Source organism: Edaphobacter sp. 4G125 (assembly GCF_014274685.1).
In the GTDB taxonomy this organism is placed as follows: domain Bacteria; phylum Acidobacteriota; class Terriglobia; order Terriglobales; family Acidobacteriaceae; genus Edaphobacter.
Map to the genome: position 1 here is coordinate 2,540,570 of NZ_CP060393.1, position 115,343 is coordinate 2,655,912.

A 115,343-nucleotide genomic window follows, 5' to 3' on the forward strand; every position below is an offset into this window, starting at 1 on the left:
CCAGACGCGGCCTTCTTGCTCTTCCGCGTACTGGAGAACAAAACGCCACCTGGAGCGTACTCGCTTTTCCGATCACGCTTCACGATAACCGGACCGGGGTTGTATTGACGGCTCGTATCCTTGAACGTTCGCCCGCGTTCTACGTTTGAATTCATCACACTGGTACGCTATTAACGTATGCGTCTTTATCGTATTTTGGCTTTGATCCCTGTTATTGCTTTGGCTGGCTGCCGCTCCGCCTTTGTTACAGCCACCATTCAGAACCGTAGCTCTCAAACCATCGACCTGATCGAAGTCGACTATCCAAGCGCCAGCTTTGGAACGCAATCTCTCGCCGCAGGCGCCGACTTTCATTATCGCTTCAAGGTTCTGGGCGATGGCAAGATCAAACTCACCTATACGAACTCTGCCCATCAGGAACAGAAGTCAGAAGGGCCAACACTCAACGAGGGCGATGAGGGTCCTTTGACCATCACGATTCTTCCTCATGAGATTCAATGGCAGAACCATACGCGAGCAAAGTAATTGAATTAGTCTGCTGCACAACAAGAAAGCGAAGCCTGATAATCTTCTACACCATCTAACCGCCATGAGCATTCAACAGATCAGACTTGGTTCACAAGGGGCAGTTGTTTCCCGCATGGGGCTCGGCTGCATGGGAATGAGCGAGTTTTATGGCGACCGCAACGATGAAGAATCTGCGGCGACGATTCTCCGGGCGCTTGATCTTGGGATCAATTTTCTGGATACCGCCGATACTTATGGGATCGGTGACAATGAAGAACTGATCGGGCGTACCATTCGCTCTCGCCGCGATGAAGTCTTTCTCGCTACGAAATTTGCGAATATCCGCAAAAAAGATGATCCCAGCTATTGGGCGATCAGCGGTAAGCCTGAATACGTCAAGAGCGCTTGCGACGCATCACTCAAACGACTCGGTGTCGACTACATCGACCTCTACTATCAACATCGGGTCGATCCTGAGGTTCCCATTGAAGAGACTGTGGGCGCCATGAGCGAACTGGTCAAAGACGGCAAGGTGAAGTACCTGGGACTTTCTGAAGCCTCTCCCTCAACGATTCGTCGAGCTCACAAGATCCATCCCGTTACGGCGCTTCAGACGGAGTATTCCTTATGGGAACGCCACGTCGAGGCGGAAATCCTTCCTACGATACAGGAGTTGGGGATTGGCTTTGTACCATATTCTCCCCTTGGCCGTGGGTTCCTTACGGGGACGTTAACGACGCCCAGTGATCTCAGCAGCAGCGATTTCCGGGCTCAGCGCTATCCACGCTTCGCAGAAGAGAACCTTGATAAGAATCAGGTGATTGTTGCCCGCATTCGCGTAATCGCGGAACGAAAAGGAGTCAAGCCGGGGCAGCTTGCTCTGGCTTGGGTACTAGCAAAAGGTAACAATATGGCTCCAATCCCTGGAACAAAACGCAGAAAGTATCTGGAAGAAAATGCGGCAGCAGCAGAGATTCAGCTCACTGGGACTGAAGTTGCAGAATTAGAAGCCGCTGTTCCTCTAAGTGAAGTAGCAGGCGAACGCTATGCGGCCGCAAATCTAAAAACCATCGATCAATCGAAATAATTCCAGGCACAGCGGATGCTCTCCCCTTGAGCATCCGCTGTTCTTTAATCATCACCTCTCCCATCAACCCGCTTTCTATCGGGCTGCTGTTGAATGTCCGTGTTCGTAAGAGGATTTGTGTGCGAGTCGCCATGTACCAGATAAGGCAGTGTCTTCTTATTCCGTGAAGAGTATGCGAACAAAGCGACTAGCGTCAGAATGAAGAGGGCTCCAATCCAAATAAATGTCAGCATCGCGTCCCATCTCCTGCCGAACTCTACGTTCTGCTGATTAAGATGCCTTTTGCCTGCGATTCGGTAGCTGCGCTCGGCCCGGCTTTCCAACAGAGCCTGCTATCCTTTCTTATGGCACGTGGTTACTTCATCACTTTCGAAGGATTAGACGGCTCTGGCAAGACCACGCAGCTTCGCCGGCTCACGGCCTGGCTTGAGGCCCAGAGTCATAAAGTGATCACGCTTCGTCAGCCCGGCGGCACCGCGCTTGGTGACCGTATTCGGTCGATTCTGCTCGATTCCCGCTCTGAATCTACGCTGGGGGCCATTTCACCGCTTGCCGAAATGGCATTGATGTTTGCCGATCGGGCTCAAGCCATTCACGAAATCATCCTCCCCGCACTTGAATCGGGAGCAATTGTTCTCTGTGACCGCTACACCGACTCCTCAGAAGCCTATCAGGGGGGCGGCCGTCAACTTGGAAGTGAGCGCATCCTCGCTATGCACCGTGCAGTCTGCGATAATCTGCAACCCGATCTTACGTTGCTCCTTCTCCCATCACTCGAAAGTTCCCTTGCGCGTGCACGTCGCCGGAACCAAAGAAATGCTAAGCAGAAGGGGACGGACGAAAACCGGTTCGAACGTGAAAACGATGCTTTCTACCATCGTGTCTATGAAGCATACGAGACTATCGCCAATCGAGAATCAAACAGGGTCGTTGCCATTCGCAACGATGCCTCCATTGAAGACATCCACCGTCAGATCTGCGAAGTTGTCTCTTCCCGCATTCCTGTTTTAGTTTCCTGATTCCGCGTTCGGTACGGGATTCAGTATCTAACGGATACGAAAGACCAGTCCCCAGCTCACCTGAAGCAATTTCGATGCAGGGTACGACGCAGTCGTATTTCCGAAAGAAGAGTTGCTGATGGTCGACAATGAGCCGTACCCAACCTCAAGAACCTTGAGATCAAAGTAGCGGTTCAGTTTGTAGTCTGCGCCGCCGTAGACCGCATATTGTCCGCGATTGAGATGGATCGAGGTATGCGGCGCTCGCGTTGTTCCCAGACCTCCCGAAACCTGAACATACGGACGCCAGGAAGGAGAGAAAGACTTCATCACTACCCGTCCACCGACCAGAAAGCTGTTCAGCCTCGCGTCGTTTCCTCCCACCACGGTGTCTCGAAGATCCACTCCTACATCCACATTCTTTCCATGGAAAAAATCGTCGTAAAAACCGATATTCGCGCCCCAGAACATCCGCGAGGTGGTTCCCTGTCCCAGGAACGAAAAGATGCCTGAATCAGACTGCGAATTGCTAACCCGGATTCCTATGGGGTTTATGTACACCCCCATCTGCGCATGGGACGGAAGTACAAAGAAGGAAAACACAGAGAGAAGCACAGAAAGGCACAATTTCATCTACAAAATCCTTGAGTAAAGACCATAAGCAGCGTCTGGGTCGAAGACGTGCATCTGGGAACTAGCTTAAAGCAATGTTAAAGCTAATTCCGGTTCATCCATACTACTTCATTCAATTTCGATTGATCCTGGGATTCAGCGAATACTTCCCAGTCAGGCTCGCTTTGGACAAAACATGCCCCTGTATCGCTGCCAAAATATTCTCCGATGTCAGTTCACCGTCTACCTCCAGCGCTTTTGTGTCCAGAGCATATAACGTAAAGACGTAGTGGTGCATGATGGAATCATTCCAGGGAGGGCAGGGTCCATCATAGCCAAAGTAATCCCCTTCCATCTGCGGGTCACTTGCAAACCATTGGGTGTAGTGATTGATCCCATGCCGCATCCCGCCGGGAGCTGCCGGGCCACGCTTCCCATGGGGAGTAACCCCATTGCTCTGGCTTCCTGCAGCGATCTCGCCCACGGATGCCGGGATGTCGATTAATAACCAGTGATAGAAGTTCACGCGGAGAAGGTCTGATGAAACTTCTCTTCCCTCTTTGTTTACATCATCTCCCTTACTAGACACATCAGGATCGTGAACGATCAGAGCAAAGGATTCAGTCCCTGCTGGAGCAGCCGACCATGCAAGATGGGGATTTCGGTTCGCGCTGAGTGCAATATGATTCTCCGCGCTTTCGATAGCGAAACAAAACTCACCCGGAATCAATTCACCATCTTTGAAACTATTACTCGTCAACTGCATGAAACTCTCCTCCCCTTTCTCGTGATCCAATTAAAACTTGGACTTAGACCTCTGACGTCTCCGGCTCCTCCACCTTATCTCCTTCGCCGGGAGCAAGAAATAGGTTCGATTCCAACCCATGTTGGCGTGTGTATAGGTCGTAATAACGGCCACCCATTGCATACAGCGCCTCATGCGTCCCGCGTTCGACGATATCGCCTTGTTCTACGACAAGGATCTGATCGGCTCGCCGAATCGTAGAGAGTCGATGGGCAATCACGAACGTCGTTCTACCTTGCATCAGATGATTCAGGCCAGCCTGGATCATTGCTTCAGACTCCGAGTCGAGAGAACTGGTGGCCTCGTCCAGAATCAGAATGCGAGGATCTGCCAGGATTGCTCGTGCAATCGAAAGTCGTTGCCGTTGCCCGCCAGAAAGCTTCACACCACGTTCACCTACGATCGTCTCGTAGCCATCCGAGAATCGTTCTGCGAACTCATCCACGCGGGCAATACGACAAGCATTCAGGAACTCCTCTTTGGTAGCTGCAGGATGCGAAAACAGAATGTTTTCACGAATCGTTCCATCAAATAGAAAAGTCTCCTGCAATACAACACCCAACTGACTCCTGTAGCTTGGCAAGCGGACTGTAGCGAGATCCACACCATCGACCAGGACCTGCCCTGTCGTAGCGGTATGAAAAGCACAGACAAGGGAGATAATCGTCGACTTACCTGAACCAGATGAACCCACCAGTGCGGTAACGCTCCCTGGGTGCGACTCAAAGCTGATACCGTGCAGCACTGTTTTATCCGGCTCATACGCAAACGTCACGTCTCGAAAAACGACCTCTCCCCGCAATGACTCAAGTTCATTTGTACGGCGAGGATCTGCATCTTCGGTCTTTTCTCCGAGTAGTTCGATAGTACGATCTAGTCCAGCAGCAGCCTCTGTCAATTGCGTTCCGATGGAAACCAACTGCACGATGGGTGCAATCATAAACGCTAAGAACATTACATAAGTGACATAACCACCAGTTGTGAGCTTGCCTCCAATCATCTGATGGGCTCCCAGATACATCACCAGAGCGCCAACAAGGCCGAGTACGACCGTGGAGGCCAGCGACATCAGCGACTGCGCCGTCAGAGACGAGATCACATTGGCCAAAAGTCGATGTGCCCCTAAGGCAAACGTTTCCGCTTCACTCTCTTCTGCGTGATAACCCTTAATCACGCGCACCCCCCCCAGTGATTCCGTTAGCCTTCCCGTCACTTCGGAGTTGATCTTGGCTCTCTCACGAAAGATGGGACGAATCGTCTTAAAAGCCCGTTGCAGAATCAAGCCAAAGATCACAAGGATGGCAAACGTCACCAGCGTCATCTGTACGCTAAGGTGAATGAGATAACCAAAGGCAAATAACGCCGTAAGAAGGCCGCCAAGGAAATCGATGATGCCAGTTCCGATCAGGTTCCGGACACCTTCAACATCAGTCATAATGCGGGCCACCAGAGCACCGGTGCGGTTGGCGTCATAAAACGCAACTGGAAGACTTCCAACATGCTGTTGTGCCTTGATGCGTAGTTCAGCTATTAGTCGCTGCCCTTCCTTGGAAAGAAGCTGGGTGAGAGTGTAAGAAGTAATACCCTGCACAATAGTCGCTGCCACAACCACACCGATAATGATTGGCAACTGGTTGACCAGGTGTTTTCCTACCACGTTATCGATCAGATATCGCGCAGAACCAGGAAGGATCAGTCCGCTCGCACGATTGATGACCATGAGCAGGAAACTGCCACCTAGCAGTAGCGCGCGCGGCTTCATCAGCTTCCACATCTCAGGAAGCACTCTCTGCAGATTCGGTTTTTGACGGGTAGGTGTATCGACGGAACTTCGTGTGCTTCTCGACGGGCGGTCGGCAGCTTTTAGTCCTGGCGCTCCGAAGCTGGCAGGTCCGATAGAAGGCATCTTATTGGCAGTTTACGCTTCTATCGGCAGCTACGGAGTCCCAGGATATGCAAATTGGATCGGACACCCGCCTAGCTTCGTTGCACTCGCGCGTTGATAAACGAACGCACACAGAACAACACATAAATCAGACACAGAAGTGACATCGCTGCCTTTTCAAGAACGGCAACAGGATGCGCGTATTCTGCCCCATGCGATAGCCGCATGGCCTGAATTCCTGCCGGCAGCGTACCGAGAAACGCCAGTAACGCCACCGTCACCGAGATGTGCATCCACAGCATTCGTTTCTTAGGATCGGGCGTGTTCGAGAGAATGCCAAAGATGGCAAACACGACCCCCACACCAGAAGGAATCAGCGCGGTCGGATGCGCGCTTCCGGTAGAAACAAAGCCGATCAATCCCAATAAAATCAGCAGTACTGCAAATACAATCGTCAACTTTGCCATAAATACCTACGCTCCTTGAAGTTCGCCGCACGTCGGCAATCCACAGAATACCTGATCTGGGCGCCCCCTTTGCCAAACACGCCAATACGAGACTAAGCTGCTTCTCTGCTTGAGCGCAGCTATATCGAGCAGGTTCTTAATTATTTGCCATTTGGAGACCGTCTATGAGTGAGCTGGCATCCACAGTCGGTGCGGTTCTAAAGAAAAAATCTCGCGATATCTGGTCCGCAACTCCCGACACTTCTGTATATCGCTGCATGGAAATCATGGCCGAAAGAGAGATCGGCGCTCTTCTCGTTATGCAGGAAAACGATCTTATCGGAGTGATCTCTGAACGGGATTATGCGCGCAAAGTAATTCTTCAGGGCCGCTCCTCGAAAGAAACCGCTGCGTCTGAGATCATGAGCAGCCCAGCCTTATGCGTCTCACCCGAGCATACGATTGGAGACTGTATGCTGATCATGACAAGAAATCGCATCCGGCACCTGCCTGTCCGAGAAGGTTCCAAGGTCATTGGAGTTGTCTCCATCGGAGATCTTGTGAACTGGATCATTACCGAACAGGAAGAGACAATCCGCCATCTCGAAGCCTATATCTGTAGCAGCTGAAAACTACTCCGCAGCTGCTTTCTTGATCACCGCAACGACCTCTTCCGGTTTCCATTCGTTGGTAGGAAACCAGGCTGCGATCTTGCCATCCTTTCCAATCACCACGGTCGAGAGGGAATGGTTCAAGGTTTGGTTCTCCCCTGGTGTAATTCCTACGCCAAAGAATTGCGCCACTTGCGGTAGTTCCTTCTCAGAGGGAGCGGCAAAATCCCAGTGCTCAAAGGCCTCCTTGGCATGTTTCCCCGCATAAGCCTCGCCATACGTTCGCAGCACCGCGGGCGTATCGTAAGACGGATCGAAGCTAATACTGAGCAGATGCGTCTTTTTGTACAGTGCATCATCCCCTGCGAGCTGCTGGTCAATCTCTGCGAAGTTCTGGCTCATCCGCGGGCAGTAATCGGCCAAAGGACAGCGCGTATAGATGAACGTAGCGACCAGAACCTTTCCATGAAACTGCCCCAGATGGATCGTTTTAGCGCTCTGATTCAACATCCGGAAATCAGGAACGACATCGCCAACCTGCGGAACATGATATTGAGCCGCCGGTTTATAGTCGGGTCGCGCCTGGGCAACAATGACGATGTTATCCAACTGCGGATCGCGAAAACCTGCTGCATCCTGCTGAACATGAATGGTAGCGGTAATGCGATCGCCGGGATGCAATTCGCCCACGATGCCGGGATCTTTCAGCTTATAAGGCATCGTCATCGCCTCCATAAAGCCGGGCACATCCTCATGGTCCAGAGTCACGTGCGTAGCGTCGGTACTGACGACTTTACCTTTTACCTGGAAAGTCTTTTCGGGATATTTAGAAGAGGATTCCTTCTTCCCTTCCTGGCGGCAGCCAGTAAATATTCCGCAGAATGCAATCAGGAAAAAGGCAATATAAACCGGATATCTTCGATGCACAAAAAGCTCCTTTTTTGAGGATACATCCCCTTCGGCATGAACATTCTTTTCCTCGAAGATCCAGAGTATAACCAAAGATATATGAGTGTTCGTCAGCTTCCAGTGGAGTTGCCACCCCAGGTCGCCCACGCGCTGGACCAGGGGGCTACCCTTGTTACGGCAAACCAACGCGCAGCTCATACCATTCGTTATCGCTTCGATCTCCGCCATAGGGCCGCTGGAACACTCACCTGGCAACCCGCAACGATATTTTCTTGGGAGACGTGGGTTTCTACCCTCTGGCAGAGGCTGCTTACGACTGGAAAAACAACTGGGCTTTTACTGAACCGCTCCCAGGAACATAGCCTGTGGCGAAAGATCATCGCCTTGGATCATGCATTACCCGACACATTGCGCTCTCCCGATTCGTTGGCCGAACTAGCTGCGAAAACATGGAAATTACTTGCACAATACCGTGGACTCGAGCGCCTGCGGGAATCCTGGAACAACTCTGAAGCGAAGGCTTTTCAGCGCTGGTCGGCTGAGTTTGGCCGCCAGTGCAATTCGCAACATCTGGTAGCGCGGGCCCGATTAGAGGATTGGCTAGCAAAATCGCTTGATGCGACAGATCTCCAGTCTTCAGGTTCTATTGCCCTGCTGGGCTTCGATGAACATACCCCTGCCCAACAGAATCTTCTTCGTGCAATCACTTCCATGGGGATCGCCATCGAAGTAATCGACATTTCCGCTCCAGGTGAATCCAAACAACTCATACAGGCCGACAACGAAATCAGTGAGATTACCCTGGCCGCAAGCTGGACACGCGACCTTCTGAATCAAAGAAGGTCCGACGCGCAGATTGCAGTCATCGTTCCATCGCTGGAGACCCGCCGTAAGACAATCGATCGCATCTTCCGTGAAGTCCTGGCACCGGAACTCGAAGATATCCAGGCCCCAAACCATGTCACGCCTTATGAGTTTTCACTGGGCGTGCCTCTATCAACGACTTCGATGGTGCGAACGGCCCTTGAGCTCCTACGATGGACCATAAAACCCCTCTCAGTCGAACAGATGAGCACGCTGCTCCTCTCCCCTTTTTGGTCAATGCAGGAATCGGACCGTAATGCACGTGCACTCTTCGACGCATTCGAACTTCGCAAATCGAAGCTGTTGCTTCCAGAGATTTCAATGGGATGGATGATCAGGGCTGTTCGAAAATCCAAGTACAGGGCAAATCTACATTCCTTGCTGAACTCTCTGGAATCATTAAGTCATCGCGAAAAAACCTTCCTTACAGAATCGAAATCGTACAGTTCCTGGTGTGAGCTCATTCGTGATCTGCTACAGGAAGCTCAATGGAGAAGAATCGCCGGAGAAGACAGCGTCGAATTTCAAACCCGTCAGAAGTGGGAGAGCGCACTGGACGAGCTTGCCTCGTTGGATTTCAATGCGGTACCAGTACTTTTTGAACAAGCTCTCCATGAGTTAGAGCGCATCACACAACAAACCTTGTTCGCACCTGAATCGCGTCACGCGCCAATCCAGGTGATGGGACCTTTGGAAGCCTCCGGCGGCAGCTTCGACGCAATCTGGTTTCTCGGTGCAGGCGATCTTAGCTGGCCCGTGCGCGACACACCAAACCCTTTACTTCCCTGGCCACTTCAACAGGATCTGGGCCTTCCTGGCTCTGATCTGAAGGCAGATGATCTCCGCGCCAAGCGCACCACAGAACGGATTGCCGTCAGCGCTCCCATCGTTCTATTCAGCTATGCGCTCGAATTATTGGAAGGCAAACAAAGACCATCGCATCTTTTACACTCGATGGATCTCAACGTCGTTTCTGCGGCACAAATTGCTGCTCTTGGACCCGAATCCCCCAAAATCGAACTTGAACCCTTTTCTGACCAGATGCCTCTGCCCACGTTGCCCGATCGAATGATCGCGGGAGGCGCCGAGGTGCTCAGACTGCAAGCGGCATGCGCCTTTCGTGCCTTTGCAGAACGCCGCCTCGGCTCAGCAGAACTTCGTGAGATCGAACTTGGAATGGACGCAGCCGAACGTGGCAGCATCGTGCATCGCACACTTGAGCATTTCTGGAAGCAGGTGGAAACGCAAGCGGCCTTGAAGTCAATGACTCGTCAGGAACGCTCCCGCGCCCTTACGCAATCGATCGAATATGGCCTTAATCGCGTCAATGCAAGTCAGGACTCTTGGGAGCAGGCTTATCTCGACCTGCAGCGAGCCCGGTTATTCTCCTTACTGAACCCATGGCTCAAGATCGAACTGAAGCGCAATCCTTTCACCGTAAAATTCAGCGAAGAGTCATCGCGGGACTTGCCCATTGGCCCATTACGCTTGAATGTACGGATGGATCGGGTGGACAGAACGGACGAGGGTGAGATCATTCTCGATTACAAGACTGGTATGGCAAAATCTGCTGACTGGCTGGATGAACGGCCTGATGAGCCTCAGCTTCCCTTGTATGCAGTGCTCCAGACGACCGCGCATCCGGAGATACAACTCGCCGACATCGCCTTTGCGCAAATCCGCGCGGGGAAAGATATGGCTCTCGATAGCTATACCGGCAAAACAACGCTGGAGAAGTTAACGATCAATCACGCTCGCGCTCCATTGACAGAACAGCTGGCGAGATGGCGCGAAGATCTTGAGGCTTTAGCCGAGGAGTTTTACCGCGGCGAAGCGCACGTTGCCCCCAAAGACTATCCATCAACCTGCGCTTATTGCGCACAACGAATTTTGTGCCGCTTGAATATTGCGGCCTTCGATGAGGGCTTGGATGAAGAAGAGGCCACCGACCTCGCAGATGGGTGAACTATTTGTTTTCCCTTTAGAGCCGGAAGAACAGGAGCTTTCCTCGCTTGATCCACCAGATCGGTTGGAGCGCGAACGTGCGCTCGACATCACGCGATCATGGATTGTAGAAGCTCCGGCTGGATCGGGAAAAACCGGTCTATTGATTCAACGTTATCTCAAGCTATTAGGCTTGCCGGAAGTTGAGCAGCCGGAGCAAGTGCTCGCCATTACCTTTACGCTCAAAGCCGCCGGCGAGATTCGGGAACGCATTCTTAAGCAACTCGAATTGGCCTCTAGTCCAGGCCAACCCCAAACTGGCTTTGAACGCGAAACCAGGGCATTTGCCCTTACGGTGTTGGAGCGCGACCGCAAACTGGGTTGGGGACTTCTCGAACATTCCCGCCGGCTGAATATTCGCACGATCGACTCTGTTTGCGCAGAGATTGCGCGGAGCTTGCCGATTCTGTCTGGGAGTGGCTCTCTCTCTCCCTCAGAAGATGCCTCGTCTCTTTACAAGCTGGCTGCGGAGCGCACACTTATGCAGCTTGGTCGCAAAGATGCCGCGTTGAGTAATGCTCTACGGTTGGTGCTTTTGCATCGAGATGGAAACCTTGCACAGGTGCAAGATCTTCTGGCAGAGATGCTCTCCCTGCGTGACCAATGGGCCCGTTTGATCCCGCTTGGTCCCCAGCTTCAAGACGAAGCATTCCTCGATGGCCCCGTACTTCAGCAGATCGAACGGACTCTTGAGGAAGCCATCTGCATCGAACTCGCGAAGCTCGCCGACATCTTCCCTTCCATGCTTTTGCAAGACCTGGCGTCGATTGCAGGTGAGTTAGGAAACAACCCGAGCACCAATGACGATGCTTCTCCCATCCGCATCTGTGCCAACGTTTACCATGCTCCTGCAAAAGCCGCCACCGATCTCGATCATTGGAAAGCAATAGCGCATCTTCTACTAAAGAAAGATGACCAGTGGCGCTCAAGATTTTCTCGGACCGATCTTCGCTTCGAGATCGATAAAGTTCAGGCCGCGCGTCTCAAAGAGATCGTCGATCAGCTTCAACATCGAGATGATCTCCGGGAGGCGCTTAAGACCGTCAGGACATTACCTCCGCCCAAGTACCCCGAAGAACAATGGAAGGTCGCCAAAGCACTCTTTCGCGTTCTCTACCGTGCACTCGCTGAACTTCAACTTGTCTTTTCCGAACGCGGAGAATGTGACTTTATTGAGCCCAGCTTGCTCGCACGCGCTGCTCTTCGCAGAGATGGCGTAGCCTTCGAGACCGCAATAGGAACAAAGCTACAACATCTTCTCGTGGACGAGATGCAGGATACGTCCACCAGCCAGTACGAGCTCATTCAACTTCTTACCCAGGGATGGGATGGTCACTCTCAGACGGTGTTTCTGGTCGGTGATCCAAAGCAATCCATCTATCTCTTCCGGCAGGCGCGTGTAGAAGGATTCATCCGTACCATGCAGCAACAGTGTCTGGGCGATCTCAAGCTCGGCACTCTACGGCTCACGGCAAACTTCCGTTCGCAACGCAGACTGGTGGAAGCATTCAATGTGGATTTCTCACACATCTTTCCACATGCGATCGAAGCAGAGCATCTTGAGGAAGCGCCGTATCTCCCAGCCAATCCCGTCCGTTCACCTTCCGAAGCCGTGAACAGTATCGTGTGGCACACGCAAGTCATCTCGTCGGGCAGTAGTCGCGATCAGAAACGTAGCTTCCGCAAGCGGTTGTTAAGAATCGAAGCAGAGGAAGTCCGGCACATCATTGAGCAATGGCAGAGCCGACCGCTCCCACCAGATCGCTCCACACCATGGAAAATCGCGGTTCTGGTGCGTAACCGGGAACATCTCTCCCGCATTATCGCCGAGCTAAAACACGATCGGACCTCACTACCCATTCCCTTCCGTGCGGTCAACATCGAGCCCCTTGCCGAACGACCGGAGATCCTGGATCTCTTCGCCCTGACACGGGCGCTTCTTCACCCGGCAGATCGAATTGCATGGCTGGCCGTTCTTCGCGCGCCCTGGTGCGGGCTCGAGCTCGCCGACTTACATGAACTGATCGGCGGAAACGAAGCACAGTTTTCCGATACGACAATCGCAGAATGTATTCTGCATCGCAGTCAGTCTCTTAGCCCTGAGGCGCAAGAGCGCGTTGCCAGAGTGTGGCCTGTATTGGACTCTGCGATCAAGCTGCATTCCCGTCTTCCTCTGTCGGAATGGATAGAGCGGACATGGCGCTCTCTCGGTGGCGATGCTCACCTAATTCCTGAGCAGAAAACCAATGCCAGAATGTACTTCGAGTTGCTGGATGAACTGGAACAACGCGGCACCTTTAGCCTTCGTCAGTTGCATACACGACTCAAATCGCTCTTCGCTGAATCGCTTGCCTCTCCGGGAGCAGTTGATCTGATGACAATTCATGGCGCAAAAGGACTTGAATGGGATGTTGTCCTCGTGCCTGGACTCGAACGGAAGAGTCGCAATAATCGCAGCAGACTGCTCAATTGGAACGAGATGATCTCTTCGAACGAAGACGCTGCGCGGATTCTCCTGGCTCCAATCATCGCTAAGGGGGCGGCTTCCGAATCTCTCAATCTCTGGCTTCATCGAATCCAGCGCTCGCGCGAGCAGGCTGAATACAAACGACTGTTTTATGTTGCTTGTACACGCGCTCGGGAAGAACTACATCTGTTTGCTTCGCCCGAACAAAAGCAGAATGGAGAAATTCTGCAAAACTACGGAAGCCTACTCCAGGCTGCATGGCCAGCCGCAGAATCTCACTTCGTCGATTCCCATGTTCAGTCCAAGCCGTTGGTCGCCCCGGTAATCCCTCTACCCATCTCAGAGGATAGTCTCGTCTTGCCGACCCTTGCCGCATCCGATGCCGAAACAAACACCTCTCTGCTTTACCGACTACCTTTGTCCTTTGCTCCCGCAAGCCGCTTCTCCACAAAAGGAACGGCTAGGCCTGCGGTGCCCGCTTTCTTCCCCTCTATGTTTCAACGACCAGAAGGATCCTTTGAAGCACGAGCACTTGGAAACGCAACTCATCTCTTCCTTGAATTGCTAGCGCAGCAACTCGCAACGGGTACAATTCCGCAGGACCTCCTCGAACAGCTATCCGGTTGGTCTCCTCGAATCCTGGCCGTTGTTCGTAGCTTTGGACTCTCTCCTCGCGATGTTGACCGCATAGCTAAACAGGTTCATGATGCGCTTCTTCTTACGCTTCGCGATCCTGCAGGATTATGGGTATTGGGAACGCACAAGGAAGGCTTCAGCGAACGTGCACTTATCGCGTGGAACGAAGAGCGTTCCAGTGTCCGGCTGGATCGCATCTTTCAGGCAGGAGCGGAACCCTTTGCTCCCGGAAGCGATTATCTATGGATCGTTGATTACAAAACCACGCAATATTCTGGATCAGACAGAGAGCAGTTTTTCTCCCATGAACGCGAGAAGTATGCGCCCCAGCTTCATGCTTATACCAGAATTCTGGGGAACTCTAAGGATTCCAATCGAGTTCGACTCGGCCTTTATTACCCAATGCTGCCTGGTCTTACCTGGTGGATTCCCGACGGGGAATAAAGAGATCAGGCAGACGCGGCGTGATGACGAACATCAGCGCCCCGTACCCAGAAAATCACGTCTTCTGCGATATTGGTCGCATGATCCCCAACCCGCTCCAGGTTTCGAGCAATGATAAGCGCGTTGAGAGACTGAGGCGTCAACTCCGGCTTCTCTTTGATCAGGGAGCTCAAGGCGTAATAGGCCGCATCATTCATCTTATCGACTTGGTCATCCATCTCGAAGACAGAGTCCGCCATCTCGGCATCACCTTCAATAAACGCCTGGAGCGCTTTCCGCACCATTGCGGAAGCTAATTCCGCCAGCTTCGGAATATCCACTGGAAGATCAATATTCGCGAAGGCCCCCATCTCACGCACACGAATAGCGATATTGACAGCTTGATCGCCGACTCGCTCCAGATCAGCATTAATTCGAATCACCGAAAGAATGAACCGAAGATCAATCGCCATCGGCTGCTCCATTGCCAGCAGGTCTAGCGCCATCTGGTCGATCTCGCGCTCCAGGCGATTGATTGCAGGCTCCGAGTGCAGCACCAGTTCGCAGATGCTCATATCGCGTGTGCGGTACGCCTCGATCGAGCGCTGAATTGCCTGCTCAGCCATTCCTGCCATTACCAGCAGACGCTCTTTCAAATCGTCCAGGCTCTGATGAAACTTCACCCGCATCATCCGAACCTCCCGGTAATGTAATCCTCGGTGCGCTTGTCGCGAGGATTCGTAAAGATCTTATGGGTCGAATCAAACTCCACCAGCTTGCCGTTGAGAAAGAAGCCGGTATTCTCTGCCACACGCGCTGCCTGCTGCATATTATGCGTCACAATCACAATCGTGTACTGGCTCTTCAACTGGAAGATGAGATCTTCAATCTTTGAAGTCGAAACGGGATCAAGAGCCGACGCAGGTTCATCCATCAACAGCACTTCAGGATCGACGGCCAACGCCCGGGCAATACACATACGCTGCTGTTGTCCACCAGAAAGCGAAGCTCCAGACTTTTTCTTCAGATCGTCCTTCACTTCTTCCCACAGAGCAGCCTGCTTTAGAGAGCGCTCCACTGTCTCATCCAGGATTCTGCGGTTCCGAAATCCATTCAGCTTCAGCCCGCTGATTACATTGTCATAGATCGACATCGTCGGAAATGGGTTCGGTCTCTGAAATACCATGCCAACGCGACGACGAATCTCGACCGGAGACGCATCGCGATAGATATCGATCTCTCCCATCTTCACAACCCCCGTTGCGCGGGCAATTGGGTTGGTCTCATGCATACGATTCAGGCAGCGTACAAAGGTGGATTTACCGCATCCTGAAGGACCAATGAGAGCGGTCGCATGGTTGGCTGGAATATGCAGGTTGATGTCCTGCAATGTATGCGTTGAGCCATACCACGCATTCAGGCTTTCAACTTGAATACCGACTCCCACTAACTTCCTCCCTTCAGCACGCCGCGATTCGCAAAAACTCGCACCAGCGTCACTGAAACCATAATAAGAGCGATCAGAACCAGGGCCCCAGCCCATGCCAATCGGTGCCACTCGTCATACGGAGAGATGGCATAAACATAAATCTGCAACGGCAGAGCAGCGATTGGCTGATCCAGCCGGAAGCTCCAGAACTGGTTTCCAAACGCAGTGAAAAGAAGCGGAGCTGTTTCACCCGCTACACGTGCAAACGCCAGCATACAGCCAGTAATAATGCCAGGGGATGCCGTCCGCAGACTTACCGAAAGCACAGTTCGCCACTTCGGCACGCCGAGCCCTAGCGCAGCTTCACGAATCGCATAGGGTACGGTAGCCAGCATCTCTTCTGTCGTACGGGTGACTGTCGGGATCATCATGATCGCCAAGGCAACACCGCCTGCAAAAGCGGAATAAGGCGGATGCGGTCTCACAACCAGCGAGTACACAGCAATTCCCATCACGATCGATGGAACGCCGTTGAGAACATCGGCTGTAAAGCGAACTAGATTTCCAAGAACACTGCCCCGCCCGTATTCGGCCAGATAAACGCCGGCAGCGATCCCGATCGGAATCCCCATCAGGCTGGCCAGCGCAAGAATGATTCCTGAACCCGCAATCGCATTGGCCATACCTCCGCCGTTTTCTCCTACAGGAGCAGGAATGCGTGTAAAGAACGCAAGATTCAGCGAAGAGGCGCCTTTATAGACCAAGTAAAAAAGGATTGCTGCAAGAGGCGCCAGCACGATCACCGTCGCCAGGATCGCCAGCCCCGTGACCATATGATCGGCCGCATAGCGTCGAAGAATATTCGCTCGCGAAGGCTTGCGTGGCTCTTCCAGCGATGCCGGAATCATCGATCGAGTGCTCATTATGAAGCCCTCGCCGGGGCGCCACGCGTTACTGCCCACACCATCAACCGGGCAACTGCGTTCACGACGATGGTGACTAGGAAGAGCGCCAGACCAATCTCAATCAGCGCGCTGTAGTAAAGATCGCCTGTGGCCTCTGCAAACTCATTAGCGATCACGCTCGCCAGCGTATATCCAGGGGAAAAGAGGCTCTTGGCAATATCGGGATGATTCCCAATCACCATTGTTACGGCCATGGTTTCACCTAGCGCTCGGCCAAGCCCAAGCATAACCGCACCGACAATCCCGATGCGTGAATTCCTCAAAACGCCAATCCGGATCATTTCCCATCGAGTTGCACCTAGCGCCAGCACGGCCTCTCGCTGACTGTTCGGGACCGCTGTCATAATGTCGCGGGTCAAGGATGAGATAATCGGCAAAATCATAATCGCCAGAATGATGCTTGCCGTCAGTAGGCCGACGCCGAAGTTCGGTCCTTCGAAAAGCCCTGTCCAGCCAAAGATCTTCACCAGAAATGGCCCGAGCGAATCGCGCATCAATGGTACCAGGACAAAAACAGCCCAGAGTCCATAGACCACACTGGGAATCGCTGCCAGCAACTCGGTAAGAAACGAGATTGGTGCGCGCAGCGGACGAGGGCATAACTCTGTCAGGAAAATCGCAACTCCAAGCGCCAGCGGAACAGCCATGATCAGCGCAAGGATCGAAGTCATCAGCGTCCCATAAATAAAAGGCAACGCTCCAAAATCACCTGAGACTGGGTCCCATGCCCCGCGAGTAAAAAACTTCCAGCCAAAGGCATTCAGGCTAAGATGCGAGTTCTTGATCAAAATCCAGAAGATAAAGATAACAATGACGAAGATGCTGCAAGCACAGATGAGCATCAGGACAGCAAAGCTACTGTCTCCCATCCGACCGCTGCCGCGGGATCGCAAAAACTCTCGAATAGGCGAGACTGGACCCGGACCAGAAGGCATCTCACCCGTCCCTGCTCCTGAAGGAGCCGATACGATTGTTTGAAGCGGCGTAGGAACGCCCGGCTGTGGATGAATACTCATTCGACGGAATTACAGTCCGTTTCTAATAAAGGTTTCAAAGTGATTGTACCGGGGAATACTTCCGCCGCGAGCTTGCTCGGCCTCTACTTTTCAGTCTCGCGGCGGAATTAACTATTGAAGCTGAGCGACTGTCTTGCGAACCATTTCTTGTACCTGCTTAGGCAAGGAAGCATAGCTCAATCCAGACGCTTCGCTCTCGCCGTGCTCCAACATCCATCCCAGAAAATCCTTCAGCGCCTTTGCCTTCGCGGCGTCGTTGGAATGCCGGGGAATCAGAAGCCAGGTAAAGCTCGAGATCGGATAGGAAGTTGCCCCCGGAGCATTCGTAATCGACACACGATAATCTGCGGGCATCGTTTTTGCCGCAGCAGCGGCTGCAGCAGTCACGCCATCTGTTGAGGCCTTTACAAATTTGCCGGAAGCGTTTTTCACCGCGCCAAACGACATCTTATTCTGCAAGGCATAAATCAACTCAACGTAGCCGAAAGAATACGGAGACTGCCGAACCATTCCGGCAACTCCTTCATTGCCTTTCTGACCAATTCCAGTAGGCCACTTCACAGAAGTGTTCTTCCCAACCTTTCCGGACCAATCTGGGCTCACCTTGGAAAGAAAATCGGTAAAGATATACGTCGTACCGCTTCCATCCGAACGATATACCGGAAGAATCGCCTTGTCTGGCAGACTAACCCCAGGGTTATCCTTTGCAATTCGCCCATCATTCCATTTGGTGATCTTGCCAAGATAAATATCGGCAATCACATCGCCAGAAAAGTTAAGGTCCTTGTTTACACCTGGAATGTTATAGACCGGCACGACTGCTCCCAAAACGGTGGGAATATGCTGCGTCTTGACCTTCGAAGCGGCAATTTGTTCGTCGCTCATTGGGCCATCAGTTGCACCAAAATCGACCACTCCGTCCGAAACCTGACGAATGCCGCCACCCGAACCAATCGATTGGTAGTTGATCTTTACATTTGGATGTAGATGGTTGTATTCGTTGAACCACTTGGAATAGATCGGGTAAGGAAAGGTCGCTCCCGCTCCATTGATGTTCTGGGCGCTGGCTCCGATGGCTGCTATCGCCAACACGCCCACTGCAATCATGCTCTTTTTCACACTTCCACCTCGCAAATAGGTGTGTGCAATTTACTAATACACACTGTATCCAGTGTGAAGCGCAATTGTTAATGGAAAGTTACATACCCATAAAAACAAGGAAAAACAACTAGATAGCGTCACTTTCGGCTCTGGGCAGTGTGAAAAGGAACGCACTTCCGGCATTCAGCTCACTTTCGGCCCAAATCGTGCCCCCTTGCGTTTGAACCACGTGACGCGCGATCGCCAGTCCCAGCCCTGTCCCACCGGACTCTCTGGACCGGGCTTTGTCTACCCGGTAAAACCGCTCAAAGATGCGGCTCAGATGTTCGGAAGCGATCCCCTGTCCAAAATCTTTTACCCGAAACTCCACCATCTCCGGCCCAGCATGGGCGCTCACGATCACCCGGCTTCGCTCTTCCACCCGCGATTTTCCATATTTAATCGCATTTTCAATCAAGTTGCTCAATACCTGGACGATGGAGTCCTGGTCTGCAATCACATCGCAATTCGTCGTCTCCCCAATCTCCAGCACGGCCTCTTCATCCTGCACCATTCCGCTCATGGCTTCCACAGCATCGCGAATCAGACTATCGGCTGGAACCCGTGACGGATGCAATTCCTGCTCCGATGACTCTACCCGGGCCATCGCCAGCAGGTCTTCCGTCAGCCGATTCATACGCGTCGCATTCTTGTGGATCGTCGTTAAAAACTCCCGCGCCAGTGTGCTGAGACCCTCTTCGTGGTCCAACAACGTCTCCACGTATCCTGTGATCGAGGTCAGAGGGGTCCGAAGCTCATGGCTGACGTTCGCAACAAACTCTCGCTGCGTCCGCTCCACCTGTTCGATCCGGGTAATATCGTGCAGCACAGCCACCGCTCCTCCTCCCGGCATGGGAGAAGCGGAGATCTCAAAGATTCGCCCCGGAAATAAGGTGGTTGAACGTCGCTCACTCAACGAGCGCTCTTCCAGGGCAACCCGCACACATTCCAGAACCTCCGGGTCGCGAATCGTCTGCACCAGTGCATGTCCAACTCGCACCGCGCTCGAAAACGCAGCTCCCGGGATCAACCTCTGCATCCGTTGATTGGTCCATTGAATGCGTCCTGCAGGGTCCACCGCAACAACAGCGTCCTGCATGCTGTCGATCATGGCCTCCAACTCGCGGCGACTCTCCGCAATCCCTGCAAGGGAACGCTCAACTCGTGTTGAAGCCTGCGAGATCGTCAGCGCCAGCACATCAAAATCACTGAATGGCACCGCTCCGGGATCGACTGGCCCTCTTCCGATCCCATCCACCATCCGCTCAAGTGTCGTTAACGGGCGCTTTATCAAACGAGCCGTTGCAATCGCAACCACCACACCCAGTCCAAGCACCGCTGCTGCCTTCAGCCGCCACCCGGCAGCACCCATTGCAGCAATAATCGCCAGTGCGACAAGGACCCATAGAAAGACAGAGAGACTCAGGCGACGCCCCACTGCGAAACCTCTCAGGCCGGAACCGGAACAGCCTTTGGAATCTCAAAGCGGTATCCGGCTCCTCGCATCGTCTTCAGATAACGCGGCAACTCAGGATCAGCTTCGATCTTTTCGCGAATGCGGCGCACATAAACATCCACAGAACGAGGAGTGACAAACCGCGCATCTCCCCAGACCGCATCGAGAAGATGATCGCGGCTGAACACACGCCCCGGATGCCGTGCAAGATAGTCCAGCAAACGAAACTCGGTTGCCGTTGTCGTCACCAGATCGCCATTGACTCGCAGCTGCATCGCTCCTGCATCGATTTCAATATTTTCAAACTTCACCAGAGAAGGACCGCTAGGGCGCTCAAAGCGGCGCAACACAGCCTTCACCCGTGCAATTAGCTCCCGCGTCCCGAATGGCTTGGTGATGTAGTCGTCAGCCCCCAGTTCGAGCCCATGCACGCGGTCATTTTCTGCAGCGCGTGCTGTCAGAAAGATGATCGGAACGATGCTCAGCGCCGGGTCCTGACGCAATCTGCGGCACAGGTCGAGTCCGTCGCCTCCCGGAACCATAATGTCCAGCAGAAACAACGCGGGTGGTTGTCGACTTGCATCCGAAAAAATCTGTCCCACAGCGATGTAAGGACGAACAGTAAACCCAGCGCCTTCCAGATGATATTGCACTAGCCGGGAGATATCCGTATCGTCTTCCAACAGAAAAATCGTCTGATTCAAAAGGTGACCTCGTGCGGATTCCGCAAATATTCCGCCTACAGCTTAACCCACCTTGCGAAATTTATTGCTAACATACGATGAATCATTGATGACTGGCCAGAAGAAAGCCGGCTTCGTATACTGGGCGGGGGGCTGGTAATCTCTGCTTGACTCCATCCAGTCCGCTAGTCCGGCGAGTGTAAGGCTATGATACAAAACTCCCATCTCATTCTCTGTGTCGATGATGAGTTTGTCGGGCTTAAGGTGCGAAAACTCCTGCTCGAGCGCGCTGGATATCGCGTTCTGGCAGCAACAGATGGTCTCAGCGGCCTTCAGCTCTTCGAAAATGAACGAGTCGAAGCCGTCATTCTCGACTATTCCATGCCTGGAATGCATGGCGGTGAGGTTGCGGCCCGTATGCGACAGCTAAAACCTCAAATTCCCATCCTTCTTCTTTCGGCTTATGTCGGACTCCCCAACGAAGTCACATCTCTCGTCGATCTTTACATGACCAAAGGAGAAGGCGCTCCCGTTCTCCTGCAAAAGCTGGAGAGTCTGCTTCAACCTGTAAGTACGTCATCCTGACCGGCCTTCAACGTGAATCTAGCCCAGTTCAACCGTATTCTGCGCCAGACCTTTCTGCTTCCGGTCATCGCGCTGCTCATCGCTGCCGGGGCAATCTACTTGCAGGTGCGCGGTGCAAACGAGACGGTCCGACTCATTCAGGAAGCCGACACCCGCATCGCCCAGACAGCCCAGGTCGCAAAGCTTATCGTGGACCAGGAGTCGGGCCTGCGTGGTTATCAGGCTACTGGAGATGGTCGTTTCCTTGTGGACTTCCGAGCCGCCGAACAACACATCCAACCCGAATTGGACACGCTCGCCAACGTGTCGGGCTTAGATGATGTGCAGAGGCGCAATATCGAAGACCTCCGAAACGAATACCAGAATTGGCACGATGCATTCGCACTGCCTATCATGGCAACCGTCCGGGCAGGAGGACAGGCTAATGACGTAAACCTGAATCTTTATGGGAAATCACTGATGGATCAGGTCCGTCAGGATCTCATCACAATCACTCAACACGCAGAGGACCGGCGCTCTGTACGAATTCAGGAGTGGCATCGGCAGGTCCGCAACCTAATCGAAGCTCTGATCGTAGTTGCCTTAGGCATGGGTATTCTGATCGGCCTGTTCATGCGCAGTCGGCTTCATGCCGTCTCCTCTGCCTACCGCACTTCGCTCGAAGTCCTCGGTCGCCGAGCCGAAGAGATCTTCCAGTCCGAACAGCAACTTCGCACGACACTTGCCTCGATCGGCGATGGAGTCATCACCTGCAACGCATCCGGCCGCATCCAGATGATGAATCCGGTTGCCTCCGAGCTCACCGGATGGGACCAGGCCGAGGCAACGGGACGCTCCCTGGAAGATGTCTTTTGCGTTGTCAACGAAAACACGGGCGAGCCGATCGAAACGCCAGTGGCCAAAGTCATGCGTCTTCGGACCGTCGTCGGGCTGGCAAACCATACAGCGCTCGTTCGCAAAGATGGCACTCGTATTCTGATCGCCGATAGCGGAGCCCCCATCCGAGATCAGAACGGGGAGATCGCGGGTATTGTCCTGGTCTTCCGCGACATCACACTCGAGCGCCGCACCCAGGAGACTCTTCTCGCAAACGAGAAACTTGCTGTTGCTGGAAGATTAGCCGCCACCATAGCCCACGAGATTCACAATCCTCTCGATGCCGTCTCTAATCTGCTTTATCTCATGCGAATGGGCGTCACCGAAGAGGAGTCGCGACAGTTCATCAGCATGGCAGAAAGCGAACTGGCGCGTGTCACTCAAATCAGTCGCGCCATGCTTGGGCTTTATCGCGAATCCCGTGCCCCCGTTCCCGTCGACCTCAAAAATATCCTCGAGGAGATCCTGCTACTGATGGAGCATCGCTTCCACGAACTCCATGTCACTGTCCAGACCGATCTTCCCGACTCCGTCGTCGTCGATGCATTTCCTGCAGAACTGCGCCAGGTCTTCACCAACCTCATCGCCAATGCTGCAGAAGCCTCAAGCCCCGGAGGAAAGATCACTATCAGCGCCTCCTCCATCGCCGGAAATAGCGCTGCTCCCGCTGGGGCGCGTATCATCATCGCCGACAATGGGCCCGGTATTCCTGATGAGATCCGCTCTCAGCTCTTTCAGCCCTTCTTCACCACTAAAGGCCAGCACGGAACAGGGCTCGGGCTCTGGGTCAGTCGCGGAATCACGAATAAGCACGGTGGCGCCATCGAGATCGTCAGCGATACCAACCCCTCCTCACACGGCACCGTCGTCACCGTCTCTCTGGCCGAAAAGCCTGCCATAGCCACCGGGACCACAGCCGAGGCCATCTAGACTCTTCGCAACTGCTCCGCAATCACTCCTGCAGCCTCGTTGCAATCTTCACGGCTCACATCGTAATGCGTGACAAACCGAATGCTATGGGGCCCAATCGCACTTGCTAGAACTTCTTTCTGCCTCAGAGCGGAACAAAAGGCCGCTGCATCACCCTCTCCTCGTAACTGAAAGATCACAATATTCGTTTGGACACAATCCAGATCGATCTCTGCACTCGCCTCATTTGCCACGGCCTCTGCCAACAGCCGTGCATTTGCATGGTCCTCCGCAAGCCGCTTCGATATCTCCAGCAATGCGATCAATCCGGCGGCAGCCAATACGCCTGCCTGTCGCATTCCACCACCCAGCGCCTTGCGGAATCCTCTCCCCCGCTCAATGGCCTTGGTAGAACCCACCAGCATCGAACCCACCGGAGCTCCCAGGCCCTTCGACAGGCAGAACATCACCGTATCGAATCCTGCTGTCAGTTCGGCAACGCTCACCCGAAGTGCAGTCGCAGCGTTGAAGATGCGCGCACCGTCCAGATGCACCGGCAACCCCACTTCCTTCGCGCCCTGCCAGATATTCTTCATCACCTCCAGCGGAGTCACCGTTCCGCCTGCCATATTGTGCGTATTCTCCAAGCAGATCAATCCTGTAGGTTGCCGATAATAGATCTTCGGCCCAATCGCCCTGCGAATCTTCTCCCAGGTCAGAATTCCGCGATCTCCCATCACCGTGCGCGCCTGGCAGCCAGAGAACGCCGCCATCATCGCCATCTCCCAATCCAGTACATGCGAGCGCGATTCGCAGATCACCTCCTGCCCATGCTCCGTATGCAGGCGAATCGCAATCTGATTGCCCATCGTTCCTGTAGGAACAAAAATTGCTGCCTCCCGCCCAAAAATCATCGCGGCTTCTCTCTCCAGCCGGTTCACCGTCGGGTCTTCGCCATACACGTCGTCACCGACCTCTGCCGCTGCCATCGCTTGCCGCATCGCCGCCGTAGGTTTGGTAACAGTGTCACTGCGCAGATCGATCATTTTTCTCTCCCCTTCATCTATACCGTGGCTACGCCGTAGCTGAAATCAACAACCTGCAGAAGACCTCGTTCGAAGCCATGCGTCCACGCGCTGTCAAAAAGATGCGCCCTTCGCTCACGTCCAAAAGCCCTGCTTCGCGCGACTCCTCCACACCCGGCATCACAGCTGCAACAAGCTCAACACCAAACTCTCTTTGCAGGTCATCAAAGCAGACACCTTCAACCAGTCTGAGCCCTAAAAACAACGACTCCTCAAACGCTGCTTCCCTGCTCACGAATTCCGGATCCGGCTTCGCATTCTTCTGCGGGAGCACTTTCAGCTCAGACGGGTCCCCCATATACACATCGAGATCGTCCACATTCTGAAACCTCACCGCACCTTCACCCGCACGAAGCATTGAATGCGCATCCAGTCCGAACCCTATATATGGCAGCCTCTTCCAGTACTTAACGTTGTGTCGTGAAGTATGGCCCTCGCGCGCAAAGTTCGAGATCTCATACTGTCTTACCCCACCTACATCCAATGCTTCGCAGGCTACCTCGTAGAGAGCAGCACTCTCATCCTCCGAAGGAAGATTCTCCGCACCATATCGTTCGCCTCCTTTTAGTGCCTCGCGCCCCAACCGCGAGTCCTCATCCACCTCCAGCATGTACACACTCACATGCTCCACACCGCTTGCAATCGCCCGTTCCAGCGACTCTCTCCAACTCCCTTCCGTCTGATGCGGAAGCCCAGCAATCAAGTCAATACCAACATCGCGGATGCCAGCCCTGCGCAACCGAGCAATCTCCTCCTCGCACATCACTCGCGTGTGCAGCCTTCCCACAGCCCTTGCCTCTCGGTCGACAAACGACTGCACCCCCAGGCTCACGCGGTTCACGCCCTGCCCCAGCAACTCTTCCAAGGTCTCTTCCGAAAGCTGGCCCGGAGCGCACTCCAGCGTTATCTCCGCCTCAGATCTGATCTCAAACTCGTCTCGCAATGTCGTGAAGATCGTTCGAAACTGTTCTGCAGAAAGCAGGCTCGGAGTTCCACCCCCGAAGTACACAGAATCGACCGTCCGTTCCAACCTCGCGTCCATCCGTGCCACACTAAGCCGTGTCTCTGCAATCTCCCTGCATAGCCGATCCACGTAGCCATCCATTCTCTCGGGCCCAAAAGCATCCGAGGCAAAGTTGCAGAAACTGCACTTCGCCTTACAGAACGGAACCGAAACATAGATGCCAAGTGGACTAACCACGTTTATCCTCACAAAACATTGTTTCATGCAGGATTTCTTTGTGACCAACCGCCTGGAAACCCCATCGAATAGGTCGTTAGATTGGTTTGTGGCTTTTTGAAAAGGAGAAGCATTTTGAATCCTTATCGCTTTGCCTCCGCTCTCTTGCTTCTGATTCCCTTCTCCCTGACTGCGCAAACGAAAACGTCCGACTCTCGCACCCCAGTCCTCGTCGAGCTATTCACCTCCGAAGGCTGCTCTAGCTGCCCCTCCGCCGATAAACTCCTTGCCGCTCTTCAGAGCCAGCAACCTGTCGCCGGCGCCCACATTATTGTTCTTGAAGAGCACGTCGACTACTGGGACCAGCAAGGCTGGCACGATCGATTCTCTTCTCCGCAGTTCACAGAGCGACAAAAGGTCTACGCCTTTCGCCTCAAAGTCGACGACCCCTATACCCCTGAGATGATCGTTGATGGCGTAACCCAGTTTTCGGGAAATGATCCGGCAAAGGCCGTCTCCGCCATCACTCAGGCGGCACAGTCTCCCAAGATCGATCTCGTTCTGTCGAAACCCAGTATCGAAGGAAAACGCATTTCCAGTTCTGTCTCGGTTGCCTCAGAAGCATCGACGCTTCCAAAAGGCGATCTCTACGCTGCTCTGGTCACCCCATCTGCATCCACACAGGTCAAATCGGGCGAAAATGGCGGCAAGCATCTCGATCACGTCAGCGTCACCCGCACGCTGCAGCACATTGGCAAGCTGCAGGATCTCGGCCATGCCCCCATCGCCTTCAAGCTCAGCGCCCCACCCGATGACGACCCCGCGCACATGCAGCTGATCATCTTTGCCCAGCTTCCAGGCCAGGGAGCAGTTCGTGGCCTGGTCCAGATAAACGCCGTGCCCGCATCTTAACGCTAACCATTGCATCCCTCTTCCAGGCCACGCATCTAGAATAGATATCGATGGCCGATCAGCAGACATCCGAAGACGTCGCGAAAGAGCCTGCGAAAAAACCAGCGCAGGACGACGAAATCTCAGGCAAGGCGTATGACGGACGCATTATGCGTCGTCTGTTAACCTACCTTCGTCCTTACAGGCTTCAGGTCATCCTCTCCGCCATTGCCATCCTCATCAAGGCTGCCACCGATGTCATGGGACCCTACCTCGTCAAGGTTGCGGTCGATACCTATATGACCTCGACACCACCCGCTGAACTCTCCTGGCTGTCGCACCGTCTTAGCCCCGCACCGATGACCGGCATCACTCAACTCGCGTCTCTCTATTTTGGTGCGCTGCTCACAAGCTTCGGTCTTGAGTTTGTCCAAACCTACCTCATGCAGTGGACCGGCCAGAAGATCATGTTCGACATGCGCAGCCAGATCTTCCGACATCTCCAGCGCATGTCGCCGTCCTTCTTTGATCGCAATCCCGTCGGTCGTCTCGTCACCCGCGTCACCTCCGATGTCGATGCTCTCAACGAGATGTTTACCTCCGGCGTTCTTGCCATCTTTGAGGATGTCTTCGTACTGGCCTTCATCGTCATCATCATGATGCGTATGAGCTGGCCGCTGGCCCTGCTCACCATCTCCGTCATCCCCGCCATCCTCTACGTCACCCGCATCTTCCGCCGTCACGTCCGCGACAGCTACCGGCGCCAGCGTTCTGCGACCGCACGCATCAACTCCTTCACGCAGGAGTATGTCTCCGGCATGGCAATCGTGCAGCTCTTCAATCGCGAGCGCCGGGCCTTCCAGGACTTCTCACAGGTCAATGCCGAAAACAAAAAGGCATGGACCGACGCCATCTTCGCCTACGCTCTCTACTACCCCATCGTTGAGTTCCTAAGCTCTACTGCCATCGCGCTCGTCATCTGGCGTGGAGGAATCAGCATTCTCCATACCGAGAGCTTCTCCTGGCTGACGCAATATACCTACCTTGTGCCAGGTAGTAGTGCGGTCCACACCAGCCTCTTCGGAACCGTCACCATCGGTGTCCTGATTGCTTTCATCCAGTACGCGCAACGCTTCTTCCGCCCCATTCAGGATCTCAGCGAAAAGTACAACATTCTGCAGGCTGCTATGGCCGCAGCTGAGCGCGTCTTCAAACTACTCGACACTCAACCCGAGATCGTCTCGCCCGCAAATCCCACCCCCGGCAACAACTCCGGCCGAGTCGAGTTCCGTAATGTCTGGTTTACCTACCAAAAACTCAGCTCTGAACAGGAAACTGCTCTACGCGATTTGTCCTTCCGGAATGACGAAACCATAGAGGAATCTGCTTTTGAATCCGGGCCTCTGACTGACATTGAGTGGATTCTCCGCGGCGTGTCCTTCATCATCGAACCCGACGAAACAGCCGCCATCGTCGGCCACACCGGAGCTGGCAAAACCACCATCACCAGTCTGATGATGCGCTTCTACGATATCCAGCACGGCACCATCCTCGTCGACGGAGTCGATGTCCGCGACCAGGATCTCACCGCATTACGACGTCGCTTCGGAGTCGTCCTCCAGGACCCGTTCCTCTTCAGCGGCACCATCGCCGACAATGTCCGCCTCGGCTCTTCATGGATTACTGACGAAGCTTTGGAAAAAGCCTGCGACGAGGTCAACATCGGCGATTTCATCCGCACGCTTCCTGGGAAGTTCAAAGAGCCCGTTCAGGAGCGCGGAGCCACTCTCTCCACCGGACAGAAGCAACTCATCAGCTTCGCCCGCGCCCTCGCTCACGCACCGCGTATTCTCGTCCTCGATGAGGCCACCAGCTCCGTCGATACCGATACCGAACTTCGTGTCCGCCTCGCCCTCACGCGCATGATCACTGGTCGCACCTCCATCCTGATTGCACATCGGCTTTCCACCATCCAGCGCGCCGACACCATCCTGGTCATGCACAAGGGCCATTTACGCGAGCACGGAACCCACCAGCAGCTCCTCGCCCAACGCGGCCTCTACTGGAAGCTCTATCAGCTCCAATACAAAGACCAGGAGCTTGACTCCGGAACCGATTCCACCCCCTCCCTCGAGCCCAGCACTGCCTGAAACCTACCCGGGAAATTACATTTCTCCTCCGCTAACTAATTCCCTAGTTGCTCCGTCATATCTATGTCCCGTCATGGGAATGGATTTTGGGATGCCGCCAAAGCGCTCCAATACGTTGACTGAAGCCGAGCTCCGCATCATGCGGATTCTCTGGGATCGCGGAGAGTCTCTGGTCAGCGACCTCGTCGCAGCTATGTCCTCCGAGGCTCCTCTGGCCTATACCTCAGTCTTGACTACAGTTCGCATTCTTGAACAGAAGGGTTACGTCCAGCACCGCCAGGAAGGTCGGGCTTTCCTCTACATGCCCTGCGTCGCCGAACACGACGCAAGTCGCTCTGAGATACGCCACGTCCTCGGCCGTTTTTTCGATAACTCCCGCGAGCGGCTAATGCTTTCCTTGCTTGGCGATGGAGAAGTCACCTTCGATGAGCTTCAGCGCCTCAAGCAGGCCATCGCCGAAGCCGAAGCTGCACAGAAGGAGGAATCGTAATGCCAAGTACTCCTCTTTCACAATTTGCCGCAGAAGTTTTCACCGCAGGACTCTGGCAGGGTGTCTTGGTCGCCGCCGTCGTTGCTCTCAGTCTGCGCCTTGTCTCGCGCATCTCGTCTTCTGCTCGTTTTATTGTCTGGGGAGTAGCCTTCCTCCTAATCATTGCCGTTCCCCTTCTGCGCCTCCAGACACCTGGCGGAACCGGCTCCTCCGCCGTCCTGCACCTGACACCGATTTGGACCATCGTGATCCTTAGCATCTGGGTCGTGCTCACAGTCTTTCGCTTCGCCCAGCTTCTTTATCAAGCCAGACAAACGCATCGCATCTGGAAAGATGCCTCCCCGGTCTCGGTCTCGCCCTCAGTATTGGCCCTTCTTCAGACAAGCGGCCGCCGCGCCGAACTCTGCACCTCGCGCGATATCGATTCACCTTGCGTCATCGGCTTTTTCTCGCCGCGCCTGCTCGTGCCCGAATCGCTCTTCGCTGAGCTATCTCAACCTCAACTCGAGCACATCATTCTCCATGAATGCGAGCACCTACGCCGCTACGACGACTGGATTAACTTAGCCCAGAAAATCATCCTGGCACTCTTCCCTCTCAATCCGGCACTCTGGGTGGCCGACCGTCGCCTCTCTCTGGAACGCGAACTTGCCTGCGATGCAGGAGTGATCGCAAAAACCTCCGCACCGTTCGACTATGCGCACAGCCTTACGCGTCTGGCAGAACACCGGCTATTCTCCAGTCGCGTAGCACTTGCCCTTAGCGCCTGGACCCATCGGTCAGAACTCAGCCATCGAGTCCACGCACTACTCAAGCCCGTTCACCAGCTCTCGCCTTCCTGGACCAGGTCCGCCTTTGCAGCTCTCTTCCTCATTTTAGGAGGGGGTTCGTTGATGCTCGTTCATGCACCGCGCCTTGTCTCATTCTCCTCTGCGCCTGTACTTACAGCTTCTGAGCTTTCTGCGGTTTCGGTCATCTCCAGCCGCACATCTTCTGTCCCCGTTCTCTACCACTCCGAAGCAGCGTCTCAACCTCGCATGACCTTGCTCAAAGCAACCATGCCTTCTACTCGGCCTGCGTCTGCGCACGCCAAAAAGCCTGCACTGAAACAGAATGGACGCTCTGAAGCCACCAGCCCCCGAACCTCCTTCCAGCAAACACCTCGTGTTGTTCAGACTAAGGCTGGCAGCAGTTCCACAACACCATCGCGCTCGCATCGCAACACAGTTCGGGCCTACTACATCACGACAGATTTCGCGCCATCGTATGCCGCCGTTCCCTTTGGAGATGGCTGGCTGATCGTCCAACTTTAGACCCCCAATCTTCTCAGGAATGAGGAAGGATTATGACTCAATCAACTAATAAACTAGTAGATCAATTCAAGCGAATCGCTCTCCCGGCTGGTGTAGCTGCTGCCACAGCAGTCCTCGCATCCGCATTTGCGATTCACTCCAGCAACGTACACGCCTCCGCTGTTTCGGCGGCTCCGCTCGACGACTCCAGCGTCTCCGCTCTCACTGCGATGGACCAGGCCATGGAAGCACTAGCTGCACGCGTTACTCCAGCTATCGTCAACGTTGCCGTTACTTCGCGTGGTAACGAAGAGCAGCAGGCTCAGATGCAGGGTGTCGATCCCCAGGATCTGCCTCCGGGGTTCGCTCAGTTTTTCGGTATTCCATTTGGAGGCAATGGCCGTGGCCAGCGCTCCGCGCCTGAGCAACAGCCGTTGCAACACGGAGTCGGAAGCGGCGTCATCATTTCGCCAGATGGTTACATCATCACGAACAATCATGTCGTCGATGGAGCGACCCAGATCAAGGTCACACTTCATGATCGCCGTGTCCTGAACGCCAAGATAGTTGGCGTTGACAAACTCACCGACCTCGCAGTCATCAAGGTGGACTCCAAAGATCTCCCCTACATGTCCTGGGGCAACTCCGAGAAACTTCACCCTGGCCAAACCGTGCTTGCCTTCGGCAGCCCCTTCGGCTACTTCCAGTTCTCCGTCACCCGCGGAATCATTAGCGCCGTCAACCGTCAGAACCCCTATTCCGACGATGCCCGCAAGCTCGGTGGATACATCCAAACAGATGCTGCAATCAACCCCGGAAACTCCGGCGGAGCGCTGGTCAACTCCCACGGTGAACTGATCGGAATCAATACCTTCATCATTTCCAATAGCGGATCGTTTGCTGGAGCTGGCTTCGCTATCCCCTCCCAGGTAGCAAAGGCGACCGCAGACCAGATCATCAAGACTGGCGGCGTTCATCATGGATATCTCGGCATCAGCATGAATGACGTGACACCTGAAAACGCCCACTTCTTCAACCTTCCCGATGCTACGGGAGCCATCATCGCGCAGGTCACACCAGGCTCACCTGCGAGCCGTGCAGGTTTAGAGAACGGCGATGTCATCCGCCAGCTCAACGGTACGAAGATCATCAACGGTAGCGATCTCCAGCTTGCCATTGCCGGAACGACTCCTGGAACGAAAGTACAGCTTGGTGTTCTGCGCAACGGTCACAATCAAAACATCGATCTCACCGTTGGTGAATATAACGCCAAGAACAAAGTCGCCAGCAACGATGGCGAAAATAGCAACGGAGGGCAGCAGCAAGGCAAACTCGGCTTAGCGATGTCCGATATCACGCCGGATGTACGCCAGCAGCTCAACCTCCCTGACAGCATTAAGGGCGCAGCCATACAGAACGTACGCCCAGGAAGCCCTGCCGAGGATGCCGGACTTCAACCTGGTGACGTCATCGTGCAGGTCAACCGTCAGAATGTTGATTCCGCAAGCCAGGCCGTCGCTAAAGTCCACGCCATTCCCGCAGGACAGGATGTTCTTCTGCTGGTGTGGTCACAGGGCGGAGAAAGCTATCGTGTTCTCCATACCAATCAAGGTTAATTGAAAGCCAGCAACCAGAGACTTAGAGCCGCCATCTATTGGCGGCCCACTTTTTACGCTCTCCATTCAAGCTCGAACCGCCCGTGCCACCGTGTCATTTCAACCGAAGCTGACGCCGTTAGGAGGCAGCGGAGTGGCGAAATCCCCGCATTGTCATGTCACTCTATCTCTGCACCACCTTCAAACAATCTTCAACCACTTTCCCTGCTCTCTTCTCTCTCGCCTCAGGGCTCTGGTAATAGAACACGCCAAGGAGATGGCCACGCCGTTGTATCTCGGTCATCTTCTCCCAACCTTCCTTTGCACGAGGATGTTTTCGAAACGCCACTTCGAGGATCGGTGGCAATGCCTTCTCTCCCTCCATGGCTAAAAGCATCCTCTCGGCCATCTGTTCGACTCTCCGTTGCTTCGTCTCCGGGCTCTTTACCTCATCGATAGTCCTCGCGATGTCCCGTCGGATAGAGTCACTGAGCTTCGCATACCACTTCGCCAGCGACTTCTCTTTCTTGAATAGCTTCTCCAACTCCGGCGGAGCTTCCGTCTCACGCTCATCGAGGTCCGGCTCCACAGCAAGGTCGATCATTCCACCGACACTCACCCCCGCGGCCCTCTGCATCTTTTTGTTCACCAAAACAAAGTGCCCTCTGTGCGCAGAATCAGCAAATAACGAGGTGCGAAAAACCTCGCCTCCCGTCTCGACTTTTACCCGTAGCCGCACCATCTTCTTCCATGTCTTCGACACATCAAACGGAACTCGCGCTACAACCCAGCCCAAACCTCCAGGCAGCGGCTCCAGTGCCGCGCGAAACCGCTTCACAGTTCCCGCCATGCAATCCCCCCGAGAAGAATCTACACTGATCTCATCGCCACAACATCCAATCCGACCTTTTTTCTCTCCGCCGGCGAGGCTTCAGGCGACCACTACGGCGCGCAGATCATTACCGAACTCCTCCGCCGTCATTCTGACGCATCCTTCCTCGGCCTCGGAGGGCTTGAGATGGAATCTGCCGGACAAGAGAGGATTGTCAGGGCTGAAGACGTCGCGCATATGGGCATCACCGAAGTCATCAAACACGCTCCGCGCGTCTACGGCTCGTATCGCCGCCTTGTCGCTTCGATCAAGCAACGTCGACCACAAGCCGCAGTCCTCATCGACTTCCCTGACGTCAATCTCCGCCTTGCCCGCGAGCTCAAGACCCTCAATATTCCTGTCGTCTACTTCGTCAGCCCACAGCTCTGGGCCTGGAAACGTCGACGCCTCCAGTGGGTTCAGCAGCGTGTCGACCGCATGATGGTCATCTTCCCCTTCGAAGAGCCCTTCTACCGCAACCGCAACGTCGACGCCACCTTCACAGGACATCCTCTGGCCGAGCTTCCCTTACCCGCAAGCACTCGCGAAGAGTTCGCCTCGAAACATTCGCTCGATCCATCCAAACAATGGATCGGCCTACTCCCCGGAAGCAGAACAAAAGAGATTCTTTCCAATCTTCCGGCAATGCTTCAGGCTGCATCCTTGCTCGGAGACAATTACAAGTTTCTTCTCCCGATCGCCAGCACCATTCATCCTGCCGACGTCGAGGCGATCATTGCTCAGCACCAGCCTTTACCAGCGGTTCATCTCGTCCCTGATGCCCGCGAAGCCCTCTTCCACGCTCGAGCCTCCATAGTCGCCAGTGGGACCGCCACTGTCCAGGCTGCCGTCATCGGGAATCCCTTTGTCGTCGTCTACAAAGTGTCTCCGCTCACCTTCCGTCTGGCAAAACGCCTGGTCCACTATCCCCCAGAGGTCTGGCCCTCTGGAGCCCCTGATGAGTTCGGCAACCCGCCCATTGGTATGGTCAACCTCATCGCTGGTCACCGGATCGTTCCTGAGCTGATCCAGGACAACTTCACAGCTACAAACGTGGCTTCGGCTCTCCGCCCTCTCCTCGATGACACCCCCCAAAGGATTCAGATGATGGCCGATCTCGCCGCTCTCCGTCAGAAGCTACTACCGCCTGTAGGAGCAAATTCCATCTCCCAGGTGGCCGATGCAGTGGACTTGCTCCTCAAACGAGGCCGAATGCCCCTTCCAAGCGTCTAAACAAACAGTCTGCCTCTCAGCAGGGATACAGCAGTACCATATTGTTCAGATGTTGTTGAGGAATTTGGCCTTCATGCGCGCTTTCGCCCCAAAAATTCGCACGCTGTTTGCAGTCTTGCTCCCTTTCCTTTTCCTCACAGCGACGGCTTGGGCTGCGCCTCCGCGTCCGCAGCTTCAGGTCACGGGATATGTAATCAACGCGGATCTCTACCCCACCGACAACAAGCTCTCGGCCACTGCCGAAGTTACCTTTACCGCATTGGAGGACCTGACCGCACCGGTCTTCGAGCTGAATAACGGTCTCCAGCTTTCCAAGGTCACCGACGCCACGAAGAAACCGCTTGAGGCTGAGCGCGTCGCCACAACCTCGACTGTCCGGTTCAACCTCACCAATCCCATCCCCAAAGGGACCTCTACCACCTGGACCTTCGAGTATGCCGGTACGCTCAAAGGAGCCGAGACCAGCCCCGTCGAGGGTATCAACTTCGCCTCCGTGCAGGATCCCATCAGCATCCTGCTCTATCCCGGGCGCTGGTTCCCCATGGTCGGCCTCTACACCAACCGGTTCACCGCAGAGATGCACATCCGCGTTCCAGGCAACGAGCGTGTCGTTGGCTCCGGCTCAGGTGTAGCCGCTCCGAAGAGCCTGCCTGGAAACCGTACCGAATACACCTTCAAGTGGTCCAAGCCCGGCTTCCCCGGAACAATCATCGCTGGCAAGTTTGTTGACTCCATTACCGCTCCCGGCGTCGGCAACATACGCGTCTTTGTGACCGACAAGAATAAGGCCTCTGCCGTTGCCTTTGCCCAGGACGCCGCCAAACAGTTCGAGTTCATGTCCACCGACTTCGGACAGCCTGAAAGCGGGCAGATCAACCTGGTCGAGCTACCCTCGGACGCTGTCGTCGCCACCTGGGCGCCCGAGATTGCCGCCATCGCCGGCCCTCGCATCTCTGGTAAAACATACTCTCGTCTCCTCGCCAATACCCTTGCGCATCAATGGTGGGGCTCCGAGATCTCCCCCGCCACTCTGAACGATGCCTGGATCACCAACGGCATGTCGCGCTATGCCGAGCTAATGTACGTCGAAGACTCCGCAGGCAAAGCAGCTTTCCAGTCCGCCGTTACCGACGTGCAAGCCGGAGCGCTCGCCTACGACACCGAACCTCTCACCACACTAGGTCGCCTCGATCCCTTTTCTCCCCAATTCCAGTCCATGACCCTCGAAAAGGGCGCGATGGTCTTTCATATGCTCCGTTGGGAGATGGGAGACGATGTCTTCCTCAAATTTCTACGCGGAGTGCTCTCTCAGTATGCCGATAAAGGTGTCCGCACCTCCGATGTCCAGACCGTGGCCGAAGCGCAATCACAACTTCAGCTGACACCATTCTTCGCACAGTGGTGTGACGGCACCGGCGCTCCCACCTTCACCAACAAATACACCGTCTTCCGGCTGGGCAACAACAAGGGCTTTCGCACCGTAGGCTCCATCGCCCAGGATCTCGATCTCTTCCGCATGCCCGTTGAGCTGCGCATCGAAACCGACGGTAAAACCGAGATCCGCCGCGTTGACGTCTCCGGCACCGAAAGCAACTTCTCCGTCGAAACCTTCGGCCGCCCTCGCCGCATTTCCATCGACCCGCAGAACTGGCTTCTCAAGTCCACTCCCGACCTCGCTGTTCGCGTCGCTGTTCTTAAGGGGCAGCAGCAGGTCGCTCAGGGCGACCTCACCGCAGGCCTGATCGAATACCAGAAGGCTCTGGATGCCAACAAGAACAGTTCGCTCGCTGCTTACCGTATAGGCGAAATCTTCTTTATGCAAAGGAACTATCAGTCCGCTGCGAACTCGTTCCGCGATGCACTCCGAGGAGACGGCGATCCGAAGTGGACCGAGGTCTGGAGCCACATCAAACTCGGCAACATCTTTGACGTGACTGGTCAGCGGGACCGCGCTGTTAACGAATACCGTTTAGCCGTACAGACCAATGACAACACGCAGGGTGCAATCAATGAAGCTCGCTCGCTGATGCAGAAACCCTACAAGCGCGAAGCCAGCGAATAGTACCTTTTTCCATGGTTAACCGCACGTCTATGTTTCTCTAGGGCGGATGCCATATCACAAATAGAACGCTCTGCGTTATCGTGCATTGCGGGAGATATTCCACATGGCAATCGAGATCGTGTCCAGCGATGACATTCGATTTGAGCGTCTGTCTCATGGACAGAACGGTCGTTTTCCAGCAACAGAGCATGACCGCGCCAGCCGTATCGCGCTCTGCGATAACAGCGATGACGTCGCCGAAGCGCTGGAGCGCTTCATCCACCAGGGCCTGCGCCCCACGGTTCGCTCCGGCGGGCATTGTTACGAAGACTTCGTCGACAACAATCCAGGCGGAGCAATCATCGACCTCAGCCTGCTCGCTGGAACTGAACCGCCAGCGCATGGACCGAAGTACCGCCTTGGCGCCGGATGCACGTTAGGCCAGGCCTACCCGAATCTCTACAAGCGCGCCCTCGTCACGATTCCTGGCGGCACCTGTGGCCCTGTCGGCGCAGGCGGCCATATCTCTGGCGGAGGATACGGCCTGCTCTCCCGCCTGCATGGCGTGACTCCAGACTGGGTCAGTGCTGTCGATATCGTAACTATCGACGCTGCGGGCAAAGCCCATGTGCGCCATGCCAATAAAAGCACCGATGCAGACCTGCTTCGCGCCTGCCGTGGAGCGGGCGGAGGAAACTTCGGCATCATCACAAATTTTTATTTCGACACTCTGCCCACCGCTCCTGCTGAAGTCATTAACGGCGGCATCAGCTTTGAGTGGGAAGGTATGACCGAGGAACGCTTCTCCCGCATTCTCTACCTCTTTGGAAACTATTGGGAGACGCGCGGCCAGGACCCCGACACCTGGGGGCTCTTCTCGATCTTCGGACTCACCCATCGCAGCTCTGGGCATCTCAACATCAGCGTCGCCTTCACAAATCCCGATGGGACCGTCAACGATACCCGTGTTCTCGATGAGTATCTTGCAGTCTTTGATGAGTGCAAACCTGTCGCGGAACTTACCCGGCATCCAGCCATTGCGGAACACCATCCGGAACCGAACCATCCCGGGAGCCCGGTCTGCCTTGCGAACCATACGCTCAACAAACTCTCCTGGATCGATGCCAATTCGCCTTCAGGTGGGTTCCGTCGGCCTCCCGGACAGCCGCAACTCAAGTTCCGACACAAGTACAAGTCCAGCTACATGAAGCATGGCTTTACGAAGGAAGAAGCGGCCATCTTCTATAAGCATCTCAATCGCACAATTCCCGGCGTAGACCTCAAAGGCTGCGTGGTGCTCTCCGATTCGTTTGGAGGCGCCGTGAATAAGAAGCAAATGCTGGAAGAGACATCCCTCGTTCAACGTGAATCCGTCCTGAAGTGCCAATTCATCGCAAGCTGGACCGATCCCGCGCAGGATGCCGGACATGCTCAATGGATTCGCGATCTCTTTACCGAGCTTTACGGAAAGTCGACTGCGGGAGCAAAGTATAACGGAACTCCATTCTGGAGCGATCAGTATGAGGGTTGCTACATCAACTATCCCGATGCCGATATGCTCCAGTACGACTATTGGCCGCAACTGTACTACGGCACCGGGGAACTTTATCCCTTCCTCCAGAAGGTGAAGAAGAAATACGACCCGAACAACATCTTCCACCATGCTATGTCGATTCGGACCTAGAGTGGATGATTCCCCTTCCGCCCCGGACTCTGTCCGGGGCTTTTTGTCGAAGTGGAAGAATACAGAAATGAAATAGCGGTAAGTTTCTCCATTGAGAACAGCTCAAGGCAGGGTGTCTATTCGTATCTCAGCGCCTCGATAGGGTCGAGATTTGCTGCCTGGATTGCAGGAATCATCCCGCTGACAATACCGACCACCGCCAGAACTGACGTCGCAATGATCACGATATTTGGCGAGATCAACAGATAAATATCCGCCGCGCTCGCATTGGTGGCAATCGCACTATAAAAGGTGATTCCCCCAACGAGCTTGCTGACCGTAAACGCGAGAGCGATCCCGCCCAGGCCACCGACACCGGTAATAACCAATGCCTCTGCCAGAAACTGGAACAAAATATGCCGTTTACGCGCTCCAAGAGCCTTTTCCACTCCTATCTCGCGCGTCCTCTGTTGCACGCTGACCAGCATGATGTTCATCAACCCAATCCCCGCGATCCCCAGCGTCAGAACACCGATAAACAGTAGCAGCGCCTGCAATGCGATCGAGATAATGCGGAATTGTGCCAGTTGTGACATGATATTCGCTACCCACATCGCGTTCTTGTCCGTGGGACGGAACCCATGCGTCGCGCCCATCTGGTTACGCAACGCATGTTCCACGGCCATGTGATCTCCGTGATAGTTCATCCAGATCCCGTCGAGGTATTTGGTGTCTTTGATATCTCCCATCGTCGGGAACGGAATGTAGCTGATGCGATTGATATTGTCGTCACCCTCCTGCATCTTGGGCTTGAGTACACCAACCACCTCAAAGCTGATTCCATTGATCCGAATCTTCTGCCCCAACGGAAACATTCCAGAGAACAACTTCGTCTTCGCCTCCGATCCAATCACGACGACGTGGTTTCTTTGCTGGACATCTGCCGCAGAAAGAAACCTTCCCTCATCCAACTGCATGTTCATGATGTCTGCAAGCTCAGGCTTGACTCCATCCACCTCCCACGTATAGGTGTGCAGATCGTTCTGCAACGGAACCTGCTTCCACAACATTGGTGAAACGTGAAGAATCCCCGGAACCGTCTCTTGAATTCGCTCAACATCGTCCTGCGTAAACCGGATCTTGACTCCTGCTTTGGTTCCTCCTGCCTGTTCGCTCGTTGTCCCGGGAAACACGCCGATCATGTGCGTTCCCCACTGTGCAAAGATCGCCTCAAAGGCCCGTCCGAAGCCTGCACCATAGGCCAGCAGAAGTACAACCGTAGCAATTCCCCACGCCATGCCGACGATCGTAATCGCCGTGCGCCGGCCGTTATACCGCATCGCCTCCATCGCCTGGGCAAAGATGTCCTTCAGCATTGGCTACTCCTTCCTCAGCGCTTCTACCGGCTCCAGTGCCGCGGCTTTGCTCGCAGGATATAGGCCCGCAACCACTCCGCACAGAACAAGCGTTCCCATCGCCATCGCCGCCGACCACGGAACCAGCCTTGGTGGGTCGAAACCCATCTGATTGTTCCCCATCGCCTTTCCAAGAGCGAACATCAGTGTTCCGGAACCAGCAATCCCGATCAATCCACTCAAACCAGTCAGTAACAGCCCCTCAAGAAAGAATTGCGTAAGGATGCTGCGCTTGGTCGCGCCTAATGCCTTGCGTAGCCCAATCTCCTTTGTCCTCTCCGTCACCGTTACCAACATGATGTTGATAATTCCAACTGCTCCCAGCGCCAACGTTACGATTCCTACGCCGCCCAAAAAGACGTCCATCGCAGTGAAGATCAGCCCCACCGTCCGTTCGGACTTGATGGTGTCCCACTCCTCGAAGGCATCCTTCACCGATGAATCAAAACCGTGTCGCTCCGCGATAATCCGATGGACCTCGGCCTTGGCCGTCTCGTTCAAATCCGGGGTCAATGGCTGATACTGAATCGAACTAACCGAATCCTGCGGAATGTTTTCACCTGTTATCGGAAACAGCTCCAGCATCGTCGACAGCGGAATATAAAGCCGCTGGTTATCGCCATCGTTATTTCCGCGGCCAATCTTCTCCGCCACTCCAATCACCTGGAACCTGGCGCCGTTGATCGTAATGAACGCCCCCAGCGAGGGGCGTCCTGGAAAGAGTAGCTTGTTATTCTTTTGTCCCAGCACCACCACTCGCCGACGATCGGCAACGTCATCCCGGTTGAGGAAGCGCCCCTGTGCCATCGGGATCGTCCGGATCTCCGGGTAGTTCGCCTGAACCCCCATCACCGACCCGCCTGAGCTCGAATACTCGCTGACTTGCTTTAGATCGCCCCGGTTGATAAAAGCCGTCACATTGCGAACATTGGCGGCCTGACTGCGGATCGCCTCCGCATCCGAAACCGTCAGTTTGTAGGGCTTCATTCCCGTATGCTGATTGGGCATAGCGGGAATCGTCCCACCCCACATCATGATCACGTCCTGCCCCAACTGAGCCAGGCTTCTACGCTGTCCAGAACGAAAGCCCTCTCCCAACCCGATCAGAAGCAGCAAAGACGCCACTCCCCATGCAATTCCGAACATCGTCAAAAACGAACGCAGCTTGTTGGCTCCGATCGAACGGAAGACCTGAGCGAAGATGTCCACAAGTGCGCGCATGGCAATTCTTTTGACTTACGATAACTCTCTTCTGTTACGCAAATAGAAGAAAAGAGTTCCCTAAGTGACGAAACACGCTATTTATAAGGGGAGATACCAACGAAAGCGTTTACGCCATGTTCTTCGTAAGAACAGAGTCTTCAGGGTCAGCCATCAGGACCGGAAGCGCACCGAGGCATTGCAGCATCTCTTCCACGGTCTCAAGAACACCGCGATCCACCGTCGGTGGATAGACCACCTGCACCACCTCACCCCGGGCCACCTCTCCCCGAAGGGCGACGCAACGCTCTGGACGATACACGCAGGACGCCAGATCAGTAATGCTCAGAGCAGTACTGGGGGTACAAAGGATCGTCTTCGGAGGAGCCATCCGATCGATCATGCTGAAAATCTCCAACTTGGATTCCAGCTCGTCCGGTACAAAATCGATGGCAATATCCGCCTCGCGCACCGCATCTTCCACGGTCGAAGCAAGCTCAAGCGCGCCAAAGCCACCCCTTTGACTCAGATCGGAATACTCCACCTCAGCCTTTCGCAGGTTCGACGGCAGCACATCTTCGAGGACAACATAAAAACCGGCCGCAGAACACGCCATCGCGAAACTGCGACCGGCATTGCCCGCACCGATCACGGCCACAACCCGAACCTTTTGTCCAGACTGTGGACCTCCTGCCTCTTTGCTCACTTCTTTCCTGCCACAGCCGCCACAACCGAATCGTAGCTTGGATCGGCGTGCTTGATATGCTCTGCAACGCGCTGACGCTCCTCATCTGTCAGCGACGGCAGTACGGCAAGAATGCGCCGTAGGGTCACAGAGATGTCGTCAACATAGTTCATCGTACGGATGGCTTCGCCAGAAAGAGGCATGGGAACTCCTGATTTTGAAATCGCTCTTTTAGTCTAAATGCTCGAAGCCGACTCCGGCGCGGCACTCACAATCTCGATTCGTTCTCGCTCTGGCGAAACATAACCATCCCTGTCCGTCATCTCCATTAACACCGCCAACTGAGCCGAAAAATCCGAATGAAGCGCGTCCAGACGATATCTCCAGGTCCAGTTCCCATCCGCCGCTGCCGGAGTATTCATGCGTGCTTCACTTCCTAAATGCAGGACATCCTGCATTGGAACAATGCAGATATTCGCCACCGATCGCTCAGCAGCCCGGATCATCGCCCAAACCACCTCGCCCTCATGCAGTATTGGTTCAAGATAAGTCTGAAGGTTCTTTCGTTCCAGCTCGCTCGCGTCCTCACGCCACCATCCCAGCGTGGTGTTGTTATCATGCGTCCCGGTATACACCACTGTATTCGGAATAAAGTTCTGTGGCAGGTGCAGATGACTGCCGCGATCCGAAAAACCAAACTGCAACACCCGCATCCCAGGCATCCCGAAATGCTCGCGAAGCTCGTCGACTTCAGGAGTAATCAACCCGAGATCCTCCGCGATAAACGGAAGTTCACCAAAGACATCTTTCAGACGACCAAAAAGCTCGTGTCCAGGAGCCTTGACCCACACTCCCTTGACTGCCGTCTCCTCCTCCGCAGGAATCGACCAATAGGCATCGAACCCGCGAAAGTGATCCAGCCGGATCATGTCGTAAAGCACAAGAGATCGACGCACCCGCGCCACCCACCAGTCAAATCCCCTCTCCTGCATATACTGCCAGCGATAGAGAGGATTTCCCCATCGCTGTCCGGTCTCGGAAAAATAGTCTGGCGGCACTCCAGAAACTCGGATCGGATTGCGCTTTTCATTCAGTTCGAACACCTCAGGATGCCGCCATACATCGGCACTATCGAAGCTCACAAAGATCGCCACATCGCCAAGAATCCGAATCCCGTGCTCCGCGCAGTACGCCCGAAGCGCGTGCCATTGTTCGTCAAAAAAGAATTGCACAACCTCTTCGATCGCCAGTTCGTATGCATGATCCTTAAGTACCGCCGCAATCGCCGCCTCATGCCGATACGCAAACTCTTCGGGCCACTCATTCCAGCAGGCATAATCGAATCGCCGACGCAGCACGATGAACATTGCATAATCAGCCAACCATGAACTGTTGTTCTGGATAAATCGCTGAAATCTCCCCTTCGCATCCTCTGGCGCGTGCTCCAGAAAATTCTTCGCCGCCTCTTCAATCAGCGGCAACTTCTCCATCTTCGCCCTCTCGAAATCTGCTGCTCCCTCATGCCCTGCCAATCCGGCAATGCGCTCTGCGGTAAGCCAGCCATCGTCCACCAGACGTTCCAGACTGATCAGCAAAGGATTTCCTGCAAATGCCGATAGCGCAGAATAAGGAGAGTTCCCATATCCCGTCGGACTCAGCGGAAGGACCTGCCAAAGACGCTGCTTGGCTGTGACAAGAAAATCGACAAATGCATATGCCGCAGGACCAAAGTCTCCAACGCCCCCATACGAAGGAAGCGAGGTTACATGCAGCAAAACTCCCGATAGCCGCTTCTCATTCTCTCGTTCGCCCATCGCGCTCCCCTTCGCATTCCGTTAAGGGCACGGCTTCAGTCGTGCCGAAATGGGTTCGATTCTATGCAGCTTCAGTCACTGAGGCATCAATAAGCTGAAATCACCCGATTCCAGCTTATTCCACCTTTTAGGATGCAAAAAGGGCCTGCTCTCTTAGAGCAAGCCCTTTGCTGTGTCATTTCGACCGAGTGCGAAGCGCGAGTGGAGAAATCCCCGCATTTCTCAGAATCGAGGCTGATTTAGCTTCCAGAAGGCAGCGACGGAGCCGCGGGCTGCTTCTTCGAATAACGAATCGCTCCCGCCTCTTCGTACTTCTTCGTTACATTGCCAACGTAAACCTGGAAGATCTGCTCTCGCTGATCATTCAGAAGCTGCTCACGAGTCTGCTCAAAGTTTTTCGTGATCTCTTCAGCTGTTGGCTCCTGCTTATCAGTGACGGTCAGAACAATGCCCGCCCGCCCAAGATTTACAGGTCCGGAAACAGCACCTTTGTTCAAGGTGAATGCCACCGCAGCCGGACCGCTCATTGAACCGATTTCAGGAACCTGGGCGTCCCGTCCCACCATCTCGCTGGTCTTCACAGGGATCTTCATCTCCGCTGCTGCCTTCTTCAGGTCATTCAGTACCTTCGCGCGATCATCCAACTTGTTCAGCTGCGTATTCAAAAGCAACGGAATCTGCTGCTCACGATAATCATCGAGAATGTGTGGCTTGTAATCTGCAAAATTCGGTGCATGTGCTGCCTTGATGTCCTGAACCTGAAAGACCGCGTATCCGTCTCCCGTTGAAACTGAGGCAGGATCAGCGCCCTTCACCACCGTGAAGGCCTGGGTCAACAGCGCCGAGCTGTCCGCCAGTCCTGCCACGACTCCATCCTTCGCAACGTAGTCGGTTGTAACCGCATGAAGACCGCGTGCTGCAGCTGCCTTCTCCATGCCATTCTTCTTGGCATCCGCTGCAAGCGCTGAAGCATAGGTCTGCTCTGCCGCTCCGACACGCTGCTGCTCAAGAATGGGAACGATCTCACTCTTGACCTCAGCGATTGGGCGCAGGTGGGCAGTCTTCTTCTCCTCAACCTGCAGAATGTGATAACCGAACTGGGTCTTGATCACGTCTGACGTCTGTCCGGGGGCCAGCGAAAATGCAACCTTGTCGAACTCAGGAACCGTGCGCCCGCGGTCCAGCCAGCCAAGCTCTCCGCCCTGGGTCTTGCTGCCGGGGTCATCCGAATTCTTGGTCGCCAGATCAGCAAAATTCGCGCCGCCCTTGATCTGCTTAAGCAGATCCTCTGCCTTGGCCTTCGCCGCCGCGTCCGTCTTGCTGTCGGCCCCATTGGGAACAGAGATCAGGATGTGGCGGACCTTCACCTGCTCCTTCACCTGGAACTGCGACTGGTGCTGGTTATAGTACGCCTGAATATCGGCATCGCTTACCTGCGGTTTGCCGCCAGGAAGGTTCGATGCGTCGAACGAAACATACTGAATCTTGCGGGTCTCAGGAATCGCCGTCGCATAACGCGCCTGGTTGTCCTTGAAGAACTTCTCCAGGTCCGCATCCGAAGGATTGATTGTCTTCCGCAGATCGTCTGCCGAGATGACCGCATAATCGAACTTCACCTTGGTTCCCTGCGTCCGGTATGCCTCTCGCACAGCCTGGTCCGAAACACTGACACCACCCGTAATCAGTGCTTGCAACCGCTGCAGCTCCATGTCGCTCTTCACCTGCGACTCGAAATCCGCACGACTCACTTGGAAGAAGTTCTGCACGAAGTTCATATAGGCGTCATCGCCGATGTACTTGCCGCCCGGGAAGAGGTACTGAGCAAAAGGCCCTGTCTCCAACTCGCGGCGCAGATCTGCATCTGTGACCTCTAAGTTCAGGCGGTCCGCCTCATGCTTCAATATCTGCCGCTGCACCAGAATCTGACCGGCCCGCTGCGACATATACGGCAGCAGGAACTCCGGAAGTCGCTGCTGCTGCAACTGCCGTGCCGCCAGCTGATTCACTTCGGTCATCCTCACCGATGAGCTGTCAATTCCCAGCCGCCCCAGCAGACCGGGCTCACGCACCACGGCGAAGGTATTGGCATCATTGACTGAAGAGTTGTCAAAGACACCAGGGACAAGCGTAATCACCATCGTGATAATCGCAAAACCGATAATGACCGCAAAGAGGATCTTTGTAATGCGGTTGTCCTGCTGCAGAATACGAATCATGCTTGACTGAAGACCTTCACTTCAAAAAACGCCACCGTTTAGGACGATGGGCGGGTGCCCGGGATTTGCGGAACCATGTACAGCCACAGGAACTGCACTGGATGCAGGGCAAGCTACGAGTATAAATCACCTGACAGGACAGATGCTTCCCTTGCACCATCGAAAAACCTGTCAAGGCCCCTGAATTCATAACTGCAACAAATCAAAGCTCCTCAAGCCCATTCAAGAATGCGGATTCATCGTCCCCGATTGATAAACTGGAAGTAGTAGCCAAAACCCTTTAGCTTTCGCTGATCTGTTCTTCTTCCAAATATCTTGTTCGCACTGGCCATTTCTTAATCGTGGGTGGTGGCCCATTCATGGAGCGTAGCGACACGTGCGGAAAGGCAATTCGTGTGCTAGCTGGTTCGTTAAGGGCATGGCTTCAGCCATGCCGAAAAGTCTCACCAATAAAGCGGCTTCAGCCGCTGAGGTCATCCCCTGAAGTACAGGCCTAAGCTAAATATTTCGAATACTTTGCACACAAATGACGGAGGGGCTGAGTTCGAGTGAAGGCCCGGGCTCCGGACCTTTCACTTAGCGATAGTAACGGGGATAGTAGTACGGGTACGGATAAGGGTAGTAAGCAGGTCCGTAGTAGTAGGGTGGCGGAGGCGGAGGAGGTGGATATGCATACCGCCTTCTCATTCCCTGAGGGCCTCCCGGAGCGGGAGGAAGTCCGGCGCCAAGCCGATCCAATTCGGCCTGCGAGACCGTCTGCAACGCCGCCTGTTGGCTAAGCCGGAAACTCACAATCGCCTCTGCGGGTACTGTGGCGTCTCCCTGATGCGAAGCTGAAGAGGCTCCGAGCCCGACGATCGCACCGATGACGGCTCCAAGCGCTGCTCCCGGCCCACCACCCGCGACCGCTCCAATCGCCGCGCCGGTTGCACCCAGTCCGGCAGTCGCTCCTACCGTGTTGCCGGTCTTGTCATATCCCTGATGCGACCACGACTCTGTGGCCAACGGATAAGGACGCCCTTCCAGGACCACCTGGTTGAGCTCAAGAGCGATGATTCCGCGTCCTCGGAAGTCGCCGCTGGGCTGGCTTTCGGAAACGCGCCCTTGCACCATCGCTCCACGCGGAATCGCAACCATGCCGTTTGCGAGCACATCGTTCAACACGACGCCGTCAAAGGGAGTTCCAGGCTGCGTGTGACGATTGTCCATCGCCTGATTAATGCGAATCCGGATCATTGAGCCCGCAGGAACAATCACAGATTGCCCTGCCTGCTGTTGCACCCGATAAGGCTGTCTGGGTTGCTGCGCTGTGGGATAAGGATAATTAGGATATCCCTGCGATTGCTCGATCGGAGCAGGAGCACCTCTCGGCGCAGGAGGTATCGGAGCGCCCTGCGGCTGCGGCGGAGCCTGAGGCTCAGGAGCGCCCTGTGCCATCGAACCATCCATCGGTTGGTTCTGGTCCATGGCGTCATCGGCAGTGTCCTCCGGTGGCTGCGAGACACCCGTAGTCGGCGCTGGGGTCCCAATCACAAGCTCATCGACGACCTTCTTAACTCCGGGAGTATTCGCAACCGCCTGCTCGGCCTTGCTTCTCAGGGCTTCGGAAGCTACAGAACCGCTCAGGGTCACCGTGCCATAGACGGTCGAAGAACCGATGGCCTGATCCGCCAACTCCGGCACCCCAGCCAGAGACTTCAAAACATCTGCTTCGACCTGGGCATCGGAGACAGTTTTTTGCTGGGGATAGCCCGTCGCCGTCAAACCCACAGCAACGACCGCCACACCAAACCATCTCCAGAAAATACTGCGCTGATTCATGCTTCCTCCAGCAAAACTTCTCACCCTAATCAAACGTATTTCTGGTCAAAAAGTTACGCTGCGGCCCAGACAGATAAGTCTAAACCTGAGAATCAGTTTCGGATTCCGTCCATCACCTGCTCCACAGCCGCCCGTTCTGGGCCGGTCAATGGCAGCAGAGGAAGCCGAGGGCGTCCGCCAAAATATCCATTGAGATCAGAGGCATAGCGGATTCCGGGAACTCCAAGCTCGACCTCAACCTGGGCAATTGCCGAAGTGATTCTAAGCTGCTTCTCATCCGCAAGAGGCTGATCATCGTCCTTCCAGGCCGCATAGACCTCATACGACGCCTGAGGAGCTGCAGCCGCAAACGCGGGCATAACCCCAACAGCCCCGGCCCGAAGCCCCGCCAACATACCCGCCGAGCTGGCTGCAACCACCTGGAACCCTACCGCTTTAGTACGAGTCTTGATCGCTGGCCGTGGCGGAGCGGTTGCTACGGCTGCGCCGCCACCGAGGCTTTCTGCGGCAACAAAGGTCGCGGCACCCGCCTGCTCCTTGACCGCGAGCATGCGCCTCGTAACCGCAGCAAAGACGGTCGTCACTATAGCTTCACGCTTCACAGTCGAAGTCGCAGCGCGAACCTGTTCGATCCGTGCAACAGAAGTATCCCCATCGAACAGGCCGATCACATTGGAGTGTGAAGAAAGCTCAGCGACAGCTTCGGCTGCAAGCGAAGCCAACGAAGCCGAATCAAGAATCACCGGAATCGGAGAACGGTCCGCCACCGCCTGGAAGAAGGTCACTGTCTCGCGTAGCTGTCCCTCGCCCAACAACGCTGGCCGCTTCACTAGAACTGCATCATAACCAGCAGTTGCGACAAACCCAACGAGATCCAGCGCAGTCGCAACGCTGCCACACGCGATGCCAGCGATCATCACCTTCGTCTCGCCAGCTGCTCCGAGAGCTGTCGCTAACGTCTCACGGGTCTCGACATCCGATAGCGTCTCCGGCTCGCCGATCGAGCTCAGCACCACCATGCCCGCGGCCGGAGTGCGAGAGTAGCGATCCACATTATGCTCGAGCTTGCGCAGGTTCAGCTTGCCATCCGGATAAAACGGAGTCGTCAGCGGAATATGAACGCCTTCCAGCAGCATGGCTAGTTCCTTTCTCCACGGTCAGCATGAAGAGCCTGCAAGGCAAAGACGCTCAGCGTTCCGCGCTGAAGGGCCGAGATGCCCTCAGCCGCAGCACGGGCAGCGGCCAGCGTCGTAATGGTCGGGATTCTCCCCTGCACTGCCGCTCTCCGGATCGCCTTCTCGTCGAAGAAAGTGTCCTGCCCGCGCGGTGTATTGATGATCATCTGAATTCGTCCACCCTTGATCAGGTCGACGACATTGGGTCGTCCTTCTTTTACCTTGTAGACCCGCTCCGGCTGCAACCCTGCGGCTTCGAGCACCTCGGCGGTTCCATGAGTCGCCACCAGATGGAAGCCCATCTCGACAAACTGCCGGGCAAGAGTGACAACGCCCTTCTTGTCGTGATCGTTGACGCTCAGGAAGACGGTCCCCTTCAACGGAAGATGTTGGCCAGCAGCGATCTGGGCCTTGGCGAAAGCTTCTCCGAAGTTGTCCGCAACCCCCATGACCTCGCCGGTGGAACGCATCTCCGGCCCCAGTACCGGGTCAACTCCCTGGAACTTGCCCCACGGGAAGACCGGCGATTTGACGAAGAAGTGTTCGCCAGTGCCGAGATCCTTGCCCGAAGCAACCTGCTCCGGTAGCAGCTGCTTGAGCTTCTGACCGACCATGATGCGCGAAGCGATCTTCGCCAATGGAATTCCAGTCGCCTTCGAAACATACGGCACGGTTCGCGAGGCACGCGGATTGACCTCGATCACATAAACCTTGCCACGTTGGATCGCAAACTGAATGTTGACCAGACCGCGAACCTCAAGCGCCTTGGCCAACTTACGGGTATAGTCACGAATCGTCTCCAGGACTTCGGGCGCAAGATCCACCGCGGGAAGAACACAGGAGGAGTCTCCAGAGTGAATACCAGCCTCTTCGATGTGTTCCATGATGCCCGCAATCACGACATCATCTCCATCGCACAATGCATCGACGTCAACCTCGGTCGTATCTTCGAGGAAGTGGTCAATGAGAACCGGGCGTTCCTGCGAGTACTCAATTGCAGTCGTCATGTAACGCACGACATCGGCATCATCATAGGCGATAACCATCGCACGACCACCGAGCACATAGGAAGGCCGCACCAGCACGGGATATCCAACACGGTTGGCTCCAGCAACTGCCTCTCCGACGCTGGTCGCCATGGCGCCCTGAGGCTGAGGAATTCCAAGATCCTCGATCAACTTTCCGAAGCGTTTGCGATCTTCCGCAAGGTCAATCGACTCTGGCGAGGTCCCGATGATCGGCACGCCAGCCTTCTTCAAAGGCAGCGAAAGATTCAACGGCGTCTGGCCACCAAACTGCACGATCATCCCAATCTCTGCGCCGGAAGTTGCCTCGTGTTCATAGACCGAAAGGACATCCTCAAGCGTCAGCGGCTCAAAGTACAGGCGGTCGCTGGTGTCGTAATCAGTCGAAACAGTCTCGGGATTGCAGTTGACCATGATGGTCTCATAGCCGTCTTCACGCAATGCGAAGGCTGCGTGACAGCAGCAGTAGTCGAACTCAATTCCTTGCCCGATGCGATTGGGTCCACTCCCCAGGATGATGATCTTCTTCTTCGAGGTTGGAGTAGCTTCATCCTCTTCGTCATAGCAGCTATAGAGATACGGTGTAAAACTCTCGAACTCCGCGGCGCAGGTATCGACCAGCTTGTAAACCGGCATTACTCCCAGCTTCCGGCGCAGCTCACGCACCTTTGTCGTTCCTTCTGCTCCGGTAAGCCCCCAGACCGCGGCGAGACGCTCGTCCGAGATGCCCATGCGTTTCGCAGTACGAAGCTGATCTGCCGTAACCTGATCGAAGCTCACCCTACCAATTGCTTTGATCTCATCGGTGATCTGCTTGATCTGGTGCAAAAACCACGGATCCATCGTGGTGATGCGAGCGACTTCGCGCACAGTCATTCCGCGCTCGAAGGCATAGCGAATGTAGGCGAGACGCTCCGGATGCGGTGTAACTAGGCGCTGCGTCAGGCGACGCGGCTCGATGTCGTCGGCAGTGGCTTTCTTGCCGGTCTCGAGCGAGCGAACAGCCTTCATCATGGCTTCTTTGAAGGTACGGCCGATAGCCATGACCTCACCGACAGACTTCATCTGGGGCCCTAGTGTCTCATCAGCTCCAGGGAACTTCTCAAACTGCCACTTCGGAATCTTCACCACCACGTAGTCGATGGTCGGCTCGAAGCAGGCAGGCGTCGCCTTGGTAATGTCGTTCTGAATCTCATCGAGCGTGTAACCAACAGCGAGCCGAGCCGCGATCTTCGCAATGGGAAAGCCCGTAGCCTTTGAAGCAAGTGCAGAAGAGCGCGAGACGCGTGGGTTCATCTCGATAACCGTCATGCGGCCGGTCAGAGGATTGACCGCGAACTGCACGTTGCTTCCGCCAGTCTCGACACCGATCTCGCGGATGACGTTGATCGCCGCGTTACGCATCACCTGATATTCGCGATCCGTGAGTGTCTGGGCGGGGGCGACGGTAATGGAGTCACCCGTGTGAACTCCCATTGGATCGAAGTTCTCGATCGAGCAGATGATGATGACGTTGTCCTTGAGATCGCGAACAACCTCAAGTTCATACTCCTTCCAACCGAGTACACTCTCCTCAATCAAACACTCATGAACTGGACTCAGATCGAGGCCGCGAGTGAGGATCTCGGTCATCTCTTCGCGGTTGTAGGCAATGCCGCCGCCGGAGCCGCCGAGCGTAAAGCTGGGGCGAATGACCGCAGGGAAACCAATCTTGGCGGTGAACTCGAGTCCAGCGCTCACAGTGTTCACAAGCTGCGACTTCGGCATATCGAGGCCGATCTTGTTCATCGCATCCTTGAACAGCAGACGGTCCTCAGCCTTCTTGATGGCTTCGAGTTTGGCGCCGATCAGCTCTACGCCGTGCTTTTCGAGAAAGCCGGAGTCGGCGAGATCGACTGCAAGGTTCAAGGCAGTCTGTCCGCCAACCGTGGGCAGAACAGCAAACTTGCCCGAACCGGGCTGCATCATCTCGGATTCGATGCGGATGATCTCCTCAAGATATGCCGCGCTCAAAGGCTCAATGTACGTGCGGTCGGCTACTTCAGGATCGGTCATGATGGATGCCGGGTTCGAATTGATCAGAACGACTTCATACCCTTCGGCTTTAAGTGCCTTACAGGCCTGGGTGCCGGAATAGTCGAACTCTGCCGACTGACCAATGACGATCGGCCCGGAGCCGATCACAAGAATCTTCGCGATGTCATTTCTACGTGGCATCTTTACGTCTTTCTTGTTGCTGAATCCTACTGGCGTTTCAAAGGGCGCTTGCTTCGCGCCCTTTGTCTAATGCCTGAAACCAAAATTACTTCTTCCACTCTTCCATCATCTTGCGGAAGTCCTGGAAGAGATAGTGAGAGTCATGCGGCCCGGGGCTGGCCTCGGGATGATACTGGACGCTGAACATCGGATCGGTTTTATGGCGAAGGCCGGCGAGCGTCTGATCGTTAAGGTTCGTGTGAGTCTTCTCAACGTTCTCGGGCAGCGAATCGGGATCGACATTGAAATTGTGGTTCTGCGCCGTGATCTCGACCTTACCCGTCCGATGATTCATGATCGGGTGATTGCCGCCATGGTGGCCAAACTTCAGCTTGTAGGTCTTCCCGCCAAGTGCGAGGCCAAAGATCTGATGGCCGAGGCAGATTCCAAAGATAGGCTTCTTCCCCTGCAGCTTCTTCACGTTCTCAATTGCATAGTCGAGTGGCTCGGGATCGCCGGGGCCGTTCGAAAAGAAGACACCATCGGGGTTGAGCGCGAGTACTTCCTCGGCTGGCGTTCTGGCTGGAACCACCGTAATGTCGATGTTTTCGCGCGCCAGCATACGCAAAATGTTTTGTTTGATGCCGAAGTCGTAGGCGACCACATGCAGCGTATCGCCTTCAACAGCAGGCTTCAGCAACGGATCGCCGGTCTGGTTCTTCGGTTCGGTCGCATCCCACTTGTAGGGTTCCTTCGTGGTAACAACACTCGCAAGATCTGTCCCGTCCATTTTGGGGATAGAGCGGGCCTTCGCGACGAGCGCGTCTACGTCCAAATTGTCGCCGCTGGCGATGACACCACGCATCACTCCGTTCGCGCGAAGGTGACGCACGATAGCGCGGGTGTCGACCTCAGCGATGACAGGAACGCCATATCGCTCAAGATATTCATCAGCGACCTGGGTAGATCGCCAGTTAGAGCTGACTGGAGAAAATTCGCGTGTAACCAGCCCTTCAATAAAGGGTTTTCTCGACTCTGCATCGTGGGGTGTAGTCCCGTAGTTGCCGATGTGAGGATTGGTCAAAACGACGATCTGGCCGGCGTAGGAAGGATCGGTAAAAATCTCCTGGTAGCCAGTGAGTGATGTATTGAAGACCACTTCGCCAGAGCATTCCGCTCTTGCGCCAAAGCTTTTGCCGCGAAAGATACGCCCGTCTTCGAGCGCCAAGATTGCCTGCATTGCCTCTCCGAGGAGTGGATTTAATAGATTCTAACAGCAACCTCGGGTGCTCTGCTGAGCGATTGCGCGATGTACGGACACACTCCCCTCTTCAACCACTTCTCCGCGCCCAAAAGTATGCAAAATATTTAGACGACGGAGCTTAGCAACACACCGTTCACGGCGCAAATCCCGCGGATTCGCAAGGCTTGTCCCCTGAATCACGAAACGGCATGGAAGCTGTCCGCGGTCTCGGCTAGCGGAGATTGCCAGCCACCAGGAGGAGTGACGTTGCTTAGAGATTCGCTGGGAACATCAGCAGGCCCCCAGGTGTTGGACACGTAGGGATAGACGGGAGTGTTGATTTTAAGAACAGGATCGACGATACGCCAGGCCTCTTCGACATAATCCTGACGAGCAAAGAGAGTTGAATCTCCTGCCATCGCATCGGTAATCACGCGCTCATAAGCCTCCATCTCCTCCGAACGAGGATGACGACAGGCTTCTAGCTCAACCAGAGAGCGCTGCCCATTTTCATCGGCAGCAGCAACGGAGACAGCAAGAGCGATGGTCATCTCAGGGAGAATACGGAAACGCATATAGTTCTGCGGAGCGGGATCGGTAAGGTTGGTCTGAGGTGGACGGCGAAGGCGGGCGACGACTTCGGTGCAAGTGGTGGGAAGATTTTTACCGGCGCGGATATAGAAAGGCACACCATCCCAACGCCAGTTTTTAATTTCGAGTCGGAGAGCGGCGTAGGTTTCGACAGTGGAATCAGGAGCTACACCTTTCTCATCCTTATAGCCGTTGAACTGGCCACGGACCAGATTGCAGGCTTGGATGGGAGGAATCGCTTTGAGGACCTTTACCTTCTCGTCGCGGATCGAGTCGCTGTCACGACGAGCGGGACACTCCATGGCAAGATTGCACATGAGTTGGAAGATGTGATTTTCGATGACATCGCGGATCGCTCCGTTCTGGTCGTAGAAAGCTCCGCGTCCCTGGATACCGAAATTTTCGGCCATGGTGATCTGAATACTTTCAATGTAGTCGCGATGCCAAAGCGGTTCGAGAAAAGCATTCGAAAAGCGAAAGGAAACCATGTTGTGCACGGGTCCCTTGGCGAGATAGTGATCGATGCGAAAGATTGCGGATTCAGGAAATGCGGAGTGGAGGACTCGGTTCAGCTCTTGAGCAGAGGCAAGGTCGTGACCGAAGGGCTTCTCGACAATCATGCGTGCTCCCTTTGCTGAACCGGATTGAACCAGCTGCTCGACAACCTCTTCAAAGAGAGAGGGCGGGATCGCGAGATAGTGAGCGGGATGCTGGGCCGAGCCTAGTTCCTTACGCACAGCAGTAAAGGTGGCTGAATCGGCATAGTCGCCATCAACATAGCGGAGGAGCGAACAGAGCTTTTGGTACGCGTCAGGGTCGAGGCCACCGTGCTGCTCAAGGGAGTCCTTGGCACGGGCCTTGAGCTGATCGAGATTCCAACCGGCTTTGGCGACACCAATGACAGGTACATTGAGGTGACCGCGCTTAACCATTGCCTGGAGAGCGGGAAAGATTTTCTTGTAGGCAAGATCGCCAGTAGCCCCAAAGAAGACAAGGGCGTCGGATTGAATGGCAGGATGGATGGTCGGGGCTTGCGCGCTCAAGATCGTGTCTCTCCTTATGGCTTGCAGTTTATTTGTTGGCAGGTTTTTCAAGGTGTCCGCCAAATTCATAACGCATGGCAGAAAGAAGCTTATCGGAAAAATCCGCCAGACCGCGTGAACTGAAGCGTTCGTAAAGAGCCGTGGTGAGAACCGGAGTTGGTATGCCTTCGTCGATACTCGCCTTAATCGTCCAGCGGCCTTCGCCGGAGTCGGAGACGCGGCCTCCAAATTTAGAGAGTTGCGGGTCTTCAACCAGAGCAGCGGCAGTCAGGTCAAGCAACCAGGAGGCGATGACTGAGCCGCGCCGCCAAACCTCGGTGATCGCAGGAAGATTGAAGTCGTACTGATAATGTTCGGGATCGCGCAACGGAGTAGTCTCCGCGTCGATCTCTTCGGTGTGTTTGCCGATATTGGCTCCTTTTAGAACGTTCAGTCCCTCGGCATAAGCAGCCATGATGCCGTATTCAATTCCGTTGTGAACCATCTTAACGAAGTGACCGGCTCCATTGGAGCCGCAATGGAGATATCCCTGCTCAGCGGTGCCGCCGATTTTGCTGAAGTCAGGTGTACGGGGGACGTCGCCCGGACCGGGTGCGATGACCTGGAAGATGGGATCGAGATGCTGGACGATGTTGTCCTCGCCGCCGATCATCATGCAGTAGCCGCGCTCAAGCCCCCAGACGCCTCCGCTGGTCCCCACATCAACATAGTGAATATTTTTGGAGGCAAGCTCTTTCGAGCGGCGGATATCGTCGATGTAATAGGAGTTTCCACCATCGATGAGGATGTCTCCTGCCTGAAGATGCGGAACAAACTGGGCGATAACGGGATCAACAGCGCCGGCAGGAATCATGAGCCAGATAGGGCGAGGGGGAGTCAGTTTGGCGATGAGGTCTTCAGGAGAGGAAGCACCCGTGATTCCCTTCTCTTTTGCAAGGCTGGCAACGGCATCGGCAGAGCGATCATAGACGACACATTCGTGTCCGTGAGCTGCGAGGCGGCGAACCATGTTCGCGCCCATTCTTCCCAGACCTACCATGCCAAGCTGCATATCACTGCTCCTTTTGACCGGCGTGCACCAACCAAGATACACCGCAGAACGCAGCGACCCTGGCCTAAAAGTGGGTACTTGTGAGTAGGATGACAGGTTTCGGAAGAGCGTCGTCTCTCCTTCTGTAAATCGAATTTAAAAACAATGCGCCGATGCACAAAGGCACCGGCGCATACAGAACAAACCGGCTATTCGCCGAAGTTCACTGATTCAATACCGAGGAACTGGGCAGCCTGTCCAAGCTCTTCTTCGATACGGAGAAGCTGGTTGTATTTCGCGATGCGGTCAGTACGCGAGGCCGATCCCGTCTTAATCTGTCCGGCTCCGGTACCAACAGCCAGGTCAGCAATGAAGGTGTCCTCTGTTTCACCGGAGCGATGGCTGATGATCGAGGTATAGCCATAACGACGGGCAAGCTCGATGGCATCGAGTGTCTCGGAAACCGTGCCGATCTGATTCACCTTGATCAAAATGGAGTTTGCAACCTTCTGCTCAATGCCCTGCTGCAACCGGCGCGTATTGGTAACAAAGAGATCATCACCAACCAGCTGGACCTTATCGCCAATTGCCGAGGTCAGGATCTTCCAACCGTCCCAATCGTCTTCAGCAAGACCATCTTCGATCGAGATGATGGGATAACGCTGGGTCCAGTCCTGCCAGAAAGCAGCCATCTCGGCAGAGCTTAGCTCACGTTTGTCAGACTTCTTGAAGATGTACTTCCCTTTTTCTTTGTCATAAAACTCACTCGAGGCGGGGTCAAGCGCAATGGCGATATCTTCGCCGGGTTCATAGCCTGCGAGCTGAATTGCCTCAAGGATGAGATCGACAGCCTCTTCGTTGGACTTCAGATTCGGAGCAAAGCCACCTTCGTCGCCAACCGCCGTGTTGTAGCCCTTCTTCTTAAGTACGCCCTTCAGGGTGTGGAAGACTTCGGTTCCCCAGCGAAGCGCATCGGAGAAGCTCTCTGCACCAACGGGCATCACCATGAACTCCTGAAAGTCGACATTGGAGTCGGCATGGGAACCACCGTTAAGAATGTTCATCATGGGTGTGGGGAGAATGCACGCATTGACGCCTCCCAGGTAGCGGTAGAGCGGCAACTTGAGAGCATCAGCCGAAGCGCGGGCGACAGCCATCGAGACCGCGAGGATAGCATTCGCACCCAGCTTGGACTTGTTCTCCGTTCCGTCGATAGCAATCATCGTCGCATCGATCAGGCGCTGATTCGAGGCGTCCATGCCCGTAAGCTCAGGTGCGAGAATCGACTCCACATTCTCAACTGCTTTGAGAACGCCTTTTCCGAGGTAGTGCTCTTTATCGCCATCGCGCAGTTCAACAGCTTCATGCTCTCCAGTGGATGCGCCGCTGGGAACGGCTGCACGGCCACGGGCTCCGCCGTCGAGAACGACGTCAGCTTCAACAGTGGGGTTGCCGCGGGAGTCAAGAATTTCGCGGGCATGTATCGAGACGATCTCAGTCATGTTGCTCCTGTCGTTGGGTGATCCGAAGGTTTCGGGAACAATACGGTGCGTAAGGCGCTCGTTGAGCTTCGGACGGCGGTCCACAAAAAAGGTCTGACCGCCAGCTAAACCGATTGTCTCCACGATCTTTGCGCCGGAGAAACTCACTTTTTGGATTCTAGCAAAGGAACTCAGGGCTCCGCGTGAACTGCATGGAAATGCAACTACAGACATGTACAGGTGTTTTGGAATGTAGTAGCAGCCTCGATTCCCCTCCCAGGGATTTACGCAATTGAGCTTCGCAAGCTCTTAAACTCGTTTCAGGAACGGTTGCACGTGCACCACGTGCTATGACCCGTTCGGGAGGATGTTGACCCCATGAAGATTCGGATGATTCCTGCAGCCGTGTTGATGACCGCGGCTCTTCCGCTTGCAGCACAGACCGCGCGAACCGGTGTCTCCAACCCGGAACCCGTCACAATCGACGCTGATAACGGCGATGCTGCGGTTCAGGCAAGGCCTGAGGCAGAATCTACGCGTCGCCCGTTGACCCAGGCAAAGCCCTCAGCCGCCAAAGCCGACAAGGCTAATGATGGCTATGGTCCTTACGTGCCCTATGCAGGAGCTGTAACGACGACAGCAACGGCCACTTCCGCCTCGGATCAGGATGTCGATGCGCAGATTGTGACGAGCGTGCCCGAGCGCGAAGGCGAGCTTAATGAAGGAACACTGTTGCGCGTCCGGATGCAGGAAACTCTCTCTACTGAGACGACTGCTCCCGGAACGAAATTTACGGCCGAGATCATGGAGCCGATTACAAATAATGGCCGCGTAATCATTCCCATCGGGTCCATCCTTGAAGGACAAGTCACCTCCGTGCACGCCGGTCGTCGTATCTCAGGAGCTGCCTCCCTGCACCTGGAACCCGAAAGCGTCACCTTGCCCGACGGCACCATGTACGTCGTTCACGCCCAGTTGATCGACACCACTTTAGGCAGCTTCAACATCGACCGCGAAGGCACGCTGAAGCGCCGTGATCGCGCCAAGGAGACACTCGCTGTCACGGCCCTCGCGACTGGCAGCGGAGCCGTCGCAGGCGCAATGATAGGGGGCGGCGTTGGTGCAGTCGTCGGAGCAGGCATTGGCGCAGGCGCCAGCACCGTAATGTGGCTGAAGCAGGAGCGTCAGGCCACGCTGGACAAGGATTCCCGGCTCGTCTTCAGCCTCACCAGCCCCATTATGCTGAAACCGCTTCATTCCAATACCAACGCCGGGATGGCCATGAATACCCAGCCTGCCGTCGCAACTACCAACTAGTTGTTTTCTCCTGATTTAAGGCGAGCCTTTTTGGCTCGCCTTTTTTATGCTTCGCGCTGAAGAGTTGAGTTTTAGGTTTCAATCTCCGATATCGTGTCATTTCAACCGAAGGCGACAAAGCCGCCGAAGTGGAGAAATCCGCTTCTCCAGCTATCAACATGTTTTAAGAGCGGTTGAAAAACCTCTGTTTTGTTAAGGGCACGGCTTTAGCCGTGCCGCAAGAGGCTTGATTTCAAATGCGGCTTCAGCCGCTGAGGGACTCTTTTCTTTTCGCTGAAGCACTTTTTACGCTAATCCCGCACTTGAGACAGCAGGCGTTTCCAATTCTTCTGGTTACGGCGATAGCTCTTCTTCAGGTCTTCCAGGATGCGTTCGAAGTCGGTATGCCCCGAAAGCCGTTTCCACGCTGGATTCTTCGAGAACCAGGGATAGTTTTCGTTCCCTAAGTAGATGGCTCGGCGCAGCCAGTGCAATGCCTCACTCTCGTCTCCATCCACCGCAAAATAAGTAGCAAGCCGATAGGCCATCTCGCTATCGGCTTCAGCAGCTGCAAGAGTCTCATCAATGATGAAGGTCGCGGCCTTCTCACGATCTCCCAGCTGCACGTAGCAGAGCGCGATCGTGGGAAAGACAATACGAAGCGACTTTTCATCGCGAATAACACTTTCCAGTGTCTCAATGGCCGCTGGCAGATTCCCCGTACGCATCTGCTGATAGCCCAGCGAGATTCGCAAAAGAGGCTGACGCGGCTCCAGAGTAAGTCCCTTCTCGATCTCGTCCGCCGCCAGCTCCAGCTGGTTCTGATACTGGTAGACCCTGGCGCGATGGTTGTAGATCATCGCTGCGTTGGAAGGATTCATACGCAACGAGGCATTGAACTGGTCCAGGGCCTCATCGTACATGCCATCGAACCGCAGGGTAATTCCGGCAACCATGCGCACGTTCCAATCATTGCCGGCAGTCTGCAGAAGATGCTCGATGCCGTGACGGGCAGACTCTTTCTCTCCACGCGAGAGCAGCATGTAAACGCGATAGAGATTCGCTTCGATCGAGCCCGGATCAAGCTGCAACGCGCGATCGAAGGCGCGGCGCGCTTCCAGCAGATGCATCTGTCCGCCCAGGCCATGGCGCGTGTACTGGAGCTGCGTTATCCCCAAGCCTGACCACGCTGGAGCGTAATTCTCATTGCTTTTAATAACCGAATCGAAGAGCTCTCGAGCACGATCGAGATCATCCCGGCTCCCGGTACGGGTCATAAAAGAAGAAAGCAAAGCACGGGCCTGTAGGTACTCTTCCGAAAAGTCTTCCGAAAGCGACGGAGGGCGATGCACATTTTCCCGGCCATAAAGACCACCAACCCCCTGAAGTGTACTGAAGACCTCGTTGCAGATCTCCGTCTGAACCCGAACCAGATCGAAGGAGGCCACATTAATAGAGCCTCCGGCGCGAACACTCTGGCGAGTAACATCCAGCAACTGCCAGTTCAGATCGAATCCCTTTTCAGAACGAAGGAAGTTTCCTGCCAATACAAAGTCAACCAACAACTTCTTCCCGACACTCAGCGGATCGAGCTGATGAGTCGGAATAGAAGCCAGCGAGCTGGATGGTCGAACAACCAGCGAACTCATACGCGCCAAACGCGTGGCTATGGCATCGGCAAGCGCATAACCGTACAGCGGAGCCACATCGGACGGGCCGTAGTTGATGAATGGCAAAACAACGATGCTGGCCTCCTGCTTCGCACTCGTCGTCGAAGTTCCGGATTCGCGAAAACGCTCGGCCAACATGGAGAGGATTCCCGTAGTCCGCTTCTCCTCTTCCGGAGTCTCCAATGCTTTTCGGTTTTGCGAATGGAGCGTAAGCGACTCTCCCCCCGGCATCAAAACCGAATCCAACTGCATCGAGCGCATGATCGTCTTCAGCGCTTCGCGAACGTCGGCGGCAGAGGCAAAACGTGCAGCAGGCTGCTTTTCGAGGCAGCGCAGAATCACGCTTTCCAGTTCCTCCGGCAGTGCAGGATTGATCTCTCGCAACGGAGGCGGATCGGCGAACTGGGTCGCGCGGATCGTCTGAAAATCCGGCGCGTCGGGCCGATGGAAGGGATGGCGTCCCGTCGCAAGTTCATAAAGGATCAGCCCAAAGGCGAAGATATCGGACTGCACCGACGACTGGCCCGTAACAAACTGTTCCGGAGCCATGTAGGCAATCGTTCCTCCTCGCGCAGTGTAGGTCGCACCCAGCGGTGGCAGCGAGCGCGGATCCGATGGGGCCGAAGGATCGAAGTCCGCCTTATCCAGTGAAAGTCGACGTGCGAGGCCGAAATCGAGAATCTTGATCAGGCCGCCATCGGTCAGCATGACATTTGCAGGCTTTAGATCGCGATGAAAGATTCCGAGCGAGTGCGCTGCAGAAAGACCATCAGCAATCTGAATCCCGGCCGAAAGTACAAGCTGAAGGCTGGAAGGCCCCTCGGAGATGATCTTGTCCAGCGATTTGCCGGGAATGTACTGCATCACGATGTAGGCTTCTTCCACATCACCCGACTCAGCGGGAGCCTCTCCAACGTCATAGATCGCGCAGACATTAGGATGATCAATGGCAGAAGCCAACCGCGCCTCTCTCAGCTGCGTCGTGCGCATCTGCTCGATCGTTAGATTTCCCCGCCGCAGCAGCTTGATAACGACCGGACGCTGGAGCAGCGTGTCGTTGGCGAGAAAGACCACCCCGCTGCCGCCCGCGCCAATCTTGCGGATAAGCTCATACTGCCGGATAACACGCCGCTTCATAGTTCCATTATTGCAAGGGAGCGTGTGAGAAATCCGTAAAGAGACCTCTCTTCTGAACTCGCTTCAACCTCATCTTCCCAAATCGATCCTGTTAGATGCTTTGTTGGATCGACACATCAAGCCAATAGGAAGTCGCGATGTAGCGATCAGGAACAGAACCACCGCCGCGTGATTCTAAGAGAAATTTAGCGTCACAGATGAAGTCGAAGGATCTGCACTTCATCTTCATCCTCCATGAAGGGCCACGATGAAGGATCGATTCCGTCCCCTGCCTGTTCTACAAATTTCTTTTGTAGTCATCGAATCGCACAGCCAAAAGCCATCATTTCTTCGGTGTCATTTCGACCGAAGGTGGCGAAGCCGCCGAAGCGGAGAAATCACCGAATTTCCCGCAAACTCATTAAAGATTGTCGAAACGAATTCCTTGTCAACACCCCAAAACCTCTAACCAACTGATAAAAAGCCAAATAGAGTCGTTTCAAAATTGCAGGTTTTCCCTGTTTACTTTGCTACACTGATTTCAGGAGATAAACAGAAAGACCCAGCCATACGGCTGGGTCTTTCTGTTTGGAAGTCCGGATCTATCTTCTTTGTTTCAAATATTTTGAGCAAAAAGATAGGGGGCTACCCCTTCACTCCGACGGAGTTCGTCAGACGCTGCCGCACCCGGCTGTGCTTCACACTGTAGGTGAAGTACACCACCAGACCGATCGCTAGCCATACGATCAACCGGGCCCAGTTCAACCAGCCCAACTTGACCATCAGGTAGCCATTGGCAAGGATGCCCATGACCGGTACAAACGGCACCCAGGGAGTCCGGAACGGGCGGTGGCGCCCAGGATCGGTTCTGCGCAGCACAAGGATCGAGGTGCAGACGATTACAAACGCCAGCAGCGTGCCGATGTTCACCATCTTGCCGATATCGTCGATCGGGGTTACCGCTCCAACAACGCCCGCCAGGGTTCCCACCAGAAAGGTGTTCTTGAACGGCGTGCGGAACCGGGGATGCACCTCGGCGAAGAACTTCTTCGGCAGCAGTCCGTCCGAGGCCATCGCGTAGAGCACGCGCGTCTGCCCCAGCAGCATCACCAGCATCACAGAGGTCAGGCCCGCCAAGGCACCAACCACGATAACGTCCGAAGCCCAGACTAGCTCGCGATCCAGAAATGCCCGGGCCAGCGGAGCTTCGATATTCACCGACTGCCATGGCACCATGCCTGTAAGCACCGCCGCAACGCCGATATAAAGCAGGGTGCAGACAAACAGCGAGGCGATCATGCCGATCGGCAGGTCGCGCTGCGGATTCTTCGCTTCCTGAGCCGTCGTTGAGACTGCGTCAAAACCGATGTATGCGAAGAAGATGTACGCCGCAGCAGCGCCAATGCCACTCATGCCAAACGGGGCGAACTCGTGCCAGTTCGTTCCCCAGTTGCCGGGGTGCACATACTTTGCGCCCAGCCCGATGACAAACAGCACTACGGCAACCTTCACTACCACGATCGTCGAATTAAACTTTGCCGACTCCTTGATTCCGATCGCCAGCACCGTCGTGATGAGGAGCGCAATGATAAGAGCGGGAAGATTGATACCGATCTCGTGCCCAAAGAGAGTTGGAGCACCAAGCACCTGATGTGCCCTGGTCACCATGTCCGCTGTAGGAGCGGCGATCAGTTCACTCATCTGCTTGATGTAGTCCTGCGACCCGGGTGCTAGAGATGGGAAACTGCGAGACATCACGTCCCGGCCTACCTCCTCCATGGCCTTGCGCAAACCCGTCCAGTGGTCATAAGCCAGCCATAGCGGAAACTTGAGGTTGAAGACATTGAGCAGCTCGACAAAATTATTCGACCAGCCCGAGCTGACCGTGCTCGCGCCCATGGCGTACTCCAGCGTCAGGTCCCAGCCGATGATCCAGGCAATCAACTCGCCCAGCGTCGCGTAGGCGTAGGTGTAAGCCGATCCGGCCAGCGGAATCATCGCCGCGAACTCCGCATAGCAAAGGCCGGCGAATCCGCAACCCAAACCCGAAAGGACAAACGAGAGCATCAATCCCGGGCCTGCGTAATGCGCCCCCAGGCCCGCCATCACAAAAATGCCCGCGCCGATCACGGCCCCGACTCCGAGCGCCGTCAGCTGAAACGGTCCCAGCGCACGCTCCAGCGTATTCTCTCCCTCGCCCTCGGCCTCCTTCATCAGAAGGTCCATCGATTTTTTTGCAAACAACATCGACATATTCGTTCTTCAGCTCTCCTTGGTTACGTCCCTGTGGTTTCTAGTTCGGCGGCCTCTGCACCAGCTGCTGCGTCCTGCCGCCTCCATACCAGGTACACGGGAACGCCAAGCAGAACGAGGAACAGCCCCGGCCAAGTATATTGAGGTTTGTAACGCAATAGTACAAAACAAATCCACGCCGCCATCACTACATAAAGTGCCGGCAACACAGGATACCCAATCGCCCGGTAAGGCCGCGGGGCCTCCGGTCGGGTTCTGCGCAGAATAAACAAACCGGCAATCGTAAGAATATAGAAGATCAGAACCGCAAAGATCACATAATCCAGAAGTTGCGCGTAACTTCCCGAGAGGCACAGAAGGCACGTCCAGCCACACTGCACCCAAAGGGAGTTGACCGGCGTCTTCGATCGCTCGCTCAACTTTCCGACCGACTTGAAGAACAGACCGTCGCGGCTCATGGCGTAATAGACCCGGGCCCCGGCCAACAGCATTCCGTTCACGCATCCGAAGGTCGAGATCAGGATCGCAATCGCCATCAGCTTCGCCCCGTATCCGGCAAAAGCCCGTTCCATCACCGCCGTTGCTACCCGGTCCTCGGTGGCAAACTGAATGCCGCGTCCTGCAATCGTAGTGGCATGGGGATCGCCAGCCAAGGGAAGAACGCTTAGGTATACAAAGTTGCAGAGCACGTAGAGCAGCAGTACTACGCCCGTTCCAATCGCCAGCGAGAGCGGAAGGTTGCGCTTCGGATTACGAATCTCTCCTGCGGTAAACGTCACGTTGTTCCAGGCATCGGCGCTGAACAGTGATCCCACCTGCACAACAGCCAGGATCGTCAACAATCCGACATACTCGCTTCCGCCGAACTGGGATACATGGAGCGTATTCCAACCTGCACCGGCCCAGAAACTTTTCCAGCCTGCACCGAAGTTCGCCGCAATGGCCGCCGGATCGCGAACGACAACCCCGACCAGAACAACAGCAGCCAGAGCTAGCACCTTGGCCGAAGTAAAGAGGTTCTGGACCGCCGCTCCCGTCTTCACGCCATGCGTATTCAAAAAGGTCAGAAAAACGATGATGAGAATGGCAACAAGATTGGCCGTATTAACCCCAAGGTCCATATTGCCCAACACCATCGGCCCAACGTGCCACGCAGGAACATGCCCGATATGCCAAAGCCAATGAGTCGTGTTGATAGAAGGAACGAAGACCCCGAGGAATTTGCCAAATGCAACGCCAACCGCGGCGATCGTTCCCGTCTGGATCACCAGAAAGAGCGTCCACCCATAAAGAAAACCCCAGAGTGGCCCCAGGGCTTCACGAAGATAGACATACTGGCCGCCTGCTTTCGGCATCATCGCAGCCAGTTCCCCGTAACTTAACGCTCCAATGATGGTCATCACCGCCGTCACCAGCCATGCCGCAATCAGCAGCGCCGGAGACTGCAGCACGCGAGACATATCCGCGGGAACAATAAAGATGCCCGAGCCGATCATCGACCCCATCACGATGGCCGTCGCAGAGAACAATCCCATCCCCTGGATAAACTGCGGTGGGCTATCAGTTTGGTTCACGGAAACTTTCACGTTGCAGTCTGTTCTACCGCAAATAAGACAGAATGTCTCTCCCGATCTTTCCTTCGACCTGTTTCTTATTGTGGAGGAACGGTAAGTGGCATGACCTCCAGGAACTCTTGCACCAAAGTTCCTGGATCGGCTCCTGAACGCAATAAAGCTCCAATCACCGCGATGGCGTCTGCCCCTGCCTCGATCACGCTGGCTGCATTTTCAGGAGTAATCCCTCCAATCGCGACCAGCGGACATTTCGTCAAAGCTCGCGCTCGACGCACTCCTTCCAACCCAACCACTGGGTCGGGATTCAGCTTTGTAGAGGTCGAAAATACCGGTCCGATCGCGATGTAATCCGCGCCGACGGCCTCTGCCGCACGCACCTGCTCATCGTTGTGAGTCGAGCAGCCCACGATGCCCCCAGGGCCCAGTAACGATCTCGCTTCAACGACCGCTGCGTCCTCTTGCCCCACATGCACGGCATTCCATCCCGCCTGTTGTGCAAGCGCCGGAAAGTCATTCATTACCAGAACGGCTTCTGTTCCGCGGAAGACTTCGGTAAGCAGGTGAGCATTCCTCAGAACCTCTTCCTCTCCTGCTCGTTTGTCACGGTACTGCAACAGTGTGACTCCCGCATCCCGCAGCTCTTCGGCAAATCGACGAAGCTCTATACCGCGACTGGCCAGCATCTCCGCATCTGCAATGACATACAGACGCGGAAGCACTAAAGTTCGCGAGGATGACTGATCCTGATTCACTGGTCCCAATTTCCTGACGAAGAGCCGTCCTACATTTAGGCCTGCTCTTCCTTCTGGCGTTCCAGGAAGCGCTCCATGAACTTCGTGTCAAACGTTCCGGCACGAAACTCCGGATCAGCGAAGATCCGCTGATGCAGAGGAATCGTCGTATGGATGCCCTGCACCACAAACTGGCTTAACGCTCGCTGCATCTTATTCATCGCTTCTTCACGGTCCTTGCCGTGACAGATCAGCTTGGCGATCATCGAGTCGTAATAAGGCGGCACCACGCCTTCGGCATACTGTGCCGTATCGACGCGAACGCCGTTTCCTCCCGGTACATTGAACGCTGTAATCTTGCCTGCGCTGGGAGTGAACTTATCCGGATGCTCGGCGTTGATTCGGCATTCGATCGCGTGGCCGCGAATCTCCACCGGTCCCGGCACAATTGAGTTCAGCTTTTCGCCAGCGGCGATCCTGAGTTGTGCCTTCACCAGATCAACTCCGGTAACCATCTCGGTCACGCAGTGCTCCACCTGGATGCGCGTGTTCATCTCGATAAAGTAGATCTTGCCATCTTCATCCATCAGAAACTCGATGGTGCCGGCATTCCAGTACCCGATGTTCTCAAGCGATTTCTTGATCGTCTTTCCCAGCTCTTCGCGCAGCTTCGGTGTGACCTGAAGACTCGGCGCTTCCTCAATCAGCTTCTGATGCCGTCGCTGAATGGAGCACTCACGCTCGCCGAGGCTCATCACATTGCCATGTTCATCGGCCAGCACCTGAAATTCAATGTGCCGGGGCTTCTCGATGAACTTCTCCATATAGAGATCGCCATTGCCAAAAGCATTAGCGGCTTCCGTCGAGGCTTGATTGTAGAGTGCGGGAAGCTCTTCTGCGCTGCGGCAGATACGCATTCCACGTCCACCACCACCTGCGACTGCTTTCAGAATGACTGGATACCCGACGCTCTTCGCCCATTCCAGTGCCTCGCCCTCGCTGGCAATGACTCCATCGGAGCCAGGAAGAATCGGCACCTTCGCCTTCTTCATCGTCTGGCGCGCCGTGGACTTCTCGCCCATCATGCGCGTTACTTCAGGGGGAGGCCCGATGAATTTGATATTCGAAGCGCGACACACCTCCGCGAAGTTGGCATTCTCGCTCAGCAGGCCATAACCCGGATGGATCGCATCCACGTCCGCGATCTCCGCCGCCGAGATCACAGCAGGCACATTCAGATAGCTTTCCGCCGAGCGTGGCGGGCCAATGCAGATGGCTTCATCGGCAAACTTCACATGCAGCGAATTTCTGTCAGCTTCGCTGTAGACAGCAACCGTACGGATGCCCATCTCCTTGCACGCGCTGATTACACGCAGCGCAATCTCCCCACGATTTGCGATCAATACCTTCCGAAACATAAATCCAGATGCCTTCCCGTCAAACGTTATCGAATGCCGTTATCGTGGCCGAATCGCAAACAGCGGCTGACCATATTCCACCGGCTGGCCACTGGTGGCGATTCTCTTGACCACCTCACCGGCCACATCGGACTCGATCTCGTTCATTAGCTTCATCGCCTCGACGATACACAATACCTGCCCGGCTTCGACCTGATCTCCGACCTGCACAAATGAAGGGGCTCCGGGAGCGGGCGACTCATAGAACGTCCCTACGATGGGCGACTTCACCTCGTGCAGCTTCTCCTCAGCAGCCGGGTTGGCCGATGCCGTCGCAGAAACCGCCTGGGTGGCAGGAGCTGCAACTGCCGGCGCAGAAGATACCAGACGGCTCAGTTGAGAAAGATCCAGACTGGTTGTCGGAGCCGCGGCTGCACCTGCAAACTTGATCCTCACCTTCAGATCGTCCTGCTCCATGTCGAACTCGGCGATCTCATTCGCCTTCAGGAATTCGACCAGCTCACGAAGCTCTTGCATCTTTGTTCCGTCCATCTTCTCTCCTGTGCCTCTTTGCGGCACGTTCTTGTTATTACAACTCAATCCAGGCCTTCACACTCGGCGTTAGCACTTCGCCGCCCGCCGCCGTAACCAGCACCATATCTTCGATACGCAATCCGAACTTGCCCGGCATATATACCCCCGGCTCAATCGTGATCACCATCCCCTGCTCCAGCGGCTGCGTCTGCCTCGCCGCAAGCCGTGGCCCCTCATGAATCTCAAGCCCAACTCCGTGACCGGTGGAGTGCGTAAACCATCCGTCGAGCCCTGCTCCGCGCAAAACGCTTCGTGCTGCCTCATCCACATCTCCGGCAGTCACGCCCGCAGCCACGGCAGAGACCGCCACCTGCTGCGCTTCCAGAACCGCATCATACACTTCCCGCTCTTCGGACTGTGCCTTACCCAGGTGGACCGTCCGCGTCATGTCGCTCATATATCCATCTAGAACAACACCAAAGTCGAGCGTCACGAAGCCTCGACGAGGCAGTTTCGCCTCGCTGGCGCGTCCATGAGGAAAAGCGCTGCGCTCTCCACTGGCCACAATCGTCTCAAACGACATCGCCTCAGCTCCGGCCAGCCGCGCCCGATGCTCCAGCGTGGCCGCAACCTCTCTCTCAGTCAACCCCGGACGCAGGTACTCCAGCATCTCATCAAAAAGCTGGCAACCGAGTTGAGCGGCAGCACGGATCTTTGCAATCTCGTCGGAATCCTTCACCTCACGGAGCCTTGCGATCAAAGGCTGGACCGGCACGAACATTCCTCGCCGCACCTTTGCCGGAACCGCTTTACGCATGGAATCCAGCAAGGCCACTGTCGTCTGCTCAGCGTCGAAACCACATCGCTTGACACCTGCCTCAGCCAGCGATTCGCAAGCCGCCGTAACGGCTGGTTTCTTCGCGATCACGACGCGGGTTCCTGTAGCCTCCGCCTTTGCTTGGGCGGTATACCGCCCGTCGGTAAAGAGCACCGCCTTGCTCCCTGACAACGTCAGGGCAGCATTCGATCCGGTAAAGCCACACAGGTAGCGAACATCGGGAAGATGGGTCACAAGCAATCCATCCACCCCGGCTCTGCTTACAGCCCGGGCTGCCTTTGTCCTCCGCGCTCGAAAGTTCATCTTTTTGATTCTACTCAACCGGAGCGCCTCGCGACGTAGCTTTCGGGCGCGAGGAACCGTTATCATGAACTATGTCCGTTGCCTTACGCGATTCCTCGAAGCCGAGCCTTACGCGTAGAAGATTCATTCTTGGTTCTGGTCTTACCGCTGCCGGACTTGCCTTTTACGCCGGTGAGATCGCCCGTCACGAGGTCGACGTTGTCGAAAACCGCGTCGCAATCGCCAATCTTCCCTCCGCCTTTCACGACTTCCGCATTGCCCAGATCTCCGATATTCACCTCGACGAGTTCACCGAGCCCTTTTTCCTCGAGCACGTCGTCAACAAAATCAATGCCCTTGCGCCTGATCTCGTCCTCGTCACCGGCGATTTCGTCACCCGTGGCTCTCTCACCTTTATCGACAGCCGTCACGCTGCTTACCGCTGCGCCGAGATCCTCAGCCGCCTGAAGGCTCCTCAAACCTACTGCGTCCTGGGCAATCACGACGTCGCCGTCAGCGCTCCTCTGGTAATCGGAGCATTGCGTTCGACTAAAATCCCGGTCCTGGTCAATGAGCACGTCCCCATAGAACGCTCCGGCTCTCGTATATGGCTCTGTGGAGCGGATGACGCAACCCGCCGCCCCGATCTCGGCTTCACCATTCCGGAGGCACCCGACGGCCCCGTTCTCCTGATGTTCCACGAACCGGATCTGGCTGACAGTGTCATCAAACACCCTCGCGGAAAATTCGTAGACCTGATGCTCTCCGGCCACTCACACGGAGGCCAGGTTCGAATCCCTTTCTATGGTCCGTTGATCCTTCCTCCACTCGGCCAGAAATATGTCATGGGGAACTACCGCTTAGGGAAGATGCAGCTTTACGTCAATCGTGGAATCGGAGCTGTTGGCCTGCCCTTCCGTTTCGCCTGCGCACCAGAGCTCACGATTCATACCCTGCAACCCGTCTGAGTTTTGCTTTGTCATTCCAGAACAACGCAGAGGAACCTGTTTTTACCAGCGGGCTACGTTCGCCGAAAACATTTCAAGGCGTGGTCGTTCACAATGCCCGTGGCCTGCAACCATGCATAGACAATTACCGGCCCGACAAATTTAAAACCGCGTTTCTTCAGCGCCTTCGATACCTCTTCCGACAACGCAGTCTTTGCGGGAACAACTCCAGTTGTATTCAGAATCGGCTTACCGCCAGCCATCTTCCATACCCATTGGGAGAAGTCTTCTCCTTCCGCCTGCATCTTTAAATAGGCCTTCGCGCCGCCAATCGTCGCTTCAATCTTTGCCCGAGACCGTATGATCCCCGGGTTCTCCAGAAGCCGTTCCACGTCGGCTTCCTTCATCTTCGCGACCTTCACCGGATCAAAGTTATGAAATGCCTTCCGGAAAGCATCGCGTTTGCGCAAAATCGTGATCCACGAGAGTCCCGCCTGAAACCCCTCGAGCATCAGCATCTCCCACAACGTCCGGCTGTCATACAGCGGCACGCCCCACTCCTCATCGTGGTAAGCACGATATAGCGGATCGCTCCCTGCCCAGCTGCAACGAACAAGTTCTTTCATGAAATGATTGGATTCGCCGGTAAGAACAAAGATGCCAGATCTACAGAGATCAGCGTGCTCGGCCTGCTGGTTTCTTCTGCTTCGGAGCAACTACGGCAGGAGCTGACGTCTTCACACCGCTCTTCTCATCCATCCACGCATCCAGCAGAGACTTCTTGAAACGCCAGCGATTGCCCAATTTGAAAGCAGGGATGAATCCCTCCGAGGCATAGCGATACAACGTATCTCCACTGATCCCGAGATACTCCGATGCCTGCCGGATATCCATCACCTCGCGGAATGCTACCTGTGCATGTGCCATCGGATAAGAACCTCCTTACCTCAGAAGAAAATGGGCGAAACCGGGAAGAGTTCCGGACAACCCGGCAATCTCTTTGTATTCCCTTTCGTCCGCCCATTTCAATCAAATTCTTCAGCTATTGCTTAGCAAGTTACTGATAACTCATCACTAAACAGGAGGCTGAAGGCCCTTTACCACGTCCAGCAGGTCCTTTCCGACCGTCCGGTTCTTCGCAATGGCATCAGCAATCGGAATATCCGAGATCTGCGTTCCCTTCAGCACCACAAGGCGTCCGAACTTACCTGCATGGACCAGATCGATCGCCGCCACACCATACCGCGTCGCCAGCATTCGGTCATACGCTGTGGGAGTACCACCACGCTGGGTATGCCCCAGGTTTACGCTGCGGGTCTCATACTTCGTGCGCTTCTCGATCTCCTCAGCCAACGCCTGCCCGATGCCGCTCAACCGTGCATGGCCGAAGGAATCCACCGCGGTTCCGTGCGTGGCCTGCTCTCCTTCCGGCAACTTCGCGCCTTCGGCTACGACGACAATCGAGAACTTCTTCCCATGGTCATGCCGATATTTCACCAGCTTGCAAACCTCGTCGATATCGATCGGGACCTCTGGAACCAGAATCGCATCGGCTCCGCCTGCAATTCCCGCCGTCACCGCAATCCATCCCGCATCGCGCCCCATCACTTCGACGACGATGACACGATTGTGTGCCTCCGCGGTTGAGTGCAACCGGTCCACGGCCTCTGTCGCAATGCTCACCGCCGTATCGAAGCCAAAGCAGACATCTGTTCCATTCAGATCGTTGTCGATCGTCTTCGGCACGCCGACACACTTCACTCCGCGCTCACTCAGCGCCAGGGAGATCGACTGCGTATCGTCTCCACCCAGTGCAATCAGAGCATCCAGCTTATGCTTCTGGAGCACCTCCACACACTTCTCAAATCCACCCGGAATCTTCTTCACGTTCGTCCGCGACGAACGCAAAATCGTGCCGCCCTTGTGCAAAATCCCCGACGTCGTCTCCAGGTTCAGAGGCATGGTGACATCCTCCAGAACGCCACGCCATCCCTCCATAAACCCAATGAACTCATCGCCATAGTGGAGAATCCCCTTCCGTACCGCCGCACGAATCACGGCATTCAGCCCCGGGCAATCACCACCACCAGTCAACACTCCAATGCGCATCGAATCTCCTTTTCTACGTCGGGAGCATGATACCGCAGCTTCAGCGCCACCACTCCGACCGCAGCGCAGTCTCGCGCACCACTTCCGTCGGTATCCCGGGCTCAGGAATCCACGTCGCAATGCCCTTCTCGTCTGCAAGCTCGCAGAATCGCTCGATCGGCTGTCGCCATCCATGCATCGCCAGGTCAAACAGGCCCCAGTGAATCGGCATCAGAAGGCCCTTGCTACCCAGTTCTTCGAACGCCCGCACCGCTCCATCGGGCCCAAGATGAATGTCCTTCCACAGTTCGTTGTAGGCCCCGATCTCAAGCATCGTCACATCGAACGGCCCATACGCATCACCGATCTCTTTAAACCCGGGCCACCATCCCGAATCGGCTCCGTAATAGACATTGTGTTTCGGTCCCTTCAACACAAACGACGACCACAGAGTTTCGAAGCGGTTGAACATGCTTCTCCCAGAAAAATGTCTCGATGGCAATGCCGTAATCTCAAGCGATGCATCGCCGATGCTCTGTGTCCAGTCCAGCTCCGTGATGCGGCGTTTCTTCACTCCATACTCTTCCAGAATCTCGCCCACTCCTAGCGAGGTCACCCACTCCGTATCGCGCAACGCCGGCAGCTTCGCAAGGTTCCGAATCGTCCACTCGCCTAAGTGATCGTAGTGGTCGTGCGAGACAATGACCACATCCAGTCGAGGCATATCTTTCAGCTTGAGTGGAGCTGCAAAGAACCTCTTCGGTCCCGCCCACCGTAGCGGAGAAGCTCGCTGATCCCACACCGGATCCACCAGCACCCGCATTCCATCGATCTCCACCAGCGTCGATGAGTGCCCCATCCATGTCAGTCTCAGTCCACTTGTTGGTGGCGTCCCATAGAGACTTACATCGGTACGGAACGGCCCCAGCGGTGTCCGTGGAGATTTCTCTTCCTTATTCCGAAGATAAAGCGGAAGCGCCTTACGCAGCGTCTCCCATCCACCCACTGACGTTGGCACAGGATTCAAAAAACGTCTGTGCTCATAAATAGCCTGGCGAAGCAGCGCTTTCGCTTGCTCCGCCTCTGGGGCATCCACAGATTCCATCCCTTCACCTCCGCAATCAAGGCAGATAATAGAACGGATTCGGCAGCTTCACACTCGTCTCTCCACGCGCCTGTCCGTTCAGATCGCTCCATTGATCGCCCATGTTCAATACGATGCGATAGCCCGCGTCAACGATCTTTTGTCGTTCCTGACTCTTATAATCCACCGTCGTCATCTGCTTCTGCGATCCTGCGCGAAGCGCCAGCCCTTTCCATCCTTTGAACCCTGCGCTCTCCAGATTCCTGGCTGTTGCCTCCCGCTGCTCCTCCCATCGCCCCGTAATAAAGAAGACATCCACACCCGCTGCCTGTGCTTTGTTCACCAGACGCACCGTGCCCGGAATCGGCATCGCCGCCTCAGGGGACATCGCCCATTTATTGAACGCTGCTAATAGGAAGCCATAGTCTTCTCGCCGCAACTCGCAGAAGTTCGTCATCGACGTCTCATCGATATCCAGAACGATTGCCAGTTTCTCTCCCTTCTTCTTCGAAGCAATCGCCCGCTCCAGTACGGTCTCTGCTCGCTTTGTCTGAGCATCCAGATCAGCCCAATAACACCCTACGGTTCCTGTGCACTCTGCATAATCAGCTAGCCGATAGCGCTCTGTGCCAAAGTTAGGAACAGGTTCTGCAGCCACCAATACCGTAGGATCCGCCGCTGCTGCCTCTGCCGTCTCTCGAACCTGTTCTGGCGATGGCCGCTTCGATGTCGTCAATGTCATTGGCCTGCTGGCCGGGTCCACCGAACACGAGGGAGGAGTTGTTATTTGCCCAACACAAACCTGACTCGCCAGCAAAACCACTCCCAACAGCCGCCACTCGCTCTTCATTCCGTCTCCTTGCATCATTCAATTTCTCTAAATTTATGGAAGTGTCATCCTGAGCGAAGTTGGCGCATTTTTTGCGGCAACGGAGCCGAAGGATCTGTGTTTCCTGAGCGGCAGGGATCTATCCCTTCGACGTCGCCTCATCAGCATAAAAATCTGCAATCTCGCGAGCGTACTTCTTCTCCACCACGCGACGCTTCAGTTTCAGGCTCGGAGTCAGCTCCTCCGTCTCCACACTCCATTCATCAGGAACCACCAGCATCCGCTTGATGCTCTCAAAATGGGCTAGCTCCTGATTCACTCGATCCACGATCTCCTGATACTCCTTCACCACCTTGGGATCCTTCACAAGCACAGTCGCGTCCTCCGTCTGTATTCCCTGCCCCTTTGCCCAGCCCTTCAACGCCGCAAGGTTCGGAGAGAGCAGTACGCAGGCGAACTTATGCTTATCTCCCACCATCGCCGCATGTCCTATCAGGTGATTTGCCTTTAACTTGTTCTCAATCGGCTGCGGAGCGATCAGCTTTCCGCCGCTTGTCTTCAACAACTCCTTCTTGCGGTCGGTGATCGAAAGAAAACCATCCTGATCAATATTTCCGATATCACCGGTCTTGAACCAGCCGTCCGCAGTGAAGGTCTCCTTTGTCTCCTGATCCTTCTTCCAGTACCCCTCAAAGATCGAAGGTCCTTTGACCTCCAGCTCGCCATCCACTGCAATGCGGCACTGCACATTCTCCAGCGGCTTTCCTACAGTTCCAATCCGATGAGCACTCGGATAGTTCAGCGCAATGACCGGCGAAGTCTCCGTTAGTCCATAGCCTTCGAAGATACGGATCCCCGCATCCGCAAACCATCCTGCGGTGTCCATTCCCAGCGGAGCTCCACCTGCAATAAAGATGTGCGCCTTCCCGCCGAACGCCTCGCGGATCTTTCCGAAGACCAGCTTATTCGCCAGCTTCCAGCTCAGCCCGCCAGGCTCCTTCCCTTTCAACGTGTCAGCCCGATGCGCCTTACCAACACTCAGCGCCCATGCAAGGATTTTGTTTTTCACCGGAGAAGCTGCCGACTTGCCCTCGACTGCCTGCCGGATTTTTTCGTAGACCCTCGGCACGGCAACAAAGATCGTGGGCTGCACAATCTTCATCGCCTCCGGAAGCTGTTCGAACTTTGCGCAATACGCCAGCTTTGTTCCATGACACAGCAGCGCATAGTCCAGGTGCCTCGCCGTCACATGCGACAGAGGAAGAAACGAGATGCTTACGTCCTTGTCGCCCAGCCCCAGGGAGCCGGTCGAATAGTTCAGGTTGCTGGCGAAGTTACCATGCGTCAACATGACACCCTTCGGCTCGCCTGTTGTTCCTGAAGTGTAGATAATCGTCGCCAGGTCTTCTGGGCGCGCAGTCTTCACCAGCACGTCGAATTCGGCATCGCGCTGCTGCTTCGCAACCGCCTCCTTCATCAAATCAGAAAATTGATCTGCTCCCTCATACTGGCCCTCATCCATCACCACCACATGTTCCAGCTCGGGAAGATCGCCAGCCTGACAGACCTTCTGGTACTGCTCTGCCGACGACACAACAATCGCCTTCGCACCGGAGTCCTTGAGCATGTAGCCAATCTGCTCCGGCGTTAGCGTCGGATACAGTGGAACATCGACACCACCAATCGCCAGCACCGCAAGGTCTGTCACCAGCCACTCCCAACGGTTCTCCGCCAGCAGCGCCACACGGTCCCCTTTGCCGATTCCCCATCCGCGCAGCACATCAGCCAGCGCCCGTACCCTGCCATAAAGTTGCACCGAAGAAATCGGAGACCAGCTCGCCGCTGCATCCTGCGCCATCAAAACCGCACGATCCCCACGCCCCGTGGCCCGCACAAAAACATCGTTTACCGTTCGCAGATCAAACATGTGCCTTGTACTTCTCCAGACTGACGCTGCGCGTCGTTCACTGATCATCTACGACTACAAACAGCCACAACGAATAATCCGCGGCTCTTCTAAGAACCAGCATTCCGTTCGAATGCCTCAGTTTTGTAAGGGCACGGCTTTAGCCGTGCCGTAACATCCGCTAATATCCATGCGGCTTTAGCCGCTGGGGTACTCTTCCCTGCTCAAAACTCGTTTAGCAGGGAAACGCATCCCCTGTTCCCTGCCTTCCAATCCCATTCAACAGCACATCCATTACCTGCCGCGCCGTTGTCTTGGAATCATAAACGCGCCCAGTAAACACCGCCGAGCTCAGCAATTCATCGATCGCACCAAACATGCAGTGCGCCACAACGCCATCGGAGACATCGAGCCGGAAGACACCCTCCTGCTGCCCCCGTCGCACCACCTCGCGAACCATCTGGATGTACTTCACCAAATGATGATGGGAGAACTCCGCAATAAACTTCGCGCTCTGACGCACCTCGGTCTGCATCAGGATCGCCATGCTCCGGTTCTCCCGATGACTCTCCAAATGGACCTCGGCGATGTACTCCAACTGCTCCCGAGGGTCCTTCAATAACTCGAACCGCTCTTCGAGCTTCCGATAAAACCGTTCGAAGGTCGCGTCGATCGCCGTGCGCAATACGTCGTCTTTATTTTTGAAGTAGAGGTAAACCGTCCCATCGGCCACCCCGGCGCGCTTTGCAATGGCGCTGATCGGCGAGTGGAAGTATCCACGCTCAGCGATCACCTCCACCGCCGCATCCAGAATCCGCTGATACTTCTCGCTCCCCGGACCGGTCGTCGGCGCCTTCTCCAACTCCGTTACCATCCAAATCCTCGCCTCTTGATCTTCATGATCTTCTCTTTTCCTTGAGTGAAGAAACCCAGTTTTCTCGCAACTCTAAAGAAACGAACCGGCTTTGCCAAGAATGAATTCCGATTCCTATATCTATCTCGACAAATTCCTCTCCATCGACCGATCTAAAATCTCTGTCAATAGACAAAGGCATTGAAGTGACACAAAACAAAGCCAATTCAGTTTGCAGAATAGTCCCATCTACCCCGCTATACTGGAAGTAGCTCAGAAACCAAAATGCCCCGGGAGATCCGGGGCATTTTGGTTTTGTCATCTGGAACCGAAGTACCAGGCTAACTCAATCTTTCGAATACTTTGCGCAATAAAGCCAGGGGGGAGGGGGTCCTCCCCCGATGACTACACTTGTGACTTCGGGCTAAGCCGGACGAAGGCTTTTGAGCTCGTCTCCCAGTCAGCCAGCATCGCCTTCGCCAGACCGCTGTCCGAAAGAGCTACATGCTCTTCGATCAACGCCTTCAGGCTTACCTGAGCATCCGAATCCAGCGAACTAAATGGTGTAGGATCAATAAATTCTGGATGAAACTTCGAGTCAGACAGGAAGCTGCCGTCGATGTCATAGATCCACGCCACGCCGCCGGTCATACCGGCGCCGAAGTTCATACCGGTCTTACCCAGTACGACAACGGTTCCGCCGGTCATGTACTCGCAACCATGATCGCCGACTCCTTCAACGACCGCCGTCGCGCCCGAATTCCGGACCGCGAAGCGTTCGCCTGCACGACCCGCAGCAAACAATTTGCCCGAGGTTGCACCATACAACGCCACGTTGCCAAGAATCACGTGTTGACCGCTATCTTTCGCCGCCAGACCACGCGGACGGATCACGATCTCACCACCCGAGAGTCCCTTACCCACAAAATCATTCGCCTGGCCATCGAGGATCAGCTTCATTCCCTCAACAGCAAATGCTGCGAACGACTGTCCCGCTGTTCCATGCAGGTCGAAGGTGACATCGGCGTGCAGATCGGCCTGAGCGCGACGCAACGCCAACTCACCGGCCAAACGCGTACCCACGGAGCGGTCGCCGTTGGCAATCTGCGACGAAACCACATACGGCTTCCCTGCCTCGACTGCCTCGAGCGCTGGTGCAACCCACTTCTCGTCGATCGCAGGCTTCGGCAACGGTTGATCGTTTCGTCCGCCCATCCAGCGACGCGGGCCATCGTTGACCTGGGTCAGCATCGGACTCAAATCCAGGTTGCCGTCGAACCGGACCTGCTCTAGCAGATCGGAGCGCCCCACAGCCGCCTCCAACGAAGGCAGGCCGTAGCGCGCCAGCAGATGCCGCAGGTCCGCCGAGAGCTCTTCAAAGAATCGGACCACGTGTTCCGGCTTGCCGCGGAACTTCGCCCGTAGCTCCGGCTTCTGGGTTGCAATGCCTGTAGGACAGGTATTCAGGTGACACTGACGGGCCATATCGCAACCCAGCACCACCAATACCGCCGTTCCAAAGGCAAACTCGTCGGCCCCTAACAGCGCGGCGACCAGAACATCGCGTGCTGTCGCCAGACCACCGTCGGTACGCAGACGAACACGACCACGCATACCGTTCTGCATCAGCACCTGCTGTGCCTCGGCCAGTCCAAGCTCCCACGGATTGCCTGCATACTTGATGCTCGAAAGAGCAGCTGCTCCAGTTCCGCCGGTATTTCCAGCGATCACAACGTAGTCTGCATAAGCCTTCGCAACACCAGCCGCCACCGTTCCAACACCGCAGCCGGAAACCAGTTTCACGCCAACCGTCGCCTTCGAATTCACACGCTTCAGATCGTAGATTAGCTGTGCCAGGTCTTCGATCGAGTAGATGTCATGATGCGGCGGAGGCGAGATCAACGAAACACCAGGCTGCGCATGACGCAGGCGGGCGATCAACCCGCTCACCTTGTGGCCCGGAAGCTGTCCGCCCTCACCAGGCTTGGCTCCCTGCGCGACCTTGATCTCAATTTCTTCGGCATGAGCGAGATACTCGGCAGTGACACCGAAGCGTCCCGAAGCAATCTGCTTGATCTTGTTGTTTAGTGAGACGTGAACCGCTGGAGCCGCAATCATAGGTTCGGCAACAGCAACGCCGCCTTGCGCATGCAACGCAGCGCTTGTTCCGCCCGAGCCAGGAAGGTTCTCTGACCCGACTGGATGCTGACGATAGACAGCGGAGTCTTCTCCGCCTTCGCCGGTGTTCGAGCGGGCACCCAGCATATTCATCGCGGCGGTAATGGTCTGGTGCGCTTCTGGACTCAGGGAACCCAGAGACATCGCACTGGCCACAAACCGCTTCGCCAGGCTTGCAGGCTTCTCCACCTCGTCGAGCGAGAGTTCGTGTCCGGCCGGACGAATCTCCAACAGGTCGCGCAGCACCGCCGGATCGCGGGCGATCACGTCCTTGGTAAAGATGGCAAAGGCAGCAGCGGGGTCGGTCGGCTGCGGTACATTACGTGCGCTTCCCACGACGGACTGCAACGCCTTGACCGTCGGAGGTTGCCATGCATGTGGTTCGGCAACGTCCGCCTTGCGGAAGCGTACCCAGCCATAATCCGGCAGATCGGCGCTCTCACGCGGTTGCCATGTCTGGCGAAGCTGACGATCCACCTCTGTAAACCCAATCCCCGAAAGCGGAGCCGGGGTGTTCGGGAAGCAACGCTCCACAACGCTCGAGTGCAGACCGAGAATGTCGAACTGACGCGCGCTGCGGTAACTGTCGACGACAGAGATTCCCATCTTCGACATGACCTTGGCCAGGCCCGCATCGAGAGCCTTGAGCATCTTCTTCTCGGCGACGTCCGGCTCTGTGCCTGCCGGGGCAAGGGCGCGTCCGGTCTCAAGCGCAAGCCACGGACAGACCGCACCGGCGCCATAGCCGATCAGCACGGCGGCGTGGTGAATATCGCGGCAGTCGCCAGCTTCGACGGCGATACCGGTCAGCGTCCGCAAGCCAGCTGCGACCAGCGCCTGATGGATGGCTCCGGTGGCCATAGCGATGGGAACCGGCAGCTTCTCCGAGCTGGCATAACGGTCCGTCAGCAGCAGAATGCGCGCCCCGTGCCGCACCAGGTCGATCGCCTGATCACAGAGCTCATCGAGTGCCTGCACCAGGGTCAGTTTCGGAGAGAAGACGCAGGGCAGTTCCGACAGGGGCAGCTCGCTTGCGTGCGGGTAATCCCCTTTTCTCAGCGACTCGACCTGCCCCACCGACAAGAAGGGGGACGGTAGGGAGACGCCTGGAAGAGGTGCATTTTTATCCAACAGGTGCGGCCAAGGGCCGAGACGCGTATGCAGCGAGACGACGCAGGCTTCGCGCAACGGATCGATTGCGGGATTCGTCACCTGGGCAAAGCGCTGCCGGAAATAGGCATAAAGCGGCCGCGGCGTCCGCGCCAGGAAGGCCAGGGGAGTATCGTCACCCATCGACCAAACGGCATCTTTTCCATCAGTTGCCATCGGCTGCAGAATCATCCGTACATCTTCGCGGGTATAACCGAATCCCTTCTGCAGAGTTGCGAGCGCTTCATTCTCCGGGGCTGCTACGACTGCAGGAAGCAGGGGGCTGTCTTCGATTAGCTTGGCATAGATCGGATCCGCATCGAAGAGAGCAAGCAGATCTTCATCTTCAAAGACCTTGTGCTTTTCGAGATCGACCACCAGCATCTGCCCAGGACCGAGGCGACCGCTGTGGGTAACTTCATTGGGATCGAGATCGACCAGACCGATCTCCGACCCGGCTACAACAAGTCCATCCTTTGTGATGGCGAATCGACAAGGCCGCAGACCATTGCGATCCAGAATGGCTCCGACAAGGCGACCGTCCGAGAAGGCAATCGCCGCCGGTCCGTCCCACGGCTCGGTGCAGTCGGAGTGATAGCGCAGGAATGATGAAGTGTGACCGGAAGCAGCCGCCGGAGGCATCAGCATCCGCATGGCCTCCGCGAGCGTGCGGCCGTTCTGCGAGATCAGCTCGACCGTCTCGTCCAGGCTGGTCGAATCGGTTCCGCCCTGCGTGTGGACCGGCTTGCATTCCACCGGCAGCGTGGAGTCGCGCGAGGCCATGCGGGCGCGATTCCCCCATACCGTATTGATCTCTCCATTGTGTCCGAGGGTACGGCCGGGCTGAGCGCGATGCCAGGTAGGAAGGGTGTTGGTGGCGTATCGCTGATGAAAGATGGCAAAGGGAGTAACAAACTCTACTGAGGCCAGATCGGGGTAGAAAGAAGCCAGATCAACACCGGTACACATCGCCTTGTAGACGATGGTCTGAGTGGACATCGAACAGATATAACCTTCCACTTCGCCTTGTTCATGAGAACGCTCAAACTGTTTACGGGCAAGATAGAGGCGACGCTCCGTCGTTGCAGAGTCCGCGTTATCGGCGTCGATCACCAGGACCTGCCGAACCTTCGGCATGGTGGAAAGAGCCATTTCGCCGAGGTATTCCGTATGAACCGGAACGTCGCGCCAGCAAAGCACCTTGAAATCGTGCGATTGCAGGGCGCGCTCGATCAGCGCCTCCGCTCGAATCTCGTCCTGGGGGATGAAAACCATGCCCACCCCAAGAGTTTTACCCTCGGGAATCGAAAGTTTTTCGGAGCGAATCAAAAGCTCGCGCGGAACCGCAACCAGCACACCGACGCCATCACTGCTCTTACCATCGGCCGCAGTAGCTCCGCGGTGAGCAAGTCTTCCCAGAGCTGTGAGGGCTTGAGTAAGAATTCGATGAGATGGAACAGCGTCGACCGAAGCCACAAAGCCGACTCCACAAGAGTCATGATCGAAGCGTTCATCAATCAGGGACATGACTTGAGACGACTGGGAGCTTATACAGTCAGAGGGGGATGCGGACACAGAGGCGGAGACGAGAGGGCGAAACCTTTCCATAATTCACTATACGTCCGATGAACGGCGAGTTCATCGAATAACCTTTCCGTCAAGGTGTGGTGATGTTCCGCGTGGAACGTCTTGCATAAATATACACTACAATGTATATTTATGCAAAGCCCGGGAGTCTTCTTGTTGTCTGTGGCAGAAAAGAGCTGAAACACAGGTGAAACAACAACGTCATACCGTAATCCGTGAACTGCTGGCCAAGGGACCGATCGCCAGCCAGGATGAGCTACGGCGAAAACTTGCGGGGCGTGGTTTTCATGTTACACAAGCCACGCTCTCTCGCGACATCCACGAGTTGCGATTATCGAAAGGGCCTGATGGATATTCCCTCTCCAATGGAGGAGACCACGAAGAAGACTCGCTTCCGGAGATCCGAGAAGTGCTTCAAAGTTTTGGCCTTGAGGTGCGACAAGCGGCAAATCTCCTGGTGGTAATGACTACGACTGGAGGAGCGCAGCCCATTGCTGCAGGAATGGACTATGAGGACTGGCCCGAGGTTGTTGGGACCATTGCAGGAGACGATACAGTTTTAATTATCTGCCCCGATGTGGAGCAGGCGACACAGTTGAAGACGCGGATTGAAGGGTACATTGGCTAATCTGGACATTCTCGAGAAGACGCAGGAGGCGGGAACGGCAAATGCTGCTGTTCCCCGAGTGGCAATTGCTGGCGTAAGCGGGTATGCAGGCGGTGAGCTTGCCCGCCTGCTGCTGCGTCATCCGAACATGAACGGAACAGCTCCGCTCTTTCTGGGCAGAGCCAGTGAATCGGCCTCTGCAGAGATCACCACGATTGAATCGCTGCATCCTCACCTCGCTGGGCTTGGCACAAAAGTCTCTCATGCGATCGAGCCATTTCACTGGGACCGCCTCGTCGATACCGGGATCGAAATTCTGTTCCTCGCGCTGCCTCATGAGCAGTCGCGCGAGTGGGCCCCCGAGGCCATCCAACGCGGCATCCGCGTAATCGACCTTAGCGGAGCATGGCGCCTGAAGGAAGAGAGCAACCGCGCCGTCTACAAGCTGACGGATGCTGATCCAGCGGTAGCTGCAAAACTCCAGCAAGAGGCTGTCTTCGGCTGCCCGGAGCTACACCGCGAAGAGATTCGCACCGCCCGGCTGGTTGCGAATCCGGGCTGCTACTCCACATCTTCCATTCTTGCGCTGGCTCCACTGGTGCGTGCTGGAGTCATCGATCTTGAACGTGGAATCGTATGCGACGCAAAGTCTGGTGTCAGCGGAGCCGGCAAAGCTCCTACATCCAAGACGCATTTCATGTATGCGGCGGACAACCTTTCTGCGTATTCCGTCTTTGGCCATCGCCACACGGGCGAGCTTCTGGAGCAATTAGGGTTGAGCGCGGATCAGATTCAGTTCACACCGCATCTGCTGCCAATACCCCGAGGTATTTTGTCGACGGTCTATCTGAGACTGAAACAACCAATGACAGCGACTGCGATCACGGAACTGTTCCACAATTTCTACCAGGGAAGCCCAATGGTTCGACTGCATGCCACGCCTGAGCTTCCGCAGATTCAGCACATCGTACGCACAAACTTCTGCGATCTCGGATTTGCACTGGATCGAAGCGGGGAACGTCTGATTGTCGTTTCCTGCTTGGATAACCTATTGAAAGGCGCCGCCGGACAGGCCGTGCAGAACATGAACCTGATGTGCGGGTGGAAAGAAGAGGAGGGCTTGCTGTGAGATTCGTCGTTAAGTTAGGCGGTGCGGGCCTGGAAAAACCCGAACTGTTGCATGCCGCGGGCAAAGCGATCGCCGAAATGGTTGCGGATGGCAACCAGGTGGCCGTAGTCCATGGCGGTGGCGTGCAGCTGACGCGAACCCTGACACAACTGGGCAAAAAGAGCGAGTTTATCTCGGGCCTCCGCGTAACAGATGCAGAGACACGCGATGCTGCGCTGATGGTACTTGCCGGCCGCGTCAATAAATCTCTGGTCGCGTCATTGGCTTCGCATGGACAAGCTGCCGTTGGCCTCTCTGGTGGCGACGGCCATGTCTTTCGTGCGCGCAAGAAGAAGACCAATCCCGATCTAGGATTTGTCGGTGAAATTGCCGCGACTGATCCACGCTGGCTCGAAGCCATCTGGACCATGGGGGCTGTACCGGTAATCTCGTCGATTGCGCTCGGTTTCGATGGAGAGTACTACAATGTTAATGCGGACGAGATGGCAGCAGCCTGTGCGATTTCGACCAAAGCCGACACGTTGGTCTTCCTGACTGACGTGCCGGGGGTGAAGGGGGCTGACGGCAGCGTAATGCGCTGGCTGACGCTCGGGCAGATTCCTGCGCTCGAGAAGCAACAGGTAATATCCGGTGGAATGTTGCCCAAACTGAATGCATGCCGACAGGCACTGTTGCATGGCGTCAAGCGCGTGCGCATCCTGCCTGCGGAGTCCGCGGTACTTTTACCGGATCTCTGCTCAACACGAGTTAACGACGGAACGGAGGTCATGGTCGCATGAACCTGGCATCGATTCAGGCTGCCGAAAGCAAGCTGCTGCTCAACACCTATGAGCGGAATCCTTATCTCTTCGTCAGCGGCAAGGGCGTCTTTCTGGAAGACGAAAATGGAGAACAGTTTCTTGACCTGCTCAGCGGCATCGGCGTCTCTGCGCTGGGTTACGGTCATCCCGCCATTGAGCAAGCGATTACAGAGCAGAGCCAACGCCTGCTTCACACTTCGAATCTTTTTTTCCATCAGGGCACGGCCGAGCTTGCCCTGCGCCTGACCGAGATCAGCTGCATGGACCGCGTCTTCTTCTGCAACAGCGGCACAGAGGCATGGGAAGCAGCGCTCAAGCTTGCACGCGCCTATGCCACAAAAGCCCGCGAGAACGGCAAACGTATTGGGACGAAGTTTCTTGCGCTGGAGCACAGCTTCCACGGCCGCACGATGGGTTCAGTGGCCACGACGCACAAGGAGAAGTACCGCCTTCCCTTCGCTCCGGTCATGACCGATGTCGAGTTCGTGCGCTTTAATGATGTTGCCGACCTGCGCACGAAGTTCTCCGATGAAATCTGTGGCATCTGCATTGAGCCGGTTCAGGGCGAGGGAGGCATCCATCCTGTCTCGCAGGAGTTCTTTGCTACTGCACGCGAGTTGTGCGATTCCACTGGAGCCCTGCTGTTGGCCGATGAGATTCAGAGCGGCCTGGGACGCACCGGAAAATGGTTCGCGTATCAGCACTATGGAATTCAGCCCGATGTGACCACGCTGGCCAAGCCGATTGCTGGGGGAATCCCTATGGGGGCGATGCTTTGCATGGAACGCGTCGCTTCGGCCATTACTCCAGGCATGCACGGTACTACCTTCGGTGGCGGTCCACTGGCCTGTGCTGTTGCGATTGCCGTAATCGACACCATGCGAAAGGAAAATCTGCTAGGTCATATTGAAGAGGTTGGCGGCTTCTTCCACGCCGAGCTTGAGGCCTTGAAGAAACAGCATGATTGCATCACCGAGGTACGAGGGTTGGGTTTGATGCTTGGTATCGAACTCAACTCGGCCGAACTTGCGAAACAGGTCGCTGCGCAGATGATGGAGCGGCGCATCATCATCAATCGCACGAGCGAGACAGTATTACGCTTCCTGCCTCCTTACATTCTCGAAAAGAAGCACGTGGAGATGACCATCAACGCGCTCAACGAGACCTTGAAAGCGAACACGGAACTTGCCGGCGCAACTCCGGCTGGAGAAAAGATTCATGGGTAGCAAAACACTGACGATGAGCTCGAAGCCCGAGACTTCGGGAGAAGGGACAGCTCCCCCTCGCAAGTCAACCGTAACCCTTGGCGTTCAGTCCGACACAGCTTTTACCGAAGCTGCCAAGCGGATGTGCGGACGCGATCTCTGCTCGATCGGTGACCTGACCGTGCAAGAGATGGCCGCCATCATGGAACTGGCTCACGCCGTAAAGAACCATCCGGAAGATTTTCGCCACGCCCTCGATGCCAAGCAAATGGTGATGTTCTTCGAGAAGGCCTCGCTGCGCACGCGGCTAACCTTCGAGGCCGCGATAAACACGCTGGGCGGAAACGCGATCTTTGTCGATCAGACGCATTCCCCATTGGGCGAGCGGGAGTCTCTACCCGATGTAGCGCGCAATCTGGAGCGCTGGATGAACGTGATCGTGTTGCGCACCTACTCACATGAGACCATCACGGAGATGGCGGCCTGCTCCAGGGTTCCGGTCGTCAATGCTCTCTCGGATCTTGAGCACCCCTGCCAGGCCCTTGCAGACTTCTTCACTCTCGAAGAACGCTTCGGCTCGGCCGAGGGCCTGCGATTTACTTACATCGGCGACGGCAATAATGTCTGCCATTCGCTGATGCTGGCTGGAGCGCAGCTCGGATCGCACGTCACGGTCGCCACACCAAAGGGCTTTGCGCCAAAGCTGGAGATCATCCACAAGGCCATCGAAATCGCTGAATCTACCGGCGGCAGCATTACACTGCAACACGATCCCGTAAAGGCGGCCACCGGCGCCGATGCAATCTACACCGACGTCTGCACCAGCATGGGCTTTGAGCACGAAGCCACCAAGCGCGCTCCGATTTTCCAGCCCTACCAGGTGAACGAAACCCTAATGTCGCACGCGCAGCCTGATGCAGTCTTCATGCACTGCCTTCCCGCGCATCGGAATGCCGAAGTCACCGATGCGGTGCTCGACGGCCCGCAGTCGATCGTTTTCGACCAGGCGGAGAACCGGATGCACGCGCAGAAGGCTCTTCTGCTGATGTTGCTGGGGGGAGCCAAGCGCATCTCCAGCGCACGTGGACGCGGAACTCAGGCGCGCAAACGGCCTTCATTGGTCTAACCCTGAAAAGGAAGGGGCAGGAAAAGTGAGCAAGATGTGGTCAGGACGGTTCCGTGAGCCGCTCGATCCTTTGTTTGAGTCGTGGCAGCGTTCGTTCCCTTTCGATGTGCGGTTGCTTCCCCAGGAGGTCGCCGCTTCGAAAGCCCACGCACGCGCCATCGCTGCTGCCGGAATCCTCACTGAAGACGAGCTCCTCCGGATGCTCGATGGACTCGACCGCATCCTTCCGCTCTCAATCGGGGAAGCAGCGAAGCCGGGCTCTATGGTAACGGAAGAACCCCTACCCGCGCACTTTGCAGGAATCGTTGCGATGAATCCGCAGGCCGAGGACATCCATCACTTTGTCGAGTTACAGTTGACGAAGCTCATCGGCGACCTCGCGCTCAAGCTACACACTGGCCGCAGCCGCAACGAACAGATCGCAACCGATATGCGTCTCTTTGTGCGCGATGCAATTGACCAGACTCTCGAGGGCCTGGTCGCATGGCGTGATGCCCTGGTTGAACAGGCACGAGCGGTGGGCGAGGCCGTCATGCCTTCGTACACGCACCTTCAGCGTGCAGAACCTGTCCTGATCGCGCACTGGCTTCTGGCATATGTCTCGATGCTCGAACGAGACTTCTCGCGCCTGATGGACTGCCGCAACCGGCTCAATCTCTGTCCGCTGGGGTCAGGCGCGATCGCTGGCGCCACTCTGGCCCTGGACCGCACTATCGCCGCCGAAGCTCTCGGTTTCGACGGCCCCACGCCAAACAGCATGGACGCGACCAGCGATCGTGACTTTGCGCTCGAGTTTACCCAGGCGCTCTCTGTCCTCGGTCTACATATCTCGCGGTTCGCAGAGGAGCTTACGCTGCACTCCACGGCGGAGTTCGGATTCCTCGATCTTCCGGAGCGCTTCTCTACCGGCTCGAGCGCGATGCCGCAGAAGAAGAATCCCGATCTTACGGAGTTGATTCGCGGTAAGGCAGGACGCCTGCAAGGTGCGGCCATCACGCTAGCGACCATCGTCAAAGGACTTCCTCTTGCCTACAACAAAGACCTGCAGGAAGGCCAGGAACCTGTCTTCGACGCGACCGATACGATCCACGGAATCCTTGCGCTATTGCCGGAGTTTACCCGCACTCTCCGCTTCCGTACCGATGTAATGAAAGCCGCCGCCGAGAAGGGTTACCTAAACGCGATGGCTGCGGCGACCTACCTTACACACAAGGGAGTTCCCTTCCGCAAGGCACACGAGAAGATCGGTCAGGCAGTCCGGCTGGGTCTTGAAACCGGTCGCGAGCTGAACGAGCTTACCTTAGATGAACTGCGAGTTTTTGGCGAAGAGTTCGGCCCGGACTTCTTCGAAGCTGTCTCCCTGGAGGCCACGCTCGATTGCCACGACGTCAGCGGCGGAACAGCCCGCCTCCGCGTAAGGGATGCCGTCGAAGGTGCCGATCGTCAAATTGCGTCCGACAAAGCCTCGCTTGCATCCAAAAAGTCTGCGAAACTTGGCTTGGAGAGCCTCACCGTTGTCTAACTCGTCCCTGCTTCCGATCAGCGATTCGACCTCATCTTCACGTCCGCGCGTGGGAGGAGCAATTGTACGCAAGGCGAAGTTGCCAGATGCAGTGAACATCTTCGAGCTGGTCAACTCACTCTCTGGCGATGGGACACTCCTGCGACGTAGTTATGCCGAGATCTGCGAGAACGTTCGCGACTTTACCGTAGCCGAAAGCGAAAGCGGCGTCTTTCTCGGTTGCGGAGCGCTGCATCTTTATGGTCCGCATCTCGCCGAGGTTCGCTCCATTGTTGTGAGACCCGAGGCCAAGGGCCAAGGTGCAGGCGGAAAGTTGCTTCGCGCGCTTCTTGATGAGGCCGAAGACCAGAGCGTCACCTGCGTGTGCCTCTTCACACGTATCCCAGACTTCTTTTTTCACTTTGGTTTTCGTGTCGTCGATCGCACCGTCCTTCCTGACAAGATCTACAAGGACTGCCAGACCTGCCCGCGCCTCTATGCTTGCGACGAAGTTGCCATGGCGCGCGGTCCTATCCCAAAGATCTCGGTTCTGGGCCCCAACCGGTTTCCTCAGCCCGAGCTGGTAAAGCTGCAGGCAGGCTCGATTGCCAACCCTGAGCACAGCTCACACTGACCGATACTCGCGCTTGCTGCGCTTTTTCCTTCGGTAATCGTTTTAATTTATCCGATTCTCTGCACATCCTTTCCAGAACAGGGCATACTGTTGTTCGAAACAGCAAGGAGCCACCCGGATGGATGCATTGACGCTTCATCGGATCCACTTTGCTTTTACGATTACCTACCACTACCTCTTTCCGCAGTTGACGATGGGCCTTGCGCTGCTGATCGTCGCGCTGAAGACAGTCGCCCTGCGCACGCATGATCCCGACCAACGGGAACGCTACGATATCTCGGCTCGGTTCTGGGCCCGCATCTTTGCCGTCAACTTCGTCCTGGGCGTTGTCACGGGGATTCCCATGGAGTTTCAGTTCGGCACCAACTGGTCAGAGTTCTCACGCCGTACCGGGGGAGTCATTGGTCAGCCACTCGCCATGGAAGGTGTATTTTCCTTCTTTCTGGAATCGGCTTTCCTAGGCCTATTGCTGTTCGGTGAAAAGAAGATCTCACGAAAGCTACACTGGTTCGCCGCCTTTATGGTCTTTCTGGGCTCATGGATCTCCGGGTTCTTCATCATTGTCACCGATGCCTGGATGCAGCACCCTGTAGCATACAGGCTGATGCCCAATGGAACCTACGAGGTCACCAGCTTCTGGGGCTTGCTAATGAATCCGTGGGCCTGGCTCCAGTACGCACACAACATGTCCGGCGCGGTCATCACGGGCGCCTTCGTGGTGGCAGCCACCGGAGCGCTCTACCTGTTGCAGCAAAAACACGTGGAGTACGGACGCATCTTCCTTAAGGTTGGGGTCGTTGCCGGAATCATCTCGTGCATTGCCCAGATCTTCCCCACAGGCGATCTCCACGGGAAGTATATGGCTCGCCATCAACCAGCAGCAGTTGCTGGCATGGAAGGGTTGTTTCATTCCACACCAGGCGCGCCGATGGTCCTCATGGGACAACCCAGCGTAGAGAAACAGACCATCGATAATCCGCTGGTCGTAAACAAAGTTTTGAGCTTTCTCATCTATGGAACGACGACCGCAGAGGTGAAGGGGCTCGATCAGATTCCACGAGACCAGTGGCCGTCGGCCCTGCCTCTGTTGTTTTACAGCTATCACATCATGGCGGGACTCGGAACGTACTTTGCTGCCCTGATGGTTGTCGCAGGCTTTCTTCTGTGGAGAGGCAAGCTCTACAGCACACGATGGATTCTCTGGCCCATCCTGCTGAGCTTTCCCCTGCCCTACATTGCCAATACCGCGGGTTGGATGACGGCCGAGTTGGGTCGACAGCCTTGGCTGGTCTATGGCCTGATGCGAACCTCAGAGGGCTATTCCAAACATGTCGGTCCGGAAACGAGCTTATTTACATTGCTCGGCTTTCTCGGGATGTACTCTTTGCTCTCGATCCTATGGATCGTGCTGGTCTATACCGCGATCCAGAAGGGACCAAAGGCTCCAGTCGTCGATGAAGGACATGACGCACATACGCTGACCACCGCATAAAAGGAGAGACGGAATGGGAACCTTGTGGTTCTGGATTGTAGCTGCAATGCTGACCGTTTATGTCGTGTTGGACGGATTTGATCTCGGCGTCGGAATTGTCTATCCGTTTGTTGCGCGAACGGAACAGGAAAAGCGTCAGGCCATGCATGCGATCGGCCCGGTGTGGGATGGCAACGAAGTGTGGCTGATCGCTGGTGGAGGGACACTGTTCTTCGCCTTCCCACTGCTCTATGCCTCCTCGTTCAGCGGCTTCTATCTTCCGTTGACTATCGTGCTATGGCTTCTGATTGTACGTGGACTCAGCATTGAGATGCGTTCGCATACGCATGATAGCGTCTACAAGACCTTCTTCGATGCAACCTTTTTTCTCTCGAGCGCCTTGCTCGCCGTCTTCTTCGGGGCTGCACTGGCAAATGTCATTCGCGGGGTTCCGCTTGGAGCGGATGATTACTTCTTCCTTCCTCTCTGGACAGACTGGAGGACCGGACCCAATCCAGGCATTCTGGATTGGTACACGGTTCTGGGCGGAGTACTCGCTTTGCTGGCGCTGGCTCTGCATGGACTGCTCTATCTCGCCCTCAAAACTACGGGTGACCTCAATGCACGTTCGTCTGCATGGGCTCGGCGCTTGTGGCCTGTGATTGCTGTCATCACGGCCGCAAGCGTTCCGGCCACCGTGATTGCCCGGCCTGATTCTCTTGTCCATTACCAAGAGCATGGATTTGCGTGGCTAGCTCCAGCGATGGTTGTCGTCAGCCTGGCGACGATTATGCTCTCTCTGGCGAAGCGATGGGAATGGAGAGCTTTTCTTGGCTCGTGTTTTTATCTTGCCTCCATGCTGGTTGGCGCGGCCGCAGGACTTTATCCCGTGCTGCTTCCCACCGTCGGCTCAGAGGGTCATGACATTACAATTGCCCGCGCATTGGCGGGGCCGCACACCGTTCGCGTGGGCCTGGTTTGGTGGACCTTTGGAATCCTTCTGGCAGTACTCTATTCTGCGACCGTCTACTGGCTATTTCGAGGCAAGGTGCCTGAACATACCGAGGGCTACGGTCACTAAGCAGAACTACCAGGCGTGATGGAAACCGTCCTTCTCTGTCAGCCGAACAGCGATATGGAAGAGATCGCTGAGCCTCTGCTCTGTAAGGAGTTCAGCACGAGGGCCGTCAGCGACGATCTGGCCATCCTTCATCATCAGAATGCGGTTGATCTCCGGAATAATGTCGGAGACGTGATGCGTGATGAGCAGAATTCCAGTTCCCTGTTGCGCAAGTCGTCGCAGAAGGTTACGCAGCTCCTGTTGAGCGGAAAGATCGAGCGCGTTCGAAGGCTCGTCAAGCAGAAGCATCTGTGACGAAGCCACCAACGCTCGGCCGATCATGATGCGGCGCTGTTGTCCTGCCGACATGTGTCCAACGAGTTTGTCTCGCAAGGGCTCGGCGTCGATTAGTGCGAGAATCTCATCGGCGCGAGCTCGCATTTCTTCAGTGACGTTGAGGTTAGGCCAGAGCGTGGAGCTGGAGAAGAAGCCGGTGAGAACGGCATCGCGGCCTGTGGTTGTCAGTGTCTGTTTGCCGGGAAGTTCTGCGGAGACGACACCGAGGCGCTTCTTGAGTTCGGTCAGGTCCCAGCGCTCGCGCCCGAAGATACTGACTTTCGTCTCCGGCTGGACGATCGGATAGCACTCGCAGGTAATAGTTTTGATGAGCGTCGATTTACCGCAACCGTTCGGCCCGAGGATTACGATGTGCTCGCCGGCGTTGACCGAGAGGCTGATATCGTGGAGAACGATGTTTTCGCCACGAGCTACGTTGACATGCGAGAGGTATAGAAAAGGCTGCTGCTCAGTCGCTTGCGGGGCCATTCTTTTACGATATCGTGCTCACGTGACCTTATCGAGCATCATGCATCGAATAAATAGCTTCATCAGTGATGGTTGGAGGAAGCATGAAGTTCAATACCTCGAACAGCGATGAAAAGATCGCCTATGCGCTGCTGCGGGCGGTTGCCGGAGTGAACCTGTTGATGCATGGCGTGAGCCGCCTGCTTGCCGGTCCGGAAGCGTTCGCAGGGCACCTGACTGAACAGTTCGCTCATGCGCCTCTTCCTGGGTCACTAATTCATGGGTTTGGCGTTGTGCTGCCTCCGATCGAGGGGCTGATCGGGTTGCTATTGCTGATTGGCTGGAAGACCCGCTGGACGCTGATCGCGGCTTCGCTGCTGATGCTGGTGCTGACTTTTGGCACAGCGCTGGTCCAGAATTGGCCGGTCGCAGGAAGTCAACTGATGTATGCACTGGTATATTCCGTGTTGCTGTTCCTGCGGCGATACAACTCGTGGTCAGTGGATGGTTGCTGGAATAAAGAGTGAGAGGAAGCAGTATTACCTGCGTTTTTATCGCAGATCCTTCGACTCCTCTTCGACGCGCTTCGCTTGCCAGGGTCGCTCAGGATGACACTCCGGTTATTCGTCTTCCTACATTCCCTTTAGTACTGAACCTACAATTCCACCGATAACGCCTGATTCTGTGTTCTGCTCAGCACGTTCGACCTTCATGTACTCCTGAAGCTGGTGGGCTAGACGCTGGATGGGCAGGGTCTGGAGCCAGACGCGCCCCGGACCGGTGAGAGCTGCAAGGAAGATTCCGTCTCCACCAAAGATCAGATTGCGAATTCCTGGCACGCGCTGAATCTGAAACGCGACGCTAGCCTGAAAAGCTCCAACATGACCAGGATGGACGCGCAGGGTCTCTCCTGGAGCAAGGTCTTTGACGATGACCTCGCCGGAGAGCTCGAGCCAGGCGATTCCCTGTCCGGAGACCTTCTGAAGCAGAAAACCATCTCCACCGAAGATTCCAGCGCCCAGCGATTGCTGGAAGCCGACGCCGAGTACGATTCCCGCAGTCGCACAGAGAAACCCGTGGCGATGAACAAAATACTCATGACCGTTGTCGACTTCGACTGAAACAATATGCCCGGGCACACGGGTGGCGAAGGCTACAGTTCCAGGTGCACCGTATGCACGGTACTCGGTCATAAAGAGGGTTCCGCCACCGGCGACCCGTTTGAGGACTCCCAGGAATCCACCGCCCCCGGCATGCTGGGTGTGAGTGGTCATTTGGATGGATTGGCTCATCCAGGAGAGTTCGCCCGCCTCGGAGATGACGGCATCATTGTGATCCAACGCAAACTCCAGAACAGGCATGGTGGTGCCGACGATACGATGCTGCATGGACTCTCCTTTTGTTTCTCCCAGAGGATACCCTACCCCACCAAAAGCGCGCAAAGTATTCAAAGGAAATAAGATAAGTCCGGACTTCGATCTTCGGACATTTAAGCAATTCAGCCCGGCATTGAAATGCCGGGCTGAGCTATTCCCTGATTTAAGGTTAGCAGAGCGTGTCAAGAAAACGCATGTGGAAAATCGCCGAGAACGCCCATTTCATATGGAGAAAATGCGGCGTCTGATGAGAGATGAGACTGGAGCAGATCAGGGCGGCATACGGACGGAGCATGGCAGCCAAAGCAGGAGTTAGCCTTGATAGTCCGATTGCGAAAGTCTTCGGAGAGATCCCTCGTGAAAGATTCGTTGGCGATCCACCGTGGAGAGTTTTTGCAGATGAGTCTGAGGGAGAATTAGTGGATGACCCTGCCCTGCTCTACCGGGATGTGTTGGTTCAGTTGAAACATGAAGGTGCCATCAATAATGGTCAGCCAAGTCTTCATGCAATCTGCTTAGCATCTCTGCATCTCCGATCAGGAGAGGTTGCGATTCATGTAGGAGCGGGTACGGGATATTACACCGCCATGCTGGCGCTTCTGGTGGGAGCGGCCGGGCGTGTGGATGCCTACGAGATTGAGAATGATCTTGCAGAAGAGGCACGAAAGAATTTAAAAGAGATGATCTGGGTTAAGGTCCATACGGGATCGGGTACCTTGGATCCACTACCAGAGTGCGATGTCCTGTATGTCAGCGCAGGAGCAACTTCGCCGTTATCCGTCTGGTTGGACTCGCTACGGATGGGAGGGAGGCTGTTGTTTCCTTTGACTCCTGAACAGGGCTACGGTGGAATGCTGTTGATTGCCCGACAGGAGATGGGATATTCCGCGCGCTTTCTGTGTGGAGCGAAGTTTGTGGGATGCGAAGGCGGACGCGATGCGCGGACTGCAGAGAAGCTGGAGGGGTGCTTCCGCAAGGGGCATGTAAGAGAGGTCCGCTCGCTGTGGAGGAATGATGCCCCCGATGAGACAGCATGGTGCGCAGGGGATGGATGGTGGCTTTCGACGAGAGAAATACACGAGAATTAATGGTAGCGGATCCATTTGAAAATACCTCAGGGGCTAAAGCCCCCTTCTTTCTACATACATTCATGGCACGGCTAAAGCTGTGCCCTTAACACGGCATCTCCGTTCTTCCCTTGAATGCTGGACTCACAGTTCGGAATCGAATAGTGTTTTCGGGGAACACAAAAAGTGCGCGATACAGCGTTGTGATCATGAGAAAAGGAGCAGAGATGATCTCTCGACGGAAGTTTATTGGCTATGGATCAGCAGCAGCGGCATATGCAGTAAGTGGAGCAAAGTTTGCTAACGCGAACGCTCTGGGGCTACCGATAGGGATTCAACTGTATTCAGTGCGGCAGCAGCTGCAGCAGGACTACGATAAGGCTCTGGCTGATGTGGCAAGCGCAGGATTTCAAGAAGTTGAGGCAGCAGGTTTCTATGGCCGTAGCTCTGCTCAGGTCAAACAGGCGCTCAAAAAAGTCGGACTTCGATGTGTCAGTTCGCATGTGTCCTTTGGGGATTTACGAAACAAGCTGGATGAGGTGATCGCCTTCCATAAAGAGCTTGGCGCGCAGTACATCATTGCCCCGGGCGCCGGACCGAAAGACCCGACTCCAGGACCGAATGGCAAGCCGAAGCCGATGACGATTGAGGACTGGCGCTGGTTTGCAGGTGAATTAAATACGCTAGGCGAGAAGACGAAAGCCGCAGGAATTACGTTGGGCTATCACAATCATGTGCACGAGTTCGAGCCAGTCGATGGCGGGCTGCCCTATGCAGAGCTGCTTCGGATTATGGACCCGAAGATTACCACATTAGAGCTGGATTGCGGATGGGCTTCCGTTGCCGGACATAAGCCGCAGGACCTGATGCGGGAACATCCGAACCGCTTTTCCATGTTGCATGTGAAGGACTTCAAACTGGGATCGAAACCGAGCGAGGCCAAGGTGACCGAGCTTGGCCTGGGAGACATCGACTACAAGCCGATCCTTGCTCAGGCAGCCAAAACACAGAAGATTCGTCATCTGTTTGTGGAGCAGGAGGCATTCACGATGCCGTATATGGATTCGTTGAAGACAGATGCGAAATACATGCGGGATTTGAAGGTATAGAAATACATAACGCAGATTCCTTCGACAACAAAGGGGTTCGCCAATGGTGAACCCCTTTGTTGATCAGATGCTGCGGCACGGCTTTAGCCGTGCCCTTAACAAACCAGCCTGCTGCTACAGAATGGCAACAGCATTCTAGGCAACGTCGCGCCAATCGAGGATGACCTTGCCGGAGTTGCCGGACCGCATGGCGTCGAAGCCCTGCTCGTAGTCACGCCAGTTGAGGCGATGCGTGATAACTCCAGAAATATCCAGCCCGCTTTGTAGCATGACGGTCATCTTGTACCAGGTCTCATACATCTCACGGCCATAGATTCCGCGAAGGGTAAGCTGGTTGAAGACCACCTGATTCCAGTCGATGGCGATCTGCTCGGAGGGAATGCCGAGCATGGCGATTTTGGCGCCATGGCTCATGTTGGCGAGCATTTCGCGAAAGGCGGCGGGATTGCCGGACATCTCGAGACCGACGTCAAAGCCCTCGTGCATCTGGAGCTGCTTCTGGATTTCCTTGAGTGGCGTTGCGCGAGGATCGACCGCACGGGTTACGCCGACTTTTTGCGCTAGATCGCGACGGTACTGGTTGGGATCGGAGATGACGACATAACGGGCTCCAGCATGTCGGGCGACCGCAGCCGCCATGATTCCAATAGGACCCGCCCCGGTAACAAGGACATCTTCCCCGAGAACCGGAAATGCAAGTGCAGTGTGAACGGCATTGCCAAGGGGATCAAAGATGGCAGCAATCTCATGATTGATGCCCGGAGCGTGCTGCCAGATATTCGACATGGGCAGAACGATGTATTCAGCAAAGGCGCCGTCGCGGTTGACTCCAACCCCGAGGGTGTGGGCACAGAGATGGCGGCGTCCGGCGAGACAGTTGCGGCAACGGCCACAGACGACGTGCCCTTCTCCGGAAACAAGCTGGCCGATAGCGACGTCGGTGACATTGGAACCGATCTCGACGACCTCGCCAACGAACTCATGACCAATGACGAGCCCCTGGCGAATCGTAGAGCTGGCCCAGGCGTCCCAATCATAGATATGGAGGTCTGTCCCGCAGATGCCGGTGTAGAGGACGCGAATTTTGACATCATTGATGCCGATTTGAGGTTCTGGAACATCCTGAAGCCAGAGGCCACGTTCCGAACGGCTTTTTACCAGTGCTTTCACGAAAGAGAGCCCTTTCTGGTGCACACGAACGGGCTTACAACGCAATGGGAGAGTCTGCGATGCACCTGGTAAGCCGCGACATCTATTCTACTGTTCCCATATCATTTCTAGAGCATTTGACGTAGGCACGAAGCGTGGATTGCGGTATAGGATGATCGTGCCTAGCTGTACTGTCAAACAGTTGCAGCCAAAGAACGAGGAGGGGACGATGCAGGAACGTAAGGGATGGAGCCGCAGGGAGTTTGTCCAGTGGATGGGGTATTCCTCATTCGGTACAGCGGGGCTGTGCTCTTCCCTATCTGCTACGACAATCTCAGGCAAGAAGGCTTCTTTCGCCTATGTGAGCTCCCTGGAAGGAAGCGATGAGGGCATCCATGTCTATGCGGTTCATCAAGGACGGTGGGAGAAGCTCCAGATGTTAAAGAGCGAGCGCCCCGTGGCCCTGGTGCTTGCTCCGAATCGAAAGACGCTTTATGCCGTGAACGAGGTGGACCAGTACCGTGGACTTCCGGTTGGAACAGTGGAGGCTTTTGCGATCCACCCGGATGGTAGGCTGAAACTCCTGAATCGCCAGAGACTCGCGCTTTCGGCGATCCATCCGAGGCACGCTGCCGTTACTCCAGATGGACGTAGTCTTGTTGTTGCCGTTCAGGGCGGTGGAGCCTACAACGTATTAGGAATCGAAGAAGACGGGCGGCTGGGACACATCTCCGGACTATGGAAAGAGACTGGGGTAGAACGCGCAGGTGAAAGCCTTGTTGCCCGCCCCCAGATGGTGGCATTTGATCAGACAGGCCGCATACTGAGTGTCGACGGCGGAACGGACCGTTTGAACATCTTTGGCCGCGGCGAAACCAGTCTGACGACACATGAAAGGGCCAACCTGTCCGTGGGATGCGGAGCCTCACAAGTGGAAGCGCACCCGGCGGGAAGCCACCTCTACGTGATACAGAGCAGCGGAATCTCGTGCCATGGCTATGACACAGCGTCAGGGAAAGTATCGCAACCCGTGCAGAACCTTTCGTTCCCTGCTGCCACAGAAGGCCCTTCGACGATGGCAGTACACCCTTCCGGGAACTTTCTCTATGCATGTCAGCAGCGCAATGGGGTGGCCGCGTGGAGCGTGAGTAAGATGACTGGTCGGCTGCGCTCGATAGGAACGCAGGCTGTGGAGCTGGGCGAGCTGGATGCTATTCATGTTGCTCCGGACGGCAGAAGCCTGATTGCGCTGAACGCCGATCGCGGACAGGCAGCGGAGATTCAGATTGACGCCACCACGGGCAGATTGAAGGAGAGCAGGATTGTGGCGCGGGTGAACTCTCCGAAGAGCCTCGCGGTACTCTACAGTTAGCTGTTTCTGAATGCAAGGAGAAAGCATGGCAAAGATTACTCGACGTGGATTCCTTCAAGGGTCTTCGGCGGTAGCGCTCAGTGCGCACCCCTGGGCTGCTCTTGCACAACCGAAAGAACGGCTCGTCTTTATCGGAACCAGCACAGGAAAAGGCAGCAAGGGGATCTATGCCTACAAGTTCAACACAGTCACTGGCGAACTAACGCAGACAGGACTTGCGGTCGAGGCAGATAACCCGACTTTTCTGGCTTTATCGCCTAATGGAAAGATTCTATTTGCGGCGAACGAGCTAATGCGTTTCGAGGGTAAGCGCAGCGGGGCGGTGTCGAGCTTCCTGGTCGATCGTAAGGCGGGAAAACTGACTCCGATCAACGAGGTTTCGGCTGGAGGAGGCGGAACATGCCACGTAGCCGTCGACCACACCGGGCGCTGTGCATTTGCGGCCAATTACGGAGGAGGCAGTGCAGCCTCGTTTTCCGTAGATAAATCGGGCAAACTCAGCCAAGCTGTTTCGTTCTTCCAGTACAGCGGACATGGCCCCAAGCCACAGCAGAAAGGCCCCAGAGGGCATCGCGTTACTGTGTCTCCGGATAACAAATACTTGTTTGTGAATGATCTTGGCCTAGACGAGATTCATGTTTATCACCTGAATGCAGCCACGGCAGAGCTAACGCCACAGGATCCTCCGGCATGGAAGGCAGAGCCAGGTTCGGGACCACGTGCACTTCTGTTCCATCCCAATGGTAAATGGGCCTACTGCGTAAACGAGGTCGGCTCGACCGTAAATGTATTGGATTGGGACGCTAAAAAAGGTGTTTTCACGACCGCACAATTGATCTCGACCGTACCGGAAGATCACCAGGGACCGACTGCTCCGGCGGATATCGTGCTGGATAAGTCAGCCCGATTTGCATATGTTGCCAACCGGCTGGACGACTTTATGGTCTCGTTCTCGGTCTCTCCGACGGACGGAAAACTCACCCTGATGGAGCGGACCTCCTGCGGGGGAAAAACACCTCGCCATATCGCTTTGGATCCGACTGGAAAGTGGCTGCTGGTTGCGAACCAGGCGACAGATAATCTTTCAGTCTTTGCGCGCGACAGCCAGACAGGAAAACTCGCCAAAGAAGGCAAAAACTATCCGCTATCGGTGCCACAGTGCATTTTGTTTGCGTAATACGTTCTCCGGCAGATGAAAGAAAGGCGCTCAGATCAACTGAGCGCCTTTCTCTTTGCATTGTCGCAAGAATTAGTGGTGATTGTTATCTGCTGGCGTGGGCTTGGTGCCGTGCATGTCCGGTCCACGCGGAGCGAAGGTCGTCCACTTCGAATCATACTGCTCGTATTTGCTCGGAGGCTCGCCATACTTGCGGGCTTCGATGCCATTGAGGTCATAAACGATCTTGCCACCCTTGACGGTGAGCTCATCGATGACCTTCTTGGCTCCGTCGACGCGGACATTGTCCATGTCGGTGAAGCCAAAGTGGCCTTCTACAACGCGGAGCACGGCAATGTCAGCCACCGAACCTACGGAGAGATTGCCGAGATCTTCGCGCTTGATCTCGCGCGCAGGATGAGAGGTCATCTCAGCCACAGCCTGTTGCAGGGTAAGGCCGATCGCCATCATTTTGCTGGCAACGTTGAGCTCATCCTTGGTAGCGCTGTTCATGCTGCCGATGTGGAGGTCGGTCGAGAGAGAATCGGGGATGAAGCCATCCTTGACCATCGGAACGGCGAGCGAGAACCGGAAGCTTCCGCCGCCTGTTCCTGTGTCAAAGAAGATTCCGCGCTTACGACCATCAATGAAGGCCTTGCTGGGCCCTTTGGTAACGGGATCCTGCTCATGACGAAGACCGGAGTACATATGGGTGTAGATGTCGCCGGGGCGCAGCTTCTTATTGAGCAGGTCATAAAGAGGACGGCTCTCCGGATGATCGACACCGAAGTCAACCATGACCGGGATGTTGGCTTTGGTTCCAGCAATCACAGCCTGCTCCACTGGTTTCCATTGGGGGCCAGCAAAGTGGGCTGTCTTGATGCCGACAACAGTCTCGGGATATTTGAGAGCCATCTTTGCGGTGGCTTCCCCGTCCATGTCATCCATGTTCTGCTCGTATTTATCACCACGCATACCGGAACCGACGATGTTGAGCATAGCCAGAACACGGGTCTTGGAACGGTCGATGATGCGCTGTTTGAAGTCTTCAAAGTTTTTCCAACCAGAGCATCCGGCGTCAACCACGGTTGTTACGCCATTGCGGAAGGTGAAACCATCCGGCGGAATACTGTTGTCTCCAGCGTAGGAACCGCGTTCTCCTGTGCCGGTGTAGACATGGACGTGAATGTCAATCAAGCCCGGCGTCACATAGAGCCCATTGACATTGATCGTCTTAAGGGCATCGGACGTAGCGATATGCGGAGCAACCTTGGCGATCTTCCCATCTTTAATGGCAACATCCATCACCGAATCGATGTGATTTTTGTCATCGATGACATGACCATTTTGGAGAAGAAGATCGTATGCAAAGTTAGGTGCCTGTGCAAGCGCATGAACAGAGGCAGCCGCCAACGAAAGCACAGCACAACAGGCAGCGATTGGTCGGGTAAATCTGGAAAGCGAGCTGGTCATGAATCTCCTTTTTGTTCGACCCATATTAACTCAAGTTTCAGGCCTCCCCACAGATGGATGAGGAGGCCTCGTATAACGTTTATTGGATACTGCTCGGAGAATTTATGCCTTTGGGGCAGCGCTGAAGATCTCAACTAACCGGTCTGCGATGTACTTATCTTCGCCATCCTTCAGCTGCCACATAGCAAAACCAAACGTTGTCGGATCTTGATTCCGCCGGCGACGCGGCTCCGGTGGATGCGCCGGTGCGTCCGGGTTACGTCCACGCATTCCCATGGAATTTGCATTCGTGCTACCAATACCTACCGGCTTCGTCTCAGCAAGCTGTTTGATAACGTCCTGCGCGGTGATGTTCACCTTTGTCTGGTCGATCTTCCAGCTGTAGTGCGGGGTCACGTTGCCCAGCGCGTTGGGATTAAACTGACGCGGAAGAGCAGTTACGCCGAACTTCGCAACTGCCTTTGAGATGACCTCGGCGCGAGCATCGTAGCTCCTGAGTACCTCATCGTAGTCCTGGTCGACGAACATCTCGAGCGCTTTTAGAAGAGCAAAGATCTGTTCCTTACCGACCTTGCAGGCACGACCGATACGATCTTCCTGTGGGCTCATATTCATCTGCGCCCAGCGGATGAGCTGCTCCTTACCGATGAGGATACCCGTGGATTGAGGGCCGCAGATGTCTTTGCCACCTGAGAAAGCCACAAAATCCCAACCCTGTGCGGGGTACTCCCAGAGCCGCTCCTTGGGGGGAACGTCAGCGGAAGCATCATTGAAAGTGTAGATGTTGGCTTTCTTCGCAATTTCAATCATCTCCGGGCCTGAGACTTTGCCCATGTCCGATTGAATATTGATGTAGTGCATCGCCAACGTCTTTGGATTGATGGCGTTGATCATCTGATCCTTCGTCTCCACCTCGATCAGCTTGACGCCGGTCTGACGAACCTGATGATCAAAGGGGTTGCGATGGGCTTTCTGGATGATGACTTCGGACTTCGGGAAACCAGTGAGATCGGGAACGGTGCTCAAACGAGGCTCAAGATCCTCTGTGAGCATGCCAGCGTAAGCCACGACGATGCCGGCAGCAACACCGCCGGTGACGAGGCCGGTATAGCCTGGAGGCGTCTTACAAAGTTTTTCGATGTAGCGTCCTGCAGCCACTTCGAGATCGTTGATCATGACAAAATGCTGATTGCCCTGGCGCATCAGCTCCATGACCTCAGGTTTCATGACGGAACCACCGATGACAGTGACGGTACCTACGATGTTCACCAGGGGCGTAACTCCAAGCTCCTTATAGACATCTCCGGTGGAGCCCAGACCTTTCTTGATGGGAACGATCGCGTGGCCATCCACCCCAGGCTTCTCGTCCTTCGTCTTCTTTTCAGCCAGAGCGGCTTTAGGGGCTAACAAGCTGCCGGTGGCAGCTCCAAGGGTGGACAGGAACGACCGGCGATTCCACTTCAGATTCATGAACAATATCCCTTCGATAGTCTTACATCAAAAATTAAATTTAGATTCCTGCAGGAGGTTTGGCCGGAGCGGAAGTTGCGGGAGGATTCACAACCAGAGCGCTGCCGACGATCTCGATCAGGGAGTCTCCGGGAATCCATTCCAAAGCCATACAGGCGCGTGAGGGCGCTTTTCCGGGGCTGAAATATGTCCCATATATTTTATTCAACGCATCATATTGTGCTTTGTGAGCATCGAACCGTGCCTTTCCTGTGGGCATGGGAATGCCATCGGCAAGCGGAAGGCACAGAAAGACCTGCAGATGCAGAATGTTATCCATTGTCGATCCAGCACGCTCAACAGACCGTTTGAGAGCATCCATCGTGCGGGTTACATGCTTCTCAAATGGATCCGTTACCAGAATATGGTCTTCTTTGGAATAGCCGTCGTTCGAACCCGTACCAGAGAAATAGTAGATGCCATTGTGAATGTGATTGCCCATCCGGCGTGGGCGTTCTTCCGGGCCTGAAGGAGCAGCGGCGGGCTGTTGCGAAAGAAGTTTTGGTGCTCCAACCATGGCTGCTGTCATTGCGGCGAGTTTCCCGAAGAAGGTGCGGCGAGAGTTTGTCTGCATTCTTTTCTCCTTAGCGTGGAAAGTGCAGCGAAGGTATAAACGATACCGTCCCTACCATTCAGATGGCAAAGCACCTCACGTCTTCCGAACAGGAGTACTTCTCTGTTCGGCTCCTGAAATTACTGCTCTTGAATGGTGGTGGAATCATAGGTTCCGCAGGAATCCCTTGGCTACGGACAAATGACTTATTTGCACGACTTACTCATATCTGAGTTTTGGGCTTACCTGGCTAACAGATGCTCTTCCGAGGAGGACTCCGCCAGGAGAGGCCGCTCGGGATGAACCGTCATCCAGCAGATGCCTCCGACAATAGCCAAGATGGCCGCAATCGCGAAGGAGGTGGTCCAACCATAACGCTGCGCGACCCACGGAGTTAAAGAGGCGGTTACGGCTCCACCAATCTGCCCTCCCATATTGATCATGCTGGAAAAGACCCCGGAATTGTTTCCGGCGATATCGACGGAAACCGACCAGAAGGAACTTTGCGAGAGATAGAGCGCGCCGGCCCCACCAGCAAGTATCAATCCGGCAAGCTGTGGGCTGTGAACCTGGGACCCCAGGACAAGAAAGACGGCGGTGAGCCACAACGCCACAGCTGCGAGACCACAGCGTCCGGTACGCAACCCAAACTTATCGGTAAGGCGGTCGCTCAACATGCCTCCCAGGAGGCAGAAGATTGTCATGGACAGAAATGGCAGCATGGAATACCGCGCACTCGACTTGAGATCGAAGCCGCGTACCTGGGCCATATAGAGAAAGAACCAGCTAAAGAAAATCCAGGCGATATATCCAAAGCTGAAATAGCCCATCATCAAAGCGGGTAGATCACGGCGATGAAGAATCGCCCGCCAGGAGATCTTGTTTTCTCCTTCGGAGGATGAGCCTTCCTTTAATGCCAGCCCATCGTGAATCTCAGCCAATTCTTCGCGTGTCACGGATGGATGCTCTTCCGGTGTATCGCGCGAGCGTTGCCACCAGATTGCACCTACAACAAAACCTACAATCGCGCTGAACCAGAAGGCCGCGCGCCAGCCATGATGCGTAATCAGCCAGGTCAGGAGCGGAGGGGTAAGGCCGCTTCCTGCGCCAACTCCTGCGAAGATCAGGCCATTGATAAAGCCTCTCTCTTTAACAGGAACCCAGCGGGCCACAAATTGATTGGCAGCCGGGTAAATGACGCTTTCACCTGCTCCAAGTACGAAGCGAATGCCGATAAGAAACAGGACGGCATAACTGATAGTGGAGGGGAGAAGAGCTGTAAAAACGGTGGCGATTCCCCACGACATGACGCCAAAGGTCAGAACGCGGCGAGGTCCGAAACGTGCGGATAGCCATCCGGCCGGGACCTGAAATCCAGCGTATCCGATCAGGAACGCGCTGAAGATCCAGCCCAGACGCTGATTACCTAGTCCATACTCCGTACTGATCTGAAGGCCAGCAATTGAGATGTTCGTGCGATCAAGAAATGCAACTCCACTTAATACGAACAACCAAAAAGCCAGAAAATACCGCACTCGCATCTTACGTCTCAATATCTTTACCTCTCGCAGCAGTCCTGCCAGCCACGTTTTCCTTCTTCGGAAAATTTATACGCAACCTGGCGCATTCTTTAGGGTGAAGTCTGAACCCAGACGTTTAGTGGCCGGGTTCATTTGCGGTCCGAGTGGTACGAAGACGGAAAGTGGTCCAGTGCGAAGACAAGCTCGGGTCACTCGATGGGGGCTCATTCCACATATCCATCGAAATGCCATTGAGGTCATAAACGATCTTTCCAGCGCGAACAGTGAGTTGGCAGATCAGTTTCGTATTGCCCATGAGCTTTGTGTTGTTCATATCGATGAAGCCGAACTTGCCATGCTCTTCACTCAACACAGCGATATCTGCCGGGGATCCTACAGAGAGGTTGCCCAGCTGAGTCTGTCGAATCTCCTGCGCCGGATTCCATGTCATCTCTTGAATTACCGTGGGGATGCTTTGTCCCATCGCGAGAAACTTATCAGCCACATTGAGCAGGTCTTTCGTTCCGGAGTTCATCGCAGTGATATGCAGATCGGTTGAAAGCGAGTCGGGAGGAAATCCATTTTGGAGAAGCGGAATTGCCACGGACCAAGCGAAGCTGGCTCCGCCAGTTCCGGCGTCGAAGTAGATACCGCGCTTGCGGCCGATCAGCATTGCGTCGCTGGCCTTGAGGGTCTTGGGGTCCTGCTCACCACGGTGACCAGAGAAAGCGTGCGTGTAGATATCCCCCTTACGGAGATGTGTTGCCAGCAAATCATAAAGCGGACGCTCCGGGCGGCGCGCCCCGTAGTCGATCATGACCGGGATGTTAGCGATGTTTCCCGCCTTGACCGCCTGATCATAAGGCTTCCATTCAGGCCCCATAAAGTGGGCGCTCTTAACGCCGACGATGATGCCGGGATACTTCAGAGCCATGGTTCCGGTGGCTTCGCCATCCATATCATCGAGATTCTGCTCAATCAGGCCTGGCCGCATTCCCGCGCCCACAATGTTCAACATAGCAAGTACGCGGGTATGTGAACGGTCGATCACATGCTCTTTGAAGTCTTCAAAGTTCCGCCATCCGGAGCTTCCGGCATCAACAGCAGTCGTCACTCCATTGCGAAGGGTAAAGCCGTCGGGCCAAATGGAGTTATCGCCCGCATAAGAGTTCTTCTCCCCTGTAGTGGCGTACATATGCATGTGAATATCAATCAAGCCAGGGGTGACGTAGTAACCGGTGACATCTACGGTCTTCGCGGCGTCTTTTGGATTGAGATCGTCGCCCACTTTGGCGATGACACCATCTTTGATGGCAACATCGGTGACCTTGTCGACATGGTTCTTTGCGTCAATGACATGCCCGTGCGCAAGAATCAGGTCATACGGCAGAGGATTGGGAGTCTCTACAAAACGACGAGGAGAGGATGCTTGCTGTTGGGCTTGAATCACAGCTGAAGAAGGTTGCTGTGCCTGAATTCCCCCTGAAAGAAAAAAACAAAGGGATCCCAATAGAAAAGAACGCGTTTCGAACTTCATTTACCGAACCTCGTGGCAGCTCTTGAGAGCAGAAAAATGTCCTGACCTGACCATTTTCAAACGGGAAACCGCTTACGTCATCGGCCCTGTGGTTCAGGATCAAAGTAGGTCAAATAGCCTAATTTTCAAGCTCGAACGGCGCTCCAGGTCGCATTCCCGTATTCGCCCATATTGATAGTCCCGTTCATGCTGTTTCCTTCAACCGTGCCTTTAAAGTTGCACCGTAAAGGGTTTCCGGCGACCGGCATCACGCTATGCAGTTCGATCTGGTCACCATGTATGGCTCCCTGGAACTGCGCGTTGTAAATCTCGCCGTGATGCTCTCCGGTAACCTGATTTCCGTTCTGTTCAAGGACGAATTGTTGCTCTCCAAGCCCGCGAAGATAGTGGATCTGGACAGACCATCTGCCCTTAACGGAGGCTGAAACGCCGGATGGTACAGCAGGCGTAGGATACGAACCGGGGTTTGTAAGCGCCTGGTACAAGGCATCGGCGATGATCTTTTCTTCTCCTGCGGAAAGCATGTAGGAGGTTACACCGATGGAGCTCTGCATTTTGTCAGGGCGCTGCCCCTGTGCTCCTGCCAAAGTAATACGCGGAGTTCCCGCATCCAACTTCGCCGCCAACTCTGTTCCCGTGATCTTGAGAACGTTCGCATCCCAACGAACGCGCAGATTGGGGCAACGGTTGGAAAGGTCTTCATGTGCCGGAATCACTTCTGCGGTCAACGAAGGTAATCCTTTTAGACGATTGGCGATGTGTTGCATCCATGAGGTCCACTCGGACTGTTCTGCAGCATGATCGCGTTTATACCACTGACGCACGGCAGCCAGGAGCCCCATAGCCTCTTCCTTACTGCACTTCAGTGCTCGGCCATAACAATGATGCGGAGCTGCCTGAAAGTACGCCGCCTTGCAGAGGTTTTTTTGACCGATCATCATGCCTGAGGACTGCGGTCCACGCATACATTTTCCGCCGGAATACCCAACGAGTGACGCCCCGGCCGCAAGGTGAATGTTTGGCTTCACGGGCTCTTCCGCGGCAGCATCCACAAATACGGGAACGTTCTTCTCTTTTGCCATGGAACACAGAACATTGATGCTCATCGGCCCCGAGGTCGATTCTGGTCCAGAAAGAATATAGACCATGGCAGTGCGGTCTGAGAGTTTTGAACGGAATTCTTCAGGTGTTGCAACCTCGACGATCTCTGCGCCGCACATACGCACACCGATGTCGTAAGGGTTGCGCGAGTGCTTCGGGATAATGACCTGATCTTTCTTTTTGATATAAGGAAGAGCCTGACATTGTTCGACATCGGTGCCTGCAATGCAGGCGATTGTCGCCAGACAGATGGCCGCAGCGCACCCCGTGGTTGCAATCCCCCACTCCGCACCGGTCAACTGGGCCAGTTGTGCACCGATACCATCCATCATCTCATCGAGATGAACATAGTAGAATGAGGCATCGTACATGGCCTGTTTGACTTCAGGCAGCGAGCAGGAGCCGCTGATAATTGTGAAGGTGCCACGCCCATTAATCATGGGGCGAACACCGATACGGGTGAACAGGTTGTCGTGAATATCGCCATCATGCATCAGCATGTTCTTCGCTTTCGGCTTTTCCGCGAACCCTGCAGCACTGGCAGCGAGAGGAGATGCGGCAGAAGCCGCCCCAAGGGCCGAAAGAATTCCCGACTGCTTCAAAACCTCACGCCGGGACCATTTGCTATTGCGAAGTGACGACATAACCAATTCTCCTTCTCGTGAAAACAGCTAAAAGACAAAAAGGCATGGTGCCAATACGCACCATGCCTTCTCTTCGCTTTAGATCGAGGCAATCAAATCAATCTCGACTAGCGAGTCGCCAGGAATACCCCCCGCAGCAGCAATGGTGGTGCGAACTGGCGGAGTGTCTCCCCAGTTTGCCTGAGCGTAGACTGAGTTCATTGCCTGGTAATCCTTAAGGTCATTCAGGTAGACGTTAACCTTGAGAACCTTATCCATCGAGGAGCCAGCCTTGATCAAGTTCTTTTCAAGTTCATCCAGCACGTGCTTGGTGTGCTCTTCGACGGTTCCCTTAAAGTGTGCTCCGACTCCGGCGAGGAAAACGAGATTGCCATACGTAATAATGCTGGAGAAAAGCGGCTTCTTGCCAGGTGTCGTAGGAACCTTATCATTCTGAGTCTTCGGTGGAACAGACTTCTTCTCGAGTTTTCCGGAGACCTGAGCCTTGGCACTGCTGGTTAGCGCAGCCCCACCAGTGACAGCAACTGCTGCCTTGGCTGCATTCTTCAAAAGACCTCGTCTAGACTGTTTTTCCATCGTTTACTCCTTTTCTGATTGAACGAAAATCTATGCCTTCTTTGTGAGAACGGCCTTAATACGGCGGCCAACAACCTGATCCTCACCTGGTTGGAGCATCCAAACACCAACAACAAGCGTGTTGGCGTCGCAAGGAATACCCTGATTCGGCTTATGGCCGCTGTTAGGATTGAGTTCGATCGATGGCTTACCAGCACGTAACTGTTTCAGAGCCTCTGGAACAGTTACACCGACCGTAGCCGGATCAAACTTCAAGAGCAGATGCGGCACATGGTTGGCGATCCTGGGTGTAACGACATTAATCTGCATCGACGGAATGTTCTTCACTGCATCGCTAATAACTTTGCAGCGCCGATTGTATTCGGCTGTACTAGCTGTCTCGGATTGCTCAAGAAGCCAATCCACAGCGGCAACCATGCCGACAATCTGCTCCTTGGCGACCTTCATACCTCGTCCTACTGCATCCCCATAGGGATTCGTATTCCTTAAGGCTAAATCGGTAAGGTGTTTTTTCCCGAGGAGAAGTCCGGCGTTCTGAGGTCCGTGGATTCCCTTTCCACCTGAAAAGGCAACCAGATCGAAACCCATCTGCGTATACTTCCATAGATTTTCGACAGGTGGCATATCGGCAGCCGCATCGAGATGGCAAGGGACATTGTGCTGATGCGCAATCTCCAGCCATTGCTCGCGACCTATTTCAGCTGGAGGACCGTCTTCTTCTTCGGCAGCATTGAAGAAGTTTGTCATCACCGTCTTCTCGCTGAATGCACGCTTGTAATCATCCAGAGTAACAACCTCACGAATTACAGCCCCAGCGAGCATCATGGCATGGTCATAGCTGTACCGATGCGCTTTCTGGACGATCACCTCATTTTTGAGGCTACCCGCATCCTGTGGTAATGCGCCTGGCTTGTTGCTATTGGCATTGCCAATACAGGCAGCCGTAGCGAGAGTGATAGCTCCCGATGCGCCCGAAGTCACAAGCGCCCCTTCGCATCGCAGTTTCTTCGCGAGGTATTCTCCCGATTTAACCTGAAGGTCCTGGAGACGAACAGGGTGTTCTCCCGCGCGATACACGGCACGAAGAACCTGTGGAGGCATGCAAGCTGCAGTGAGTGTTGTATAGGTACCTGCAGCATTGATGATCTTTTCGACGCCGAGCTTATCGTAGTAGTCTTCGCCCTGGGGTGCAGGAGTAGCGGCTTCAGCCGTGCGCCCTACGAACGGAGCCGCTCCCAATACAGCAACAGCGGATTGAGACCATTGAAGAAAACTACGACGGCTAACCTTTGTGCTTTTTTCGCTATTGGACATTTCGTTCACCTTGCATGGGTTCATCACGATGGAATCATGGTAAGAAAAGTTGTCATCGGGCAAATGCCTTAGCACCGCTATCAAATTCGCCCGAACTGCTTGACCGCTTCTACGATCGAGTGAAACTTCTCGATATACGGATACATTGCGTGCTCGCTATTATCCAACTTCTGCGCAAGAACCAGTACTTCCGCGGCGTGCTCGCGGGGGACGACAACAACACCGTCCTGATCCGCAACGATGATGTCATTGGGGTTAACTTTGACTCCATCGACTTCGAGAGGTATGTTCGCCCCGCCAAAACGATAGTGCCCCACCGAGGTGGAAGGAACGGGCCCGAGGGCATAGACCGGAAATCCGAGCTTCTTGAGCTGGGGGACGTCACGAACGCCACCGTCGACAACTGCACCGGCAAAGCCACGAGAGAACATGGCTGTCCCCATGAGGCCTCCCATGCCTGCAATGTCTGCTCCATCCTCAACCTTCATGACATATACCGAACCCTGGCCACCGGAGTCGATCGCCTTCAGCATCCCCGAAAGCGCATCCGGATCTTTATTTTCCTGCTTGACCAGTTTGACTGTCAGCGCGGGTCCGGCGAATTTCGTGGGGAAGATCGCCTGCATACGGTGCGACATATATGACTTGATATGCAGACTCTGTTCAATCGCATCGGAAACCGAAGCCGCTTCAACATGGCGATAGGCTTCCAGCATTTCTGCAGGATTGGCGGCATATTCGGCAGCTGTTTTCGGAGCATCGGCACGCACGATATGAGTAATGGTCAACGCCGTTGCGCAGACAACTGCAACTGTAGCTACAGTGCGAAGACGAAGAAAGACAGAAGAAGATAGAGAACTCATTTTTACTCCTCAAAATCTAAGGACATCGTACTTGAAGAGAGAAAAAGCCGCCGGATTTGTGGTCCGGCGGCTTCCGTTTATTGAAAGCGGGGTTAGAAGTTAATCTTGCCAGCCAGCTGCAGAACTCGAGGATCGGTCTGCGTGCTGGTGACAGTTCCGAAAGTTCCAGCTACGTTGGGTCCGGTATATCCAGTCACAATCGGATTGCTGGGGTTGGCGTGATTGAAGAGATTGAAAGCCTCTGCGCGGAGTTGGAGTGTCAGACGTTCGTAAAGCGGGAAGTTCTTGAACATCGAGAAGTTCACCAATTCACGACCTGGACCATGCTGATCGTTCCGATGCAGATTGCCATAGGTATAGTTTGCAGGAAGTGCATACGCCGTCCTGTCAACGCAGCTTACTGATCTGTTGCGAACGAGGAAATCATTTGTGCAAGTATTAGACCCTGCATTGACGAAGTTTGGTCGCTGGACTCCACTTGTTCCTGTATTTGCGATGTCCGATGCAAGGCCAACATTGAACGGCATACCAGTCTGCAGGGTGACGATCATGTTTGCCTGCCAGCCTCCAAGAACCGTACGGACGGCATAGTTGCGTCCCGAAAACTCCGGAAGCTGGTAGAGCACTGTTCCCACGAAGCGATGACGGATATCCCAGTTCGAGTTTCCGTAATCTGCGTGGATGTTGTATGGATTCATCAGGTATCCGCTACCATTGGCATCGTTTGAAGTATCCATGTTATGAGCCCAGGTATAGGACATGTTCATGCTAAGACCACGGCTCATACGCTGACGAAGGATAGCAGTAAGGCCGTTGTAGGTCGACCAGCCACCATTGTAGATTTCGCGGATGACCCCGAAATTTTGATAGGGGCGACGTGAATTAATAACTCCAGAACCAGGTTGGGGGGTGTTCGGCTGCCAGGAGAAATCAAGATTGACCGACTTGGACCCGAGGTACTGGAGTTCGAAAGCTGCATCTTTCCAGAGTTCAACACCGGTATCTACGTTCCACTGATACATACGTGGAGTAGGAAGTCGGGGGGCATCTGTAAAGGCGTTGCAATAGCTCTGAAAGTCTGTGGGAACACAGCCGGACTTAGCAGCTGCGCCGCCACTTGGATTTTCGAACGTATTGACCGAAAGATTTGGATTTGCGTTATAAGTAGCAGCATTCGCAAGAGGGTAATTGCTGCTAGCTAGCGTAAACGCATTCAAGTGATTTGGGTTGTAGTAAATACCGCCGCCTCCGCGGATTACGATCTTGTCTGTAGCACGATAAGCAAACCCGAGGCGTGGAGCCCAGAGATTGTTGTTTGATCCTGTGAATTTGAATCCAGGGGTGGGAGTGAAGGTGTTTCCCGTTGTCGCATTAGTTGCAGGGATGAGAGCGGTAAAGTCTGCATTGAGAATGCGCGCATATCCATTTAAAGAGTACGGAATCGTGGGTTGTTCATAACGGATGCCATACAACAAAGTCAATTTCTGGGTTACCTGCCAGTTATCCTGAACAAAGTAGCCATTTCGCCAGCTCCCGACAGAACCCTTCACCTGAAACGTAGGCGTTACTGCTGCGGAAGCGCGACCAATGATAAAGTCTGCCATTCCATTGCTCGACGTTTTATTATCGCAGGCTGACGGATTGGAACCGGGAACGGGCTGGCAGAAGCTGGTGTACCGCCCGTTGAAGGTAAAGCTTCCGCGAGGATCATTCTGCGCTGCGCGGCCGATGGTCATACGGCGAATATCCGCACCTGCCATGATGGTGTGCTTCCCTTTGGTCCAGGAGATCTGATCGTATGCATGAAGGGTACGATCATCCTGCTTCCAGTTGGTTCCACCTGAACCAAGAGTGAAGTAGTTGGTCACGTTAATGGTTGGAATTCCGGGGTTGTTGTTATCCACATCGGCCGTATAACCAGGAATGCCAAGTTTTGATCCGGCATCTTTTTGTCCCGCCTGCGCAAAGCCGTTGTTGACACTATTCGTCAGAACGTTGAATCCAACGCGAAGATCGTTGATAAAGTTCGGCGTAATGATATGGGTATAGCCGATCATGCCATTCCGATCGGTAGTTGGCGAATAAGCGTTAGAAGTCGGAATAGCGCTTCCGCTTACATAGTCAAGTTTCTGCCAGAGGAACCGACCAAAAAGTCGAACGTTCTGACCAATGTTATGATCGACGCGATCCAGGGTTTGGTTCTGCAGGAGATTTAGCGGAGCATAACTGTTGAAGTTATTTCCCAGCCCAGACTGAGTTGGCAATGGATAGTACTGAAGAAGCTTCGCGGCGATGGGATCGACCGGAATTTGGTTATTTGCATATTGAGTCGTGCGATTTGCAGGATCATAAAGCTGAACCAGCTTTTGCTTGCATTGCTCGGACGTATCAGACGGCGAACACATTAGATTCGGGTCAAGCAGCTCCGAGAAATCTCCTGAACGCATCTTTACAGTAGGAACTGCACCGACGGTGCTGGTCTGCTGATACTGTCGGAGACCTTCATATGATCCCATGAAGAATGTCTTGTCGCGACCGTTGTAGAGGAACGGGATAACGACCGGGCCGCTGAGCACGCCGCCAAACTGGTTGAAACGCATCTTAGCCGCTTTTGCACCCTTTGCTGCAAGCCAGGGCTTTGCATTGAATACGTCGTTCTGGACGTAATCATAAGCTGTTCCATGCAGAGTGTTCGTACCGGACTTGGTGTCCGAGTTGATGTGGATACCCATGTAGGCGCCATACTGCGCGGTATAGTTACCGCTCTGAACCTGAACCGCCGAGATAGCATCCGGGTTTGGCGTAACCGGGGAGTTCGAGATCAGCGAGTTCATGATGGTGATACCGTCGAGCGTCAGCGAGTTCGTGACTTCGCGAGTACCTGCGCCGATGTAGTTCGCTCCAGGAGGAACGTCACGGAAGGAGGTCTTCGGACCAATGATTACGTTCGACGCCGTCGTTGCGAGATCCATCACGCGGCGGGTGTTCATCGGGAGGTTCGTCACCTGATGGGTGCCAATAGTGTCGCCGATCAAGGCATCGTCGGTCGAAAGAGCCGGAGTCGAGGCCGAGACCGTAATTTCCGTGGTGTCGGTACCAACGCTCAGAGAGAAGTCCGTACGAACGGCCATATTGAGCTGCACCGCTACGCCCGCAGTCGTGATTTTCTGGAAGCCCGACTTCTCTACCGTAACGTTATAAGTTCCAGGAGCGACAAACGGGATGGAGTAGTACCCTTCTCCGTTGGTATCACCAGAATAGGTGACCTTTGTATCGCGGTTTACGCCCACCACATGTGCACCCGCTATCACGCCGCCGGTCGCATCACTCACTGTACCAACCAGCGAGGTATTGTTTGCGACCTGGGCCAAAAGCGTCAGTGGAGCAGCCAATAAAGCTAAACAACAAAGTAGTAATAATCTCTTCACAATGAACTCCTATTATCCCGATAGCGGCATGCCGTTAAGGTATGCAAACTGTTGCAACAGAACCGGTACTGTTGTCGCACCAGGTTCCGACTCTTAGGATGTGGATATTCGACTATATTTTGGATACTGCTGTCATCGGGCAGTTGACGTGCAGGCCATTAAGGCTAATGACCTATAAACATCAACGGCTGCCCATTGACAGGAACATAGATACGAAATCGAAAGAAAAAAATATCTTACGATCTATTGACTAATCCAAATGAATCAATCCACGCTGCAAGGCATAAATCGTTGCCTGGGTACGATCACGAGCTCCCATCTTGTCCAATACAGAGCTGACATGGATCCGCACGGTCTTCTCCGCAATATGAAGCTCTTCGGCGATCTCTCGATTACTGCGTCCCTGGGTGATACAGGCCAGGACCTCCGACTCACGAGGAGTCAGTTCAACCGATGGCATTCGTTCTGCCAGCCGGTCGAGGGCGACATGAGGGAGATAGCGCAGCCCACGATCGACATTCTGGATCGCATTCAACAGTTCTTCCCCGCTGGCATCCTTTGTTAAATAAGCCATTGCTCCACTTCGCACGGCGCGGTAGATATCTTCACTACCCCGATAGTTCGAAAGCACTACGATGCGCGCCGTGGGAAACTCTTTGCGCAGCTCAGTAATAACCTCAAAGCCGCTCAAACGAGGAAGACGAAGATCCAGCACAACGACATCGGGACGATGCTGGCGATACATCGTGATTCCGGATTCCCCATCGCAAGCCTCTCCAATGATGCGGATCTGCGAATGCCCGGAAAGAACGGAGTGCAGAGCAATGCGGGCGAGAAAATGATCTTCGATAAGGAGAACGCGAATCTGCTTCATATACCAATCCACCGTATAACATGATGTTCCTGATTGACAGGCTGTTGCATTGCATTAAACGGGACCCACACATTCACCTCGGTTCCATTGCCGACTGAAGTCTGTAGCCGGAAGGTGCCTCCCAGTTTACGTGTCCTTTCTTCCATTACGGCAATTCCGAAATGACCATGCCGCGATATCGATCGCTCGGACGACGAAAATCCTCGCCCATTGTCGCGGATCGATAGATTGAGGGCATCGCTCTCATATTTAAGATGGACTGCAATACTGCTGGGAGCAGCATGTCGAACCGCGTTCGTAATAGCCTCCTGCCCAATAGAGACGAGATGGTGGACACACCCGGGAGGCAATGAAGGTTCATCTCCTTCGACATCCAATACAGTCGCGATCGATTCACGCAGGTGATTGGCGGCAAGAGTACGCGCCAGTGCATGGGAGAGGACGTTGGTAATCTCGTCACTATCACGAAGGTCCCAGATAATACGCCGGGCTTCGGCCTGGCAGTGCGCTACCATGCTACGTGCAAGTTCGCACGACTTCGCTGCTGGCGTTGCATCAAGGTCACCATCGTGAAAGAGTTTTGCGGTCGCCTCGAGCTGCCAGGAGATTGCAGCAAACCCCGCCATTAGCGTGTCATGGCACTCCCGAGCAATCCGGTTTCGCTCTTCCAGGACGATCCCAATATGCCCTTTCATTATCTGCACTCGACGGCGATAAAGATATGCTGGAAGAATGATGGCCAGTAAGACCAGGCCCAGGTAGAAGTACCAACTCTGGTAGATCTCCGGCTTCTCTCCCACGGACAGCGTAACGATGCGAGAAAGCCACTCGTCTGTTCCACCTTTGCGTTCCTGTACTTCTAACTGGTAAACCCCAGAGGTCAACTGACTATAGTGGGCCGTGGAAAATGGGCTATTTCTCCACTCGGAGTCGTAACCTATCAGGCGGTATCGAACCTCTTGGCCGGGATCAAAATGCCTGTTCTTATCGAAGAGGATCACGACATCGGGCTGGCCGCTCCGAAGCTCGACTCGTGGAGCTTCACCGGACAGCCAGGAAGTTCCATGCAAGGGCCCTGAATTGTTTTCCGCCAGAACCTTCTCCTGAGAGAACCCGCCTGGAACGGATTGAGCCAACGAACTACAACAACATCCAGTGCAGATCATTCCGACCCAACATATCCCCATCAGCAAAGAGGCAGACCTGCGAGGTTTGCCAATCTTAGCGGGCGATGGGGCGCACTCCTTTTCGGGATGGGTTCGAGTCAGCACGTGAATGTTAATAAGCCTTAAACTATGTTAGCTCCGCAACAACAGCTCATACCACTGCATCAT

The 115,343-nt window shown here is 55.0% G+C and carries 93 protein-coding genes (2 of these 93 running past the window's edge); 33 read left to right on the top strand and 60 right to left on the bottom strand.

What is annotated here, in order from left to right; genetic code table 11:
- The 3 genes from H7846_RS10690 to H7846_RS10700 all read left to right on the top strand — a co-directional run.
- Positions 1-149, top strand: partial view of a response regulator gene (locus H7846_RS10690; RefSeq protein WP_186692005.1) — the 3' end only. Its footprint begins 658 nt before the window's first position; only the last 149 of its 807 coding nucleotides appear in the window; its start codon lies off the left edge, out of view; the stop codon is at positions 147-149.
- 28 nt (positions 150-177) lie between these two features.
- On the top strand, positions 178-525 hold the full coding sequence (locus tag H7846_RS10695) for a putative periplasmic lipoprotein (protein ID WP_186692006.1): 348 nt from the start codon (positions 178-180) through the stop codon (positions 523-525).
- Between the two features lie 115 nt (positions 526-640).
- Complete coding sequence (locus tag H7846_RS10700) at positions 641-1,594, top strand: aldo/keto reductase (protein WP_255460985.1); 954 nt, start codon at positions 641-643, stop codon at positions 1,592-1,594.
- 44 nt (positions 1,595-1,638) lie between these two features.
- Here the strand turns inward: H7846_RS10700 and H7846_RS17905 are convergent, their stop codons facing one another.
- The gene (locus H7846_RS17905) at positions 1,639-1,827 is read right to left on the bottom strand and encodes a hypothetical protein (RefSeq protein WP_222597491.1); all 189 of its coding nucleotides are present in this window, start codon (positions 1,825-1,827) and stop codon (positions 1,639-1,641) included.
- A 111-nt stretch (positions 1,828-1,938) separates the two neighbouring features.
- On the opposite strand from H7846_RS17905, the gene tmk reads away from it, so the two are divergent.
- Positions 1,939-2,613 carry a dTMP kinase gene (tmk, locus tag H7846_RS10705; protein WP_186696313.1) on the top strand — a complete coding sequence of 225 codons (675 nt, stop codon included), beginning with the start codon at positions 1,939-1,941 and terminating at the stop codon, positions 2,611-2,613.
- Between the two features lie 27 nt (positions 2,614-2,640).
- On the opposite strand, the gene H7846_RS10710 is transcribed toward tmk, so the two are convergent.
- From H7846_RS10710 to H7846_RS10725, 4 genes are all read right to left on the bottom strand, one after another.
- Positions 2,641-3,225, bottom strand: coding sequence for a hypothetical protein (locus H7846_RS10710; RefSeq protein WP_186692010.1), 585 nt, complete (start codon positions 3,223-3,225; stop codon positions 2,641-2,643).
- Positions 3,226-3,337: 112 nt separating this feature from the next.
- Positions 3,338-3,970, bottom strand: a complete 633-nt coding sequence (locus tag H7846_RS10715; RefSeq protein ID WP_186692011.1) for a YbhB/YbcL family Raf kinase inhibitor-like protein — start codon at positions 3,968-3,970, stop codon at positions 3,338-3,340.
- Positions 3,971-4,013: 43 nt separating this feature from the next.
- Entirely contained in the window at positions 4,014-5,915 is a 1,902-nt protein-coding gene (locus H7846_RS10720; protein ID WP_186692013.1) for an ABC transporter ATP-binding protein, read from the bottom strand.
- A 71-nt stretch (positions 5,916-5,986) separates the two neighbouring features.
- The gene (locus H7846_RS10725; RefSeq protein WP_186692015.1) at positions 5,987-6,361 is read right to left on the bottom strand and encodes a hypothetical protein; all 375 of its coding nucleotides are present in this window, start codon (positions 6,359-6,361) and stop codon (positions 5,987-5,989) included.
- 164 nt (positions 6,362-6,525) lie between these two features.
- Here H7846_RS10725 and H7846_RS10730 point away from each other — a divergent pair, with 164 nt between their 5' ends.
- Positions 6,526-6,969, top strand: coding sequence for a CBS domain-containing protein (locus H7846_RS10730; RefSeq protein WP_186692017.1), 444 nt, complete (start codon positions 6,526-6,528; stop codon positions 6,967-6,969).
- A 3-nt stretch (positions 6,970-6,972) separates the two neighbouring features.
- Here the strand turns inward: H7846_RS10730 and H7846_RS10735 are convergent, their stop codons facing one another.
- Positions 6,973-7,878, bottom strand: a complete 906-nt coding sequence (locus tag H7846_RS10735) for an SCO family protein (protein ID WP_255460552.1) — start codon at positions 7,876-7,878, stop codon at positions 6,973-6,975.
- Positions 7,879-7,914: 36 nt separating this feature from the next.
- Here H7846_RS10735 and H7846_RS10740 point away from each other — a divergent pair, with 36 nt between their 5' ends.
- Complete coding sequence (locus H7846_RS10740; RefSeq protein ID WP_255460554.1) at positions 7,915-10,689, top strand: PD-(D/E)XK nuclease family protein; 2,775 nt, start codon at positions 7,915-7,917, stop codon at positions 10,687-10,689.
- Positions 10,655-14,275: a UvrD-helicase domain-containing protein gene (locus tag H7846_RS10745; protein WP_186692023.1), complete on the top strand. Its 3,621-nt coding sequence runs from the start codon at positions 10,655-10,657 to the stop codon at positions 14,273-14,275. Before H7846_RS10740 ends, H7846_RS10745 begins: the two co-directional genes overlap by 35 nt.
- A 5-nt stretch (positions 14,276-14,280) precedes the next feature.
- Here H7846_RS10745 and phoU read toward each other — a convergent pair whose 3' ends face one another.
- The 7 genes from phoU to H7846_RS10780 all read right to left on the bottom strand — a co-directional run bounded on the left by phoU (position 14,281) and on the right by H7846_RS10780 (position 20,964).
- The gene (gene phoU / locus H7846_RS10750; RefSeq protein WP_186696314.1) at positions 14,281-14,943 is read right to left on the bottom strand and encodes a phosphate signaling complex protein PhoU; all 663 of its coding nucleotides are present in this window, start codon (positions 14,941-14,943) and stop codon (positions 14,281-14,283) included.
- Positions 14,943-15,701: a phosphate ABC transporter ATP-binding protein PstB gene (pstB, locus tag H7846_RS10755; RefSeq protein ID WP_186692025.1), complete on the bottom strand. Its 759-nt coding sequence runs from the start codon at positions 15,699-15,701 to the stop codon at positions 14,943-14,945. Before pstB ends, phoU begins: the two co-directional genes overlap by 1 nt.
- Positions 15,701-16,606 carry a phosphate ABC transporter permease PstA gene (gene pstA / locus H7846_RS10760; RefSeq protein ID WP_186692027.1) on the bottom strand — a complete coding sequence of 302 codons (906 nt, stop codon included), beginning with the start codon at positions 16,604-16,606 and terminating at the stop codon, positions 15,701-15,703. The genes pstB and pstA overlap by 1 nt, the downstream gene beginning before the upstream one ends.
- Positions 16,606-17,664: a phosphate ABC transporter permease subunit PstC gene (gene pstC / locus H7846_RS10765; protein ID WP_186692029.1), complete on the bottom strand. Its 1,059-nt coding sequence runs from the start codon at positions 17,662-17,664 to the stop codon at positions 16,606-16,608. Before pstC ends, pstA begins: the two co-directional genes overlap by 1 nt.
- A 111-nt stretch (positions 17,665-17,775) precedes the next feature.
- Complete coding sequence (pstS, locus tag H7846_RS10770) at positions 17,776-18,783, bottom strand: phosphate ABC transporter substrate-binding protein PstS (RefSeq protein WP_255460555.1); 1,008 nt, start codon at positions 18,781-18,783, stop codon at positions 17,776-17,778.
- A gap of 109 nt (positions 18,784-18,892) precedes the next feature.
- The gene (locus H7846_RS10775) at positions 18,893-20,242 is read right to left on the bottom strand and encodes a sensor histidine kinase (RefSeq protein ID WP_255460556.1); all 1,350 of its coding nucleotides are present in this window, start codon (positions 20,240-20,242) and stop codon (positions 18,893-18,895) included.
- 11 nt (positions 20,243-20,253) lie between these two features.
- On the bottom strand, positions 20,254-20,964 hold the full coding sequence (locus tag H7846_RS10780) for a winged helix-turn-helix domain-containing protein (protein ID WP_186692031.1): 711 nt from the start codon (positions 20,962-20,964) through the stop codon (positions 20,254-20,256).
- A 186-nt stretch (positions 20,965-21,150) separates the two neighbouring features.
- Here H7846_RS10780 and H7846_RS10785 point away from each other — a divergent pair, with 186 nt between their 5' ends.
- Complete coding sequence (locus H7846_RS10785; protein WP_186692033.1) at positions 21,151-21,528, top strand: response regulator; 378 nt, start codon at positions 21,151-21,153, stop codon at positions 21,526-21,528.
- A gap of 12 nt (positions 21,529-21,540) precedes the next feature.
- On the top strand, positions 21,541-23,334 hold the full coding sequence (locus H7846_RS10790; protein ID WP_186692035.1) for an ATP-binding protein: 1,794 nt from the start codon (positions 21,541-21,543) through the stop codon (positions 23,332-23,334).
- Here the strand turns inward: H7846_RS10790 and H7846_RS10795 are convergent.
- Together H7846_RS10795 and hemW are read right to left on the bottom strand one after the other, a co-directional pair.
- A complete protein-coding gene (locus H7846_RS10795; RefSeq protein ID WP_186692037.1) occupies positions 23,331-24,359 on the bottom strand; it encodes a threonine aldolase family protein in 1,029 nt (342 codons plus the stop codon). The two genes, H7846_RS10790 and H7846_RS10795, sit on opposite strands and share 4 nt — an antisense overlap.
- Before the next feature lie 28 nt (positions 24,360-24,387).
- Positions 24,388-25,599 (bottom strand): radical SAM family heme chaperone HemW, encoded by a 1,212-nt coding sequence (gene hemW, locus H7846_RS10800; RefSeq protein WP_255460557.1) that lies wholly within the window; start codon positions 25,597-25,599, stop codon positions 24,388-24,390.
- Positions 25,600-25,713: 114 nt separating this feature from the next.
- Between hemW and H7846_RS10805 the strand changes: the two genes are divergently transcribed.
- The 5 genes from H7846_RS10805 (at position 25,714) to H7846_RS10825 (ending at position 32,017) form a co-directional block, all read left to right on the top strand.
- On the top strand, positions 25,714-26,490 hold the full coding sequence (locus H7846_RS10805; protein WP_186692041.1) for a DUF1223 domain-containing protein: 777 nt from the start codon (positions 25,714-25,716) through the stop codon (positions 26,488-26,490).
- A gap of 50 nt (positions 26,491-26,540) precedes the next feature.
- Positions 26,541-28,619 (top strand): ABC transporter ATP-binding protein, encoded by a 2,079-nt coding sequence (locus H7846_RS10810; RefSeq protein WP_186692043.1) that lies wholly within the window; start codon positions 26,541-26,543, stop codon positions 28,617-28,619.
- Positions 28,620-28,710: 91 nt separating this feature from the next.
- Positions 28,711-29,109 (top strand): BlaI/MecI/CopY family transcriptional regulator, encoded by a 399-nt coding sequence (locus tag H7846_RS10815; protein WP_186692045.1) that lies wholly within the window; start codon positions 28,711-28,713, stop codon positions 29,107-29,109.
- The gene (locus H7846_RS10820; RefSeq protein WP_186692047.1) at positions 29,109-30,422 is read left to right on the top strand and encodes a M56 family metallopeptidase; all 1,314 of its coding nucleotides are present in this window, start codon (positions 29,109-29,111) and stop codon (positions 30,420-30,422) included. Before H7846_RS10815 ends, H7846_RS10820 begins: the two co-directional genes overlap by 1 nt.
- A gap of 32 nt (positions 30,423-30,454) precedes the next feature.
- Complete coding sequence (locus H7846_RS10825) at positions 30,455-32,017, top strand: trypsin-like peptidase domain-containing protein (protein ID WP_186692049.1); 1,563 nt, start codon at positions 30,455-30,457, stop codon at positions 32,015-32,017.
- Positions 32,018-32,180: 163 nt separating this feature from the next.
- Here H7846_RS10825 and H7846_RS10830 read toward each other — a convergent pair whose 3' ends face one another.
- Entirely contained in the window at positions 32,181-32,846 is a 666-nt protein-coding gene (locus tag H7846_RS10830; protein ID WP_186692051.1) for a YdeI/OmpD-associated family protein, read from the bottom strand.
- Positions 32,847-32,879: 33 nt separating this feature from the next.
- On the opposite strand from H7846_RS10830, the gene lpxB reads away from it, so the two are divergent.
- The 3 genes from lpxB to H7846_RS10845 all read left to right on the top strand — a co-directional run bounded on the left by lpxB (position 32,880) and on the right by H7846_RS10845 (position 37,825).
- A complete protein-coding gene (lpxB, locus tag H7846_RS10835) occupies positions 32,880-34,100 on the top strand; it encodes a lipid-A-disaccharide synthase (protein WP_186696317.1) in 1,221 nt (406 codons plus the stop codon).
- Positions 34,101-34,173: 73 nt separating this feature from the next.
- Complete coding sequence (locus H7846_RS10840) at positions 34,174-36,162, top strand: M1 family aminopeptidase (protein WP_186692053.1); 1,989 nt, start codon at positions 34,174-34,176, stop codon at positions 36,160-36,162.
- A 103-nt stretch (positions 36,163-36,265) separates the two neighbouring features.
- Complete coding sequence (locus H7846_RS10845) at positions 36,266-37,825, top strand: FAD-dependent oxidoreductase (protein ID WP_186692055.1); 1,560 nt, start codon at positions 36,266-36,268, stop codon at positions 37,823-37,825.
- A gap of 116 nt (positions 37,826-37,941) precedes the next feature.
- Here the strand turns inward: H7846_RS10845 and H7846_RS10850 are convergent, their stop codons facing one another.
- The 13 genes from H7846_RS10850 to eno form a co-directional block, all read right to left on the bottom strand.
- Positions 37,942-39,180, bottom strand: a complete 1,239-nt coding sequence (locus H7846_RS10850; RefSeq protein WP_186692056.1) for an ABC transporter permease — start codon at positions 39,178-39,180, stop codon at positions 37,942-37,944.
- A gap of 3 nt (positions 39,181-39,183) precedes the next feature.
- Positions 39,184-40,440 carry an ABC transporter permease gene (locus tag H7846_RS10855; protein WP_186692057.1) on the bottom strand — a complete coding sequence of 419 codons (1,257 nt, stop codon included), beginning with the start codon at positions 40,438-40,440 and terminating at the stop codon, positions 39,184-39,186.
- A gap of 109 nt (positions 40,441-40,549) precedes the next feature.
- The gene (locus tag H7846_RS10860) at positions 40,550-41,125 is read right to left on the bottom strand and encodes a 3-hydroxyacyl-CoA dehydrogenase NAD-binding domain-containing protein (RefSeq protein ID WP_255460558.1); all 576 of its coding nucleotides are present in this window, start codon (positions 41,123-41,125) and stop codon (positions 40,550-40,552) included.
- Positions 41,122-41,307, bottom strand: a complete 186-nt coding sequence (locus H7846_RS10865; RefSeq protein ID WP_186692059.1) for a hypothetical protein — start codon at positions 41,305-41,307, stop codon at positions 41,122-41,124. The genes H7846_RS10860 and H7846_RS10865 overlap by 4 nt, the downstream gene beginning before the upstream one ends.
- Positions 41,308-41,340: 33 nt before the next feature.
- Complete coding sequence (malQ, locus tag H7846_RS10870) at positions 41,341-42,918, bottom strand: 4-alpha-glucanotransferase (protein WP_186692061.1); 1,578 nt, start codon at positions 42,916-42,918, stop codon at positions 41,341-41,343.
- A 239-nt stretch (positions 42,919-43,157) separates the two neighbouring features.
- Positions 43,158-45,134 (bottom strand): peptidylprolyl isomerase, encoded by a 1,977-nt coding sequence (locus H7846_RS10875; RefSeq protein ID WP_186692063.1) that lies wholly within the window; start codon positions 45,132-45,134, stop codon positions 43,158-43,160.
- 576 nt (positions 45,135-45,710) lie between these two features.
- The gene (locus H7846_RS10880) at positions 45,711-46,955 is read right to left on the bottom strand and encodes a BON domain-containing protein (protein ID WP_186692065.1); all 1,245 of its coding nucleotides are present in this window, start codon (positions 46,953-46,955) and stop codon (positions 45,711-45,713) included.
- A 92-nt stretch (positions 46,956-47,047) separates the two neighbouring features.
- Complete coding sequence (locus H7846_RS10885) at positions 47,048-48,091, bottom strand: dihydrodipicolinate synthase family protein (RefSeq protein ID WP_186692067.1); 1,044 nt, start codon at positions 48,089-48,091, stop codon at positions 47,048-47,050.
- Positions 48,092-48,093: 2 nt separating this feature from the next.
- The gene (carB, locus tag H7846_RS10890) at positions 48,094-51,372 is read right to left on the bottom strand and encodes a carbamoyl-phosphate synthase large subunit (protein WP_186692076.1); all 3,279 of its coding nucleotides are present in this window, start codon (positions 51,370-51,372) and stop codon (positions 48,094-48,096) included.
- Positions 51,373-51,457: 85 nt separating this feature from the next.
- Positions 51,458-52,591 carry a glutamine-hydrolyzing carbamoyl-phosphate synthase small subunit gene (gene carA, locus H7846_RS10895; protein WP_186692079.1) on the bottom strand — a complete coding sequence of 378 codons (1,134 nt, stop codon included), beginning with the start codon at positions 52,589-52,591 and terminating at the stop codon, positions 51,458-51,460.
- Positions 52,592-52,791: 200 nt separating this feature from the next.
- Positions 52,792-54,228, bottom strand: a complete 1,437-nt coding sequence (gene zwf, locus H7846_RS10900) for a glucose-6-phosphate dehydrogenase (protein WP_255460560.1) — start codon at positions 54,226-54,228, stop codon at positions 52,792-52,794.
- Positions 54,229-54,256: 28 nt separating this feature from the next.
- The gene (gene gnd / locus H7846_RS10905; protein WP_186692083.1) at positions 54,257-55,279 is read right to left on the bottom strand and encodes a phosphogluconate dehydrogenase (NAD(+)-dependent, decarboxylating); all 1,023 of its coding nucleotides are present in this window, start codon (positions 55,277-55,279) and stop codon (positions 54,257-54,259) included.
- A 188-nt stretch (positions 55,280-55,467) separates the two neighbouring features.
- Positions 55,468-56,760, bottom strand: a complete 1,293-nt coding sequence (eno, locus tag H7846_RS10910) for a phosphopyruvate hydratase (RefSeq protein ID WP_186696319.1) — start codon at positions 56,758-56,760, stop codon at positions 55,468-55,470.
- Positions 56,761-57,117: 357 nt separating this feature from the next.
- On the opposite strand from eno, the gene H7846_RS10915 reads away from it, so the two are divergent.
- Positions 57,118-58,056 carry a hypothetical protein gene (locus tag H7846_RS10915; protein ID WP_186692085.1) on the top strand — a complete coding sequence of 313 codons (939 nt, stop codon included), beginning with the start codon at positions 57,118-57,120 and terminating at the stop codon, positions 58,054-58,056.
- Between the two features lie 290 nt (positions 58,057-58,346).
- On the opposite strand, the gene H7846_RS10920 is transcribed toward H7846_RS10915, so the two are convergent.
- From H7846_RS10920 to H7846_RS10950, 7 genes are all read right to left on the bottom strand, one after another.
- Positions 58,347-60,842 (bottom strand): serine/threonine-protein kinase, encoded by a 2,496-nt coding sequence (locus H7846_RS10920; protein ID WP_186692087.1) that lies wholly within the window; start codon positions 60,840-60,842, stop codon positions 58,347-58,349.
- A 624-nt stretch (positions 60,843-61,466) separates the two neighbouring features.
- Entirely contained in the window at positions 61,467-63,074 is a 1,608-nt protein-coding gene (locus H7846_RS10925) for an amino acid permease (protein ID WP_186692089.1), read from the bottom strand.
- Positions 63,075-63,097: 23 nt separating this feature from the next.
- Positions 63,098-64,609, bottom strand: a complete 1,512-nt coding sequence (locus tag H7846_RS10930; RefSeq protein WP_186696320.1) for an APC family permease — start codon at positions 64,607-64,609, stop codon at positions 63,098-63,100.
- Positions 64,610-64,725: 116 nt separating this feature from the next.
- Positions 64,726-65,400: a thiamine phosphate synthase gene (gene thiE / locus H7846_RS10935; RefSeq protein ID WP_255460561.1), complete on the bottom strand. Its 675-nt coding sequence runs from the start codon at positions 65,398-65,400 to the stop codon at positions 64,726-64,728.
- Between the two features lie 35 nt (positions 65,401-65,435).
- A complete protein-coding gene (accC, locus tag H7846_RS10940; RefSeq protein WP_186692091.1) occupies positions 65,436-66,797 on the bottom strand; it encodes an acetyl-CoA carboxylase biotin carboxylase subunit in 1,362 nt (453 codons plus the stop codon).
- A 39-nt stretch (positions 66,798-66,836) separates the two neighbouring features.
- Positions 66,837-67,328 (bottom strand): acetyl-CoA carboxylase biotin carboxyl carrier protein, encoded by a 492-nt coding sequence (accB, locus tag H7846_RS10945; protein ID WP_186692092.1) that lies wholly within the window; start codon positions 67,326-67,328, stop codon positions 66,837-66,839.
- A 37-nt stretch (positions 67,329-67,365) separates the two neighbouring features.
- A complete protein-coding gene (locus tag H7846_RS10950) occupies positions 67,366-68,451 on the bottom strand; it encodes a M24 family metallopeptidase (protein ID WP_186692094.1) in 1,086 nt (361 codons plus the stop codon).
- A gap of 71 nt (positions 68,452-68,522) precedes the next feature.
- Here H7846_RS10950 and H7846_RS10955 point away from each other — a divergent pair, with 71 nt between their 5' ends.
- Entirely contained in the window at positions 68,523-69,398 is an 876-nt protein-coding gene (locus H7846_RS10955; RefSeq protein ID WP_186692096.1) for a metallophosphoesterase, read from the top strand.
- A gap of 53 nt (positions 69,399-69,451) precedes the next feature.
- On the opposite strand, the gene H7846_RS10960 is transcribed toward H7846_RS10955, so the two are convergent.
- The 8 genes from H7846_RS10960 to H7846_RS10995 all read right to left on the bottom strand — a co-directional run bounded on the left by H7846_RS10960 (position 69,452) and on the right by H7846_RS10995 (position 80,991).
- Entirely contained in the window at positions 69,452-70,003 is a 552-nt protein-coding gene (locus H7846_RS10960; RefSeq protein ID WP_186692098.1) for a DNA-3-methyladenine glycosylase I, read from the bottom strand.
- Positions 70,004-70,052: 49 nt separating this feature from the next.
- Positions 70,053-70,304 (bottom strand): helix-turn-helix domain-containing protein, encoded by a 252-nt coding sequence (locus H7846_RS10965; protein ID WP_186692099.1) that lies wholly within the window; start codon positions 70,302-70,304, stop codon positions 70,053-70,055.
- Between the two features lie 147 nt (positions 70,305-70,451).
- The gene (locus H7846_RS10970; protein ID WP_186692100.1) at positions 70,452-71,486 is read right to left on the bottom strand and encodes a 6-phosphofructokinase; all 1,035 of its coding nucleotides are present in this window, start codon (positions 71,484-71,486) and stop codon (positions 70,452-70,454) included.
- A gap of 40 nt (positions 71,487-71,526) precedes the next feature.
- Positions 71,527-72,570, bottom strand: coding sequence for an MBL fold metallo-hydrolase (locus tag H7846_RS10975; protein ID WP_186692101.1), 1,044 nt, complete (start codon positions 72,568-72,570; stop codon positions 71,527-71,529).
- Positions 72,571-72,586: 16 nt separating this feature from the next.
- On the bottom strand, positions 72,587-73,399 hold the full coding sequence (locus H7846_RS10980; protein ID WP_255460562.1) for an HAD family acid phosphatase: 813 nt from the start codon (positions 73,397-73,399) through the stop codon (positions 72,587-72,589).
- A 118-nt stretch (positions 73,400-73,517) separates the two neighbouring features.
- Positions 73,518-75,305, bottom strand: coding sequence for an AMP-dependent synthetase/ligase (locus tag H7846_RS10985; protein ID WP_186692103.1), 1,788 nt, complete (start codon positions 75,303-75,305; stop codon positions 73,518-73,520).
- A 214-nt stretch (positions 75,306-75,519) separates the two neighbouring features.
- Entirely contained in the window at positions 75,520-76,158 is a 639-nt protein-coding gene (locus tag H7846_RS10990) for a TetR/AcrR family transcriptional regulator (protein ID WP_186692104.1), read from the bottom strand.
- 384 nt (positions 76,159-76,542) lie between these two features.
- Positions 76,543-80,991, bottom strand: a complete 4,449-nt coding sequence (locus tag H7846_RS10995; protein WP_255460563.1) for a glutamate synthase-related protein — start codon at positions 80,989-80,991, stop codon at positions 76,543-76,545.
- Positions 80,992-81,238: 247 nt separating this feature from the next.
- Here H7846_RS10995 and H7846_RS11000 point away from each other — a divergent pair, with 247 nt between their 5' ends.
- From H7846_RS11000 to cydB, 9 genes are all read left to right on the top strand, one after another.
- Positions 81,239-81,679, top strand: coding sequence for an arginine repressor (locus tag H7846_RS11000; protein WP_186692107.1), 441 nt, complete (start codon positions 81,239-81,241; stop codon positions 81,677-81,679).
- 1 nt (position 81,680) lies between these two features.
- Positions 81,681-82,787, top strand: a complete 1,107-nt coding sequence (gene argC, locus H7846_RS11005; protein ID WP_255460987.1) for an N-acetyl-gamma-glutamyl-phosphate reductase — start codon at positions 81,681-81,683, stop codon at positions 82,785-82,787.
- Positions 82,784-83,566 (top strand): acetylglutamate kinase, encoded by a 783-nt coding sequence (argB, locus tag H7846_RS11010; protein ID WP_186692109.1) that lies wholly within the window; start codon positions 82,784-82,786, stop codon positions 83,564-83,566. Before argC ends, argB begins: the two co-directional genes overlap by 4 nt.
- Positions 83,563-84,813, top strand: a complete 1,251-nt coding sequence (locus H7846_RS11015; RefSeq protein ID WP_186692111.1) for an aspartate aminotransferase family protein — start codon at positions 83,563-83,565, stop codon at positions 84,811-84,813. Before argB ends, H7846_RS11015 begins: the two co-directional genes overlap by 4 nt.
- Complete coding sequence (argF, locus tag H7846_RS11020) at positions 84,806-85,918, top strand: ornithine carbamoyltransferase (RefSeq protein WP_186692112.1); 1,113 nt, start codon at positions 84,806-84,808, stop codon at positions 85,916-85,918. Before H7846_RS11015 ends, argF begins: the two co-directional genes overlap by 8 nt.
- 34 nt (positions 85,919-85,952) lie before the next feature.
- Complete coding sequence (gene argH / locus H7846_RS11025) at positions 85,953-87,440, top strand: argininosuccinate lyase (RefSeq protein ID WP_186696323.1); 1,488 nt, start codon at positions 85,953-85,955, stop codon at positions 87,438-87,440.
- A 7-nt stretch (positions 87,441-87,447) separates the two neighbouring features.
- The gene (locus tag H7846_RS11030) at positions 87,448-88,053 is read left to right on the top strand and encodes a GNAT family N-acetyltransferase (protein WP_255460988.1); all 606 of its coding nucleotides are present in this window, start codon (positions 87,448-87,450) and stop codon (positions 88,051-88,053) included.
- Between the two features lie 118 nt (positions 88,054-88,171).
- Positions 88,172-89,545 carry a cytochrome ubiquinol oxidase subunit I gene (locus H7846_RS11035; protein WP_186692114.1) on the top strand — a complete coding sequence of 458 codons (1,374 nt, stop codon included), beginning with the start codon at positions 88,172-88,174 and terminating at the stop codon, positions 89,543-89,545.
- A gap of 13 nt (positions 89,546-89,558) precedes the next feature.
- The gene (cydB, locus tag H7846_RS11040; protein ID WP_186692115.1) at positions 89,559-90,605 is read left to right on the top strand and encodes a cytochrome d ubiquinol oxidase subunit II; all 1,047 of its coding nucleotides are present in this window, start codon (positions 89,559-89,561) and stop codon (positions 90,603-90,605) included.
- Between the two features lie 6 nt (positions 90,606-90,611).
- On the opposite strand, the gene H7846_RS11045 is transcribed toward cydB, so the two are convergent.
- Positions 90,612-91,409, bottom strand: coding sequence for an ABC transporter ATP-binding protein (locus tag H7846_RS11045; protein ID WP_186692116.1), 798 nt, complete (start codon positions 91,407-91,409; stop codon positions 90,612-90,614).
- An 83-nt stretch (positions 91,410-91,492) separates the two neighbouring features.
- On the opposite strand from H7846_RS11045, the gene H7846_RS11050 reads away from it, so the two are divergent.
- The gene (locus H7846_RS11050; RefSeq protein WP_186692117.1) at positions 91,493-91,915 is read left to right on the top strand and encodes a MauE/DoxX family redox-associated membrane protein; all 423 of its coding nucleotides are present in this window, start codon (positions 91,493-91,495) and stop codon (positions 91,913-91,915) included.
- 105 nt (positions 91,916-92,020) lie between these two features.
- Here H7846_RS11050 and H7846_RS11055 read toward each other — a convergent pair whose 3' ends face one another.
- On the bottom strand, positions 92,021-92,776 hold the full coding sequence (locus tag H7846_RS11055) for a TIGR00266 family protein (RefSeq protein WP_186692118.1): 756 nt from the start codon (positions 92,774-92,776) through the stop codon (positions 92,021-92,023).
- Between the two features lie 281 nt (positions 92,777-93,057).
- Between H7846_RS11055 and H7846_RS11060 the strand changes: the two genes are divergently transcribed.
- Both H7846_RS11060 and H7846_RS11065 read left to right on the top strand, forming a co-directional pair.
- On the top strand, positions 93,058-93,852 hold the full coding sequence (locus H7846_RS11060) for a protein-L-isoaspartate O-methyltransferase family protein (protein ID WP_255460564.1): 795 nt from the start codon (positions 93,058-93,060) through the stop codon (positions 93,850-93,852).
- Positions 93,853-94,058: 206 nt separating this feature from the next.
- A complete protein-coding gene (locus H7846_RS11065; RefSeq protein ID WP_186692122.1) occupies positions 94,059-94,940 on the top strand; it encodes a sugar phosphate isomerase/epimerase family protein in 882 nt (293 codons plus the stop codon).
- A 135-nt stretch (positions 94,941-95,075) separates the two neighbouring features.
- Here the strand turns inward: H7846_RS11065 and tdh are convergent, their stop codons facing one another.
- On the bottom strand, positions 95,076-96,110 hold the full coding sequence (gene tdh, locus H7846_RS11070; RefSeq protein ID WP_186692124.1) for an L-threonine 3-dehydrogenase: 1,035 nt from the start codon (positions 96,108-96,110) through the stop codon (positions 95,076-95,078).
- Positions 96,111-96,318: 208 nt separating this feature from the next.
- Between tdh and H7846_RS11075 the strand changes: the two genes are divergently transcribed.
- Positions 96,319-97,461, top strand: coding sequence for a lactonase family protein (locus H7846_RS11075; protein ID WP_186692126.1), 1,143 nt, complete (start codon positions 96,319-96,321; stop codon positions 97,459-97,461).
- A gap of 25 nt (positions 97,462-97,486) precedes the next feature.
- Complete coding sequence (locus H7846_RS11080) at positions 97,487-98,638, top strand: lactonase family protein (protein ID WP_255460565.1); 1,152 nt, start codon at positions 97,487-97,489, stop codon at positions 98,636-98,638.
- A gap of 72 nt (positions 98,639-98,710) precedes the next feature.
- Here H7846_RS11080 and H7846_RS11085 read toward each other — a convergent pair whose 3' ends face one another.
- The 13 genes from H7846_RS11085 to H7846_RS11145 form a co-directional block, all read right to left on the bottom strand.
- On the bottom strand, positions 98,711-100,090 hold the full coding sequence (locus H7846_RS11085; RefSeq protein ID WP_186692130.1) for an amidohydrolase/deacetylase family metallohydrolase: 1,380 nt from the start codon (positions 100,088-100,090) through the stop codon (positions 98,711-98,713).
- 102 nt (positions 100,091-100,192) lie between these two features.
- Positions 100,193-101,560, bottom strand: coding sequence for an aminotransferase class V-fold PLP-dependent enzyme (locus H7846_RS11090; RefSeq protein ID WP_186692132.1), 1,368 nt, complete (start codon positions 101,558-101,560; stop codon positions 100,193-100,195).
- A gap of 40 nt (positions 101,561-101,600) precedes the next feature.
- Positions 101,601-102,173 carry a RidA family protein gene (locus H7846_RS11095; protein ID WP_186692134.1) on the bottom strand — a complete coding sequence of 191 codons (573 nt, stop codon included), beginning with the start codon at positions 102,171-102,173 and terminating at the stop codon, positions 101,601-101,603.
- 221 nt (positions 102,174-102,394) lie between these two features.
- The gene (locus H7846_RS11100; protein ID WP_186696324.1) at positions 102,395-103,693 is read right to left on the bottom strand and encodes an MFS transporter; all 1,299 of its coding nucleotides are present in this window, start codon (positions 103,691-103,693) and stop codon (positions 102,395-102,397) included.
- Positions 103,694-103,808: 115 nt separating this feature from the next.
- The gene (locus tag H7846_RS11105; RefSeq protein WP_186692136.1) at positions 103,809-105,209 is read right to left on the bottom strand and encodes an amidohydrolase/deacetylase family metallohydrolase; all 1,401 of its coding nucleotides are present in this window, start codon (positions 105,207-105,209) and stop codon (positions 103,809-103,811) included.
- A 125-nt stretch (positions 105,210-105,334) separates the two neighbouring features.
- Positions 105,335-106,954: a PLP-dependent transferase gene (locus H7846_RS11110; protein WP_186692138.1), complete on the bottom strand. Its 1,620-nt coding sequence runs from the start codon at positions 106,952-106,954 to the stop codon at positions 105,335-105,337.
- A 78-nt stretch (positions 106,955-107,032) separates the two neighbouring features.
- Positions 107,033-107,530 (bottom strand): RidA family protein, encoded by a 498-nt coding sequence (locus H7846_RS11115; RefSeq protein ID WP_186692140.1) that lies wholly within the window; start codon positions 107,528-107,530, stop codon positions 107,033-107,035.
- A gap of 30 nt (positions 107,531-107,560) precedes the next feature.
- A complete protein-coding gene (locus tag H7846_RS11120; RefSeq protein WP_186692142.1) occupies positions 107,561-108,844 on the bottom strand; it encodes an aminotransferase class V-fold PLP-dependent enzyme in 1,284 nt (427 codons plus the stop codon).
- An 80-nt stretch (positions 108,845-108,924) separates the two neighbouring features.
- Entirely contained in the window at positions 108,925-109,707 is a 783-nt protein-coding gene (locus tag H7846_RS11125) for an RraA family protein (protein ID WP_186692144.1), read from the bottom strand.
- 92 nt (positions 109,708-109,799) lie between these two features.
- Positions 109,800-113,135: a TonB-dependent receptor gene (locus tag H7846_RS11130; protein WP_186692146.1), complete on the bottom strand. Its 3,336-nt coding sequence runs from the start codon at positions 113,133-113,135 to the stop codon at positions 109,800-109,802.
- Positions 113,136-113,385: 250 nt separating this feature from the next.
- On the bottom strand, positions 113,386-114,009 hold the full coding sequence (locus tag H7846_RS11135; RefSeq protein WP_186692148.1) for a response regulator: 624 nt from the start codon (positions 114,007-114,009) through the stop codon (positions 113,386-113,388).
- Complete coding sequence (locus H7846_RS11140; RefSeq protein ID WP_255460566.1) at positions 114,006-115,145, bottom strand: ATP-binding protein; 1,140 nt, start codon at positions 115,143-115,145, stop codon at positions 114,006-114,008. Before H7846_RS11140 ends, H7846_RS11135 begins: the two co-directional genes overlap by 4 nt.
- A 181-nt stretch (positions 115,146-115,326) precedes the next feature.
- Positions 115,327-115,343, bottom strand: the end of a protein-coding gene (locus tag H7846_RS11145; RefSeq protein WP_186692150.1) for an MFS transporter. The gene runs 1,297 nt beyond the window's last position; 17 of the gene's 1,314 nt are visible here — the last part of the coding sequence; its start codon lies off the right edge, out of view; it ends in the stop codon at positions 115,327-115,329.

Bases quoted from the DNA above. Each gene is read 5' to 3' on its own strand.
- H7846_RS10695 (WP_186692006.1), top strand. From the start codon at position 178: ATGCGTCTTTATCGTATTTTGGCTTTGATCCCTGTTATTGCTTTGGCT.
- H7846_RS10700 (WP_255460985.1), top strand. From the start codon at position 641: ATGGGGCTCGGCTGCATGGGAATGAGCGAGTTTTATGGCGACCGCAAC.
- H7846_RS17905 (WP_222597491.1), bottom strand. From the start codon at position 1,827: ATGCTGACATTTATTTGGATTGGAGCCCTCTTCATTCTGACGCTAGTC.
- tmk (WP_186696313.1), top strand. From the start codon at position 1,939: ATGGCACGTGGTTACTTCATCACTTTCGAAGGATTAGACGGCTCTGGC.
- H7846_RS10710 (WP_186692010.1), bottom strand. From the start codon at position 3,225: ATGAAATTGTGCCTTTCTGTGCTTCTCTCTGTGTTTTCCTTCTTTGTA.
- H7846_RS10715 (WP_186692011.1), bottom strand. From the start codon at position 3,970: ATGCAGTTGACGAGTAATAGTTTCAAAGATGGTGAATTGATTCCGGGT.
- H7846_RS10720 (WP_186692013.1), bottom strand. From the start codon at position 5,915: ATGCCTTCTATCGGACCTGCCAGCTTCGGAGCGCCAGGACTAAAAGCT.
- H7846_RS10725 (WP_186692015.1), bottom strand. From the start codon at position 6,361: ATGGCAAAGTTGACGATTGTATTTGCAGTACTGCTGATTTTATTGGGA.
- H7846_RS10730 (WP_186692017.1), top strand. From the start codon at position 6,526: ATGAGTGAGCTGGCATCCACAGTCGGTGCGGTTCTAAAGAAAAAATCT.
- H7846_RS10740 (WP_255460554.1), top strand. From the start codon at position 7,915: ATGAACATTCTTTTCCTCGAAGATCCAGAGTATAACCAAAGATATATG.
- H7846_RS10745 (WP_186692023.1), top strand. From the start codon at position 10,655: ATGAAGAAGAGGCCACCGACCTCGCAGATGGGTGAACTATTTGTTTTC.
- phoU (WP_186696314.1), bottom strand. From the start codon at position 14,943: ATGCGGGTGAAGTTTCATCAGAGCCTGGACGATTTGAAAGAGCGTCTG.
- pstA (WP_186692027.1), bottom strand. From the start codon at position 16,606: ATGAGCACTCGATCGATGATTCCGGCATCGCTGGAAGAGCCACGCAAG.
- pstC (WP_186692029.1), bottom strand. From the start codon at position 17,664: ATGAGTATTCATCCACAGCCGGGCGTTCCTACGCCGCTTCAAACAATC.
- H7846_RS10785 (WP_186692033.1), top strand. From the start codon at position 21,151: ATGATACAAAACTCCCATCTCATTCTCTGTGTCGATGATGAGTTTGTC.
- H7846_RS10795 (WP_186692037.1), bottom strand. From the start codon at position 24,359: ATGATCGATCTGCGCAGTGACACTGTTACCAAACCTACGGCGGCGATG.
- H7846_RS10810 (WP_186692043.1), top strand. From the start codon at position 26,541: ATGGCCGATCAGCAGACATCCGAAGACGTCGCGAAAGAGCCTGCGAAA.
- H7846_RS10815 (WP_186692045.1), top strand. From the start codon at position 28,711: ATGCCGCCAAAGCGCTCCAATACGTTGACTGAAGCCGAGCTCCGCATC.
- H7846_RS10820 (WP_186692047.1), top strand. From the start codon at position 29,109: ATGCCAAGTACTCCTCTTTCACAATTTGCCGCAGAAGTTTTCACCGCA.
- H7846_RS10825 (WP_186692049.1), top strand. From the start codon at position 30,455: ATGACTCAATCAACTAATAAACTAGTAGATCAATTCAAGCGAATCGCT.
- H7846_RS10830 (WP_186692051.1), bottom strand. From the start codon at position 32,846: ATGGCGGGAACTGTGAAGCGGTTTCGCGCGGCACTGGAGCCGCTGCCT.
- H7846_RS10840 (WP_186692053.1), top strand. From the start codon at position 34,174: ATGCGCGCTTTCGCCCCAAAAATTCGCACGCTGTTTGCAGTCTTGCTC.
- H7846_RS10845 (WP_186692055.1), top strand. From the start codon at position 36,266: ATGGCAATCGAGATCGTGTCCAGCGATGACATTCGATTTGAGCGTCTG.
- H7846_RS10850 (WP_186692056.1), bottom strand. From the start codon at position 39,180: ATGCTGAAGGACATCTTTGCCCAGGCGATGGAGGCGATGCGGTATAAC.
- H7846_RS10855 (WP_186692057.1), bottom strand. From the start codon at position 40,440: ATGCGCGCACTTGTGGACATCTTCGCTCAGGTCTTCCGTTCGATCGGA.
- H7846_RS10865 (WP_186692059.1), bottom strand. From the start codon at position 41,307: ATGCCTCTTTCTGGCGAAGCCATCCGTACGATGAACTATGTTGACGAC.
- malQ (WP_186692061.1), bottom strand. From the start codon at position 42,918: ATGGGCGAACGAGAGAATGAGAAGCGGCTATCGGGAGTTTTGCTGCAT.
- H7846_RS10875 (WP_186692063.1), bottom strand. From the start codon at position 45,134: ATGATTCGTATTCTGCAGCAGGACAACCGCATTACAAAGATCCTCTTT.
- H7846_RS10880 (WP_186692065.1), bottom strand. From the start codon at position 46,955: ATGAATCAGCGCAGTATTTTCTGGAGATGGTTTGGTGTGGCGGTCGTT.
- H7846_RS10885 (WP_186692067.1), bottom strand. From the start codon at position 48,091: ATGCTGCTGGAAGGCGTTCATATTCCGCTGACGACTCCGTTTTATCCG.
- carB (WP_186692076.1), bottom strand. From the start codon at position 51,372: ATGCCACGTAGAAATGACATCGCGAAGATTCTTGTGATCGGCTCCGGG.
- carA (WP_186692079.1), bottom strand. From the start codon at position 52,591: ATGCAGGCAATCTTGGCGCTCGAAGACGGGCGTATCTTTCGCGGCAAA.
- gnd (WP_186692083.1), bottom strand. From the start codon at position 55,279: ATGCAGCTTGGCATGGTAGGTCTGGGAAGAATGGGCGCGAACATGGTT.
- eno (WP_186696319.1), bottom strand. From the start codon at position 56,760: ATGACTGAGATCGTCTCGATACATGCCCGCGAAATTCTTGACTCCCGC.
- H7846_RS10915 (WP_186692085.1), top strand. From the start codon at position 57,118: ATGAAGATTCGGATGATTCCTGCAGCCGTGTTGATGACCGCGGCTCTT.
- H7846_RS10920 (WP_186692087.1), bottom strand. From the start codon at position 60,842: ATGAAGCGGCGTGTTATCCGGCAGTATGAGCTTATCCGCAAGATTGGC.
- H7846_RS10925 (WP_186692089.1), bottom strand. From the start codon at position 63,074: ATGTCGATGTTGTTTGCAAAAAAATCGATGGACCTTCTGATGAAGGAG.
- H7846_RS10930 (WP_186696320.1), bottom strand. From the start codon at position 64,609: ATGGGATTGTTCTCTGCGACGGCCATCGTGATGGGGTCGATGATCGGC.
- accC (WP_186692091.1), bottom strand. From the start codon at position 66,797: ATGTTTCGGAAGGTATTGATCGCAAATCGTGGGGAGATTGCGCTGCGT.
- accB (WP_186692092.1), bottom strand. From the start codon at position 67,328: ATGGACGGAACAAAGATGCAAGAGCTTCGTGAGCTGGTCGAATTCCTG.
- H7846_RS10950 (WP_186692094.1), bottom strand. From the start codon at position 68,451: ATGAACTTTCGAGCGCGGAGGACAAAGGCAGCCCGGGCTGTAAGCAGA.
- H7846_RS10955 (WP_186692096.1), top strand. From the start codon at position 68,523: ATGTCCGTTGCCTTACGCGATTCCTCGAAGCCGAGCCTTACGCGTAGA.
- H7846_RS10960 (WP_186692098.1), bottom strand. From the start codon at position 70,003: ATGAAAGAACTTGTTCGTTGCAGCTGGGCAGGGAGCGATCCGCTATAT.
- H7846_RS10965 (WP_186692099.1), bottom strand. From the start codon at position 70,304: ATGGCACATGCACAGGTAGCATTCCGCGAGGTGATGGATATCCGGCAG.
- H7846_RS10970 (WP_186692100.1), bottom strand. From the start codon at position 71,486: ATGCGCATTGGAGTGTTGACTGGTGGTGGTGATTGCCCGGGGCTGAAT.
- H7846_RS10975 (WP_186692101.1), bottom strand. From the start codon at position 72,570: ATGGAATCTGTGGATGCCCCAGAGGCGGAGCAAGCGAAAGCGCTGCTT.
- H7846_RS10980 (WP_255460562.1), bottom strand. From the start codon at position 73,399: ATGAAGAGCGAGTGGCGGCTGTTGGGAGTGGTTTTGCTGGCGAGTCAG.
- H7846_RS10985 (WP_186692103.1), bottom strand. From the start codon at position 75,305: ATGTTTGATCTGCGAACGGTAAACGATGTTTTTGTGCGGGCCACGGGG.
- H7846_RS10990 (WP_186692104.1), bottom strand. From the start codon at position 76,158: ATGGTAACGGAGTTGGAGAAGGCGCCGACGACCGGTCCGGGGAGCGAG.
- H7846_RS10995 (WP_255460563.1), bottom strand. From the start codon at position 80,991: ATGTCCCTGATTGATGAACGCTTCGATCATGACTCTTGTGGAGTCGGC.
- H7846_RS11015 (WP_186692111.1), top strand. From the start codon at position 83,563: ATGAACCTGGCATCGATTCAGGCTGCCGAAAGCAAGCTGCTGCTCAAC.
- argF (WP_186692112.1), top strand. From the start codon at position 84,806: ATGGGTAGCAAAACACTGACGATGAGCTCGAAGCCCGAGACTTCGGGA.
- argH (WP_186696323.1), top strand. From the start codon at position 85,953: ATGTGGTCAGGACGGTTCCGTGAGCCGCTCGATCCTTTGTTTGAGTCG.
- H7846_RS11035 (WP_186692114.1), top strand. From the start codon at position 88,172: ATGGATGCATTGACGCTTCATCGGATCCACTTTGCTTTTACGATTACC.
- cydB (WP_186692115.1), top strand. From the start codon at position 89,559: ATGGGAACCTTGTGGTTCTGGATTGTAGCTGCAATGCTGACCGTTTAT.
- H7846_RS11045 (WP_186692116.1), bottom strand. From the start codon at position 91,409: ATGGCCCCGCAAGCGACTGAGCAGCAGCCTTTTCTATACCTCTCGCAT.
- H7846_RS11050 (WP_186692117.1), top strand. From the start codon at position 91,493: ATGAAGTTCAATACCTCGAACAGCGATGAAAAGATCGCCTATGCGCTG.
- H7846_RS11055 (WP_186692118.1), bottom strand. From the start codon at position 92,776: ATGCAGCATCGTATCGTCGGCACCACCATGCCTGTTCTGGAGTTTGCG.
- H7846_RS11060 (WP_255460564.1), top strand. From the start codon at position 93,058: ATGGCAGCCAAAGCAGGAGTTAGCCTTGATAGTCCGATTGCGAAAGTC.
- H7846_RS11065 (WP_186692122.1), top strand. From the start codon at position 94,059: ATGATCTCTCGACGGAAGTTTATTGGCTATGGATCAGCAGCAGCGGCA.
- H7846_RS11075 (WP_186692126.1), top strand. From the start codon at position 96,319: ATGCAGGAACGTAAGGGATGGAGCCGCAGGGAGTTTGTCCAGTGGATG.
- H7846_RS11080 (WP_255460565.1), top strand. From the start codon at position 97,487: ATGGCAAAGATTACTCGACGTGGATTCCTTCAAGGGTCTTCGGCGGTA.
- H7846_RS11085 (WP_186692130.1), bottom strand. From the start codon at position 100,090: ATGACCAGCTCGCTTTCCAGATTTACCCGACCAATCGCTGCCTGTTGT.
- H7846_RS11090 (WP_186692132.1), bottom strand. From the start codon at position 101,560: ATGAATCTGAAGTGGAATCGCCGGTCGTTCCTGTCCACCCTTGGAGCT.
- H7846_RS11095 (WP_186692134.1), bottom strand. From the start codon at position 102,173: ATGCAGACAAACTCTCGCCGCACCTTCTTCGGGAAACTCGCCGCAATG.
- H7846_RS11100 (WP_186696324.1), bottom strand. From the start codon at position 103,693: ATGCGAGTGCGGTATTTTCTGGCTTTTTGGTTGTTCGTATTAAGTGGA.
- H7846_RS11105 (WP_186692136.1), bottom strand. From the start codon at position 105,209: ATGAAGTTCGAAACGCGTTCTTTTCTATTGGGATCCCTTTGTTTTTTT.
- H7846_RS11110 (WP_186692138.1), bottom strand. From the start codon at position 106,954: ATGTCGTCACTTCGCAATAGCAAATGGTCCCGGCGTGAGGTTTTGAAG.
- H7846_RS11115 (WP_186692140.1), bottom strand. From the start codon at position 107,530: ATGGAAAAACAGTCTAGACGAGGTCTTTTGAAGAATGCAGCCAAGGCA.
- H7846_RS11120 (WP_186692142.1), bottom strand. From the start codon at position 108,844: ATGTCCAATAGCGAAAAAAGCACAAAGGTTAGCCGTCGTAGTTTTCTT.
- H7846_RS11125 (WP_186692144.1), bottom strand. From the start codon at position 109,707: ATGAGTTCTCTATCTTCTTCTGTCTTTCTTCGTCTTCGCACTGTAGCT.
- H7846_RS11135 (WP_186692148.1), bottom strand. From the start codon at position 114,009: ATGAAGCAGATTCGCGTTCTCCTTATCGAAGATCATTTTCTCGCCCGC.